The organism is Rhizobium sp. AN80A (genome assembly GCF_030053015.1).
GTDB classification, from domain to species: Bacteria; Pseudomonadota; Alphaproteobacteria; order Rhizobiales; family Rhizobiaceae; genus Rhizobium; species Rhizobium metallidurans.
Genome location: NZ_JASJPX010000003.1, coordinates 3,285,001 through 3,398,913 on the forward strand (window position 1 = coordinate 3,285,001; position 113,913 = coordinate 3,398,913).

The window sequence follows — 113,913 nt, forward strand, 5'->3', positions numbered from 1 at the left end:
GAGCAGGGTTAGCCGGCCCCTAAGGCGAGGCGGAAACGCGTAGTCGATGGGAACCACGTTAATATTCGTGGGCCTGGTGGTAGTGACGGATTGCGTAACTTGTATTCACTTATTGGATTGTGGGTGCAGGGAAGCGGTTCCAGGAAATAGCTCCATCATTATAGACCGTACCCGAAACCGACACAGGTGGTCAGGTAGAGTATACCAAGGCGCTTGAGAGAACTATGTTGAAGGAACTCGGCAAATTGCACGCGTAACTTCGGAAGAAGCGTGACCCCATTGTACGCAAGTGTGATGGGGTGGCACAGACCAGGGGGTAGCGACTGTTTATCAAAAACACAGGGCTCTGCGAAGTCGCAAGACGACGTATAGGGTCTGACGCCTGCCCGGTGCTGGAAGGTTAAAGGGAGAGGTGCAAGCTTTGAACTGAAGCCCCAGTAAACGGCGGCCGTAACTATAACGGTCCTAAGGTAGCGAAATTCCTTGTCGGGTAAGTTCCGACCTGCACGAATGGCGTAACGACTTCCCCGCTGTCTCCAACATAGACTCAGTGAAATTGAATTCCCCGTGAAGATGCGGGGTTCCTGCGGTCAGACGGAAAGACCCCGTGCACCTTTACTATAGCTTTACACTGGCATTCGTGTCGGCATGTGTAGGATAGGTGGTAGGCTTTGAAGCGGGGACGCCAGTTTCCGTGGAGCCATCCTTGAAATACCACCCTTATCGTCATGGATGTCTAACCGCGGTCCGTTATCCGGATCCGGGACAGTGTATGGTGGGTAGTTTGACTGGGGCGGTCGCCTCCGAAAGAGTAACGGAGGCGCGCGATGGTGGGCTCAGACCGGTCGGAAATCGGTCGTCGAGTGCAATGGCATAAGCCCGCCTGACTGCGAGACTGACAAGTCGAGCAGAGACGAAAGTCGGTCATAGTGATCCGGTGGTCCCGCGTGGAAGGGCCATCGCTCAACGGATAAAAGGTACGCCGGGGATAACAGGCTGATGACCCCCAAGAGTCCATATCGACGGGGTTGTTTGGCACCTCGATGTCGGCTCATCGCATCCTGGGGCTGGAGCAGGTCCCAAGGGTTTGGCTGTTCGCCAATTAAAGCGGTACGTGAGCTGGGTTCAGAACGTCGTGAGACAGTTCGGTCCCTATCTGCCGTGGGTGTAGGAATATTGACAGGATCTGTCCCTAGTACGAGAGGACCGGGATGGACATATCTCTGGTGGACCTGTTGTCGTGCCAACGGCATAGCAGGGTAGCTACATATGGAATGGATAACCGCTGAAGGCATCTAAGCGGGAAACCAACCTGAAAACGAGTATTCCCTATCAGAGCCGTGGAAGACGACCACGTTGATAGGACGGGTGTGGAAGCGCAGCAATGTGTGAAGCTTACCGTTACTAATAGCTCGATCGGCTTAATTGTTCTCATTGATAATGCTCATCTCAAGGCAAGCGCGAAGCGCTTGGCCTGACAGAGCGAAGGCGAAGCCTTTGCGATACGGGCCCGGCGAACACGCAGTGTTCGGCCGGTTGTCGCCTGAGACGTGTTCAAGACAAAACGAGGCCTGACAGGCCTCACCAGCTTCTCAATTGTTGCGCTTCGCTGACCTGGTGGTTATGGCGGGGCGGCTGCACCCGTTCCCATTCCGAACACGGCCGTGAAACGCCCCTGCGCCTATGGTACTTCGTCTTAAGACGCGGGAGAGTCGGTCGCTGCCAGGTCTGCTAAACGCAACAAAAAATCTTCTCATCACATGACGGCCAAGGCCGAAACAAAAGGGCCGCCTAAAGCGGTCCTTTCTGCTTTAAGGCCCATATACAGAATGAAACTTCGACGCACCTGATCTATAATGGTGCGTCCCTCACAGGAACAAAACCCAATAGGGTTTTGCTCCGGTAGGAGGCATAACCGCTTCGCGGTTAGGCCGCCGCGCCATTCGGCAAAGCCGAATGCGCTGGACGCGGGGTGGAGCAGCCCGGTAGCTCGTCAGGCTCATAACCTGAAGGCCGCAGGTTCAAATCCTGCCCCCGCAACCAATCATTCCAAAGACTGAAATCACATAAGACAAGACAAACAAAGCCCGCAAAACGCGGGATTTTGGCGTTCGCGAAAGGCCGCGGGGTTCAAATTCCGCACTCGCAACCAAATCCCCATGCAGACACAGCGACAACGCACAATGGTCCGCGACGGCTGCGATTTTGTGTGTAAGGTCGGCACATGACCCAATCCTTTCTGATCACAGGTCCCGACGATGCGCGCGTTACCCTGCTTATGGCGCATGGCGCCGGGGGCGCGATGGATTCGGCGGCGATGACGCGGGCGGCCGATGCGATCGGCGGGGCGGGGCTGCGCGTGGTTCGCTTCGAGTTCGGCTATATGGCCGAGCGGCGATCGTCGGGGCGCAGGCCGCCGGCGCCGAAGGCCGAGCGATTGATATCCGAGTATCTCGCCGCCGTCGACGCGCTTGGCGCGCCGCCCCGGCTGATCATCGGGGGCAAGTCGATGGGCGGCCGGGTTGCCAGCATGGTGGCGGACGATCTCTTCCGGGCCGGGCGGATAGTCGGGCTGTTCTGCCTCGGCTATCCCTTCCATCCGATCGGCAAGCCGGAGCAACTGCGCACGGCGCATCTACGACACTTGTCGACGCCGACGCTGATCTGCCAGGGGACGCGCGATCCGTTCGGGACACGCGACGAGGTCGCGGGCTATGGTCTCGCCGAGACGATCGAGATTGCCTGGTTCGAGGACGGCGATCATGACCTCACGCCGCGCAAGACGATCTCGGGCTTTTCGGCCGGCGATCACCTCGCGACAATGGCGGCGCGGCTCGCCGGTTGGAGCAACGCCTTGTAAACGCAATCATGCGGTTGAAATGGCATTTCCACCGGCATCCGGCCAGGCAGGGAGCGCCGGCCGGTGCCTGACGAGGTCCTGCCTCGGTGCCGGTCGTAACCGACGTGACACGGGCTCTGTGCGACTCTCTGCCGTGACCGCCGGCGTCACAGCCTCGGCCGTCTCTGCCGAGGCATCGTCGGTCAGACCGCCGCCAGGGTCAGCCGCACCGGGCCGAAGCGGGGGCAGGTGGCCTCGAGCACGATCTCGCCGGTGAGGCCCGTGGTCTCGATCCAGAGACCGGCCGTGCCGCCCTGGAGCGGGATGGTGCTGGGGCCGACGATCTTCGCCGGGCCGGTGATGGCCATCGTCACCACTTCGTTCAGGAACGGCAGGCGCTGGCCCTGCTGGTCGAGCGCGCGCAGCACGATGCGGGTGGTGTCGCGTTCGCGCGCCTTCAGCCGGGTGCTGTCGGCGATCACCTGCAGCGTTGTCGGCAGCGGATCGGCGACCAGCGTCAGCCGCGCCGCGGGCGCGCCGTCGACATAGCCGGCGAAGCTGCCGTCGATCCATTTCTGGCCCCAGATGCCGAGTTCGTCGGCGGTGAAGTGGCGGTGGTCGAAGACGACGGGCGGATGCGGCAGGTGCGGGAAGTTCTCGTAGTCGGGGCCGACGCGCTTGGTCACCGAGCCGTAGGTCAGCTCGACCTCGTCACAATTGGTCAGCACGATCAAGGGGAGCACGCCGCCGATGTTGCGTTCGCCGCGCGCCCAGAAGGTGACCGGCTTCATGATTACGTCTTCGGAGGGTTCGCACTGGCTGGCATAGGCGTAAGCGGCGAATTTCGGTTCGCGGAACATGTCCATGACGCCGTGATAGCAGATGCGGTCGCCGGAGCCGAAATCCTTGTGGGTGTTGTAGTCGAACATGCACCAGCCGATGGCGCCCGCTATGTCGGGATCGCCATAGGCGGCGTTCAGCACTTCGAGGTGGCGGCGGACATGCTCGGCCTGGCGCGCTTCCTGGTCGTAGATCTTGGTCGGGTACATGTGACCGCCGAATTCGGTGATCATGTACGGCACCTTGTAGGAGAGGCCGGTACTTTCCTGCTGCGGCCGCAGCGGCGTGCGCGGGCGGTTGGCGCCGGGCAGCTCCTCGTTGCCGAGGATGAAGTCGTTCATCGTGTAGACGTCCTCGAGCAGCTCGCTATCGGTGATATAGCGAACGCCGCCGGTCGGGCGGGTGGGGTCGAGCTCACGGGCGAGCCGGTTGGTCTCGGCATAGAAGTGGTGGCTATCCTGGCTCTCGTTGATGCGCACGCCCCAGATGACGATCGAGGGGTGGTTCCAGTCGCGCTCGATCATCCGGCGGACGTTGCGGATCGATTCATGCTGCCATTCCTGGTCGCCGATATGCTGCCATCCGGGGATCTCCTCGAACACGAGGAGGCCGATCTTGTCGCAGCGGTCGAGAAACCACTTCGATTGCGGATAGTGCGAGGTGCGGACCATGTTGCACTTCAGCACGGATTTCATGATGTCGGCGTCGCGTTCCTGGGCGGAGCGGCCGGCGGCATAGCCGACATAGGGGAAGGACTGGTGGCGGTTGAGGCCGCGCAGCTTCAGCGGGCGGCCGTTCAGCCTGAAGCCTTCAGCGGTGAACTCGGCGGTGCGGAAGCCGAAGCTGGTCGTCAGCCTGTCGGAACCATGGCTGGTCTTGAGCTCAACCGTCATCCGGTAGAGTTCCGGATTGTCGATATCCCAGAGCGCGATACCGGTGAGGCCGTCGAAATCGAGCGTTGCGTCGTCGCCGGTCGTGTCCGTCGCGGCGGTGGCCAGCACATTGCCATCGATATCGGCAAGCGAGGCGGTCAGCGTGCCGAGGAAGGGCACGTTGCGAGGATTGGCGAGATGGACGCGCACGGAGGCGGATTTTTCTTCGGCCAGCACGCTCGTGGTCTCGATCTTGACATTGCGGATCGAGACGGGATCGGTGACCTTCAGCCACACCTCGCGATAGATGCCCGCATAGGTCAGATAGTCGATGGCGCCGCCGAAGGGCGGGATGGCGGGGTTCTCGCTGCCGTCGATGGTGACTGATATCAGATTGTCGCCGCGCTGAAGGCCGTTGGTCAGGCGCGCCTCGAAGGGCGTGTAGCCATCCTTGTGGGCGATGATCTCCTCGCCGTTGAGATAGACCACGGCGTCGGCCATGGCGGCGTCGAACACAAGCGAGACCTCGCGGCCCTCGAATTCCGGCATCCAGCGCAGCAGCTTCTGATAGGTGAAGGCGCGCTGGTAGCTTGCTTCATCGACATAGTTGAACGGCAGCTCGACCGCCGTATGCGGCAGGTTGACGATGACACGGCCGTCGAAATCGCGCAGCAGATGCTGGCCGGCACCCTCATGGAAAGCCCAGGATTCGTTATAGGGAACGATGGAACGCATGTCAGTTTCTCACGGCGGTAACGATATCGGGGACGGAGGCGCAGCGGCGGCGTAACAAGCGGCCCCGGCTGCACGTTCAATGTCGGTTTTGGCTTACGGGTACTGGGCGCCGTTGGTCGTTAAGTAAATGGCGTAGAGCGATTGCGTCGCGGTTATGAACAGACGGTTTTTCTTCTGGCCACCGAAGGTGACGTTGGAGACCGTCTGCGGCACCTTGATCTTGCCGATGAGGGTTCCATCGGGCGCGAAGCAGTGGACGCCGTCGGCCGCACTGCTCCAGAGGTTGCCGGCGACATCGAAGCGGAAGCCATCGGGCACGCCCTTGTCGATCGAGCAGAAGTAGCGGCTGTTGGTCAGCTTGCGGTCGTCGATCACGTCGAAGACGCGGATATGGCGCGGCACCTCGTGGTTCGAGGAGCCTGAATCCGCGATATAGAGCTGCTTTTCATCCGGAGAGAAGGCAAGCCCGTTGGGCTGGATGAAGTCGGTAGCGACCGCTTCGATTTCGCCGGTTCCGGCATCGATGCGGTAGACGTTTCTGGTTTCCTGCTCGGGCTCGGCCTTGTGGCCTTCATAATCGGACATGATGCCGTAGCTCGGATCGGTGAACCAGATGGAGCCGTCGGAGCGGACGACGACGTCGTTCGGCGAATTCAGGCGCTTGCCCTTGTAGCGATCGGCGAGCACGGTGATGCGGCCATCCGGCTCGGTGCGGGTGACGCGGCGGCCGCCATGTTCGCAGGAGACCAGCCGCCCCTGGCGATCGCGGGTGTTGCCGTTGACATAGTTGGACGGGGAGCGGAAGACCGAGGCGCCGCCGTCCGGTACCCAGCGCATGATGCGCTCATTGGGGATGTCGCTCCAGAGAAGGCAGTTGAGATCGGAGAACCAGACGGGACCCTCGGCCCAGCGGCATCCGGAATAGAGTTCCTCCAGCCTGGCGCTGCCCGCGATCAGGCGGTTGAAACGATCGTCACGGATGTCGTAAAGCGCATCTTGCGACACAGGCTGCTCCTCCCAAAGCGATTTGACCTTCTTCGTAAACGTAAACGAAGCGGCGTGCCAGAGCCCCGCCGCGCAAAAGGCCCGCGCCTGGCCATTTTTGAAGTACGGCTGTGGCGTCCCTGTCGGCATCCTTGTCGGTGGTCGGAATCATCACACCTTATGACATGAGGGCGGGACATGACGTTTGTCAGCTTTGCCGTTTCGTCGGCCGTCAAATCACGTTAAGGCTATTCTATCAGACAAGGTGAATGTGGCATGGAATACAGCGATATCGGTACGGTTGCGGCGTGGCTGACGGAGCAGGGGCTGAATGGCGCGACCGAATCCGAGCTGCTGACCGGCTTCTGCGAGACCTGCCGAAGGCTTGGCCTTCCGCTCGACCGTAGCCTGGCGCTGATGGATACGCTGCACCCGGTTCACGAGGGGCGTGCTTTTCGCTGGGATAGCGAGGAAGATGTCGAGGCGGAGTTCGCCTATGGCCCGATGGGTGGCGATGGGAACTCGCTGGAAAACTGGCAGCGCTCGGCCTTCTATCATCTTTGGGCGGGCACCGATAACGAGGTTCGCCGCCGGCTGGGGTTCGGCGATCCGGCCGATTTCTACATGCTGGATACGATGCAGGCGGAAGGGCATACCGATTTCGTCGCGATGGTACGCAAGTTCGAAAAGGCCGGTACGATCGGCGAGATGGATTGCTTCTTCGCGCATTTTGTCACGCGCCATCCGGAAGGATTTTCCGATCATCACATGATGATCCTGCGCAAGCTGGTGCCGGTGCTGGCGCTCGCCATCAAGTGCATCGCGCTCGGGCGCATCGCCCGCACGATCGCCGAGGTCTATCTCGGCGAGGACGCGGCGCGGCAGGTACTGGATGGCAAGATCAGCCGCGGCAAGTCGGAACGGATTTCGGCGGTGCTGTGGTTCTCCGACCTGGTGAACTACACGAAGATCTCGGACAGCGCCTCGCCCGAGGAAATCCTGCCGATGCTGAACGCCTACAGCGATCTTGTTATCACGGCGGTGCATGAGGCCGGCGGCAATGTGCTGAAGCTGATCGGCGACGGGGTGCTGGCGATCTTCAAGGCCGATGCACCCGCCGATGCCTGTTCGGCGGCGCTGAAGGCCGAGCGGATGCTGCACGAAAGATTGGTGAGGCTGAACAACGAGCGCGCCTTCGAGGAGCGGCCGACCACCGACGTCTATATCGGCCTGCATATCGGCGACGTCTTCTATGGCAATATCGGCAGCCAGGAACGGCTCGATTTCACGGTCATCGGTCCCGCCGTCAACGAGGTCAGCCGCATCGCCTCGCTCTGCCGGTCGGTCGATTTCAACGTGCTGATGTCGTCCGATTTCGCCGCCGCCGTTCCCGAGACGGAGCGTGGCGCGCTTGCCTGCGTCGGGCGCTACGCGCTACGCGGCGTGCAGCGGCCGCAGGAACTCTTCACGCTGGAGACCGCCGGCACCATCCGCTGATCAGCGCAGCACTGCCGGTGATGGCGATGTCGGCGGTCGGCGCAATCAAATTTTACAAGACTGTCGCCTTCCTGGATTAGAGACTTATATCCTCGGGCGAAGGGGTTTTCGCGCCTCTTGACCGGATGACGCGGCGGGTCGCCGCGTTGGAGAACACTCAGTCCAACAGGAGAACGGCATGCAGATCAATCGCACAGGTTCCGCACAGTGGTCGGGCGGCATCAAGGACGGCAAGGGTCAGATCTCGACGCAGAGCGGCGCGCTCAAATCCTACCCTTATGGCTTTGCCAGCCGCTTCGAAGGTCTCCCGGGCACCAATCCCGAAGAACTGATCGGTGCCGCCCATGCCGGCTGCTTCACCATGGCGCTGTCGCTGATCCTCGGCGAGGCGGGCTTTACCGCGACCAGCATGGAAACGACGGCGAAGGTGACGCTCGAAAGCGTCGAGGGCGGCTTTGCGATCAGCGCCATCCTGCTGACGCTGCGCGGCACGGTTCCCAACTGCGACGAAAAGACCTTCATTGAGCTCGCCGGCAAGGCCAAGGCGGGTTGCCCGGTTTCCAAGGCGCTGGCCGCGGTGCCGATCACGCTGGATGCGCAGCTCGCGTAAGCGGGGATTGATCGATGGTTCGAGATGCCGCGGTGCTTTGTGCCGCGGCATTTTCCGTTCATGGGTGCGGTGAAGACCCCTCCCCAACCTTCCCCACAAGGGGGGAGGGGCTAAGCCGTGGCATCGTCTGTGCCCAATTCTCTCGTACCGGTGGTTGAGAGCTTGCGGCTTTAGGCAGGGCATCGCGCCCAGCAAGCCCCTCCCCCTTGTGGGGAGGGGTTGGGGAGGGGCCTTTTGATTGCACAGCAACATTCCTCACCCACCCCATACCGCAATGCAAAAGATTGACAACTGTCGCCTGATGCCTTACGACTGACGAAATTCAAAAATCGTCAGTCGTAAATCAACACGGCAGAAATCATGAACGACACCGCTGAAAGCATTCTCGAAGCCACCCGACAGGAGAATGCCACCCGCATTCTCGATGCGGCCGAGCGGCTGTTTCGTCACTATGGCTACTCCAAGACCACGGTCGCCGATATTGCCCGCGATCTCGGCATGTCGCCGGCCAACGTCTATCGCTTCTTCTCCTCGAAAATCGAAATCCACCAGGCGATCTGCGGACGGATGCTCGCGGCGAGCTACGAGCAGGCCTATGAGATCTGCCATCTGCCGCTCAGAGCGTCGGAGCGGCTGAGCCGTTTCGTGCGCGGACAATACGAGATGACGGTCGAGACCATGCTCGACCAGGAAAAGGTGCACGAGATGGTGGTCGTCGCCATCGAGCGCGACTGGCATGTCATCGAAAAGCATGTCGACAGCATTCAAGATCTGCTGGCCGAAGTCATCCAACAGGGTATCAACGCCGGCGAGTTCGCCGATCAGGATCCCGCCGTCGCCTCGCGCTGCTTTGGTGCCGCCACGGTGACCCTCTGCCACCCGATCATGGTGGCGCAATGTCTTGCCAAGACCAACCGCGCGACGGTGGACGAGCTGATCGATTTCTCGATCCGCGCGCTGAAGAAATAGGCCTGGCGCCAGACCGCCAGGCACATCAACAAACATAATCATTTCAGGAGTGCGAAAGATGATTTCGCTGAAGACAGTCAGGTTGCCGTCCGTTGCCAGTTTCGCGCTTCTTGGCGCCGTATCGCTCGCCGTTTCCGGCTGCAGCGAAGATAAGAAGGCGGAGACCAAGGAAATCTTGCGGCCGGTGAAGGTCGTGGAGATCACCAAGGCCGGCGAGACCCGCGCGCTCGATTATTCGGGTGCGGTCAAGGCGCGCGTCGAGATGAACCTCGGCTTCCGCGTTGCCGGCAAGATCACCGAGCGGCGCGTCAACATCGGCGACCGCGTCCAGCCCGGCGACGTGATCGCGCGCATCGACGCCACCGACTACGAACTCGCGACGAAGACCGCGGAGGCAAATCTGGCGGCCGCCGAAAAGGGTGTCGGCACGGCTGATCTCGCCAACAAGCGCGCGCAACAGCTGTTCGACAAGAGCGTGACGGCCAAGTCGCAGCTCGAGCAGGCATCGCTCAGCTACGATCAGGCCGTATCCACCCGCGACGCGGCTCGCTCCTCGCTCGACCAGGCGCGAAACCAGGTGAGCTATGCCGAGCTCAAGGCCGACCAGAGCGGTATCGTCACAGCGATCAGCGCCGATACCGGCACGGTTGTCGCCGCCGGCACGCCGGTCGCGACAGTCGCGCTCGACGGCGAAAAGGAAGTGCAGATCGCGGTGCCGGAAAACGACATCGCCGAGTTCAAGCCGGGCAAGACTGTCAAGGCGAGCTTTTGGTCCTCGGCCAAGCTCGTTCTCGACGGCAAGGTGCGCGAAGTCTCGGGCAGTGCCGATGCGCAGTCGCGCACGTTCGCGGTTCGCGTGAGCCTGCCCAACGACGATCGCGTCCTCCTCGGCATGACGGCGACGATCGAGGCCAGCGTCAGCAACGCCAACACCGATGTCGCCATTCCGCTCGCGGCTCTCGCCGAGAAGGACGGCAGGAAGATCGTCTGGGTGGTCGATCGCGACCAGCAGACCGTGAGTGCCCGAGATGTCACGGTCGCCGACTTCACCGGCGACGGCGTCAGCATTTCGGACGGCTTGAAGACCGGCGATCTCGTCGTTGCCGCGGAACGCAGTTCATGACCGACAATCTCAAGGTGAAGCTGCCCGGCCAGCAATCGGCATCGGCCGAGGCTACAGCCGAGACCGGCGACGTCGTTCGCTAAGCGGTCAGGAGAGGGAACGGGACAATGGACAATTCCACCACCGAGAAGAAGCCCTTCAACCTGTCGCGCTGGGCGATCGGCCATCCGAGCATCGCGCGCTTCCTGTTCGGGCTCATCCTGATCACCGGCGTGCTCGGGCTGATGCGCATGGGGCAGAAGGAAGATCCCGATTTCACCTTCCGCGTCATGGTCGTGCAGGCCGTGTGGCCGGGCGCCTCCATCCAGGAGATGGAAGACCAGGTGGTCAACAAGATCGAGCGCAAGCTGCAGGAAACACCGAGTATCGACTGGGTGAAATCCTATACGCGCGCCGGATCGGCCGTCATCACGCTGCAGGTCAAGGGCGATACCAACGCCGCTCAGGTCGCCGACGCCTTCTACCAGGTGCGCAAGAAAGTCGGCGATATCTCCAACCAGCTGCCATCCGGCCTGCTCGGCCCCTATTTCAACGACGAGTTCGGCGACACCTTCATCACGCTGCAATCGATCAGCGGCGATGGCTACAGCTTTCCGGAGCTGAAGAAATTCGCAATCCAGGCGCGCGACATGCTGTTGACGACGCCGGGTGTCGAGAAGGCCGTGATCATCGGCGATCAGCCGGAGAAGCTCTATATCGACGTCTCCTCGCAAGCACTCGCCGAACGTGGCCTGACGATCCTCGACCTGCAGAACGCCATCAAGGGGCAGAACAGCGTCGATCCCGCGGGCTCCGTCGATACCGGCACGCGCTCGGTGCGCATCGCCGTCGAAGGCGACGTGACCAAGGCCGCCGATATCCGCGAACTCAGACTCAAGGCCGGCAACCAGGTGACGCGCCTTGGCGATATCGCCACCGTCTATTCCGGGCTTGAAGACCCATACCAGAAGAAGTACCGGTTCAACGGCCGCGAGAGCGTTCAGGTCGGTGTCGTCATGGCCAAGGGCTACAAGGTCACCGATGTCGGCAAGGATGTCGCGGCGACCTATGAGCGCTTCGAACAGGCGCTGCCCTACGGCGTTTCCGTCGACCAGATCTCCAACCAGCCCGATGTCGTCACCGAGGCGGTGGGCGAATTCATGCGGGCGCTGGCCGAAGCGCTGGTCATCGTCCTGATCGTCTCCTTCCTTTCAATCGGCTGGCGTTCGGGTCTGGTCATCGCCATCGCCATTCCGCTGGTGCTGGCCGCCACCTTCGCCATCATGTACGAACTCGGCATCGACCTGCAGCGCATCTCGCTCGGCGCCCTCATCATCGCGCTCGGGCTGCTCGTCGACGACGCGATGATCGTGGTCGAACTCATGGAGCGCAAGCTCGAAGAGGGGCTGGTGAAGATAGAGGCGGCGAGCTTCGCCTATTCCTCCACGGCTTTTCCGATGCTCACGGGCACGCTGATCACCACGGCCGGGTTCATTCCCGTCGGCTTCGCGGCATCCACCGCCGGCGAATATGTCCGCACGCTGTTCTACGTCGTCGGTATCGCGCTCGTCGTCTCGTGGTTCGTGGCCGTCTACTTCACGCCGTGGCTCGGCTACATGATCCTGAAGCAGCGCCAGCATGCCGGCGGCGATCATCACGATGCCTTCGACACGCGCTTCTACCATCGTCTCAGGGCAACCGTGAGCTGGGCCGTACGCCATCGGATCATCGTGGTCGCGATGACGCTGGTGACGTTCATGACCAGCCTCTGGGCCTTCCAGTTCATCCCGCAGAACTTCTTCCCGCAATCCTCGCGTCCCGAGATCCTCGTCGATCTGTGGCTGCCGGAGGGGACCAGCATCAAGGAGGTCGAGAAGCAGGCGAAGGCGCTCGAAGCCAGGATCATGGACGACACGGACAAGAAGTTCGTCGCCACCTATATCGGCGAAGGCGCGCCGCGCTTCTTCCTGCCGCTCGACCAGCAGCTTCCGAACCCGAATTTCGCGCAGCTGCTGATCATGGCCAATGACGAGCCGGCCCGCGAACGTTTGATCGTCAAGCTCAGGACCATTCTCGCCGAGGATTTCCCCGATATCCGCGGCAAGGTCGACCGCCTGTTCCTGGGTCCGCCGACCGGCTGGCCGGTGCAGATGCGCGTCATGGGCCCGGATCGCCAGGAAGTCCGCAGGATCGCCGACGAGGTGAAGGCCAAGTTCCAGGAAAATCCGCTGCTCGGCGCCATCCACGACGATTGGCTGGAGCAGGTGCCGGCGATGAAGCTGGTGATCGACCAGGATCGGGCGCGTGCGCTCGGCGTCACCTCGCAACGCGTCCGCCAGATGCTGCAGACCGCGATGTCCGGCGCGCCGCTCGACGATTTCCGCGATGGCGAGGAGACGGTTTCGATCGTCGCCCGCGAGCCGGAGGCCAACCGCTCGCTGCTGTCGGCGGTCAACTCGGTCTACGTGCCGACCGACTTCGGCGGCTTCGTGCCGGTCTCGCAGATCGCCAGGGTGGTGCCGGTCCTCGAGCAGGGCATCGAATGGCGGCGTGATCGCCTGCCGACCATCAGCGTCCGCGCGACGCTGCCCGATGGCGTGCAGTCGAACGACGTGGCCATGAAGATGTATGCCGATCTGCAGCCGCTGCGCGACAGCCTGCCGGCCGGCTACAATATCGAGATCCAGGGCGGTGCCGAGGATTCGGCCGAAAGCCAGGCCTCGATCGCCGCCAAGGCGCCGATCATGCTTGTCGTCATCGTGCTCCTTCTGATGGCGCAGCTGCAGCATTTCGGCAAGGCGATGCTGGTGCTTTCGACCGGCCCGCTCGGCATCATCGGCGCTGCCGCGGCACTCTTGATCTCGGGCGCGCCCTTCGGCTTCGTCGCCATCCTCGGCGTCATCGCGCTGCTGGGCATCATCATCCGCAATTCGATCATCCTGATCGACCAGATCGACCAGGACATCAAGGCGGGCATGCACCGGCAGGAGGCGATCGTCGGGGCGGCCGTGCGCCGTTTCCGTCCGATCATGCTGACGGCACTCACGGCTGTTCTGGCGTTGATCCCGATTTCGCGCGGCGTGTTCTGGGGACCACTCGCCTACGCCATGATGGGCGGCATCCTGGTCGCCACGGTGCTGACGATCCTGGTACTGCCGGCGGCTTACGCGATGTTCTTCGGCAAGGAGCCTAAGGGCAGGGAGGATGAGGCTTCATCCGGCGAGGACGATGCGGTGGATCACCGGCATCCGCCGGCGATAGCGGCGGAGTGAAAAATGCGGACGGCGCGGTGAGAACCGCGCCGTTTTTGTATGGGATTATCAATTGAGAACTGAGGGTGTGGCCCCCTCATCCGACCCTTCGGGCCACCTTCTTGGATGATCAAAATATGAGATAGTTGTTTCTGCCGGGCGGGTGGCCGCCCGCCCGGCAGTTGGTTGTCGGATCGTCACCTTCTCAGCCGTCAGGGGCTGTGGGGAGCAGGATCGCAACCGGCTCTTCATCAGGCCCGTGTGGTTGCAGGAACCTTGGGGTTCGTATCCAAGACAGGGACGACGAAGATGACCGATGATAGCATGATCTGTGCCGGAATCGATGTCGGCAAAAGCCATCTCGACATCGCCATCCATCCCGGTGACGCGCGGCTGCGGGTCACCTACGACGCGGCGGGCCTGAAGCGGCTCGACGCCTTTCTTCAAGAGCATGATGTCAAAAGGGTCGGCTTCGAAGCCTCCGGTGGCTACGAATGGCGGCTGATGGTGCATCTGCGGGGCAAGAAGCGCCCGGCGGCGCGCCTGCAGCCGGCGCAATTGCGGTACTTCGCCAGAAGCCGATTGCAGCGGGCCAAGAACGACCGGCTGGACGCCACGCTGATTGCTGTCTTCACCGCCAGTCTGAAGACGCTGCCGGTGCTGCCCGATGCCCGCTTCGACCGGCTTTCGGCCGAACTGACCTATCTGGAGCAGATCGAACAGCAGATCGCGCTGGTGAAGACATTCGCCGAGACCGCCGTGCCTGAGATCGTCAAGCGCCGCCACGCCCGCGAGATCGCCAGGCTCGAGACCTGCCGCAATGCGCATATGCTGCGGCTCGAAAAGCTGGTGCGCGACGACTCCGATCTGGCGCGGCGGCTCGATCTTTTGGTCTCCATCAAGGGGATCGGAATGCGCAGCGCGCTGTGCCTCGTCATTCGCATGCCCGAACTCGGCCATGCCGGCCGCAACGAGGTCGCCGCCCTTGCCGGTGTCGCACCCTATGATGACGACAGCGGCAAGCATCGCGGCAGGCGCCGGATCCAGGGCGGTCGCGAACGGCTGCGCAAGAGCCTTTTCATGTGCGCCTTCACCGCCAGCCGGCACAATCCGGATCTCGCGGCCTTCTACAAGCGGTTGCGCGGCAACGGCAAGGAGCACCTGTGCGCGGTCATCGCGGTGGCCCGCAAACTCGTCATTCTCGCCAACACAATCCTCACCCGACAGACCGAATGGACGCCGAAATATGTGAGAAGATGAGACATGGTTGCTCCCCGCTGGGGAGAAGGGGAGAAGCGGCACCCTCTGGGCTATTTTCCCCTCTCCCCTCGGGGAGAGGGTAGGGTGAGGGGGCTGCAAGCTCGTCGCCTTCGATTTGGGGTCGCCTCTACCCCAGCATCTCCGCTTCCGCCTTCAAGCCCAGGAGGGCCGCCCCGATCAGCCCCGGCTCGACGCGGCACTCGCTGCGCACGACGAGCGGGCGGTCGAACTTGCGCAGGATGCGCTGGCGCACGGCCTTGTCGAGCTCATGCAATAGCGGCTCGACATTGGAGAGGCCGCCGGCGACGGGGACGATGGTGGCGCCGGTGATGTTGACGGTCAGCGCCAGGGGCGAGGCGACGAGATCGATGTAGACGTCGATCGTGCGGGCCGCCTTTTCCTCGCCGCGCAGCCAGGCTCCGATGATCTCCTCGCTGGTCAAATCGAGGCCGTGAAGGGTCTTGTGCAGGCGTTCCATGCCGCGCGCGCCGCCCACCGAATCGACGCAGCCGCTCTGGCCGCAGCCACAGGCATAATGCGGGATTTCCACCGGCGGGTGGCCGGCGCGCAGCGCGACGATCGGGCCGTGGCCCCATTCGCCGGCGAAGCCGCCCGCCTCGTTGATCAGCCGGCCGTTGGCGATCACGCCGCCGCCGACGCCGGTGCCCAAGATGACGCCGAGCACGATGCGGTGGCCGCGACCGGCGCCGAGGCCGGCCTCGGCCATGGCGAAGCAGTCCGCGTCGTTGGCGACCAGCACCGGCACGCCCAGTTCGGCCTCGATATCGGCCGCGATGGTGCGCTGGTGGATGCAGGGAATGTTGGCGCAGGTGAGGAGCTGCGTATCGGGATCGACGACGCCGGCGATCGAGATCGACAGCAGCGTCGGCGTGCCGCCCGCTTCCGCGATGAAGGTTCTCAGCGTATCGACGAAGGCGCCGAAATCATCGAGTGGCGTCGGGCGGCGGCCGAGCGGCGTGATCTCGGTTTCGGAGAGGGCTACGCCGCCCTTGATCGCCGAGCCGCCGATGTCGAAGGAGATGATCATCCGTATTCTGCTTGTTCGAAACTGTCTCAATCTGCTCGCATCGTTCCCGGCGATTTGCAAGCCCAAACGATACGCTAAGCCGGCAGCGTGATGCGCGCCTCGAAACCCGAGGTCCGGCCGCTGGCCGGCGACATCAGGTCGAGCGTTCCTCCCATTTGCGCGACGATCCGCTCGGTGATGGCCAGGCCAAGCCCCGATCCCGACGCGCCGGTATTGCCGCGCCGAAAGCGCTTCTTGAGCATGGCGATATCCCGTTCCGGCACCAGCGGGCCGCCATTGACGACACGGACGACACCGTTCTGATCGAGGCTGACTTCGACGGGCAGTTGCCGGTCGCCGTGAACGAGCGCGTTTTCGATGAGATTGCGCAGGATGATGCCGAACGCGTCCATGTCGGCGTTTCGCACCAGCGTTGCGCCGGGCGCGGGCGCGTAGCGCAGCCGGCCTTGCGATCGATGGTCGCGTTCGTAATCGGTGACGATCATGTCGAGCACCGGGCGAAGATCCGTGGCGGTGGCGCTGCCGCCGATGCCTGCCTCGGCGCGGGCAAGCTGCAGCAACTTCTCGGCAAGACGCCCGAGATTGACCAGCGAGCTTTCGATCTGATTTGCCCGCGTCCGGGCCGGTCCCGGGGCAGTTCTTCGGAGAGGCGCTGCGTTTGCGCGAGCGCGCCGGCGATCGGCGTTCGCAATTCGTGAGCGCTGTTGGCGGTGAATTCGCGCTCGGATTCAAGCGCCGATCGCAGGCGCCCGAGCAGGAGGTTGACGGAGCGGGCGATCGGCTTCAGCTCCTTCGGCAGGCCGGCGCTCTCCAGCGCCGCCATGTTGCCGCCGTCCTTGGTGCCGATATCCCGGCGCAGCGCGTCGAGCGGCTTCAGGGCGCGGCCGACGATGAACCAGATGGCGAAGATGCTCGCCGGAATGAGCGCCACCAGCGGGATGAGCAGGGTGACCGCGCTTTCGCGCACGGCTTCGCGGCGGTTCTTGAAGCGGTCCGCGACCTGCAGGAAGAGCGTGCCGTCGGATGTCTTCTCCGTGTAGATGCGCTCGGTGGCGCTGTCGTAGAAGCCCGGCTCGAGCGGCGCCGGAAAAGGCTCCGACAGGGCGTCGTTGGAGCGCAGCAGGATCTTTCCGGATGCATCGCGAACCTGATAGGTCAGGTACTCGCTATTGGCGGCGCTGTTCAGCATCGCGATGCCATGCGGGTCGCCTAGGCCGCGCTGCTCCATGTCGTCAAGGATGAGCGCCAGCAGCCGCTCCGTGGTTTCCTGCTGGGCGCTGTCGAAGATCTCGTCGAACTCGTGCTGCATCACGCGGATGCTCAGCCCGATGGCGAGGAGCCAGAAGATGACCATCACCGTCGTCAGCGCGGTGATGAGCGGGCGGGTGATACTGCGTTCGCGCTTCATTTCGATCCGAGCGTATAGCCGATGCCGCGGGCCGTGCGGATGCGATCCTTGCCGATCTTCTTGCGCAGGCGGCTGACATAGACCTCGACCGTGTTGCTCTCTATTTCCGAGCCGAAGGCGTAAAGCGCCTCCTCGATGCGGTCCTTGGAGACGATGGCGCCGGGGCGGGCGGTCAACAGGTCGAGGACCGCCCATTCGCGGCTGGTGAGGATGACGGCGGCGCCGTCGACGGAGAGCTTGTGCTGTGGCCTGTTGATTTCGATATCGCCGATCTGCACCACCGGATGCGGGTTGGCGTCGTAGCGACGGGCCACGGCCATGATGCGGGCCTCGAGCTCGCCCAGATTGAAGGGTTTGACGAGATAGTCGTCGGCGCCGGCGTTCAGCCCTTCGATGCGGTCGGAAATCTGGTCGCGCGCGGTGAGGATGATGACGGGGGTGCGGATGTCGCGGCTGCGGAGCTTGCGCAGGAAATCGACGCCGCTGCCGTCGGGAAGGTTGAGGTCGAGCAGTACCAGTCCATACTCGACGGGACCCGTCGCGGCTTCCGCGTCGGCAAGGTTCTTGACCCAGTCGACGGCATGGAACGAGGCGGCGACGTGATCGCGCACGGCCTCGCCAATCATCTTGTCGTCCTCAACCAGCAGAATTCGCACGATTTCTTCCTCTGCGACACAGTTAGCGTGGCGGTCGATCTCAGGTCAAGCATGCCTTCGCGGGCAAAGATGGCGCGGCGATGGCGATTTGGAGAGCAGCCGCCGCGTGCACCGGACCTAAAATAGATTGTGCAATTTCTCAATGCACTCGACATTTGCCCGAATTTTGTTTTGATCTGGCGCGAACATAGCTTCAACCAAATGCTTTGCCGGCGAAAGCCGGTGCAGTCCGCGCGCAATGGATAGTCGATGGTGAAAAGGTCCGAAACTTCTGGTCGTCTCGATGACGCGGCGCGCGCCGGCTGGCTCTACTATGTCGCCGGGCGCACGCAGGACGAGATCGCCTCGTCCATGGGGATTTCGCGACAGTCGGCGCAGCGGCTCGTGTCGCTTGCCGTCGCCGAGCGACTGATCAAGGTGCGGCTCGATCACCCGATCGCCGCCTGTCTCGAGCTCGCCAACGCCGTGCGCGAGAAATACGGCCTGCGGCAGGTGGACATCGTGCCGAGCGATCCGGGCGCCGGTGCCGCGACAGTCGGCATCGCCGAGGCGGCGGCGGCCGAGATCGAACGCTGGCTGAAGAAGACCGACCCGATCGTTCTCGCCGTCGGGACCGGGCGAACGCTGAAGGCGGCGGTCGATCAGCTGCCGGCCATCGAATGCATCAACCACCGCATCGTCTCGCTCACCGGCAACATCGCGCCCGACGGATCGGCCGCCTATTACAACGTCATCTTCAGTATGGCCGATGCCGTCAAGGCGCGGCACTTCCCGATGCCGCTGCCGGTTCTGGTCACGTCCGCCGAGGAGCGCGAGACGCTGCATGCCCAGCAGCTGGTGCGCTCGACGCTGGACATGAGCGCGCAGGCCGACGTGACCTTCGTCGGTATCGGCGAACTCGGCATCGACGGGCCGCTCTGCGTCGACGGCTTCTTGGAGAAAGGCGAGATGATGGAGCTGATGGACAATGGCGCCGTGGGCGAGATCTGCGGCTGGATTTTCGACAGCGAAGGCAGGCTGCTCGACAACCCGATCAACGAGCGCGTCGCCTCCGCTCCGCTCCCCTCGCGTGACACCTCCGTCGTCATCGGCATCGGCAAGGGCAAACGCAAGATGAAGGCGATCAAGGCTGCCGTCACCGGCCATCAGATCAACGGTTTGATCACCGATGAAGAGGTCGCCGAGTATTTGCTCACCTAGTGGGCAAAAATTTATTTCATTTTGAATCAGCAGGATAGCTCGTCGTTTCGCGGCTGCAGCAACGATTGGAGCTTGACATTTATCGCTTGTCGTTGAGTAATTGCCCATGAGCAAAGCGAATGCTCGCTAACATCTTCTGGGAGGAAGATCATGACATTGAAAACTTTTCTGCTCGGTGCCTGCTCCGTTCTGGCGTTCGCGGGCATGGCTTCGGCTGAAACGCTGACGATCGCGACCGTCAACAACGGCGACATGGTCCGCATGCAGGGCCTGACCGCCGAATTCACCAAGGCCAACCCCGATATTCAGGTCGAGTGGGTAACCCTTGAAGAAAACGTCCTGCGCGAGCGCGTGACGACCGACATCGCCGCCGGCGGTGGTCAATATGACATCGTCACCATCGGCAATTACGAAGTTCCGATCTGGGCCAAGCAGAAGTGGCTGCTGCCGCTCGACGGCCTCGGCGACAAGTATGACGTGGACGACCTGCTTCCGGCGATCCGCGGTGGCCTTTCGATGGACGGCAAGCTTTATGCGGCACCGTTCTACGGTGAATCCGCGATGATCATGTACCGCAAGGACCTGTTCGAAAAAGCCGGTCTGACCATGCCGGAAACCCCGACCTGGGAATTCATCGCCGACGCTGCCCGCAAGATCACCGACCGCAAGGCCGACGTGTCCGGCATGTGCCTTCGCGGCAAGGCCGGCTGGGGCGAAAACATGGCCTTCGTTTCGGCCCTGAACAACTCGTTCGGCGGTCGCTGGTTCGATGAGCAGTGGAAGCCGCAGTTCGATCAGCCGGAGTGGAAGGCTTCCCTGCAGTTTTATGCCGACCTGATGAAGGATGCCGGCCCGTCCGGTGCTTCCTCCAACGGCTTCAACGAAAACCTGACGCTGTTCCAGCAGGGCAAGTGCGGCATGTGGATCGACGCGACCGTCGCCGCATCCTTCGTATCGAACCCGAAGGACTCGAAGGTTGCCGACAAGGTCGGTTACGCCATCTTCCCGAACAAGGAAGGCGTAGACAACCACGGCAAGTGGCTGTGGTCGTGGAACCTCGCCGTACCGGCTTCCTCGAAGAAGGCTGAATCGGCGCAGAAGTTCATTGCCTGGGCAACCAGCAAGGAATACACAGCGCTCGTCGCTTCCAAGGAAGGCTGGGCAAACGTTCCTCCGGGCACGCGTACCTCGCTCTACAAGAACGAAGAGTACACCAAGGCTGCTCCGTTCGCCGCGCCGACGCTTGCCGCGATGGACGCTGCCGACATCACCAAGCCGACCGTCAAGCCGGTGCCTTACACCGGTGGCCAGTTCGTCGCGATCCCTGAATTCCAGGCTCTCGGCACCACGGTCGGTCAGCTGTTCTCGGCTGTCATCGCCGGCCAGTCCACGGTCGACGACGCGCTTGCCGCCGCTCAGGCAACGGCAACCCGCGACATGACCCGCGCCGGTTACATCAAGTAACAGGTCCTCCCCGGGACATGTGGCTGCCCGACTGATCGGGCAGCCACACCCGCCGCCCGCGGCAAAAGCGCTTAAAGCCATAACAAGAAGATGAAACCGTGCGTGCGCCTCCCGCAGAGGCGATGCGCGTGGCCACTCAAGGGAGGGTCGCTGAAATGGCAACGCAGAATACGAAGACGTTGGCGCGGCTGATGATGGCGCCCTCCGTCATTGCCCTGTTGGTCTGGATGGTCATACCGCTGTCGATGACGCTGTATTATTCCTTCCAGAACTACAATCTCCTGACGCCGCAAAACGTCAGCTTCGGTGGTTTCTTCAACTACCAGTATTTTTATACCGATCCGGCCTTCTTTACCGCGATCTGGAACACGCTGATCCTGGTTGTCGGCGTGCTGGCCATCACGGTCATCGGCGGCATCGCCATCGGTCTTTTGCTCGACCAGCCGATTTTCGGCCAGGGCATCGTGCGCATTCTGGTGATCTCGCCCTTCTTCGTAATGCCGCCGGTGGCGGCGCTGATCTGGAAGAACATGATCATGCACCCGTCCTATGGGGTGCTGGCCGATATCGCGAAATTCTTCGGGCTGCAGCCGGTCGACTGGTTTGCGCAGTATCCGCTGTTGTCGGTTATCATCATCGTTGCGTGGCAGTGGCTGCCCTTTGCGACGCTGATCCTTCTGACGGCCCTGCAGTCGCTTGACGGCGAGCAGAAGGAAGCCGCCGAGATGGACGGCGCCAATTTCGTCAACCGTTTCATCTACCTGACGCTGCCGCATCTTTCCCGCGCCATCACGGTCGTCATCCTGATCCAGACGATCTTCCTGCTCGGCATCTATGCGGAAATCCTGGTCACCACCAATGGCGGCCCCGGTTACGCCTCCACCAACCTGACCTTCCTGATCTACCGCACCGCGCGTCTCGGTTATGACGTGGGCGGCGGTGCAGCGGGCGGTATCATCGCAGTCGTTCTCGCCAATATCGTCGCCTTCTTCCTGATGCGCGCCGTCGGCAAGAACCTGGACAAGTAGGAGAGACGGTCATGGCTCGCAAATCCACCACGCAAAGCAAGATCGCCTGGACCATCCTTGCCTGGGTCGTTGCCCTGGTGATCTTCTTCCCGATCCTCTACGCGGTCATCACCAGCTTCAAGACGGAGCCGGAAGCGATCGACGGGTTCAGCCTGATCCCGTCGGGCACGTTCGAGAACTACATCACGGTGCAGACGCAGCGCGATTACTTCAAGCCGTTCATGAACTCGGTTGTCCTGTCGGTCGGTTCGACCATTCTCGCCCTCATCTTCGCCATTCCGGCGGCATGGGCGATGGCATTCGCACCCGGCAAGCGCACCAAGGACATCCTGATGTGGATGCTGTCGACCAAGATGATGCCGGCGGTCGCGGTGCTTCTGCCGATCTACATCCTGTTCCGCAATTTTGGCCTGCTCGATACCCGTACCGGCCTGACGATCATGCTGACGCTGATCAACCTGCCGATCGTGGTGTGGATGCTCTACACATACTTCCGCGAAATTCCGGGCGAGATCCTGGAAGCGGCCCGTATGGATGGCGCCAATCTGTGGAAGGAAATCGTCTACGTGCTGACGCCGATGGCGGTGCCGGGCATTGCCTCGACGCTGCTCCTCAACATCATCCTTGCCTGGAACGAAGCCTTCTGGACCATCCAGCTGTCGACCACCAACGCGGCACCGCTGACGGCCTTCATCGCCTCGTTTTCTTCGCCGCAAGGTCTGTTCTGGGCCAAGCTTTCGGCGGCCTCCACCATGGCGATTGCGCCGATCCTCATCCTCGGCTGGTTCAGCCAGAAGCAACTCGTTCGCGGCCTCACGTTTGGCGCGGTTAAGTAAGGAATTGGTCTCATGGGCAGCATTACTCTCAAGAACGTCCAGAAGCACTTTGGCGAGGCCAAGGTCATCCCGTCTGTCGATCTGGAAATCACCGATGGCGAGTTCGTCGTCTTCGTCGGTCCGTCGGGCAGCGGCAAGTCCACGCTTCTGCGCCTGATCGCCGGTCTGGAAGACGTCACCGGCGGCACGATCACCATCGACGGCAAGGATGTGACGGAAGCGGCCCCGGCCGCGCGTGGCCTTGCCATGGTGTTCCAGTCCTACGCGCTCTATCCGCATATGAGCGTGCGCAAGAATATCGCCTTCCCGCTGAAGATGGCGAAGATGGAACAGTCGAAGATCGACAAGAAGGTCGAGGATGCCGCCCGTGTCCTTAACCTCTCCGATTATCTCGAACGCCGTCCCGGCCAGCTTTCCGGTGGTCAGCGCCAGCGTGTCGCCATCGGCCGCGCCATCGTGCGCGAACCGTCGGCCTTCCTGTTCGACGAACCGCTGTCCAACCTCGATGCGGCTTTGCGCGGCACGATGCGTCTGGAAATCAGCGACCTGCACAACCAGCTGAAAACGACGATGATCTACGTCACCCACGACCAGATCGAAGCCATGACCATGGCCGACAAGATCGTCGTTCTCAATCGCGGCAATATCGAGCAGGTCGGTTCGCCGATGGAACTCTACAACACGCCGCGCAACCTGTTTGTCGCCGGCTTTATCGGTTCGCCGCGCATGAACCTGATCGAAGGTGCATACGCACAGTCGAATGGCGCCAAGACCGCCGGTATCCGCCCCGAACACCTGACGCTGTCCAAGGAAAGCGGGCTTTGGAAGGGCACGGTTTCGGTTGCCGAACATCTTGGCGCCGACACGTTCCTGCATCTCGATGTCGATGGCATCGGCAAGATGACGGCGCGCGCCAGCGGCGAATTCGGCGCCCATCACGGCGACACCGTCTACCTGACACCAGACAAGTCCCGTGTTCACAGGTTCAACGAGCAGGGCCTTGCCATCTGAGCGTGGTTTTAGGGGTGGGGAAGAGAGCGCGTGCCGGACGAGGTGCCCGGCGCGCCGATACCGGGGTCGATAGACCCTGAAGACCTTCAAGAGGACTGAGACATGACGTGCAAACTATCGCTGGCAACGCTTTCCGACGCGGCCAAGACGGCCGCTGTACCGGCCTATGAGCGGGCGTCGCTGAAGGCGGGCATCGTGCACTTCGGCGTCGGCAACTTCCACCGCGCCCACCAGGCAATCTATCTCGACGACCTGTTCAACAAGGGCGAGGCACATGACTGGGCAATCATCGGCGCCGGCATTCTGCCGTCGGATGCCGCCATGCGCGACAAGCTCGCCGCCCAGGATTTCCTGACAACCGTCGTCGAGCAGGACAACAACAAGACCTCGGCGCGCGTCACCGCGCCGATGATCGACATCCTGCCTGTTGGCGACGCGAAGACCATCATCGCCAAGCTCGCCGACCCCGAGATCCGCATCGTCTCGATGACGATCACCGAGGGCGGCTACTTCATCGACGCATCCGGCAAGTTCAATCCTGATCATCCGGCAATCGCGGCCGACGGCAAGAACCCCGCCGACCCGAAGACTGTCTTCGGCCTGATCGTGGCCGGTCTCAAGGCGCGCAAGGACAAGGGCCTCGTGCCGTTCACCGTCATGTCGTGCGATAACATTCCGCACAACGGCGTCGTCACCCGCAACGCCGTGGTCGGCACGGCGGCGCTGTCGGATTCCGCCTTCGCAGAGTGGATCAAGACGAACGTCGCCTTCCCGAACGCCATGGTCGACCGCATCACGCCGGCCACCGGCCAGCGCGAGATCGATCTCCTGAAGGACGTCTTCGACATCGAGGACAACTGGCCCGTCTATTGCGAAGAGTTCAAGCAGTGGGTGCTGGAAGACAAGTTCACCGCCGGCCGTCCGGCGCTGGAGAATGTCGGCGTCACCTTCGTGCCCGATGTCACGCCCTACGAGCACATGAAGATCCGCATCCTCAACGGCGGCCATGCGGCGATCGCCTATCCGGCGGCGCTGATGGATATTCATTTCGTGCACGACTCGATGGAAGATCCGCTGATCCGCGCCTTCCTCGCCAAGCTCGAGAAGGACGAGATCATCCCGATCGTGCCGCCGGTGCCGAATACTTCGCTGACTGATTATTTCGCGCTGATCGAGCATCGCCTGCTCAACCCGAAGATCGCCGACACCATCCCGCGCCTAGCGCAGGACGGCTCGAACCGCCAGCCGAAATTCATTCTGCCGTCGACGCTCGACAACCTGAACCAGGGCCGCGACGTCGTCGGCCTGTCGCTGGTTTCGGCTTTGTGGTGCCGCTACTTCGCCGGCAAGACCGATACCGGCCAGGACATCGTCTTCAACGATGCCAGCGCCGACCGGCTGCATGCGGCGGCGCTGAAGGCCAAGGACGATCCGATGGCGTTCCTCGCCTTCGACGACATCTTCGGCGACGTGGCGAAGTCCGAGCTCTTCCGCAAGCGCTTCGCGCATGCGCTGAAGACGCTGTGGGAAAAGGGTACGCGCGAGACGCTGCAGCTTTACCTCGACAACAAGCTCGCGGCATAAGCATCAGGCGGCGGACGCTCCCCGCCGCTATCCACCCATCTTTGCCTGCAATGTCTTGAACCCTGATTGGATGTGTCATGGCTGATGCTGAAACACGGCTTGTGATCTTCGACTGCGACGGCGTCCTCGTCGACAGCGAGCCGATCTCCGTCACGGTTCTCGTCAAGGCCATGAATGATCTCAACGTGCCGATCACCGAGGACGAGGTGTATGGCCGGTTCCTCGGGCGCAGCCTCGCGACCGTGATCGAGACGATGAAGACGGAGTACAACGTCCATCCGGGCGAAGCCTTCCTCGAGCAGATCCGCACCGATCTCTATGCGCGCTTCCGCACCGAGTTGAAGCCGATCCACGGCATCGCCGATACGATCGATGCGCTCGACATTCCCTGCTGCGTCGCTTCGTCCAGCCAGGTCGAACGCATCCGCCTGTCGCTGACCGTTACCGGGCTGATCGACCGGCTGCCGAATATCTTCAGCGCCTCGATGGTGAAGAACGGCAAGCCGGCGCCGGATCTGTTTCTGCATGCGGCGAGAGAGATGAACATCGCTCCCGTCAACTGCGTGGTGATCGAGGACAGTCCGGCCGGCATCGAGGCCGCCAAGGCCGCGGGCATGACGGTGTTTGCCTTCACCGGCGGCTCGCATGCCAATTTCGCCGGCTATCGCGACGAGCTTGACCGCCTTGCCCCCGACGCTACGTTTGACGTCATGCCGGATTTGATACACCTTATCAAAAAACATCAGCGGGACGGGAACGACCTTTAATGCCTCAGCATGTGGTTGCTGTTGATATCGGCACGGGCAGTGCACGCGCCGGCGTCTTCGATGCGCGCGGCCAGCTGCTGGGCAAGGCCGATCATCCGATCATCATGAACCGGCCCCGCGAGAACCACGCCGAGCACGATTCCGAGGACATATGGTCGGCGGTGTGCATCGCCGTGCGCCGCGCGATGGAGCAATCGGGCGCCGCACCCGAGAGCGTCGGCGCGATCGGTTTCGACGGCACCTGTTCGCTTGTGGTCCGGGATATCGATGGCGGGCAGATCAGCGTGTCGACGGGCGGCGAGCGGCGGTTCGACACCATCGTCTGGCTCGATCACCGGGCGCTGAAGGAAGCGGATTTCTGCACGGCAACCGGCCACGAGGTCCTGGAGCATTCGGGGCATTTCATGTCGCCCGAGATGGAAATGCCGAAGCTGATGTGGCTGAAGAAGAAGCTTCCCGGCACATGGGCGAATACCGGCTATCTCTTCGACCTCGCCGATTTCATGACCTGGAAGTCCACCGGCTCGCTGGCGCGCTCGCGCTGCACGCTGACGTCCAAGTGGAACTATCTGGCTCATCTCAAGGATGGCTGGCGCAAGGATTTCCTCGAACAGATCGGTCTCGAGGACCTGCAGGCGCGCGGGCGTCTGCCCGACGACACCATTGCTGTCGGCGGTAGCGTCGGAACGCTGACGAAGGAGGCTGCCTCGGCGCTTGGGCTGACCACGGACTGTCACGTCTCCTCCGGCATGATCGACGCCTATGCGGGCGCGCTGGGCGCGCTCGGCGGAAGCGCGCATGATCCGGAGCAGCTGGAGCGGCAGCTGGCGCTGATCGCCGGCACGTCGAGCTGCATCGTCTCGTTTTCGCGCAAGCGGCGTCCGAGCCACGGCATGTGGGGGCCTTATTACGAGGCCGTGTTTCCCGGCACCTGGCTGGTAGAGGCCGGACAGTCGGCGACGGGGGCATTGCTCGACCATGTCGTCAGGATGCATGCGGCCGGGGGCGAGCCGACGGCGGCGTTGCACCAGAAGATCGTGTCGCGGATATCGCAGCTGCGCGCGGAGGAGGGGATGCCTTCGGCGCCAGGATTTTCGTGCTGCCGGATTTTCACGGCAACCGCTCGCCGCTTGCCGATCCGCACGCGGTCGGCGCGGTTAGCGGGCTGACGCTCGACACCTCGTTCGACGGACTCTGCGCGCTTTACTGGCGCACCGGCGTGGCCATCGCGCTCGGCATCCGTCATATTCTTGAGCGGATGAAGGAATACGGCTACGCGCCCGACACGCTGCATGTGGCGGGCGGGCATGTGAAGAACCCCGTGCTGATGGAGCTCTATTCGGATGCGACGGGCTGCAAGGTCGTGGTGCCGAAGATGAATGAGGCGGTGCTTCTGGGAACCGCGATGGCGGCCTCCGTCGCCTGTGGTCTGCATGAAGATCTCGCCGCGGCGGGTTCGGCCATGTATGCCGGCGGCGACGTGCACATGCCCGACGAGAGCAAGCGCGCGCTTTACGATCGCGACTATCGCCGGCTGCTCGCGATGTACCGCCATCGCGCCGAGCTCGAGGCGATGGAATAACTCTGTTCTTGAAAAGCTGATCCGGCGAAGCCTCCGTTGAGGCTGCTTGTCGCCTACCGGTTCGGATCCTCGCCGAGCATGACGCTGAATTCTGTCATGCGTCCGGCACGGGCGACGGCCTCTTCGCCGACGGCGCTGACAACCGCCGAGGACAGGCAATCGAGAAGCGCGATCACCGGCGGCAGGTTGTCCTGTTCTCCCGGCCGGGTCGGGGGGAGCGGCAGGATGAGATTGGCCTGATCGAGCACCCAGTTGGCGCTCTGGGCGCTGATCAGAACGACCTTGTATCCGTAGCGCCGGGCGATGCGCGCCAGGAGGCGGGCCTTCTTGAAGCGCTGGCTGTCGATGATCACAAGCAGCGCCCCTTCGCCGCTGACGCGCGCGAAGAGTTCGGCAAAACGGTTGCCGCTGCCGTCGAGCGCGTGCACGCCGTCGCGCGCCTGCGTCAGGCGCTGGCTGAAATGCGTGGCGAAGCTCGCCTGCGAGACATGGGTGGCGATGAACACCTCGCTTGCCGCGCGGATCATCGCCACCGCGTCGCTCCAGTGCTGTTGTCCGGTGAGATGATAGATGTGGTGGAGCGCCTGGATCTGCTCGGCGACGAGCACGGCGAGCGGCTTTCCGTCGGCTGCATCGACCTGCAGTTCCGACATCGACGCCTGCATCTGCGTGGCCGAAACGCCGCCGACGTCGCGGATCTGGACCTTGACGCTGTCGAGCCCCTGATAGCCAAGCGCCCGCAGGAAACGGCCGACGGTCATCGGGCTCAGATCCAGCCGGTCGGCCACGGAGGCGGCGGTTTCGAACGGAAGATCGCTCAAGTGTTCGGTGAAATATTTCGCGATGCGACGTTCGGCGGGCGTGCCGGATTTCGCGTATTGGCGGAGCTTCTGGACAAAGTCTTCCACGGTAGCCGTCCCGATTTTTGGGTGGTGTTTCCTGTCAGCTTGAAACAAATCCCTGCGCACGTAAATATTCGCAGCGCCCTGCAAGTAATCTTAGATGCTGATTTAAATATATATTATGAAAGGCTTTTGAACAACAATTCCGTCGATTTAGCGAAATAATTTCAGCCTTGCCGTTCAAAGATCAGATTCCTACATCATCGCCACAACCGGAGACGTCACAATGATTCTCGAAGCGGCTCGCCTTTCCATCACCAATCTTTTCGCCGCGCAAACGCGGTCGGTGTTCTGGAAAGTGCTCGGGCTCACCGTGCTCGCGCTGATCGGCCTGTGGCTGGCGCTGCGCAGCGCCTTCATGGCTTTCGTGTTTCCCTGGCTCGCCAGCTTCTTTCCTGCCATGCCCGATTGGGCCGGCTGGCTGGGCTTCGTCCTCGCCATCATGGCGGGGATCGGGCTGGCGCTGGGGCTTGCGCTCCTGCTCTCGCCGGTGACGGCGCTGATCGCCGGCCTGTTTCTCGACGATGTCGCCGAGGTTGTGGAGAAGCGCGATTATCCTGACGACGTGCCAGGCACCGCCATGCCGCTCGGCCCGGCCATGCTGAGCTCGATCAAGTTCCTCGGCGTCGTCGTCGCCGGCAATGTCGTGGCGCTGTTCCTGCTGTTCATCCCCGGCGTCAATCTCGTCGCCTTCTTCATGGTCAACGGCTACCTGCTCGGCCGGGAATTCTTCGAGTTCGCCGCCATGCGCTTCAGGTCACCGGCCGAGGCGCGGCTGTTTCGCCAGGAACATGCGCCGACGGTGTTTCTCGCCGGCCTCGTCATCGCCGCTTTCCTGGCCATCCCGATCGTCAACCTGCTGACGCCGCTGTTTGCCGCGGGCATGATGGTGCACCTGCACAAGCTGCTGTCGCGCAAGCAGCTCGGCGTTCGGGTCTAAAGCATGTCGCGCAAAAGCGTGCAGCGGTTTTGCGGCACCGACATGCGATAGAGCAAAGCCCTATTCGACGGCCTCGCCGATCACCTGCGGCGGTAGCTCGACCAGTGGCGCCGGGATGTCGCAGCTCTTTTCGGGCGAGCGACAGAGATCGGCGATGACGCAGTGCTCGCATTCGGCGCGGCGAGCCTTGCAGGTGTAGCGGCCGTGCAGGATCAGCCAATGGTGGGCGTGGTAGAGGTAGCGCTTGGGCACCACCTTCATCAGCCGTTCTTCCACCTCGTCGGGCGTCTTGCCCGGCGCCAGCTTGATGCGGTTGGCGATGCGGAAGATATGCGTGTCGACGGCCATGGTGGCCTGGCCGAAGGCCATGGAGAGCACGACGTTGGCGGTCTTGCGGCCGACGCCCGGGAGCATCACCAGCTCGTCGCGCGTCTGAGGCACCACGCCGCCGAAGACATCGACCAGCATCCGCGACAGGGCGATCACGTTCTTCGCCTTGTTGCGATAGAGGCCGATCGTCTTGATGTAATCGCGCACCTTCTCCTCGCCGAGATCGAGCATCTTCTGGGGCGTGTCGGCGACCTTGAAGAGCGCGCGCGTTGCCTTGTTGACGCCGGCATCGGTCGCCTGCGCCGAGAGCGCGACCGCGACGACGAGCGTGAAGGGATTGCTGTGTTCCAGCTCGCCCCTGGGCTCCGGCCGCTGCACGGAGAAGCGGCGGAACATCTCCTCGCGCTCGGCCTCGCTATAAACGGAGCGGACGGTCGCCTTCTTCTTGCGGCGAACGACGATTTTTTCGGGCTGCGACGACGTGGCGGAGGATTTGAGTTTCGGACTGGACATGGACAATCTATACTCGCCAGCCATGATGGAAAGCAACGCCGACAGCGCTGATCAGCAGGCGGTTCTGGACCAGCCGGTATTTTCAGCCGAGCTCTTTCCCCACCGGTCGCTCGGCCGAACGGGGTTCAGAGTGGTTCTGCTGCTGACGGGCGGCTTTTTCCTGTTTTACGGCCTGCTCTTCATCGTTACCGGCGCCTGGCCGATCGGCTTCTTCTTCGGTCTCGATTTCCTGCTGCTCTACGGCGCCTTCCGGCTGAACTACCGCGCGGCGAGGGCGCGCGAAATGGTGACCGTGTCGCGCACCGATATCGCGGTGCGCAAGGTCGCGCCGTCGGGGCGTATGGTCGAGCATCATTTCAATCCGTTCTGGACGCGCTTTTCCGTGCGCCGCGACGAGGAGATCGGCATCCTGTCGATGCATATTTCCGGCGAGGGACGGGCGACCGATATCGGCGGCTTTCTCAATCCCGACGATCGCGAAAGCTTCGCCAAGGCCTTCAGGCGGGCGCTGGCGACGGTCAAGCAGCGTATCTGACGATCATCTGATTCAGGCGCAAGAATCGGGTGGCCTCAGCCATTCCGCTTGACTATCTCCTTGTGACAAGGAGAAAGATCATGAACATGGTAGCCAAGCTGAACCAAGACATCACGCCCGATGGTCCCGACTACGAGACCGTCCGCCAGGTGATCGAGCTGATCACCGAGGATTACCGTGAGCAGCCGTCGCTGGAAGCGATCGCCATGCGTCTCAATCAATCGCCGACGCAACTGCAAAAGACCTTCACCCGCTGGGCCGGCCTTTCGCCCAAGGCCTTCCTGCAGGCGGTGACGCTCGATCATGCCAAGCGGCTGCTGCGCAAGGAGGAGCTGCCCTTGCTGGAGACCTCCTTCGAGGTCGGTCTGTCAGGCCCCGGGCGGCTGCACGATCTCTTCGTCACGCACGAGGCAATGTCTCCGGGCGAATGGAAGGCGCGGGGCGGCGGACTGACGATCCGCTACGGCTTCCATCCCTCGCCCTTCGGCATCGCGCTTGTGATGATCACCGACCGCGGCCTCGCCGGCCTTGCCTTCGCCGATATCGGCGACGAAACCGCGTGTCTCGAGGACATGACCTGCCGCTGGCCGAACGCCGATTACGTCGAGGACCGCGACGCGACGGCTCCTTACGCCTCGCGCATCTTCCAGCCCGGCCGCTGGACCTCGGACCAGCCGCTGCGGGTCGTGCTGATCGGCACCGATTTCCAGGTGCAGGTCTGGGAGAGCCTGTTGAAGATCCCTTTCGGCAAGGCGGTGACCTATAGCGACATCGCCAGCGACATCGGCCGTCCGACGGCGATGCGGGCGGTGGGGGCGGCCGTGGGCGCCAACCCGATCTCCTTCGTGGTGCCGTGTCACCGGGCGCTCGGCAAGAGCGGCGCGCTGACGGGTTATCACTGGGGGCTGACGCGCAAGCGGGCGATGCTGGGGTGGGAGTCGGCGCACGCTTGAGTGTGGTTGGGATGGATGGGGTTGTGGGTGCAGCCCCTCATCCCCGGTGCAACTTTGTTGCACCTGAAACCTTCGGGCCACCTTCTCCCCGCTGGGGAGAAGGGGAGGTTGGCGCGAGCGGCGGGCCCCGAGTCTCTTCTCCCCGACGGGGAGAAGGTGCCGGCAGGCGGATGAGGGGGCCTCACCCGCCGACGCTTCCAATCAATACTTCGACGGAACGTACAACTCCGGCGGCAGGACCTTGCGCTCGTAGTCCGGGTTGAAGACGCGCTCGGGCAGGGCGATCTCCTCGTGCGGTACGTCCTCGTAGGGGAACTGTGACAGCAGATGGTCGATGCAGTTCAGGCGCGCGCGCTTCTTGTCGTTGCCCTCGACGATGTGCCACGGGGCTTCCGGGATGTTGGTGCGGGCGAAGGTTTCTTCCTTGGCCTTGGTGTAGGCTTCCCAGCGGACGCGGGATTCCAGGTCCATCGGTGAGAGCTTCCACTGCTTCAGCGGATCGTGGATGCGCACGAGGAAGCGCAGTTGCTGCTCTTCGTCGGTGATCGAGAACCAGTATTTGACGAGGCGGATGCCGGAACGGACCAGCATGCGCTCGAATTCGGGCACGTCGTTGAAGAACTGCTCGACCTGTTCCTCGTCGGCGAAACCCATGACGCGCTCGACGCCGGAGCGGTTGTACCAGGAGCGGTCGAAGAGCACGATTTCGCCGCCGGCGGGCAGATGCGGCACGTAGCGCTGGAAATACCATTGCGACTTTTCGCGGTCGGACGGCGCGGGAAGCGCCACGACGCGGGCGACGCGCGGGTTGAGGCGCTGGGTGATGCGCTTGATGACGCCGCCCTTGCCGGCGGAATCGCGACCTTCGAAGATCACGACCACCTTTTCCTTGTGGTAGGTGACCCAGTCCTGCAGGCGGATCAGCTCGGACTGAAGGGCGATCAGCGACCGGAAATACTCGATGCGCGGCATCGATGGCGGGTGCGCCTTGCGGTAGATCTTGCGGATTTCCTCGGACAGCGCCGGCTCGGAGAGCTCGAGCTCGTAATCTTCATCCAGCGTATCGGCCAGTTCGGCCTCGAGCCAGTCGGTTGAAGGCGTGCCTCTCATGGTGGTCATCTCGATCCCTGTTCAGATTTGTCGCTTCGGACGCTTGCGGAGCTGCCTAGCTCTGCGCCGCATGACGATATCATGAAAGCACGCACGGCAAGGCCACTCATGGCGCCAAGTAAGCAGCGTCTCATGAAGGATATATGACGCTTCGGCCGGACGCGGAGATGCGTGCGGAAAGAGGTCGGCAGGTGAGCGTGCTGTCGGCCCTTCGGATCAGCTTAGTGCCTCGGGGCGGTTGGCCTCCTCCTTGACGTGGTCGTCGCTATGCTTGCTGCGAATGCGGCGCACGTGAGCCAGACGCCGAGGATGCTCTGGCAGAGGCTGGACGGATCGAAATTGACGATGACGTCGGCGACATCCTCGCTATCGTGGCGGATCTCGAGGCGAACGTCCGAGATGAAGGGGCCGGGTGCCGCGAACCGGTGCCCAGCTCACGGAGCGTCTCCGGCCTTGGGTTCGGCGCGTTCATAGCGGAGCAGGTCGCCAGGCTGGCAGTCGAAGAAGTCGCAGATTCTCTCCAGCGTTTCGAAACGGACACCTTTCACGTGGCCTTTCTTGAGAAGCGAAAGGTTCGCCTCGGTGATCCCAACATACTCGGCGAGATCCTTTGACTTGACGTTGCGCTCGGCGAGCATGACGCCGAGCCGGACTTGAATGGGCATGACCGGTTCTCCTCAGACGAACTGGTCGTTCTCGGCGGCGATCTCGGCCGCTTCGACCAACACTCCCGCGATCACCGCGACCATCGCTGCAAACAGCAGTGACAGCAGCGTGTCCGAACCGATGTTCAGAACCAGACTGCGCGCGTGACTCGGGGAGAGCGTGCCAAGCAGCAGGCCCAGGCCTGCCCCGGCCACGGGCTTGAGCAGAGCCGACGCGCCGACGCCGAGCGCGAAGCCGCGGAGGTGTCGTGCGGCATCGCTGGAGACGATGCGCCCAGCCGCGAAGCAACCGAAGCAGCGTCGGGCGCTCAGCAGGCCAACAATCAGCGCGCCGAGCGGGATCATCGCAATCGCGAATGCGGCGAGCCGCGCGGAAAGCCCGATGTATGCCGGCGGAGGAGCGAGGAGGCCGGCATGGCGAAACAACATATCGGCAGGGGTCAGGCACCAATAGAGTAGCATCGCGGTCCCGAGCAGGACGGCCACCACAGCACTGGCCGTTGCCATCACCCCGCTTAAACGGCGAACACGATAAAGCTGGTTTGTGCGTGAGTTATCGCGTCGCGTCGCGCTTATGCCGGATGTGATCATTCGAGAGCTCCTTTGAATGATTGCATCATAAAAAATAATTTCTGTTTTACAATAATAAATTTTTGTATAGAAGTTATTTATGCACCTAGGAGGTCACATATCGATGTTTCGACCCATTCCAATGACGATCACCACACTTGCGTCGTGCCTCGTGCTCGTTCCCGCCCATGCCGAGCAATCGACGAACGCTGGCGCCATATCGGTCGCGCAAGTCACCCGGATGTTGGATCAGGCGCCAACCAACCGGACGGCGCAACAGGTGCTCACCGCTTATCTGAGCGGTGTCGGCGAGGCTGCGGGAGTTGTTGTCGACCTCGGAGGCGCGCCGTGTCAGCGGCCTCTCACGTTGACGACTGAGGAAGTTCGTCGAGCCATTGCTACTGCGCCCGCAGGTGTGCAGGGAAACCAGATTGCCGCAACGCCGCTCGTCGTTCGTGACATGTTAGTGCGGGCCGGATGCCGTCGGAAATCGGCGGCGCAATTGTTCGGCGGCTTCAGCCTAACCGGGAGCGGCGCCAGCCGTTTGATCCCATAGCTCGATCAGGGCGCGGGCGGCGCTCTCGTCGGTGATCAGGGTGTTGCAGCCGATGCGCTTGATGGTGGCGCTGATCGCGACCGCCCGGTGGGCGCCGCCGGAGGAGAGCACGATGTGCTTGGCCTTCTTTAGCGTATCGAGATCGACCGACATCACCCGGCTGTTGATCGAATGATCGACCGTGTTGCCGTCCTTGTCGAGGAAATTGAACATGGTATCGCAGACGCAGCCGGCATCGATCAGCTCCTGCAACTCGCCCTTGGAGATCCATCCCTCCGACAGAGAGGTCGAATGCGGGCCGATATCGCCGCAGCTGACGATGGCGAGATCGAGCGTTTCGGCGAGCCGGTAGATGGTGTCGAGGCCGCACTTCTCGATGAGGTTGCGCTTGGTCTCGGTGGAATCGACCAGAAGCGGCGCGAGGAACATGTAGCACTCAGCGCCGAGCTGGCTTGCGAGCCGCCAGGTGTAATCGATCGGGTTGGTCTGATGGACGGCGACGATGCCGCCGAGCAGGGAGACGACCTTGCAATTGTCGCGGCGCGGCGGGCGGAAGCTCGACAGCGAGGCTGTCATGGTGCGGCCCCAGCCGACGCCGATCGTGTAGTTGTCGGGAATGGCTTCGGAGAGAAACTGGCCGAGCGCCAGTCCGACGCTTTTGGCCAGCGCATTCGGATCGGAGGTGACGGGAGCGGGCACGACGATCGCCTCGTCCAGGCCGTAGGCGCGCTCCAGCTTCACCGACAGCTCGACGCAATCGCCGATCGAATCGTTGATCCAGATCTGCACCTCGCTGCGCTTCATCGCCTCGTCGAGCAGCCGGATGACAGTCGTGCGGCTGATGCCGAGCTGTTCGGCGACATCTTTTTGCGTCAATCCCTGGTTATAATAGAGCCAGGCAGCGCGCAGTCTGAGCGAGGAGGCTTCCGAATAGGCGGTGTGCGTGCCGCGTTTTAGCTTGACCACATCTCCTCCAAAAGCAAAGGCGCCCTAGATCCTGCTCAGACAGGGCATGGTTTGTCGCCGCGATAATGACCGGTGTGACACTTATGTCAATTGAAATGCACAAATGTCCTTGACATTATGGCCCCGGAATAGCGATAGTCTTGATAACTGGTCGTTCCGTCCATTGTAGGAGGCACTGTGCGGGCATATGGCAAATCGCAGCGGTCTTGCGCCGGGGCTGGATTGCCCTTGGACGTCTTCGTTGCGGCAGCCCGAGACGGGAACGATGGGGTGCTCGCCGACGTTTATGATGTAAGCCAAACGCGCGGGCACGATTTCACAGACAGCGACTTCAAAGACAGTACGGGCAATCCGTAGATCACCTCATTCGCCGGGCCTCAAGTGCTCCGGCTCGCAGCTCAAGTCAAAAGGACACGCGACCATGACATCCAAGCTTGACCAACTCCGCGAGATCACGACCGTCGTCGCCGACACCGGTGACATCGAAGCCGTTGCCCGCCTGAAGCCGGTCGATTGCACGACCAACCCGAGCATCGTCTTGAAGGCACTCGGCACGCCGATGTTCGCCGACGCGATCAAGGAAGCCGTTTCCTGGGGCAAGAAGCAGGGCGGCAATTCCGAAGCCGTTGCTTCCGCCGTTGCCGACCGTCTCGCCGTTTCCGTGGGTGCCGCGCTCTCCAAGCTCGTTCCTGGCCGCGTCTCGACCGAGGTCGACGCCGACCTTTCCTTCGACACCAAGGCGTCGGTTGAAAAGGCTCACGGCATCATCGCCGGCTACAAGGAGCGCGGCATCGAGAAGGATCGCATCCTGATCAAGCTCGCTTCCACCTGGGAAGGCATTCGCGCCGCCGAAATCCTGCAGAAGGAAGGCATCGACTGCAACCTGACGCTCCTTTTCTCGCAGGCACAGGCGATCGCTTGCGCCGACGCCAAGGCATTCCTCATCTCGCCCTTCGTCGGCCGTATCCTCGACTGGTACAAGAAGTCGACCGGCAAGGAATTCACGCCTGAGGAAGATCCGGGCGTACTCTCCGTTCGCGAGATCTACAACTACTACAAGGCCAACGACATCAAGACGATCGTCATGGGCGCCTCGTTCCGCAGCGCCGGCGAGATCGAAGCACTGGCCGGTTGCGACCGCCTGACGATCGCGCCGAACCTGCTCGACGAACTCTCCAACGACCAGGGCAAGCTGGAGCGCAAGCTGTCGCCGGAAGGTGCCAAGCCGATCTCCAAGATCGCCGTCGACGAAAAGACCTTCCGCTGGATGATGAACGAAGACGCCATGGCGACCGAAAAGCTCGCCGAAGGCATCCGCGCCTTCGCCAAGGACCTCGGCACGCTGCGCGCCATGGTCACCAAGGAACTGCAGCTCGCAGCCGCCTAAGGGTTTTGCGGGTAGTTGAATGACGGAAGGGCGGTGCCGGTGGAGCCGCCCTTTTTTTGCGTTGTGGGTCTGTTCTCGGCGGGCGGTCAATTGGATACTCCAAGCTGAAACGTCCTCACCCTCATTCCCGCCCTTGTGGCGGGAATCCAGTCGACGCGCGTCTGCGCGGCGGAAAGACTCTTTTCTGCCAGGCGCACCGTAAGAGGTTATTCACGGCGCGGACGCGCCGTGGCTGGATTCCCGCCACAAGGGCGAGAATGAGGGAGGGTGGGGTGGCGCTTGACGTATCAAAGCGGGCGTCGAGGGCGGCGGCGATGGGCGACGACGTTTCCCGACCTCGCTACTCCACAGCCCAAATCCGCTTCGCATTCCCCTGATACAGCTTGTCGCGCTCCTCGGCGCTGCAGCCTGATGTCAACGCGTGCGTGGCCGCCACCCAGGGCGTCAGCCCGCCGCCGAGCGTGCAGACGGGCCAGTCGCTGCCCCAGACGACGCGGTCCCAGCCGAAGCTTTCGATCGTGTGCTCGACATAGGGGCGCAGGCTGTCGACCGACCAGCGCTCCAGATCGCCATAGGCGATGACGCCGGAGATCTTGGCGGTGACGTTTGGGCGGCGGGAGAATTCGGTAATGCCGCGATGCCAGACGGCGCTCATGCCCGACTTGATCGGCGGATTGGCGCAGTGGTCGAGGATGAAGCGGACACCGGGGTTGAGGTCGACAAGATCGAGAATGCGTTCGAATTGGTGCGGGAAGACGCATAGATCGAAGGTTAGCCGGATATTGGAGAGCCGGGCAACGTTCTCGCGAAACAGCGGGCGCTCGGAGGTGTCGTCGGGCGCCACATGCAGGACGCGGCGGAAGCCCTTGATGAAGGGGTCGACGAGGCAGCGTTCGAGATAGGCCGGAAAGCCCTCTTCCTCCGGACGACAGGCGGCGATGGCGCCGCGCACGAGGCTTTTGGGTCTCTCTGCGATCTCCTTGATGAAGGCCGTTTCCTGCTCGATCGCATCACCTGATACATCGACTTCCATGTGCAGCACATTGGTGATGCCGCAGCGAAGTGCGTCGCGGGCGTAGTGCTCATAGAGGCTGTCGCGGTTCAGATCCGGCACGTCGGGGAGCCAGGGATAGTGCAGGCGATTGCGGTCGATGACGTGCAGATGTGTGTCGAAGAGCATGCGGTTCCTCCCCCTTCATGCAGGCTTTTCTTGCCGTCCTCTTAGTCTTTTGCCGGATTTTTCGATTGATGACGCGGGCCTCCCACCCGTGTCAGCGTCCGGCGTCGGACAATGTGATTGACGACATAATGAATATAATGTTTGCATATGAATGAATGCGCCGCAAGCGCCACGCATAACGGGAGGAATTATGAGCCACGGTCTGGAAGGCAAGAAGGTCGTCGTCACGGCGGCCGGTCAGGGGATCGGACGCGCCAGCGCGGAGCGGTTCATTTCGCTCGGCGCCCATGTCTACGCCACCGACATCAACCAGGCGTCGCTTGCGACGCTGGCGGGCGCGACGACCACTGTTCTCGACGTGCTCGACGCAAACGCCGTGCGGGCCTTCGCGTCCGAGATCGGGCCGATCGACGTGCTCTTCAATTGCGCCGGCTTCGTGCATGCCGGCTCGATCCTCGATTGCGAGGAGAAGGACTGGGACTTCTCGTTCAACCTCAACGCCAAGGCGATGTATACGACCTGCCGCACCTTCCTTCCCGGCATGCTCGACAAGGGCAAGGGTTCGATCGTCAACATGGCCTCGGTGGCATCAAGCGTGAAGGGCGTGCCGAACCGCTTTGCCTATAGCGCATCGAAGGCCGCCGTGATCGGGCTCACCAAGTCGATCGCGTCCGACTTCGTCGCCAAGGGCATCCGCGCCAACGCCATCTGCCCGGGTACCGTCGACAGCCCCTCGCTGCACGAGCGGCTGCGCGCCACCGGCGATTACGACAAGGCGCTCAGCGACTTCATCGCCCGCCAGCCGATGGGCCGCATCGCCACCGCCGAGGAGATCGCGGCACTCGTCACCTATCTCGCCGGCGACGAGGCCGGGTTCACGACGGGCCAGATCCATGTGGTCGATGGTGGCTGGACCGGCTGAGGCCATATTGCTCTTGCCGGTATCAAGCTGATATCGTTGGCGATCTCGCAGCGGCGGAGCATTTGATGGCAGAGGTTACGTCTGGCGGCAGTGGCCGTCCCCTTCGGTTGCTGCGCAAGCATGCGATCTTCGTGATCGCAGTGCTCGTCGGCCTCGCGGTCTTCCTGCTTCTGACGACGCGCGAGGTGACGGCGCGTAACTTGTTGGCCGGCTGGAACGTCGCCGCGGTGATGTTCATCGTCGCCACATGGCGGCGGATGTTGAAGGCGAGCGTGGCGACCATCCGCAAGCGTTCGGCCGATCTCGATTTCTCGGATTCGCTTCTGATGTTCCTGTCGATCTCGGCCGCCCTTGCCAGCATCGCCGGCATCGGGCTGGAGCTGCATCAGGTCAAGGAGGCGGCGCCCAGCGTCGCGCTCGGCCGGGCGCTGGCGGCCGTAGTCACCATTCTGATCTCCTGGGTGTTCCTGCACACGCTGTTTACCGTGCATTACGCGCACCGCTTCTATGGCGGCGACGATGATGGCGATGGCGTCAAGGGAGATGGGCTGAAGTTTCCCGAGGGGCTGGACGAGCCCGTCTACTGGGACTTTCTCTATTACTCCTTCACGATCGGCGTCGCCTCGCAGACGGCGGATGTCGCGACGAGCTCGACGGTGATGCGCAAGCTGACGCTGCTCCATTCGGTACTGTCGTTTCTCTTCAACACGACAATCCTGGCGCTTGCCATCAATGTCGGCGCAAGCCTCCTTTAGAGGTAGGCGCGCGCGATAGAGCCGCTTGGCAATCTGGTGTAAGAGGGGTTTTCTTCACCTGGGGTTGTTTTGGGGGCTTCATGGGGTCGTTGTCGCGCGAGAGATTGGCGGCGCTTGCCGGTTGCGCTGCGGAGCAGCTGGACGCCGTGGCACGCCTTCAGATCATCGAGGCCGGGCCGGAGGGCTATGCGGCGAGCGATGTCAGCCGGCTGCGGTTGGTGCTGGCACTGAACGCCGCCGGCATCGCGCTGGAAACGCTCGCCACCGGTCTCCGGCAACAGGTCGTCTCGCTCGATTTCGCCAGCCAGCTGATGTTCGAGCCGGTCACCATGTCGGATGTATCTCTCGCGGAAGCGCTTGCCGACACGTCGCTCGATCTCGGGCGCGTCAACGCGCTGCATTCGAGCGCCGGGCTTTCGCCCATGTCGCACAGGCGGGCGCTGCGGGAGGACGACGAGGAGTTCATCCGGCTGATCGCCGAATGTACCGGGCTCGGCGCTTCCGACGAGGGCATGCAGAGGGTACTGAGGGTCTTCGGCCAGTCGATGCGGCGCTGCGTGGATACGATGCGCGATCTGTTCCGCGCCGAGGTCGAGGAGCCGATGCTTGCGGCCGGGTTCAGCCATCGCGAGGTGCTCGCGGCGGGCGCGGCCACGCGGCTTTCGCTGCAGCGCATCGGCATCCGCATGCTCTTCCTGCTGCAGCGGCGGATGCTCGAGGAGGCAGTGTTCGACAATGTGGTCGGGCGATTGCAGGACGCCCTGCGCGGGTTGGGCGTGGAGCCGGCAGGCGATCAGGCGCTGCCGGCCGTGGCCTTCGCCGATCTCACCGGCTTCACGGCGTTGACGCGCGATATCGGCGATGTCAGGGCGGCCGAGAAGGCGGCGAGCTTCGAAGCGCTGGCGCAGCGTCTCGCCAATCTTGCCGGCGGGCGGATCGTCAAGCCGCTGGGCGATGGGGTGATGATGCTGTTTCCCGACGCCGAGGCGGCGCTGAAGGCGTCATTGGCGCTCGTCGCGGCGAGCGCGGCGCATCAATTGCCGGAGGTGAGGGTGGGGGTTGCGACCGGTCAGGTAGTGCCGCGCGACGGCGACATTTTCGGCCATACGGTCAATCTGGCGGCGCGGATCGCATCGGTCGCCGCGCCGTCGCAGGTGCTCGTCTGCGGCGGCACGCATGATGCCGCCACGGACGAGATGTCGGAAATGGATTTCGAGGCGCTGGAGCCGGTGTCGCTGAAGGGCGTCGCCGACCCCGTGTCGCTGTTCTCGGTCAAGGCCGGGTTATAGAACCGGTTTCCTACAAGATTGCCTGGCCGGCGAGCAGCGCGAGCACCAGGAAGATCAGGAAGATGACGAGCGCGATACCGAAGAGAACGCGCGCGATGGTCGCCGTCGCCGCGGAAATTCCGGAAAAGCCGAAGAAGCCCGCGATCAGCGAAATCACGAAAAAGATAAGAGCCCATTTCAGCATGGAGGCGTTCCTTCTGGTTGGTCCGTTAGAAGACGCGCCAGCGCGAAAAATGTTCCATATCCAACGAGATAGCGGTTCGATTTATCTGCTGGGGAAACACGAACGTCGGCGCGGTAGCCCACGCCGACGTTGTGATCTTCAATCCTGTCGCGCTTATCCGTGGTTGATCATCACGTGGCGCACGGCGGTGTAGTCTTCCAGTGCGTAGACCGACATGTCCTTCCCATAGCCCGATTGCTTCAGGCCGCCGTGCGGCATCTCGTTGGTCAGCATGAAGTGGGTGTTGATCCAGGTGCAGCCATATTGAAGGCGGGCGGCGGTCTTCATGCCGCGGCTGATGTCCCTGGTCCAGACGGAGGAGGCCAGGCCATAGTCGCTGTCGTTGGCCCAGGTGACGGCATCCTCGACATCGGTGAAGCGGGTGACGGAAACGACGGGGCCGAAGACCTCGCGGCGGACGATCTCGTCTTCCTGCGTGGCGCCGGCAATGACCGTCGGCGTGTAGAAGAAGCCCTTGTCGCCCGATGTCTTGCCGCCGGTGGTGATCTCCATGTGCTTGTGCTCGCCGGCGCGGGCGACGAAGCTTTCGACCCGGTCGCGCTGGCGCCTGGAGATCAGCGGGCCGATCTCGTTTTCTGCGTCGTCGGCAAGGTTGAACTTGATCGAGGACACCGCCGAGGAGAGGTCGGCGACGAACCTGTCGTAGACCCTAGCGTCGGCGTAGATGCGGCAGGCGGCGGTGCAGTCCTGGCCGGCATTGTAGTAGCCGAAGGTGCGGATGCCCGAGACGACGGCATCGATATCGGCGTCGTCGAAGACGATGACGGGGGCCTTTCCGCCAAGCTCCAGATGCGTGCGCTTGACGGTCTTGGCGGCCGCCTGCAGCACCTTCTTGCCGGTGGCGACATCGCCCGTGATCGACAGCATCGCGATCTTCGGGTGGTTGATCAGCGCGTTGCCGACGCTCTCGCCACGGCCGAGGATGACGTTGACGACGCCTTCAGGCAGGATGTCGGAGAGGAGCTTCGCCATCTTCAGCGCCGTCAGCGGCGTCTGCTCGGAGGGCTTGAAGACGACCGTGTTGCCGCCCGCGATCGCGGGTGCCAGCTTCCAGGCCATCATCATCAGCGGGTAGTTCCAAGGCGCGATCGAGCCGACGATGCCGATGGGGTCGCGGCGGATCATCGAGGTGTGGCCGGGCAGATATTCACCGGCGACCGGGCCGTGCAGGTTGCGCACCGCGCCTGCGAAGAAGCGGTAGCAATCGACGATGGCGGGGATCTCGTCGTTGAGCACCGCGTTGATCGGCTTGCCGCAGTTCAGCGCCTCCAGCGTCGCGAAGCCCTGGGCGTCCTTCTCGATCGCGTCGGCGATTTTCAGGAGATAGCCGGCGCGCTCGCCGGGTGTCGTCTGCGACCAACTCGTGAAGGCTTTTTCGGCGGCGTCGACGGCGGCGTCGATCTGGCTGACCGAGGCTTCGGCAAGGCTCAGCACGGTTTCGCCGGTCTTCGGGTTCAGGATGTTTTCTTCGATCTCGGTGCCCGCTTCGAAGCGGGATCCAATCAGCATCGCGGTGTCCATGATGTTCTCCCTTGTCGTTGGTGGGACGGGATGGGGGTATCCCGCGCTCCGGTTATTTTCCGGCTCCGGCGACCTGATCGCCGTCGCGCGTGAGGTAGTAGGCCGCCAGGATCGGCAGGAAGGTGACGAGCACGACGACCATGGCGACCACGTTGGTGACCGGGCGCTGGCGCGGGCGGATCAGCTCTTGCAGCATCCAGATCGGCAGCGTCGATTGCTGGCCGCCGGTGAAGGTGGTGACGATCACCTCGTCGAAGGAGAGCGCGAAGGCGAGCATGCCGCCGGCCAGGAGCGCCGTGCCGATGTTCGGCAGGATGACGTGACGGAAGGTCTGGAAGCCATCGGCGCCGAGATCCATCGACGCCTCGATCAGCGAGCCCTGGGTGCGGCGGAAGCGAGCGACGGCGTTGTTGTAGACCACCACGACGCAGAAGGTGGCGTGGCCGAGCACGATCGTCCAGACCGAGAAGGGGATGTCGAACAGGCTGAAGGCCGAGCGCAGCGCTATTCCGGTGATGATCCCTGGGAGCGCGATCGGCAGGATGACGAGGAGCGAGATCGCCTCGCGGCCGAAGAACTTCGTCTGGCTGACGGCGGCGGCGCAGAGCGTGCCGAGCACCAGCGCGATTGCGGTGGCGATAAAGGCGACTTGCAAGGAAAGTCCAAGGGCAGCCCAGACATCCGGCCGGTTCCAGGCGATGCCGAACCACTGCAGCGTCAGCCCTGGCGGCGGCCACTGGTAGCTCTTCTCCTCCGTCGTGAAGGCGTAGACGAAGATCAACAGGATCGGCAGGTGCAGGAAGAGCAGGCCGCCGGCGGCGGCGATCTTGAGCGCCATCGGCGCGCGTTGGCCACGGTCAGAGCGCATCGAAGGCTCCCTGTTTCTTGGCCAGCCACAGATAGACGGCCATGATGACGATGGGGACGACGGAGAAGGCGGCGGCGAGCGGCACGTTGCCGGCCGTTCCCTGCTGCGCATAGACCGCCTGGCCGATGAAGAGGCGCGAGGAACCGATGATCTGCGGGATGATGTAATCGCCGAGCGTCAGCGAGAAGGTGAAGATCGAGCCGGCGACGATGCCGGGCAGCGCCAGCGGCAAGAGCACGGTGCGGAAGGTCTGGCCCGGCGTGGCGCCGAGATCCGACGAGGCCTCGATCAGGTTGCCCTGGACGCGCTCGAGTGCTGCCTGTGTCGGCAGGATCATGTAGGGCAGCCAGACATAGACGAAGACGAGGAAGGTGCCGATATAACTTACCGACAACGAGTTGCCGCCGACAACGGGCAGAGCCAGCACGCCGTCGAGCAGCCAGGCCAGATGCAGCTTGGCGAAGATCCAGGTGAGAATACCCTCCTTGGCGAGGATCAGCTTCCAGGCATAGATCTTGACGAGATAGCTCGACCAGAGCGGCAGCATGACGCCGAGATAGAACAGCGCCTTCCATTTACCCCTGGCGTAACGGGCGGCGTAATAGGCGATCGGGAAGGCGACGACGGCGGAAGCCAGCGTCACCAGCGCCGCCATCACCACGGTCCTGGCGATGATGTCGAAATTGGTGGGGGACAGCAGCTGCGCATAGGTCGCCAGCGTGAATTCGTAGTTCACCAGGCCTGAGAAATCATCGATCGAAAAGAAGCTCTGCAGCAGAAGCGCGATCAGCGAGCCGATATAGATGATGCCGAGCCAGAGCAGCGGCGGCGTCAGCATCAGGAAGAGCAGCAGCTTCGGCCGGCGCCAGAACGTATCCGACATCCGGCCGAAGAAGCCGCCGCGACCGGGCAGGATCGAGGTGGCTGTCTCCTCGTGGGTGAGCGCGATGGCGGTCATGCGGCATCGTCCATGTAGTGCACGTCGACGGGCTGCCACGACAGGCGCACATCGGCGCCGACCTCGGGCACGGCTGCGCCGGATGGCAGCATGACATGCAGGCGAGCGCCTCTGGCGGCGACCGTGAGGCGGGTGGCGGCGCCGAGGAAGCTGGCGTTCTCGACCCGGGATTCGACGCCGTCGCCGGTGAGGCGGATCGCTTCCGGGCGCAGGCTCGCCCAGCGCTTCTCGCCGCCGAGCGCGGTCATCAGGTCGGGGGCGATCACATTGGAGGAGCCGACGAAATCGGCGACGAAGCGGGTTTTCGGGCGGTTATAGATATCCTGCGGCGTGCCCTCCTGGACGATGCCGCCATCGTTGAAGACGGCGACGCGGTCGGCCATGGAGAGCGCCTCGCCCTGGTCGTGGGTGACGAAGACGAAGGTTATGCCCAGCGCGCGCTGCAGGCCCTTCAGCTCCTCCTGCATCTGCTCGCGCAACTTCAGGTCCAGTGCGCCCAGCGGTTCGTCGAGCAGCAGCACGCGGGGCTTGTTGACCAGCGCGCGGGCAAGCGCCACGCGTTGCCTCTGGCCGCCAGAGAGTTGCCCGGGCTTGCGGGCGCCGTAGCCGGGGAGTTTCACCAGTTCCAGCGCCTGTTCCGCGGCTCTGGCGCGCTCCGTCTTGCCGACGCCCTTGACCATCAGCCCGTAGGCGACGTTGTCGAGAATGTTCAGGTGCGGGAAGAGCGCGTAGTCCTGGAACACGGTGTTGACGTTGCGCCGATAGGGCGGCACGCCCTCGGCGGTCTCGCCGAAGATCTCGATATGCCCCGCCGTGGGTTGTTCGAAACCGGCGATCAGGCGCAGGCAGGTGGTCTTGCCCGATCCCGACGGCCCCAGCATGGCGAAAAACTCGCCGGGCGCGATCTCGAGATCGACGCCATCGACGGCGCGAACGGCTCCGAAATGGCGGGAGACCTTCTGGAAACGGACGGCGGGTGTCATTTTGGGGGCTCCGATCTAATATGCTTTGGGTGGTGCGGGAATGAAGACCCCGCCCCAAACCCCTCCCCACAAGGGGGAGGGGCTTAACGTGTTGCACCCTCTCAGACGTCTTCGAGGTCGAGAAACAGTGGGACGCTGCCTAGCCCCTCCCCCCTTGTGGGGAGGGGTTGGGGAGGGGACTTGCCGCTTACGCCGAGGCTAACGCCTACCGCCCGCCAATCACGCCGATATAATCCGACACCCAGCGGTGATAGGGCACGCATTCGCCCTGTTCGCACTTGGCCGTCGGGGTGCGCCAGAACTTTATCTTGTCGAAATTATCGTAGCCGTTGGTGGCGCAACCGGTGTCGGTCATCAGGGCGTTGCCCTTGCAGGCGGCCGGAACCGAGGGGACGGCGCCGAACCAGGCGGCGGCGTCGCCCTGGGTCTTGGCCTTCAGCGAATGCTCCATCCACATGTAGGCGCAATTCGGGTTCTTGCTTTCGGTGTGCAGCATGGTCGTATCGGCCCAGCCGGTCACGCCCTCCTTGGGGAAGGTGGAGGCGATCTTCTGCTTGTCCGCCTGCATCAGGTTGACCTGGAAGGGCCAGGAGCCGGAGGCGACGACGCCTTCGTTCTTGAAATCGTCGATCTGGATCATCGCGTCGTGCCAGTAGCGCGAGACCAGCTTGCGCTGGCCGCGCAGCAGGTCGAGGGCCGCCTTGTACTGTTCCTCGTTGAGCTCGTAGGGGCTCTTGATGTTGAGCTCCGGCTTCTGGCTCATGAGATAGAGCGCGGCGTCGGCGATGTAGATCGGGCCGTCATAGGCCTGGACGCGGCCCTTGTTGGACTTGCCGTCGGGAAGCGTCTCTTCCTCGAACACCACCTTCCAGCTCTTCGGCGCCTCGCCCTTGAAGGCATCGGTATTGTACATCAGGACGTTCGGTCCCCAGAGATAGGGAACGCCGTAACGGACGCCATCGACCGTGTACCAGGGCGCGTTCTGCAGGCGCGGGTCGACGTTCTTGAAGCTCGGGATGAGATCGGTGTTGATCGGCTGGACGCGCTTGCCGGCGATCAGGCGCAGCGAGGCGTCGCCGGAGGCGGTGACGAGGTCGAAGCCGCCCTCGTTCATCAGCGACACCATTTCGTCGGAGGTGGCGGCGGTCTTGACGGAGACCTTGCAGCCGGTTTCCTTTTCGAAGCCGGTGACCCAGTCGTAATTCTTGTCGCTCTCGCCGCGCTCGATATAGCCGGCCCAGGCGACGATGCTGACGGCGCCTTCGCCCTTGCCCAATTCCTTCAGCGGCTCGGCCGCCACGACCTGGGTCACGAAGCTCAGGGTCGCAAGCGCAGCCGTGCACGATTTCAGAAGATATTTCATCTGATGTCTCCCGGTTTTGGTGCCACTTCGTGGCGTTTTGTTCCCACCGGAAAAGGTGACGCGAAAAAGCCGCTTTCGCAAATTCATTTATCAGAAAGGCGATATCGGAATTTCCGATAGCTGGTCTTCGGGCAGGCTAGCGCACCCGTCCGGAGCGCATGGCCTCGGCGATGCCGACGAAGTCGCGCGCGGCCTGCGGCAGGCTGGAGCCCTTGCGCCAGACCATGCCGACCTGCACGACCGGGAGCGAGCCGGAGACGTCGCGGCTTTCGATGCGGTCGCCTTCCAGCGACCAGGGGCGGTAGACGAGATCGGGCAGCAGCGCCACGCCGGCACCGGTCGCGACCAGGCTGCGCACGGCCTCGACGGAGCGGGTACGGAAGGCGACGTGCGGGCGGGCACCGAGCGCCGACAGCAGTTTGCCGGTGTTCTCCTCGATTTCGTCGACGGTCAGCATGATCAGCGGTTCGCGGGCGATATCGGCGACCGAGATGATATCGGCCGAGACCAGCGGGTGGCCCATGGGCAGCCACAGGCGGTAGGGCGAGGTTTCCAGGATCTCGGCCTGCAGCGCCATGCGGTCGCGCAGGTTGGAGATGACCATCACGGCAACATCGAGCTCGCCGCCGACAAGCAGATGCTCGAGATAGCCGCCATTGTCCTCGATGGCGGAGACCTCGACGCCGGGGCAGGCGCGGCGGTAGCGGGCGAGCAGGTCGGAGAGCACGTAGCCGGCGACCAGCGAGGTGACGCCGATGTTGAGCGTGCCCGAGGGCGTGCTGCTGTTTTCGGAAAAGCTGGCGCGGGCGTCGGAGACGCTCGCCAGGATCTTGGTGGCATGGCGCAGGAACTGGTGGCCGTTATGGGTGATCGTCAGCCCGCGCGGGTGGCGATCGAAGAGCTCGACGCCGAGGTCGGTCTCCAGTTCCTTCAGTGCTTCGGTAACCGAGGATTGCGAGATCGACAGGTTCTGCGCGGCCCGCGTGATCGAGCCCTGCTCGGCCACTGCGATGAAATACTGGATCTGGCGAAGCGTGAAGGCCATGGCACTTTAGAGCATGCCGTCCGGCGCCATTGCAAGCGTGCACCATGCAGGACCTTTTTTGGGTTAAGTCCCTGACTGGCACAAACTTCTTGCCCGCATTTAAGTATTCCGAAACGTCATTTCTCTAGCGTCGAGACCAGTTTATTGCGTTGGAGTGACTTGATGGCGGAGCAGTTGGCGTGAAGGCCTTACTGCGCATCTTCCGGCCTTCCCGGAAATTGGTGCTGATCATCGGCGGAATTGCCTTTCTCGGGGGCACTTCCGGCGGCGCAGCGCTGTATATCGGCAAGGACACCCTGCTCGGTCCTCCCGCGGAGACCGTGAACGGCGCCGCGTGCACCGACGTCAATCTTGTCACCATCAAGAAGCAGAAGCGGGTCTGGGTCCGCAAGTACATCAAGACCGAGCCGACCGACGGCATGACCCGCGTCAAGACGGCGCTCCGGGTAGCCAAAGCCATCTACGAGGCACAGAAGCCGGACCTGGTGCAGGTCGTGGTTCTCGACAATAACGGCCCGACGCTGCGCTCCGATATTCGCGGCCGTGCCATCGGCGCCGACGTCGTCTATATCCCGCGTCCCGATCCGGTCGTCGAAAGCATCGTCGGCGCCAAGACCTATACGGCGCGCTATTACGATGGAACGGCGGCGGCCAACGGCCTGTTCTTCGGCGAACGCGTCGACCTGCCCGAGGACGAGATCAGCACGCTCAACGCCGCCTTCAAGGATTTTTCGGACTGCGTCGATCCCATCGCGGTCGCGGCGACCACGGGTGGAGAGGGCAAGCCCGCTGCCAAGGGCGAGGCTGGGGCGAAGGGCGAGGCCGCCAAGCCAGCCGGCGAAGCCGGTGAAGCGCCGGTCGAGAGTGCCGCGGCCCCGGCTGCTTCGAAAGGCGAGTGATCGTTGTTCGAGCGCGGACAGTAAATCATCGCTTCAGCAGGAACAAAAAAGGCGGCGTGCCCTTTCGGGCCGCCGCCTTTCGCATGTCGGTGAGCCGGCTCAGTCGGCCTTGGCCTTGCGGGCCGGGAAGAGGATGACATCGCGGATCGACGGGGCGTTGGTCAGCAGCATGGTGAGGCGGTCGACGCCGATGCCGAGACCGCCGGCGGGCGGCATGCCCTGGTCGATGGCGTCGAGGAATTCGTCGTCCAGCTGCTTGTCCTTCTCGCCACGGGCATGCGCCTGCTCTAGCTGCTCGACCATGCGGCGGCGCTGCTCTTCCGGATCGTTGAGTTCGGAGAAGGCGTTGCCCAGTTCCCAGGCGTTGCAATAGGTCTCGAAACGCTCGACGAGGCGCGGCTCGCCCGGCACTTCCTTGGCGAACGGCGAGATGTCCTTCGGGAAGTGGGTGACGTGGCTCGGCTGGATCAGCGTGCCCTCGACCTTCTCCTCGAAGATGAAGGCCAGGCATTCGCCCCAGGTCCAGTCCTTCTCGACCTCGAAGCCGGCGGCCTTGGCGGCGGCGCGGGCCTCCTCGTCGGTCTTCATGCTAAGGAAATCGATGCCGGTCGCTTCCTTGACGGCGTCGGGCATGGGCACGCGCTTGAACGGGCCCTTGAAGGAAATCTCCTTGTCGCCGAAGGGGAATTCCGTCGTGCCGTGAACCTGCAGCGCCAGCTTCTCGAACAGGCGCTCGACGAGGTCCATGATGTCCTCGTAATCGGCATAGGCCCAGTAGCACTCCATCATGGTGAACTCGGGATTGTGCCTGGTCGAAACGCCTTCGTTGCGGAAGTTGCGGTTGATCTCGAAGACCTTGTCGGTCAGGCCCGAGACCAGCGTGCGCTTCAAAAACAGTTCGGGCGCGATGCGCAGGTACATGTCCTGCTTCAGCGTGTTGTGGTGCGTCTTGAACGGATCGGCCGTCGCACCGCCGTAGACGGAGTGCAGCATCGGCGTCTCGACTTCCATGAAGCCGTCGTCTTCCATGAAGCGGCGGATGCCGGAGAGGATCTTCGAGCGCTGCTGGAAGCGGAGCTTGGATTCGTCGTTGCTCATGATGTCGAGGTGGCGCTTGCGATAGCGGATCTCGATATCGGCGATGCCGTTCCACTTCTCCGGCATGGGGAGAAGCGACTTGGTGAGCATGGTGATCTCTTGCGCGTTGATCGACAGCTCGCCGCGCTTGGTGCGGCGCACGGTGCCGGTCACGCCGATGATGTCGCCGATGTCGATCATGGCGAGCATCTCGCGGGCGGCCTCGGGCGTCACGTCCTTGTGGCTGAAGATCTGGATCTTGCCGCCGGCGTCATGGATATCCATGAACATGCCGGAATTGCGCGAGGAATAGACACGGCCGGCGACGGTGACGACATCCGTCGTCTCGATGTCGGATTCCAGATCCTTGTACTTCTCGGCCAGCTCGGCATTGGTGATGGTGCGGTGGAAATGCGCCGGATAGACGTCGCCGATCTTTTCGCGCAGCAGCTTCAGCTTCTGGGCGCGGACCTCAGTCGCGTCGGAGGAGAGGGTGGCGGTTTCGGTCTTGTTCTCGGACATATGTTCGACCTCTTTGGCGGCACTGCCGCAGATATAATTCTTAACTCGGAGCCTGTGGCCCCCTCATCCGGCTGCCGCCACCTTCTCCCCGCTGGGGAGAAGAGACTCGGAGCTGGCGGCTCGCTCCCCCTCTCCCCTCGGGGAGAGGGTAGGGTGAGGGGGCTCCGCGCGCTTGGCTTACTACTTCGGTCCCACCAGCGAGGCGACGGCCTGCGCCGCCAGTTTCAGGCGCTGGCGCACGACCGAGCGGCCGAGGATGGCCATTGAGTCAAACAGCGGCAGCGAGCGCGACGAGCCGGAGACGGCGACGAAGAGCGGGGCGACGATGACCTTGAGCTTCTTGCCCATGCGGTCGCCGATGGCGCGCAGCTCGGCTTCGATGGATTCGACGTTCCATTCGAGGATCTTTTCCAGATCCGGCTGCACGGTGTTCAGGATCTCGAGGATCTCTTCCGGCGGCGACTTGATCTTGGCGAAGGCGGACGGATCGAGGTTGAGATCCGACTTCAGGAGGAAGCCCATCAGCTCCGGCAGTTCGCCGAGCTTGGAGATGCGCGACTGCGACAGCGCCATGCCGGCCTTCAAGCGATCGTTTTCCATCGCCCAGGTCAACACGCGGCTCTGGAACTCTTCTTCCGACATCTTCTCGCGGATCCACCGGCCGTTCAGCCAGTCGAGCTTCTGGATGTCGAAGATGGCGCCGGCCTTGGAGAGGTTTTCCGGGTCGAACTTGCCGGCCAGTTCCTCGATGTCGAGCAGTTCCTCGCCTTCGGCGATCTGCACGAAGAACAGACCGAGGAAGTTCATCAGCGCTTCCGGGATATAGCCGAGCGCGGAGTAATAGGAGATCGAGGTCGGGTTCTTGCGCTTCGACAGCTTCGACTTGTCGGCATTTCTCATCAGCGAGAGATGCATGAAGACAGGCTGTTCCCACTCGAAATAGCGATAGAGCAGGATGTGCTTCGGCACCGATGCCAGCCACTCCTCGCCGCGCGCGACGTGGGTGATCTTCATCAGATGGTCGTCGATGACGTTGGCCATGTGATAGGTCGGCATGCCGTCGCCCTTGATGAGCACCTGCATGTCGACCGAATCCCACGGGATCGAGACGTCGCCATAGACGCCGTCGGTGAAGTCGCAGGAGCCCTCGGTGGGGATCTTCATGCGGACGACGGAGCTTTCGCCCGATGCGAGCTTGGCTGAGACTTCCTCGGCGGAATATTTGAGGCAAAGACCGTCGTACTTCGGCGGCTTGCCGGAGGCGCGCTGCGCCTCGCGCATCTCGGTCAGGCGCTCTGGCGTGCAGAAGCAGCGGAAGGCATGGCCCTTGTCCAGCAGTTCCTGGGCGTAGGGCTGGTACATGTCCTTGCGGTCGGACTGGCGGTAGGGGCCGTAGGGACCGCCGACATCGGGGCCTTCGGACCATTCCAGGCCGCACCATTTCAGCGCGTCGAGCACCTTGGTCTCGAATTCGGGCGTCGAGCGGGTGGCATCGGTGTCTTCGATACGCAGGATGAACTCGCCGCCGTGCTTCTTGGCGAAGAGATAGTTGAAGAGTGCGATGTATGCGGTGCCGACATGCGGCTCGCCCGTCGGCGAGGGAGCAATGCGGACGCGGACGCCGGAAGCTGTCATTTTATGTGCCCGTCAAATAAATGCCGGACGGCTTTCTGAGGGAAAGCGACGCTCGGCCTTGAGAATGCAGATAACTGGATCAGGAAACCAACCGGAAAAGGGCGTTTCGCCCGCTTGCCCGGCCAATTGTCCGTTTGGCTGGCTTTAAGGCCATATTCGGCTGCACACGTCAAGGAAAATGCCGCCCGCGCCGTCGGTTGCGCCGGTTCGACACGCCCATCGGGTCACGTCTCAGGTGACTGGCCACACCCAGAGCAGCAGCGGCACGCTGACGAGGATGATCAGGAAGGAAAGCGGCAGGCCGAGGCGGGGGTAGTCGCTGAAGCGATAACCGCCGGGGCCGAAGACCAGCGTGTTGCACTGGTGGCCGATCGGGGTCAGGAAGTCGCAGCCGGCGCCGATCGCCACCGCCATCAGGAAGGCGTCGGGTCTGTAGCCGAGCGTTTCGGCGAAGCTCGCGGCGATCGGGGCCATGACGAGCACGGTGGCGGCGTTGTTGAGGAAGGGCGTCACGGCCATGGCTGTGATCAGGATCAGCGCCAGCGCGCCGTAATGCGGCATCTGGGCGGCGAGCGTGCCGAGCCAGCCGGCGATCAGCTCACTGCCTCCCGTCGTCCTCAGCGTGTCGGAAACCGGGATCAGCGTCGCGAGCATGATCAGGATCGGAGCATCGAGCGCCTTGTAGACATCGACCAGCGGGATGACGCGGAAGACGACCATGGCGAGCGCCGCACAGAAGAAGGAGACGGCGACTGGCACCGCGCCGGTCGCGGTGGCGGCCATGGCGGCGAGCAGGATCAGCAGCGGCAGATAGGCGCGGCGCGAGGTGCCGAGCATGATGTCGCGCTGGGCAAGCGGCAGGCAGGCGAATTCCTGCAGGAAGGCGGGGAGGTTGCGGCGGTTGCCCTGCAGCACCAGCACGTCGCCGGCGCGAAGCCTGACTTCGCTCAGGCGCTCGTTCAGCCGATGGCCCTTGCGGGAGACGGCGAGAAGATTGACGCTGCGGCGGTTGGACAGCGACAGCTGCCGCGCCGACCAGCCGACCAGCTGCGATTCCGACGCGACGATCGCCTCGATCGAGATCAGGTCGTTGCGCTCGGCGGGGTCGGCGATCGGCTTGCCCGAGAGTTTCAACTTGGCGTTGGAGACGACGCGGTCGAGCGCGTCGGGGCTGCCCTCGAGCAGCAGCGTGTCGCCGCTTCTGAGCTGCACGTCGGGAAAGGGCGAGAGGCGGGTGTGGCCGCGCAGGATCGCGGTCGCCACGGCGTCGCCGTCGCCGAGTTTCAGGAGGTCGCTGAGCGGCTTGCCCTCGACGGTCGATTCCTCGGCCACCGTGGCTTCGGAGAAATAGGCCTTGGCGTCGAGCGCCTCTTCCAGCGACGGGTTTTCGTTCTTTCTTTCAGGCACCAGCCAGTGGAAGAAGATCAGGAAGACGACGCCCACCAGCGCCAGCGTGGCGCCGACGGGGGTGAAGTCGAACATGGTGAAGGGCGTGCCTGTTATCTCGCCGCGCAGGCGCGAGACGACGATGTTGGGCGAGGTGCCGATCTGCGTCATCAGGCCGCCGAGAAGGGCTGCGAAGCTCATCGGCATCAGATAGAGCGAGGGCGACTTGCCGCTCTTGCGGGCGAACTGGAAGGCGACCGGGATCATGATCGCCAGCGCGCCGATATTCTTGATGAAGGCGGAGAGGACGGCGACGACGACGAGCAGCAGCGCGAGCTGCGTGTGCAGCGTGTCGAGATTGGGAAAGAAACGCTTGATCGCGGTATCGACGATGCCGGAGCGGGCGACGCCGGCGCTGACGACGAGCGCGCTGCCGACGATGATGACGATGTCGTCGCTGAAGCCGGAGAAGGCCTTGTCGAAGGGCACGAGACCGACGGCGATCGCCAGCACCAGCGCGCAGCAGGCGACGAGATCGTAGCGAAAACGGTCCCAGATGAAGACCGCCATCATCAGGCCAATGACGCCGAAGGCGAGAATCTGCTGTGTTGTCATGCGTTTCCGGGAACAGAGAGCGGATGCCGGGAGATTTCCCGCGTCTGCGGATAACTGTGCCGCGCGCGATGCACTTCAATGGCTCGCCCCGGGCAAAATTCGCGCGGCATCGGCGCACGGCGCTCGCCCGCATTGAGATTTCGTTCCCGGCCGGTATATGGACGCTGACGGACGAATGGCGTGAGCATGGGCGGAGCGGGAATGGGCAATGAGACGCGCAAGAGCGCAGCTGGCAGCAAACGTCCGGATGAACGGGCACCCGACACGCTGACGCTCCTGAAACAGATCGCCGACAGCCCGCGACGCGACAACTCCGCGTATCACGACGCCATGGCGCAGGCCCGCCAGGCATTCGAGGCGGCGGAGGCGGCCATCGGCGGTCCCGTGAGGGTCAAGACCAGGATCAAGACCAAGCGCAACGGCGACTACGTCGTGAAATGGACCTTCAAGCCGGCTAAGTGATTGGCGTCGTCAGGCGGAGCCGGGTGTGAAAACGAAATAGTACGCCGTGGCGATGACGACGGCCGTGATGAATATGATGGCGACGAACCGCGTCATGCCGCGGCGGGCTTTGTTTCCTGTGCTCTTCATACCGACCAAACCGATCGAGCGCCGATATGGTTCCGCATTCGGTTTTCGTCAGCGCTGGATTTCCGCCAGGCCCGGCGCAGCGGCAGGTCGGAAATCTGGATGAGGCCGTTGAAGGGAATGTCCATGTCGAGCACCAGATATATCGAGGCCGAGATCAGGAAGGCGGCGATGATGAACATCGAGACGACGATGATGTTTTTCGGCGCGCGGTAGCCGAAGCTCGCGAAAATCAGGATCAGCCATGTCACCAGCATGGAGATCAGCGGCCGGGGGATGACGCCTTCCGACTGCTCGACGAGGACCCAGCGTTGCTCGACGAGCCGCTGATATTGCTGGCGCGCATTGTCGAGCAACGCGATGTGGCCGGGATCGTCGGGGGCGAGAAGCGCCAGGCTGTTTCCCACCTCGTTCAGGGCGAATTCGGCGGCCGGGTCGCCCTTGACCAGCGGGTCGCTGGATGGCGGAACGTTGCCCAGTGCTATTTCGACATAGGTGGAAAGGCGCTGCTTGGTCTCGTTGGCCTCCAGCCCGTAGGTTCGAAGCGTCTGGTCGAAGAGGATGATCTGGGTGGAGAAGGCGTGGACGTTGCTGTCGATGCCCTCGAAGGTGTTCTTCGCCGAGTTGATCATCAGGCTGAAGACCAGCGAGGTCATGACGACGAAGATGTTGGCCACCAGCCGCACGACGGCATTGGTCTCTTCCTGCCGGTGATGGCTCGGCAGCCTGTGATAGCTGAGCATGGTGCCGATCGAGGCGGCGATCAGGCAGGCGCAGATGACGGCCGCCACAAACACTTCCCGAGACATGCCCGATCCTCCCGCCCGATCCCCCAGATGGCGTCCGCGCTGTAGACTTAGACTAGATGGTTTGGGCGATTTTGCCAGCGGGCGATTTTCCGCGCTGGACAAACGGTCGCGCGGGTATAGCTTCCGCGTCGGTATTTCATGTTGGAGATCGATGATGACCGATATCTTGAGCGTGCCGGTAAAGCTCGCCGATGGACGCGAGACCACGCTGAACGAATACAAGGGCAAGGTCGTGCTTGTCGTCAACGTCGCCTCGAAATGCGGGCTGACGGCGCAGTACGAGGGGCTGGAGAAGCTCTACGAGGACAAGCGCGAGCGCGGCTTGGTGATCGCCGCCTTTCCGGCCAACAACTTCAAGGGCCAGGAGCCGGGCACCGACGCCGAGATCGTCGAGTTCTGCACGCTGACCTATGACGTGAAGTTCCCGATCTTCTCGAAGATCTCGGTCAAGGGCGAGGACCAGCATCCGCTCTACAAGATGCTGACGGGCACCGGCCTGCCGACGACGGGCGAGGGCCCGATGCGCGAGAAGCTGGTCGATCGCGGTCTTGCCGCAGCGGACGACAAGGGCGTGCTGTGGAACTTCGAGAAGTTCCTGATCGGCCGCGACGGCAAGGTCGTCGCGCGTTTCGCACCCGACGTGACCGCCGACGACCAGCGGCTGGTGCTGGCGATCGACAAGGAACTGGCGGCCGGCTGATTGGCAGGCAGCGGATATGAAAAGGGCGCGGCCAGCAGGTCGCGCCCTTTTGCTTGTCAGTGCAAGGTCTCTTTCGTGGCTTCGCGCTTTCGCTTCTTGGCGTTGCGCGCCAGCATGTTGAGCACCTCGACCAGCGCCGAGAAGGCCATGGCGGCGTAGACGTAGCCCTTGGGAACCTCGAAACCCATGCCCTGGGCGATCAGCGTCGTGCCGATCATCATCAGGAAGCCGAGCGCCAGCATGACGATGGTCGGGTTCTTCTCGATGAAGTTGGCAAGCGGGGTCGCGGCCACCAGCATGACGGTCACGGCGGCGACGACGGCGATCACCATGATCGACAGATAAGGGGTCATGCCGACGGCGGTGATGATGCTGTCGACGGAGAAGACGAGGTCGAGCACCAGGATCTGGCCGATCGCGGCGGCAAAGGTCGTCGTCCCCGCGTTGGCGGCGGCATCGTTTGCCTGTTCGGCGGGATCGACCGTGTGGTGGATTTCCTTGGTCGCCTTCCACAGGAGGAAGAGACCGCCGGCAATCAGGATCATGTCCTTCCACGAGAAGCTCTGGCCGAAGACTTCGAAGACGGGCGCCGTCAGCTTGACGATCCAGGCAACGGTGCCAAGCAGCGCCAGGCGCATGATCAGCGCGAGGCCGATGCCGATCTTGCGAGCCTTCTCGCGCGATTCGGGTGGCAGCTTGTTGGTGAGAATGGAAATGAAGATGAGATTGTCGATCCCGAGAACCACTTCCATCACCACCAGGGTGACAAGGGCCACCCAGGCGGCCGGGTCCTGCACGAGCATCATGATTTCTTGCATCTATATATCCCTTTGCGCCCCATTAGCGGTCGCTCGAATTTAATCGCGCTTCGTGGCTTGGCAAGCGCGCAAGGGAGTATACGAAAGTCGGCGGACATTTATTCCGCAGTCAAGATCCCGCCATATGCATGTCAGCGATCGTTGGCGACCCCGTAGGTCGCCATGAACATGCGCACGGCGCCATTGATGACGCGTTCGGCCTCCTGTTTCGATGGCGGCTTTTCCATGCTGCCGAACAGGCGGAACTTGAAGAAACTGCCGCTCGAGAGATCGAGAAACTGGGCGGCTGCCAGATCGATGTCCGAAATATCGAGCTTGCCGGCCTCGACATAGCGCACGAGATAGTCGCGCAGGATGGTGCGCAGGTTCTCCGGGCCATTGAAGAAGCGCTGACAGAGCGCCGGCATGCGATCACGCACGCCAAGCACCGTGCGCATGGCGTTGATGACCTTCTCGTCGGTCAGGTGGGCGATGAAATCCATGCCGAAATCATGCAGGCCGGCTTCCACGTCCTCGCGTTCGGCAAGGGTGGTGCGCATCGCGGCAACGAAGGCGGCGCGTTCGCTTTCGATCATCGCGGCGAACAGCTCTTCCTTGTTGGCGAAGTATACGTAGAGCGTTCCCTTCGAAACGCCGGCCTCGCGCGTGATGTCGTTCATGCTGGCGGCATCGAAGCCGTATTTCATGAACGCGCGCCGGGCGCCGTCGAGAATTTGCTTGCGCTTGGCGGGATCTTCACCCGCCGCCCATCTGCCTCCCGCGGATGTCGATTCCTCCATGGATACGTCGGAAAAGTCTGTCATAGCTCCTTAACCATATTCGCATGTGCGAATGTTTCGTTAACAAAATCGAACCGGGTGGTTCGATACATCTTGATATGAACGTTAAAAGGTTCTATGTCAACTAAACCGAACCGTTCAGTTCGATCTGTTTTACTCGATTTACCGGTATTCTCTCATGTCGTCTAGCCAGAACGCCAATGTCGCCCGCATTGTCAGCAAGCCCGCTGATGGCGAGGCTCAGGAAGCAGCCGTGACCACGGCCGAAGCGCCGCGTACGCCGCAGACGGCGGCCCCTGTGGAGACGGCGCCCGAGCAGAAGAAAAAGAAGCGCAGCCCCGTGCTTCCGATCCTCGGGCTCGTGCTTCTCGCTGGCGCCGCCTATTACGGCTATCAGTGGTTCACGGTCGGCCGCTTCATGGTTTCGACCGACGACGCCTATATCGAGGGCGACATCGCAACGATTTCGCCGAAGGTCACGGGCTACGTCGCCAAGGTGAATGTCGTCGCCAACCAGCAGGTCAAGGCGGGTGATATCCTGGCGACACTCGACGATGGCGACTACAAGCTGGCGCTCGAGCAGGCGCAGGCCTCGCTCGACACCGAGAAGCTGTCGCTGCAGCGCATCGACGCGCAGATCGCCGGCGGCGAGGCGAGCCTCGACCAGGCCAAGGCGCAGAAGGTCGCTCTGGATGCCACGCTGCGCGGTGCGCAGATCACCCAGACTCGCGCCAGCGAACTGCAGGCGAAGTCGGTCGGCACCACCGCCTCGCTCGATACCGCCAATATCGCGCTCGATCAGGCGCGCGCCAATCTGGTCGGCGGCAATGCCGCCATCGCGTCGGCCGAAGCCAACGTAACGCTGCTCCATGCGCAGCGCCGCGAAGCCGAAGGCACGATCCGCCAGCTCGAGCTTGCCCGGGACAAGGCCGCCCGCGACCTGTCGTTCACGGTGCTGAAGGCGCCTTATGACGGTGTCGTCGGCAACCGCTCGGTTCAGGAAGGCGACCTGGTCTCGCCCGGCCAGCGCCTGATGGCGCTCGTGCCGATCCGCGAACTCTATATCGACGCGAACTTCAAGGAAACGCAGATCCAGCAGCTGGTTCCGGGTTCGAAGGTCGATGTCCGCGTCGATGCCTATGGCGATGATCCGATCGTCGGCACCGTCGAGTCGATCTCGCCGGCATCGGGCTCGGTGTTCTCGCTGCTGCCGCCGGAGAACGCGACGGGCAACTTCACCAAGATCATCCAGCGCGTGCCGGTGCGTATCGCCCTGCCGCAGGAAGCGCTCGACACGGGCCGTCTGCGCGCGGGCCTGAGCGTGGTTGTCGACGTCGATACGCGCACGGCGCCGGATGCCGCCAAGTAACGCGCTTCGCGCTGGACCTGGCCCATAATATCGTCTGACGAGGTAGGCCGATGGCCGCGAGCACAACAGCAGGATCGATGCCGGCCACGCCGGCTGCCGATACCATGGACCCCCGCAAGCTCATCGCGTTTTTCGCGATGGTCGTGGGGATGTTCATGTCCATCCTGGATATTCAGATCGTGTCGGCGTCGCTGGCCGAAATCCAGGCCGGCCTCAGCGCCGGCACGGATGAAATCGGCTGGGTGCAGACGTCCTATCTGATCGCGGAAGTCATCATGATTCCGCTCTCCGGTACCTTGGCGCGCATCATCTCGACGCGCTACCTCTTCGCCTTCTCGGCGGCGGGCTTCACCGCGGCCAGCGCATTGTGCGCCACCGCGACGAATATCGACCAGATGATCGTCTATCGCGCGATCCAGGGCTTTATCGGCGGCGGCATGATCCCGTCGGTGTTCGCCGCCGCCTTCACGATCTTCCCGCCATCCAAGCGCAGCATCGTATCGCCGATCATCGGCCTGATCGCAACGCTGGCGCCGACCATCGGCCCGACGGTCGGCGGCTATCTCAGCGATGCCTTCTCCTGGCACTGGCTGTTCCTCGTCAACATCATTCCCGGCATCATCGTGACGATCGTGGCCTGGAACTTCATCGACTTCGACAAGCCGGAATTCTCGCTGTTCAAGAAGTTCGACTGGTGGGGTCTGGTGTCGATGGGCGTCTTCCTCGGCGCGCTGGAATACGTGCTCGAAGAGGGCAATTCGAACGACTGGTTCAACGACCGCAACATCGTTCTCGGCGCGATAGCATCGGCCATCGGCTGCGTGGTCTTCTTCTACCGCGCCTTCAAGGTGGACTTCCCCGTCGTCGATCTCAGGGCCTTCAGCAACCGAAACTTCGCGGTCGGCTCGCTGTTTTCCTTCGTCATGGGTATCGGGCTTTACGGCCTGACCTACATCTACCCTCTCTATCTCGGACGCATCCGCGGCTACGATTCGCTGATGATCGGCGAAACGATGTTCGTTTCGGGTCTCGCGATGTTTTTGACAGCGCCGATCGCCGGCAAGCTGTCGGCGAAGATGGACCTGCGGCTGATGATGGTGCTCGGCTTCGCGAGCTTCGCGGCCGGCACCTGGATCATGACCGGCGTAACCACCGACTGGGATTTCTACGAGCTCCTGATCCCCCAGATCCTGCGCGGCTTCGGCCTGATGATGTGCATGGTGCCGATCAACAACATCGCGCTCGGCACCATGTCGCCGGCGCGTATCCGCGGCGCGTCCGGCCTGTTCAACCTGACGCGTAACCTCGGCGGCGCCGTCGGTCTCGCCGTCATCAATACCGTGCTGACCAATCGTCAGGACGTGCACTACCAGCGCATCCGCGAGGGCCTGGACTGGGGCAACCCGATGGCGCTCGACCAGATGAAGTCGATGACCTCGAACTACGATGCCTACGGCATGGACGGCGCCACCATCGCGATCAAGCAGATGGTCGGGCTGGTGACGAAGCAGGCGATGGTGATGTCGTTCAGCGATATTTTCGTCATCCTCACCGGCCTTTTCGTGGCGATGCTGCTCGGCATCGTGCTGATCGACAAGCCGGTGCCGCCGCAAGGCGGTGGCGGAGGTGGCGGCGGCCACTGACGACTCACGACAGCCCTGACGAATTCTGGCTTGACAAATTCTGGCGCCGGCTTGGGAAACCAAGGCCGGCGTTTTCGCGTATAGGCGATGATATCACCGGGATCGACCGCGCTTCATGTTCAAAGCCTCCAGCAGAGCCCTTGCACTCCTCGCCCTCATCCTGTCCGTCGGCGTGAACCATGTGTTCGCCGCCGGTCCGTCCGCTGACGAGACGCGCATCGATGTCGGCGGCTACAGGATGAACAGCCTCTATCTCAAGGCGCGGCGGCCTGATCTGCCGCCGATCGTGTTCATCCACGGCGCCAGCGCCAATCTGCACGATTCTGTATTTTCGTTTCGCGACCTGTTGGAGGGGCGTGCCGATCTTCTGTTCGTCGATCGTCCGGGCCACGGGCGTTCGGATCGCGGCGATCAGGAGAACGCATTTCCCGACGGGCAGGCCGATGCCATCGCCGCGGTCATGACGAAACGCGGTATCAGGAAGGCGATCATCGTCAGTCATTCCTTCGGGGGCGCGGTGGCGGCGAGCTTCGCGCTCAGGCATCCTGATCGGGTGCTCGGCCTCGTTTTCCTGTCGCCCGCCGTCTACCCGTGGCCGGGTGGTATCGCCTGGTATTACGATGCCGCGAAGGTGCCGGTGACAGGCGCGCTGTTCAGCGCCATCGTCGTGCCGCCGGTGGGGCTCGCGATGATCGACAGCGCGACGCGCTCGGTTTTCGCGCCCAATCCTCGGCCGCCCGGCTATATCAGGGAGGCGCGGGCGCTGCAGGCTCTCGGGCCGAAGGCTTTCCGCGATAACGCCATCGATGTCGCCAATCTGCTGGAATGGACGAAACGCAATTCGCCGCGCTATGGCCGCATCCGCGCGCCGACGGTGATCATTTCGGGCGATACCGACAGCGTCGTCTCGCCTGACATCCACGCACGCCATCTTGCTCGCGCCATCAGGGGCGCCCGGCTGCTGATGATCCGTAATATGGGTCACAAGTCGGATTACGTGGCGCGGGATGTGGCCGTGGCGGCGATCGAAAGCGTCGCCGGCAGGCCGCGCGACCTGAAGCGCGCGGCAGCCAGGCTCGAAGCCGAGATCGCCAACGATCACGAAAAGTATCCGTGATTTCAATATACGGAATGCGTCGCTGAAAAATCTGATTTACGTACATCAGAAATGACGCTAAAGGTCTCGTCAGGAGGAGCGATGAGACCTACGGTTCACGATATTGCCGCGGCCGCGGGCGTCAGCCTTGCGACTGTCGATCGGGTGCTGAACCAGCGCCCGGGCGTCCGGCACGTAACGCGGGAGAAGGTCGAAGCCGCCATTCGCGAGATCGGTTATGTGCGCGATGTCGCCGCCGCCAATCTCGCGAAGGGGCGGACCTATTCGTTCGTGTTCATCGTTCCCGCCAGCGACAATTCCTTCATGCACGGGCTGAACGCCGAGGTGATGGCCGCCGTCGCGCGCTCGCCGGTGGAGCGCACCGATATCCGCACCGTCGAAGTTCCCGCCTTCGATCCGGCGGCCCTTGCCGCGGCACTCGATACGCTACGCGCCGAGCGGCCAGCCGGCGTGGCGCTGGTCGCGACCGATGCGCCCGAGGTGCGCGATGCGGTCGACAGGCTGGTGCAGGACGGCATTCCCGTCGTCACCGTCGTGTCCGATCTCACCGGCTCGCTGCGTCATCACTATGCCGGCGTCGACAATATCGCGGCCGGCCGCACGGCGGCGCGACTTCTCGGCCGATTTCTCGGCGGAGCCAAAGGGGATGTCGCGGTTCTCGCCGGCTCCATGCTGGTGCGCGACCATCGCGAGCGGCTGGAAGGCTTTTCCGCGGTGATGGCCGACGAGTTTCCCGATCTTTCCATCCTGCCGGTCATCGAAGGTCGCGACGACCCCGATATGGCGCATATGCTGGTTTCGGACGCGTTGTCGAAGCGCGACGGCATCACCGGCGTCTACAGCCTCGGCGCCGGCAATCGCGGCCTTATCCGGGCGCTGAAGGAGAAATCCGTCGACCGCGCTCTGACCGTCGTCGCCCATGAGCTGACTGATCATACGCGCGCGGCCCTTCTCGACGGTACGATCGACGCAATCTTGAACCAGGATGCGGGCCACGAGGTGCGCAGCGCCATCCGCGTGTTGAAGGCGAAGGCCGACGGGCTCTCGGTCATCGACGCGCAGGAGCGCATCCGTCTCGATATCTTTCTGAAAGACAATCTGCCGTAAGGGCAAAGGGAGAAACACATGTATCTGGGTCTCGATCTCGGAACCTCCGGCGTCAAAGCCATGCTGATCGATGGTGATCAGAAGATTGTCGGCTCGGCCAATGGTTCGCTCGACGTGTCACGTCCGCACCATGGATGGTCGGAGCAGGAGCCGTCGCACTGGGTGCGCGCCACCGAGGAAGCCGTCGCCGGGCTGAAGGCGAAGCATCCGAAGGAACTTGCCGCCGTCAAGGGCATCGGCCTTTCCGGCCAGATGCACGGCGCGACGCTGCTCGATGCCGACGACAAGGTGCTGCGCCCCTGCATTCTCTGGAACGACACGCGCAGCTACATCGAGGCGGCGGCGCTCGATGCCGATCCGAAGTTCCGCAAGATCACAGGCAACATCGTGTTTCCCGGCTTCACCGCGCCGAAGCTCGCCTGGGTCGCCAAGCACGAGCCGGAGATTTTCGCCAAGGTCGCCAAGGTGCTGCTCCCCAAGGACTATCTGCGCCTGTGGCTGACCGGCGAGCACATTTCCGAAATGTCGGATTCGGCCGGTACGTCCTGGCTCGATACCGGCAAGCGCAAGTGGTCGCCTGAGTTGCTCGCCGCCACCGGTCTCGATGAAAAGCACATGCCAACCCTGGTCGAAGGCACGGAAGAGGGCGGCAAGCTGCGCGGCGAACTCGCCTCGCAGTGGGGCATCACCGGTTCCGTCGTCGTTGCCGGCGGGGCGGGCGACAATGCGGCGTCGGCCTGCGGCATGGGCACGGTCAGCCATGGCGCAGCCTTCGTCTCGCTCGGCACCTCGGGCGTGCTCTTCGCCGCCAACGGTTCCTATCTGCCCAAGCCGGAAAGCGCCGTTCATGCCTTCTGCCACGCGCTGCCCAACACCTGGCACCAGATGGGCGTCATCCTGTCCGCCACCGACGCGCTGAACTGGCATTCGCATGTAACGGGCAAGTCGGCGGCGGAACTGACCGCCGAACTCGGCGAAACGCTGAAGGCGCCGTCGGGCGTGACCTTCCTTCCCTACCTCTCCGGCGAGCGCACGCCGCACAACGACGCCGTCATCCGTGGCGCCTTCATCGGGCTCGAGCATGAGAGCAGCCGCGTGGTGCTGACCCAGGCGGTGCTCGAAGGCGTGTCCTTCGCGATCCGCGACAATCTCGAGGCGCTGCGCTCGGCCGGCACCGATATTTCCCGCGTCACCGCCATCGGCGGCGGCTCGCGCTCGCGCTACTGGCTAGCCTCGATCGCCACCGCGCTCGGCGTTCCCGTCGACCTGCCCGCCGACGGCGACTTCGGCGCCGCCTTCGGTGCGGCCCGCCTCGGCCTGATCGCGGCCACGGGCGCCGACCCGGTCGCGGTGTGCACGCCGCCCGAGACGGATGGGACGATCGAGCCTGATGCGGCGCTGAGCGGGGCGTATGAGGAGGCTTATGGTCGGTATCGTGCGCTTTATCCGGCGATCAAGGCGTTGGCGCATTGAGGCTAGTCTAAGTTTGCACTGAGGTCGGAGCCCCCTCATCCGACCCTTCGGGCCACCTTCTCCCCGCTGGGGAGAAGGGAGGTTAGCGCAAGGGGCCGCCTCGAGTCTCTTCTCCCCAACGGGGAGAAGGTGCCGGCAGGCGGATGAGGGGGCCAAGCGGAATAACGGACACTTTTTAAACCACACCCAAGGAGGAGTACCCCATGAGCACCGGATTTTTCGGCGATATCCAGAAGATCAAGTATGAAGGCCCGGACAGCACCAATCCGCTGGCCTTCCGCCATTACCAGCCGGACGAGATCGTTCTCGGCAAGCGGATGGAAGACCATCTGCGTTTCGCGGTCGCCTACTGGCACACCTTCACATGGCCGGGCGGCGATCCCTTCGGTGGGCAGACGTTCCTGCGCCCTTGGTTCGAGGACACGATGAAGGCCGCGAAACTCAAGGCCGACGTGGCCTTCGAGTTCTTCTCGCTGCTCGGCGCGCCCTACTATTGCTTCCACGACGCCGACGTGCGCCCCGAGGGCAAGAACTTCGCCGAGAACACCAGGAACCTCAACGAGATCGTAGACTACTTCGCCGAGAAGCAGGCCGCCACCGGCACCAAGCTGCTCTGGGGCACGGCGAACCTCTTCTCCAACCGCCGCTTCATGTCGGGTGCCGCGACCAATCCCGATCCCGATGTCTTCGCCTTCTCGGCCGCGACCGTGAAGACCTGCATGGACGCGACGATGAAGCTCGGCGGCGAGAACTACGTTCTGTGGGGCGGCCGCGAAGGCTATGAGACGCTGCTCAACACCGACCTCAAGCGCGAGCTCGACCAGATGGGCCGCTTCCTCAACCTCGTGGTCGAGTACAAGCACAAGATCGGCTTCAAGGGCCAGATCCTGATCGAGCCGAAGCCGCAGGAACCGACCAAGCACCAGTACGACTACGACGTCGCGACGGTCTACGGCTTCCTGAAGAAGAACGGCCTCGAAAACGAAGTGAAGCTCAACATCGAGCAGGGCCACGCGATCCTCGCCGGCCACTCCTTCGAGCACGAGCTGGCGCTCGCCAACGCGCTCGGCATCTTCGGCTCGATCGACATGAACCGCAACGACTACCAGTCCGGCTGGGATACCGACCAGTTCCCGAACAACGTTCCCGAGATGGCGCTCGCCTATTACCAGGTTCTGGCTGGCGGCGGCTTCACCTCTGGCGGCACCAACTTCGACGCCAAGCTGCGCCGCCAGTCGCTCGATCCGGCAGACCTGCTGATCGGCCACATCGGCGGCATGGATTGCTGCGCCCGTGGCCTGAAGGCTGCCGCCAAAATGATCGAGGACAAGGCGCTGTCGCAGCCGCTCGCCAACCGCTATGCCGGTTGGGATTCGGCCGAAAGCCAGAAGATGCTGCGCGGCGAATACTCGCTGGAGCAGATCACGGCCCGCGTCGAGAGCCAGGACATCAACCCGCAGCCGAAGTCCGGCCAGCAGGAACTTCTCGAAAACGTCGTCAACCGCTACGTCTGATCGGTAGCGGATTGCCGAGACAAAAAGGCCGGGGAGCGCTCGCTTCCCGGCTTTTTCAATTGCGCCGATATGGCGTCGGGTCGCATTGCCGTCATCGGCGATCTCGGCTCTATTGTCGGCATCGAATCCGCACTGATGATCGGGAGGATCACCATGAGCTCACCTTTCCAACTCGCCGCCTGCGCCGAAATGATCTGGCGCGACAGACCGATCGAATGGCGCGCCTCCAGGCTGAACGAGTTGGGCTTCGGTGTCGGGCTGTGGAACTGGCCGGAGCATGATCTCGGCAAGCTCGAGGCGACGGGTGCCACTTTCACCATCATGAACGGCTATCTCACTGGCCGGCTGACGGATGACGAGGGGGCGGCGGAGCTCTTGAAGACGGCGCGCGAGACAGCGAAAGTCGGCAAGCGGCTCGGCGTGCAGCGCCTCAATCTGCACGGAACCGGGCTTGGCGAAGGCGGCCTGCCAGTGCAGCCGATCGAGGTCGTGACCGGTAATATGTGGCTGAAGGCGCGCGACACACTGGCCCGCATCGTCGACATGGCGGAGGAAGAAGACGTGGTCTTCACGCTGGAGAACCTCAACCTTCAGGTCGATCACCCGGGCGTCCCCTTCGGTCGCGCGGAGGACACGCTGGCGCTGGTCTCGAGCATCGATCACCCGCGCCTGCGGCTCAATCTCGACCTCTACCACGCGCAGATCGGCGAGGGGAACCTGATCGAACTCTGCCGCAGGAGCCTGCCATGGATCGGCGAGATCCAGGTCGCCGACGTTCCCGGCCGCATGGAGCCCGGGACCGGCGAGGTCAACTGGAAGGGCATCGCGCGGGCCTTGAAAGCGATGGGCTATGCCGGGCCTGTCGGCATGGAGGCTTTTGCCTCTGGCGATCCCGAGGCGGCGCTTGTGGCGTTTCGCGAGGCGTTTACGGTTTAGCGGCGGCCTTTGCCTGTTGATCGGTGTGCGCCAGCTTCTTGGCGCGCGTGACGACGCCGGGTGCCTTCCGCTAGCGCTTCGACCACTGCTTCGACGGCGCCGACACCGAGTTGCGCACCACCAGGTCCGGCTGCAGCAGGATCTCGGTTTCCGCCGGATGGCCGTCGCCGAGAAACTCCAGCAGTAGGGCCATGGCCTGCTTGCCGATGGCGGTGCGCGGCTGGCGCACGGTCGTCAGCGGCGGCGACATGAAGACGGCCTGGGGGACGTCGTCGAAGCCGGTGACGGAGAAGTCGCGGGGGATGTCGTAGCCGCGGGCGTTGAGCCCGATCATCACGCCGATCGCCGTCTGGTCGTTGACGCACATGAAGGCTGTCGGCAGCGTGTCGCGCATGAAGAGCTGCTCGACGGCGTGGCGGCCGCTTTCGAGCGTGCCGTCGCCTTCCAGAATGATGCGCTGACCCGTCGCCACGCCGGCCGCGTCCAGCCCCTCGTCATAGCCCCGGCGGCGCCTGGAATAGGCAAGGCGTGTCTTGCTGTCGCCGATGAAGGCGATCTTTCGGTGGCCTTCCGCCAAGAGCAGGTCGACCGCCTTGCGCGCGCCCTCGATATCGTCGACGCCGACATAGGGAATGCCGCCGTTGAAGACCGGCTCGAAGACGCCGACGCTGGGCGGGAGCCTGGCCGTCATCGTCTGGTGGCCGAAGGGCAGGATACCGGTGAAGAGAATCAATCCTGCCGCTTGGTTTGAATTCAGGAATTTGAGATATTCGAGGCCGCGCTGGGCGTCGTTCTGCGTATGGCCGATGAGAATGCCGTAGCCATGGGCGCGGGCCTCGTTCTCCAGGCCGATCAGAATGTTGGAAAAATTGGGGTCGCCTATGTCGGGAGCCACGACCAGGATCATGTTGGAACGGCCGAGACGCAGGCTGCGGGCCATGGCGTTCGTCGTGTATCCTGTTATCGCGATCGCCTGGTTCACCTTCAGCCGCGTCGAGTTCGCGACCTTCTCCGGCGTATGGATCGCCCGCGACACTGTCGCGATCGAAACCTCGGCGATCCGGGCGACATCCTCGATGGTTGCGGGCGTGGAATTCGACACTGCGTCCTGCCTTGGGGCTCAATTGGCGGCGACACTACACAGACTGCGGCATACGTCAAAGGGCGAAGCCAGGAGAACTTCGTGATACAATGATGTAAACCTTTACATCGCACATGTAAAGGTTTACACAAGGGTCAAGCGGGTGGGAGTCCGCAGGGGAGGACATCATGAGTTTGGAGACTGTCGAGGCGGCGCCGGTGGTGTTGTCCGCCCGGCGCATATGCAAATCCTTCAGCGGGGTGCAGGTCCTCTTCAGCGTCAATTTCGAGCTGCGCGCCGGCGAAATCCATGCGCTGATGGGCGAAAACGGCGCGGGAAAGTCGACGCTCGTCAAGGTGATGTCCGGCTTCGAGCAGCCGACGTCGGGCGAAATCATTCTCGACGGCCAGCCGATCGTGCTGCCTCCGAACGGGGCGGCCGAAGCGCTGGGCATCGTCATCATTCACCAGGAATTCAATCTCGCCGACCATCTGACCGTCGCCGAGAGCCTGTTTCTCGGCCGCGAGGTTACGCGCTTCGGCGTGCTCGATCGCAAGTTCATGCGTTCGGAAACCCGCAAGGCGCTCGATCTGCTCGGCTCGCATGTCGATGAGAACGCGCTGATCAGCACGCTTTCGATCGCCGACAAGCAGATGGTGGAGATCGCCAAGGCGATCAGCCGCGACGCGCGCGTGGTGTTCATGGACGAGCCGACGGCGGTGCTGTCGCGCGAGGAGACCAATTTCCTGTTCAAGCAGGTGCGCAAGCTGCGCGACAAGGGCACCAGCTTCGTCTTCGTCTCGCACAAGCTCGACGAGGTCATGGAGCTGACCGACCGGGTCACGGTGCTGCGCGACGGGCAGTGGGTGAAGACGGCGCCGACGGCGATGCTCGACGGCGAATCGATCGCGCAGCTGATGGTCGGACGCGAGCTTTCCAGCCTCTATCCGACCAAGAACGAGCCTGACGTCGACGAGGAGATCGTGCTGAAGGTCGAGGGTATCTCGACCGGCTATGTGCACGATGCCAGCTTCGAGGTGCGCAAGGGCGAGATTATCGGCTTTTCCGGCATGATTGGCTCCGGCCGCACGGAACTTATGGAGGCGATCGCCGGCCTGCGCGGCCGCGCTTCCGGCGAAGTCGTCATCCGCGGCGAGAGCATCCCGTCGGGCGACGTGCATGCGGCCAATCGTGCCGGCCTTGCCTACATGACCAAGGATCGCAAGCACAAGGGCCTGCTGCTCGGCTCCAACATGCTGGCGAACCTGACGCTGCAATCGCTGGGCCAGCATTCGCGGCACGGCTATCTCAGCCCTAGCAGCGAGGCCAGGGCCCTGGCGAAAGCGCGGCGGCGCTTCGACATACGCGTGCGCGACACCAATATCGTGGCCGGGCGCATGTCCGGCGGCAACCAGCAGAAGCTGCTGCTCGCCAAGGTGATGGAGACCGACCCGGAGATCATCATCATCGACGAGCCGACGCGCGGCATCGATGTCGGCACCAAGCAGCAGATCTATCATTTCATCTCGGCGCTGGCGCGCGACGGGCGCTCGATCATCGTCGTCTCCTCGGAGATGCCCGAGGTGATCGGGCTCTGCACGCGGGTGGCGGTGATGCGCGAGGGGCGGATCGTCGGCGTGCTCGAGGGCGACGAGATCTCCGAGCAGGAGATCATGCGCTATGCCGCGGGCCTGAAGAAGAAGGCCGCGTAAGGCGGCCGCGAGAGACAACCGCCGTCAGGCGGAACAACGGACAGAATGCCGGCAGGCATGACGGGAGGATGGCTTTGGACATGAGTGTGAACGACGAGACCAGTCAGATCAGGCGGCGTTCCTGGCGGGATATCGATCTCAGGGCGGTCGCGCCGTTCGCGGCGCTTGCGCTGCTGCTTGTCGTCGGCGCGCTGGTCAATCCGAACTTCATCGGCATCACCAACCTCGCCAATGTCGCGACCCGCAGCGCCTTCATCGCCATCATCGCCGTCGGCGCCACCTTCGTCATCTCGTCGGGGGATCTCGACCTCTCCGTGGGGTCGATGGTCGCCTTCGTCGCCAGCCTGATGATCCTTTTGATGAACTCGGCCATCATCGCCGATCCCGCGCTGATGCTCGCCGTCGCCGTCGTCTTCACCATCGTCGCCGGTGCGCTCTGCGGGCTCGCGAACGGGCTGATCACCACGGTCGGAAAAATCGAGCCGTTCATCGCCACGCTCGGCACGATGGGCATCTATCGCGGCCTGACGACATGGCTCTCACAGGGCGGCGCGATCACGCTGCGCTCGGCCGAGCAGCAGTCGCTTTACCGCCCTGTCTATTTCGGTTCGATCGCGGGCGTGCCGGTGCCGATCATCGTCATCCTCGCGGTCACCGCGTCGCCGCCTTCATTCTCTATCGCACGCGCTATGGCCGCCATGTCGTGGCCGTCGGCTCGAACCGCGACGTGGCGCGCTATTCCGGTATCGCCGTCAACAAGGTGCGCACCATCGCCTTCGTCATCCAGGGGCTTTGCGTGGCGATCGCCGTGCTGCTCTACGTTCCGCGTCTCGGCTCGACGTCGGCGACGACGGGCATCCTGTGGGAACTGCAGGCGATCACCGCGGTCGTCGTCGGCGGCACGGCGCTGAAGGGTGGGGCGGGGCGCGTCTGGGGCACGATCTGCGGCGCCTTCATTCTCGAACTCGTCGGCAACATCATGCTGCTCTCGAATTTCATCTCGGAATATCTGATCGGCGCCATCCAGGGCTCGATCATCATCATCGCCATGCTCGTGCAGCGGTCGCTGGCGCGCAGGTAGCAAGGGATCGGCCGGGTCGGCGGGGCGCCCGGTCTCAAGGTTCGCAAGCCCTGGGGTTCAATGGGAGGAAGATAGACATGCGTAAGACAATGTTCAGTTTGGCGGTCGTCGCGGCGGCGCTGCTCGCCAGCGTCGCGCAGGCGGCGGACAAGAAAACCATCGGCGTTTCCATTCCGGCCGCCGACCACGGCTGGACCGCCGGCGTGGTGTTCCATGCCGAGCGCGTCGCCAAGCTCTTGAAGGCCGAATATCCGGATATCAACGTGATCGTAAAGACCTCGCCGGATGCCGCGAGCCAGGCGAACGCGGTGCAGGATCTGGCAACGCAGGGCATCGACGCGCTGGTCATCCTGCCGTCGGACCCCGATCCGCTGGTCAACGCGATCAAGGAAGTCAAGGCCAAGGGCACCTTCGTGACGCTGGTCGACCGCGCGCCAAGCACCAACGACGATTCCGTGCGCGATCTCTACGTCGCCGGCAACAATCCGGCGCTTGGCGAAGTCGCCGGCAAGTACATCAAGGAAACCACGCCCGACGCACAGGTCGTCGTCATCCGCGGCCTGCCGATCCCGATCGACCAGCAGCGTCAGGACGGCTTCGACAAGGGTATCGCCGGCTCCAACGTCAAGGTTCTCGACCGCCAGTTCGGCAACTGGAACCGCGACGACGCCTTCAAGGTGATGCAGGATTATCTGACCAAGTACCCGAAGATCGATGTGGTCTGGTGCCAGGACGACGACATGGCCGTCGGCGTGCTGCAGGCGATCGAGCAGGCCAAGCGCACCGACATCAAGTATGTCGTGGCCGGCGCCGGCTCCAAGGACATGGTCAAGAAGGTCATGGACGGCGACAAGATGATCCCGGTCGACGTTCTCTATCCGCCGGCGATGGTCGGTACCGCGATGGAACTGACGGCCGCGGCGCTCTACGACCAGGTCCCGGTTCGCGGCAACTACATCCTCGACGCCACGCTGGTGACGAAGGATAACGCCAAGGACTTCTACTTCCCGGATTCGCCGTTCTGATCCGATATCGCCAAGGGGCGCCCGTTCGCGAGAGCGGGCGTCCTCATCTTGATCGTGCCGGCAGACCCGCCTTGCCGAGGTCCGCGACGAAACGCTCGATGAAGGTTTCGCTCATCGCGGGCTTGAGGCCGAAGTAGAATTCACGCCTGGCATCATCAAGCGTCATGCCCGGCCGAAAATTGTAGAGCTCATCGATCGTCCGGCGCGCCTCCTCGATCTTGCCCTGCCGTCCCTGAATGGCCACCAGCGCCATCGCCGGCCAGAAGGTGACGTTCGGCGAGCGCATCGATGCGCGCGCGGCCTCGGCCGCCTCGTCGAGCCTGTCCATCTGGTAGTTGGCGAAGGCCATCATGCTGTGAAAGGTCCAGAGATGCGGATCGCGCGGACTGAGACGAAAGGCTTCCCGGATCTCGACCATCCCTTCTTCGGGGCGGTCGGCGTAACAAAGCGCCTGGCCAAGCGCGAAATGCGCCTGGGCAAAGCTGTGATCGAGTTTCGCGGCGTGGCGCAGATGCGCGATGCCGGCCTGTGTCGCGCCATCGAGGGCCAGGGCGCGACCGAGCGCCAGATGCGCGGCCGGCTCCTTCTCGTCGAGCGTGATCGCCCGTTCGGCAAGCTCGATCGCCTCGCATATGCGCCCCGAGCGCTCCTCAAGGGAGCCGTACCAGCCGAGCTGGATGTGGACGTAAGCGAGCCGCGCCTGCGCCTGCGCGAAGCTCGGATCGATGGAGATCGCCTGCTCGAACAGATGCTTGGCCATATTCAAGTCGTCGACCGTGAAGCGATAGAGATGCCAGAGGCCTTTCAGATAGATTTCCCAGGCCGTCATGTCGACGATCGAGCGGCCGCGAAGCGCCGCGAATTCGATGACGCTCAATTCGGGCTCGATCGTCCCCGTGATCTCGGAGGCGATCTCGTCCTGGAGGTCGAAGATATCGGCGAGCATCCGGTCGTAGCGTTCGGCCCAGAGCAGCGTGCCTTCGTTTCCATCCAGCAGTTGCGCGGTGATGCGGATGCGGGTGTCGGAGCGCCGGACGCTGCCTTCGAGCACATATTTGACGCCGAGATCCTCGGCGACGCGGCGGGCATCGACGGCGCGGCCCTTGAAGCTGAAAGAGGAATTGCGGGCGGCGACCAGCAGCCAGCGACAGCGCGCCAGGGTCGCGATCAGCTCGTCGGTGAAGCCGTCGGAAAAATGCTCCTGCCCCTCGATATTCGACATGTTGGCAAAAGGAAGCACCGCGATGGAAGGGCGCCTGCGCTGCGGCGGCCGGATTGGCGTCGCCGGGTCCTGGCCCTCGTCGTCGGGGCCGTCCGTTTCCCTTCCGGGCGGAAACCAGCGCCACACCCGCACCGGATGCTCGATGTTCTTCAGTTTGCGGTTGCCGAAGTCGGTGGCCTCGAAGTCGAGCGCCGCGCCGATCTGGTCGCGCACCTGTTGCGACAGGCAGATGCCGCCGGCCGGCGCCAATGCCTGCAGCCGCGCGGCGATGTTGACGCTCTCGCCGAAGATGTCGCCATCCTCGGTCAGGACGTCGCCGACATGGATGCCAATGCGCCAGATCATCCGGCGGTCGGGCTTCACCTCCCGGTTGAGCGCCAGAATGGCCTCCTGGATCTCCATCGCGCAACGCAACGCATCCACCACGCTGGAAAATTCCGCCAGCGTGCCGTCTCCGACGAATTTCACGACATGTCCGCGATACCTGTTTATGGCGGGAACAATGATCTCGGTGTTGTGGTGTTTCAGCGCGGCAAAGGTTCCCGCTTCATCGTGGCCCATCAGCCGGGAGAAGCCGACAACATCCGCATCCAAGATTGCCGCCAGCCGCCGCGTCATCGACCACCCTCCTGGTCGACCCAGAGTAGCACGCGGTGGCGGGAAGTCCACAAAGATGCGCCGGGAAGGGGCCGCGCGGGGCGCGGGCGCCAAGAAATGCGGTACGTACGTCTTGCGGGTGGGTGCCCGACATGGTTTAGTCGGCACCTCGAATTGATGTCCGTCGGGGCAGATTTGCATTCTCGCCAAAATCGGCTTGCAGAGTGCGAGATCAAGTGCTAGAACTGAACCAGAAACGTTTACGGTCATTATTCAGGGAGGAATTGACATGAAAACGATCAAGGGCCCAGGCTTGTTCCTCGGGCAGTTCGCGGGCGACGCCGCGCCTTTCAACTCGTGGGATGCAATCACCAAGTGGGCCGCCGACACCGGCTACAAGGGCGTGCAGGTTCCGACCTGGGCGGGCCAGCTGATCGACCTGAAGAAGGCCGCGTCTTCCAAGGACTATTGCGACGAGCTTGCCGGCGTGGCGCGCCAGAACGGCGTCGAGATCACCGAGCTTTCCACTCACCTGCAGGGCCAGCTGGTCGCCGTGCATCCCGCCTATGACGAGGCCTTCGACGGCTTTGCGGCACCCGAGGTGCGCGGCAATCCGAAGGCGCGCCAGGAATGGGCGGTCGAGCAGGTGAAGATGGCGCTGACGGCGTCGAAGCACCTCGGCATCAAGGCGCATGCGACCTTCTCCGGCGCGCTCGCCTGGCCGTTCATCTACCCCTGGCCGCAGCGCCCGGCCGGCCTCGTCGAGACCGCCTTCGACGAACTCGCCAAGCGCTGGACGCCGATCCTCGATCATGCCGACGAAAACGGCGTCGACATCGCCTATGAGATCCATCCCGGCGAGGACCTGCATGACGGCGTCACCTTCGAGATGTTCCTTGAGCGCGTGAAGAACCATCCGCGCGCCAACATGCTCTACGATCCCTCGCACTACGTGCTGCAGTGCCTGGATTACCTCGACAACATCGACATCTACAAAGACCGGATCAAGATGTTCCACGTCAAGGATGCCGAGTTCAACCCGACGGGCCGCCAGGGTGTCTATGGCGGTTACCAGGGCTGGGTCGAACGCGCCGGCCGCTTCCGCTCGCTCGGCGACGGCCAGGTCGATTTCGGGGCGGTGTTCTCGAAGATGACGGCCAACAATTTCGATGGCTGGGCCGTGGTCGAATGGGAATGCGCGCTGAAGCATCCGGAAGACGGCGCGCGCGAGGGTGCCGAGTTCGTCAAGGCGCATATCATCCGCGTGACGGAGAAGGCCTTCGACGACTTCGCCGGCAGCGGCACGGACCAGGCGGCCAACCGGCGGATGCTGGGGCTTTAATCAGCGAAGACCCCTCCCCAACCCCTCCCCCACAAGGGGGAGGGGCTCAGGTGAGGCGCCGCCGCGAGTCCTCTCCCCCCTTGTGGGGGAGATGCCGGCAGGCAGAGGGGGACTTTTCCGCAAAGCACAAATTTGGAGGAACACATGGCAATCGAAGCATCAACGGAACACACGCGCGAGCCGCGCATCCGTCTCGGCATGGTCGGCGGTGGCGCCGGGGCTTTCATTGGGGCGGTGCACCGCATCGCTGCCCGCATCGACGATCAGTATGAGCTGATCGCGGGCGCGCTGTCGTCGACGCCGGAAAAGGCGATGGCATCGGGCGCCGATCTCGGGCTCGACCCGACCCGCACCTATTCCAGCTATCGCGAGATGGCGATCCGCGAGGCGAAGCTGAAGAACGGCATCGAGGCGGTGTCAATCGTGACGCCGAACCACGTGCACTACGACGCCGCCAAGGAGTTCCTGCGCCGCGGCATCCACGTCATCTGCGACAAGCCGCTGACCTCGAACCTGGCCGATGCCAAGAAGCTGAAGAAAATCGCCGACGAGAGCGGCGCGTTGTTCATCCTCACGCACAATTACACCGGCTATCCGATGGTGCGCCAGGCGCGCGAGATGATCGCCAATGGCGAACTCGGCGATATCCGCCTGGTGCAGGCCGAATATCCGCAGGACTGGCTGACCGAGGCCGTCGAGCAGCAGGGCGCCAAGCAGGCCGTGTGGCGCACCGACCCGGCGCAGTCGGGTGCTGGCGGTTCCACCGGCGATATCGGCACGCATGCCTATAACCTCGCCACCTTCGTCTCCGGCCTCGAGCTCGATAGCCTTGCGGCCGATCTCGACAGCTTCGTCGAAGGCCGCCGTCTCGACGACAACGCGCATGTGATGCTGCGCTTCAAGGCCAAGGGCTCGGAAAAGCCGGCCAAGGGCATGCTCTGGTGCAGCCAGGTGGCGCCGGGTCACGAGAACGGGCTGAAGGTCCGCGTCTACGGCACCAAGGGTGGCCTGGAATGGGTGCAGGCCGATCCGAACTATCTCTGGTTCACGCCGTTCGGCGAACCGAAGCGCCTGATCACCCGCAACGGCGCCGGCTCCGGCCCGGCCGCCGCCCGCGTCTCGCGCATCCCGTCTGGTCACCCGGAAGGCTATCTCGAAGCGTTTGCGACCATCTACACGGAAGCCGCGCACGCCATCAACGCGCACAAGAAGGGCAAGGCGGTCGACAAGGCCGTGGTCTACCCGACGGTCGACGACGGCGTGAAGGGCGTCGCCTTCGTGGATGCCTGCGTGGCGTCGTCGAAGCGCAATGGGGCTTGGGTCAAGGTGTAAGTTCTCTCAGAGCGAGTGGCCCCCTCATCCCCGGTGCAGCAAGCTGCACCTGACCTGCCGGCACCTTCTTGGATGATCAAAATATGAGATAGTTGTTTCTGCCGGGCGGGTGGCCACCCGCCCGGCAGCTGGTTGTCGGATCGTCACCTTCTCAGCCGTCAGGGGCTGTGGGGAGCAGGATCGCAACCGGCTCTTCATCAGGCCCGTGTGGTTGCAGGAACCTTGGGGTTCGTATCCAAGACAGGGACGACGAAGATGACCGATGATAGCATGATCTGTGCCGGAATCGATGTCGGCAAAAGCCATCTCGGCATCGCCATCCATCCCGGTGACGCGCGGCTGCGGGTCACCTACGACGCGGCGGGCCTGAAGCGGCTCGACGCCTTTCTTCAAGAGCATGATGCCAAAAGGGTCGGCTTCGAAGCCTCCGGTGGCTACGAATGGCGGCTGATGTTGCATCTGCGGGGTAAGAAGCGCCCGGCGGCGCGCCTGCAGCCGGCGCAATTGCGGTACTTCGCCAGAAGCCGGCTGCAGCGGGCCAAGAACGACCGGCTGGACGCCACGCTGATTGCCGTCTTCACCGCCAGCCTGAAGACGCTGCCGGCGCTGCCCGATGCCCGCTTCGACCGGCTTTCGGCCGAACTGACCTATCTGGAGCAGATCGAACAGCAGATCGCGCTGGTGAAGACATTCGCCGAGACCGCCGTGCCTGAGATCGTCAAGCGCCGCCACTCCCACGAAATCGCCAGGCTCGAGACCTGTCGCAATGCGCATATGCTTCGGCTCGAAAAGCTGGTTCGCGGCGACCCCGATCTGGCGCGGCGGCTCGACCTTCTGGTCTCCATCAAGGGGATCGGAATGCGCAGCGCGCTGTGCCTCGTCATCCGCATGCCCGAACTCGGCCATGCCGGCCGCAACGAGGTCGCCGCCCTTGCCGGTGTCGCACCCTATGATGACGACAGCGGAAAGCATCGCGGCAGGCGCCGGATCCAGGGCGGTCGCGAACGGCTGCGCAAGAGCCTTTTCATGTGCGCCTTCACCGCCAGCCGGCACAATCCGGATCTCGCGGCCTTCTACAAGCGGTTGCGCGGCAACGGCAAGGAGCACCTGTGCGCGGTCATCGCGGTGGCCCGCAAACTCGTCATTCTCGCCAACACAATCCTCACCCGACAGACCGAATGGACGCCGAAATATGTGAGAAGATGAGACATGGTTGCTCCCCGCGGGGGAGAAGAGACTCGGGGCAAGCGGCTCGCTCCCCCTCTCCCCTCGGGGAGAGGGTAGGGTGAGGGGGGCTACTTGCTCCGTCACCTACTTTTAATCAGGCCGCAGCCACGCCCTGCTTGCGCTTCAGCATCGCATCGAGGCTGTAAGGACCGGCGCCAGCGGCGAAGATGTAGAGGAAGATGAAGCAGAAGAGGATGGCGGCGACGCCGCCGTTCTGGGCGGGGTAGAAGCTCTTCGAGGCATGGCCGATGAAATAGGCGAAGGCCATGACGCCGGAGAGAACGAAGGCGGCGATGCGGGTCTGAAAGCCGATCAGCACGAGAAAGCCGAGGACCAGCTCGAACACGCCGGCGATCCACGGCAGCGAGCCGACGTCGGGTACGCGCTCGGCGGCCGGGAAATACAGGATCTTCTGTGTGCCGTAGCTGAAGAGCACGAGCGAGGAAACGATGCGCAGCAGGCTCAGCAAGGCCGGCTGCAGGGCGTGGATCGAAGCGAACATGGCTGACCTTTCATCAGGGGGACACTGTTCGAAGCCTTTAGCCACGACCCGAACAATAACAATTCACGAGTTTTGACATCGGCGTTATCGACGGGCGGGACGTCTCGTTACAACGCCTGCAGGAAACGCCGCAGCTTTTCGCGCAATGCGTAGTTCTGCTCCAGCATGCCGGGATAGTCGAAATGGCCGGCGTCGAGCACGAAGTTTTCGTTGTCCCTGGATGTCGGCACGGCATTGGCGACGGCGAACTGGCAGGGCGGGGCGACGGCGGGGTCGAAGCGGGCGGGGGCGACCAGCATCGGCACGGTGATGCGGGCGGCGGCGGTCGCGGCGTCGAAGAGGCGCAGGTGATCGAGCACGCCTTCATGTGTTTTCGCGTAAGCCTGGGCGGAATCGGCGCTGCCGACGGTCGGAAGCGTCAGCCAGCTGGCGCGGTCGCCGAACGTCGGCACGACGAGATGGCCCCTCGCTATTCGCGGATCGAAGGGAATGCCGAGCGCGCCGATGCCGCCGCCGAAGCTGGCGCCGACATAGCCGATATGGCCATCCAGCCAGGGATAGAGCGCAAGCAGCGTCGAGACGCCAAGCCAGAGATCCTCGACGCAGCCGCCGATGACATAGTCGTCGGGCCTGTCGATGCCGTGGAGCACATGGCCCGGCGCATCCGGCGGAATAGAGGGGTGCCGGCTTTGCGACATGCCGCGAAAGCAGGGAAAGAGCAGCGCCGTCTCTTCCACCGGCTGGTCGAAATCCGGCGACTCGCGGCCGCCATAGCCGTGGCCGACGATGACGCCGCGCCTGACCGTCCCCTCGCGCGGCAACAGCAGCCAGCCACCGATCGCGATATCACCGGTCGAGACATAGGTGATGTCGAGAATGTGCCAGGCGGGATGGGTCAGCGCGCTCCTTTGCACGCGCGGCCGCGGATCGGTGGCGATCGCCCGTTCGTAGCGCTTCCGCCAGAAGGCGTCGAAGCCCGGTGGGGCTTCGGGCGGAGCGATGGCGCGCAGCGTGTCGAGCGTCATGCCGTAGGTGGGGTCGAAGGGGAAGGGGTGGGTCTTGGGGATGCTCATGGGCAAGTTGTTTCGTGGAAATGGGGGCATTGCAAGGCGGGGTGCGTTATTGTCTTGGTGGAAAAGTCCCCTCCGCATCCTGCCCAAAGACCCCTCCCCAACCCCTCCCACAAGGGGGAGGGGCTTGCTGGGGCACGCTCTTCGCCGAACCGGAGCCTCTCAACAGCCGCTGCTGATATGAGGGGGGGCGCGGAGGGTGCCACAGCCCGCAGAAAGACCCCTCCCTAACCCCCTCCCCACAGGGGGGAGGGGCTTGCTGGGGGCACGCTCGCCGCCAAACCGAGGCCTCTCAACAGCCGCTGATGGCATGACGTGGCGCAGAGGGTGCCGCGACTTAGCCCCTCCCTCTTGTGGGGAGGGGGTTGGGGAGGGGACTTGTTATGGACTTGGGAGGGGCCTTGTTATGAGGGTAGCGGGGCCTTTGCACCCGCCCGCCTTGATTTCACCCCACCGCCTGTCTAGATTACAACCATCCGCAATACCAACAGGACGGTGCACCATGGATTTCAACCCGATCGCAATGCCGCTTTGCCTTGCCATCCGGGAAACCCATGTCCATGCCATCCATTACCCTTTCCAATCTCTCGTGGTCCACGCCTGACGGGCGGCCGCTTTTTTCCAATCTCGATCTGAGCTTCGGGGCCGAACGCGCCGGGCTGGTCGGCCGCAATGGTGTCGGCAAGACGACGCTTTTGAGGCTGATCACGGGTGAACTCGCTCCGCAATCCGGCAGCGTTGCCGTCAGCGGGCGGCTCGGTGTGCTGCGCCAGGCGGTGCAGGTCGATTCAGAACAGACGGTGGCCGATCTCTTCGGTGTCCGCGCGGCCCTCGATGTCGTCGCGCGCGCGGTTCTCGGCGAGGCGTCGGCCGATGAGGTTGCCGCCGCCGACTGGACGCTCGAAGCCCGGCTTGCCGATGCGCTTGATCGTATGGGGTTTGCGGCGGACCCCGATACGCCGCTCACCTCGCTCTCGGGCGGTCAGCGCACCCGCGTCGGGCTGGCGGCGCTGATCTTCGGCGAACCGGATTTCCTCATCCTCGATGAGCCGACGAACAATCTCGATCGCGATGGCCGCGATGCGGTGATCGCACTGCTTCAGAGCTGGCGGGGCGGGGCGCTTGTCGTCAGCCACGATCGCGCGCTTCTCGAACGGATGGATGCGATCGTCGAGATGACGACGCTCGGCGCCAAGCGCTATGGCGGCAATTGGAGCGCGTTTCAGGCACGCAAGGCGGTCGAGCTTGCGGCGGCCGAACACGACCTCGCGGATGCCGAAAAGCGGGTGGCGGATGTCGCCCGCGGCGCGCAGCTTTCGGCCGAGCGGCAGGCGCGCAGCGACAAAATCGGCGCCAGGAAGGCGGCGCGGGGCGATATGCCCCGTATCGTCGCCGGCGGCCTGAAGCGGGCGGCGGAGAACACGAAAGGAGACAAGGTCCGGCTCGGCGAGAAGCGGCGCGAGGAGGCGATGGAGGATGCCAGCGCGGCGCGCGAGCGCATCGAGATCCTGCAGCCGTTTTCCGCGAAGCTGGCGTCGACACATCTGCCCGCGTCGCGGGTGGTGCTGCGGCTCGATGGTGTGACGGCCGGATATGAGGCGGATCGGCCCGTGATCACCGATCTCTCCTTTGCGATCACAGGGCCGGAGCGGGTGGCGGTCGAGGGGCCGAACGGTTCGGGCAAGACGACGCTGTTGTCGCTCGTCACCGGGCGGATCGCGCCATGGGCGGGAACGGTCGCGGTTCCCGTGGACCTTGCGGTCTTCGACCAGAGCGTCAGCCTGCTCGACCGGTCGCTGTCGATCGCCGAGAATTTCCGCAGGCTCAATCCCGGTGCGAACGAGAATGCCTGCCGCGCGGCGCTGGCGCGGTTCATGTTCCGGGCCGATGCCGCCCTTCAGCAGGTTTCGACGCTGAGCGGCGGGCAGTTGCTGCGCGCCGGCTTGGCTTGCGTGCTCGGAGGCGCCGAGCCGCCGCCGCTGCTTGTGCTCGACGAGCCGACCAACCATCTCGATATCGATTCCATCGCCGCCGTGGAGGCGGGCCTTGCCGCCTATGACGGGGCGCTTCTCGTCGTCAGCCACGATGCGGTGTTTCTCGAGCGGATCGGGGTCACGCGGCAATTGTTGCTGCCATCGGGCGAGGATGTCCTTTGAGGGTGCGCGGTCGTATTCAGCTGTAACGTTACAGATTTGACATTTCAAACCTATACGTAGAGTAGAAAGCAGCCGGAAGCGCGACGCAGCCGCCGGCCGAGTTTGGAGGATTTCAGTTTGACGATTGATGCGAAGACCGCCGCGAAGATTGATGCCAAGGCCCTGGCCGCCCGCTTTCCCGGCGATTTCACCTTTGGCGTGGCGACGGCCGCCTTCCAGATCGAGGGCGCTTCGAAGGCCGATGGGCGCAAGCCGTCGATCTGGGATGCCTTTTGCAACATGCCGGGTCGGGTCTTCAATCGCGACAATGGCGACGTCGCCTGCGATCATTACAACCGCCTCGACGAGGATCTCGATCTGATCCAGTCGCTCGGTGTCGAGGCCTACCGCTTCTCGATCGCCTGGCCGCGCATCATTCCAGATGGTACCGGGCCGGTGAACGAGAAGGGGCTCGATTTCTACGATCGCCTCGTCGACGGCTGCAAGGCACGGGGCATCAAGACCTTCGCGACGCTCTACCACTGGGACCTGCCGCTATTGCTTGCCGGCGACGGCGGCTGGACGGCGCGGTCTACGGCCTATGCCTATCAGCGCTACGCCAAGACGGTGATGGCGCGCCTCGGCGATCGTCTGGATAGCGTCGCGACCTTCAACGAGCCGTGGTGCATCGTCTGGCTGAGCCATCTCTACGGCATCCATGCGCCGGGCGAGCGCAACATGCAGGCGGCACTACACGCCATGCACCATATGAACCTCGCCCATGGCCTCGGCGTCGAGGCGATCCGCTCGCAAGCGCCCAACGTGCCTGTCGGCCTGGTGCTCAACGCCATGTCGGTTATCCCGGGGTCCGAGAGCGCCGCCGACCGGGCCGCCGACGAGCGGGCGCACCAGTTCCACAACGGCGCCTTCTTCGATCCCGTCTTCAAGGGCGAATATCCCAGGGAGTTCCTGGAGGCGCTCGGCGATCGCATGCCCGTGGTCGAGGAGGGCGATCTTTCGATCATCAGCCAGAAGCTCGACTGGTGGGGGCTCAATTATTACACGCCGCTGCGCGTCGCCGACGATCCGAATAAGACCGGCGATTTCCCCTGGACGGTCGAGGCGCCCCGCGTCAGCGACATCAAGACCGATATCGGCTGGGAGGTCTATGCGCCGGCGCTGAAGCATGTGGTGGAGGATCTCTACCGCCGCTACGACCTGCCGGAGTGCTACATCACCGAGAACGGCGCCTGCGACAATACCGGCATAGACGCGGGCGCGGTCGAGGACACGATGCGGCTCGATTACTATATGCAGCATCTCGATGTCGTCGCCGACCTCATCAAGGACGGCTATCCGATGCGCGGCTATTTCGCCTGGAGCCTGATGGACAATTTCGAGTGGGCGGAGGGCTACCGCATGCGCTTCGGCCTCGTCCATGTCGATTACGACACCCAGGTCCGCACGGTGAAGAAGAGCGGCAAGTGGTATTCGGAGCTCGCCGCGCAGTTTCCCAAGGGTAATCACAAGAGCGCGTGATCGTATTCGCCCGAATTGTCTATACGGCAGGTAGATTATTTCCTGCTGCACCGCACAAATAAAAAAACATCCCTGTCCGGTTTCAACCGATGACGGCATAAGTGGCAGCAACAGGAAAGGCAAAGCGCCTTTCCCAAACGCCCGCCACGAAAGCCGCATCCATGTCCCGCATCCGTGATTGTCTTCGAATGTGCCGCCCGATTGGCTAATCGGTGCGATAGCGGTTATAGAACCGCCAGTTTTTGAAGACCAACACATGCGAGCATGACATGACACTCCAACATCAGGCCAAACAAGACGCTGCCCCAGGCGCGTCGGGCGGCCATTCCGGGCAGGGCCCGGAGGGCACCGCGGGAGCTATCCCGATGGTGGCCTTCGAGCGCGCCGGCAAGCGCTATGGACCTCATGGCGAGGGCGGGTTCACCGCGGTCGAGAATGTCGACCTCACCGTGGCGCGCGGCGCCATCACCGGCATCATCGGCCGCTCCGGCGCGGGAAAGTCGACGCTGATCCGCATGGTCAACGGTCTGGAGACGGCAACTTCGGGCAAGGTGCTCGTCGATGGCGTCGATGTCGGCGCGCTCAGCGAAGAGGGGCTTCGCGGCCTGCGCCGGCAGGTCGGCATGATCTTCCAGCACTTCAACCTCTTGTCCTCGCGCACCGCCTTCGACAATGTGGCGCTGCCGCTGGAGATCGCCGGTGTCGACAAGAAGACGATCCGCGCCAAGGTCGGGCCGCTGCTCGATCTCGTCGGTCTCGGCGACAAGGCGGGCAACTATCCCTCGGAGCTGTCAGGCGGCCAGAAACAGCGCGTCGGCATCGCCCGCGCTCTGGCGACCGATCCGAAGCTGCTGCTCTCCGACGAGGCGACCTCGGCGCTCGATCCGGAGACGACGCAGTCGATCCTCGAGCTCCTGAAGCGCATCAATGCCGAACTCGGCCTCACCGTCCTTCTCATCACCCACGAGATGGAAGTGGTGAAGACCATCGCCAGTCATGTGGCGGTGATCGATGCCGGCCGCATCGTCGAGGCCGGCCGGACCTTCGACGTCTATACGAATCCCAAGCACCAGACGACGCGCACGCTGCTCGCCTCGGCGCTGAAGCTGCCGGAATGGCTGCGTTCGGGCATCAAGGCGCAGCCATCAGCGGGCGACCGGGCGCTGGTGCGGCTGGTGTTCTTCGGCGAGACCGCCTTCAAGCCCTTGACCGGGCGGCTGGTCGCCGAGCTCGGCTCCGACGTCAATATCCTTGCCGGCGCGATCGAGGAGATCGGGGGCGAGCCCTTCGGGTCGCTCGTCGTGTCCTATTCCGCCGATCCTGATGTGATCGCCCGCGCCGATCGCTTCTATTCGGAAACCGGTCTCAAGACGGAGGTGCTCGGTTATGTCGCCTGATATGATCTTCAATCTCCTCTCCAAGGCGCTGATGCAGACACTGCAGATGGTGTTCGTCGCCGGCATCGTCGGCTCGATCATCGGATTGCCGATCGGCGTGTTCCTCGCCACCTCGGGCAAGGGCGAGCTGTTTCCGGCGCCGAAGACCAACCGCGTGCTCGGGCTGATCGTCAACGCCGCGCGCTCGACGCCGTTCATCATCCTCGTCGTCGCAATCGTGCCCCTGACGCGCCTGTTGACGGGAACGTCGATCGGCACCTGGGCGGCGATCGTGCCGCTCACCATCGCCACCATCCCGTTCTTCGCGCGCCTGGTCGAATCCGCCATCCGCGAGATCGACAAGGGGCTGATCGAGGCCGCCCGCGCCATGGGCGCCACGCCGTTCCAGATCGTGCTCAAGGTGCTGCTGCCCGAGGCGCGGCCGAGCATCCTGATGGCATTGACCATGACCATCGTCAGCCTGATCGGCTACTCCGCCATGGTCGGCGCCGTCGGCGGCGGCGGGCTTGGAGACCTCGGCATCCGCTTCGGCTACCAGCGCTTCAACCCGGAGATGATGGTGATCGTCGTCGTGGTGCTGATCGTGCTGGTGCAGGTGGTGCAAAGCGCCGGCGACGGGCTTGCCCGGCGCTTCGACAAGCGCAACCGGAAAAACTGATCCATTAATAACAAACCATAATTCAACACAGGAGACACCCATGAAGAAGTTCATCATCGCAGCCGCGATCGCCGCCTTCGCGGCCGGCTCGGCATTCGCCGAAAACATCAAGGTCGGCGTCACGCCCGGCGAGCACGCGCAGATCATGGAAAAGGTCGCCGAGATCGCCAAGACCAAGGGTCTCAACATCGAGATCGTCGAGTTCTCCGACTATGTCGTGCCGAACCAGGCGCTCAACGATGGCGACATCCAGGCCAACTCGTTCCAGCACCAGCCCTATCTCGACAACCAGATCGCCGACCGCAAGTTCGATCTCGTCAGCATCGGCACGACGATCACCACGCCGATGGGCGTCTATTCCAAGAAGGTGAAGAGCCTCGACGAGCTGAAGGAAGGCGCTACCGTCGCCATCCCGAACGACCCGACCAATGGCGGCCGCGCGCTGCTGGTTCTCGCCTCGAAGGGCCTGATCAAGTTCAAGGAAGACGCCGGCATCAAGGTCACCGTCGCCGACATCATCGACAACCCGAAGAAGATCGAGTTCGCCGAAATCGATGCCGCGCAGCTGCCGCGTTCGCTCGATGACGTCGATGCCGCCGTCATCAACACCAACTACGCCATGGAAGCCGGCCTGCACCCGAAGACCGACGCCATCGCCATCGAAGGTGAAAAGTCGCCCTACGCCAACGTGATCGTCGTTCGCACCGCCGACAAGGACGCACCGTGGGCGAAGACGCTGGTCGAATCCTACCACGACGAAAGCATCCGCAAGTTCATCAACGAACAGTTCAAGGGCGCGCTGATCCCGTCCTGGTAAGACCTGAATTATCATGATCCGAGATGAAGCGGTCCGGTCCTGCCGGGCCGCTTTTTCGTTGTGGCGACCCGTGGGATGACGCAAGCGGCGCCATGGAAGTAAGCCGGCTCTTCGCGATTCAGCCGTTCATGGCGGCGATATTTTGAACGCGCTTGCAAAATTAGGCGCGCATAGTCGCGGCGGACGTTTTCACAAGCATGGCTTAATATGTCTATGTATTTGAAATTTAAATGTTTTCTCGGTGTTTTGCGCGATCTTGTCCATAAGGATTTGCTTAATCGTTCAAGCGTTGTTTTAACCGTTTTTTGAAGGCTTGTGGGCAGTATTCCCGCCAGGGAGAATGCATGCCATCGATCTTCAGCACACGCAGCGCGATTCTGGGTGCCGGTCGCCACACCACCGTGGCGGGCGTGCTGTTTTCGTTTGCCGTCGTCGTCGCGGTCGTGACGATGATGGTGCTCAACGCGCTCAGTCACGTGGCGCAGAAGTCCAACGTGCTGGATGACGAGCGCTCGCGCGAGACCATTTCCGGCGCGCTGCACAATTTCGTTTCGCAACTCGGCGCCACGCTCAACGATTACGCGGCATGGGACGATGCCGCCACCAATGTCTACGCCACCGATGGCATGGACTGGACGGTGTCGAACTATGGCGAGATGTCCGTCAACAGCGCGCTGTTCGACATGGCTGTCGTCATCGACGAGGACAAGACGCCGATCATGGTCTACCGCGACGGCAAGCCGATGGACGGCGCGTTGGAGGAGTTTTTCTCGCCGGCTCTGTGGGCGCTGTTCGACAAGGTGAAGGCCGCCGGGCCTCAGGATGTCCCCGAGGCATCCGGTTTCATCCGCACGCAATCCGGCATCGCCGTCGGCGGCGTGGCGCTGGTGCGGCAGAAGTCCGGCGCGCCGGCCGCCGGCGCCGGCAAGAAGCGCTATCTCATCTTCATCCGCCATCTCGATGCCGCCAAGATCGGCGAGATCGGCAAGACCTATGTCATCGGCGGACTGCAGCTGGTCGCCGCCGATCGCGACGCCGCCTATTCCGTGCCGATCGAGGATACGCTCGGCGTGTCGCTCGGCAAGCTGATCTGGACCTCGCGCGCCCCCGGCGATGTCGGTTACGCCGACGTGCGCCGGCAGGTGGTGCAGGCGCTCTGCCTCGTCGGCCTGTTCTTCGTCGTGCTGCTGATCATCGGCTGGCTTGCCGGGCGGCGGCTGAAGAGCGAGGAGATCGTCGCCCGCGAGGAAGCGCTTCGCGACCGGCTGAGCGGGCTCTTGAACCGCGACGGCCTGCGCGTCTCCGTCGATGCGATGGTGGCATCGGCCCGGCAGACCGAGGACAATGTCCAGCTTCTTTACCTCGACCTCGACGGCTTCAAGGAGGTCAACGATTCCTACGGCCACGGCACCGGCGATCAGCTGATCCGGGCGGTGGCGGCGGGCCTGAAAGTGCTGATCCCCGAGGGCGCCGTGCTCGCCCGCATCGGCGGCGACGAATTCGCCATCGTCTTCGCCTCGCCGCGCGCCGATGCGGCGGCGTTGCAGCTTTCCGAGCATATTCTCGACTTCCTTGCCGAGCCGCTGGAAATCGGTCGGCGGGTGGTCGTCATCGGTGCCAGCATCGGGATCGCGGTTTCGCCCGGCGGCAAGGTCGATCGCGAGGAGCTGGTGCGGCGCGCCGATCTCGCCATGTACAAGGCCAAGGAAGCCGGCCGCGCCCGCATGACGCTCTACGATCCCGCCATGGATGCCGATCGCGAGGAACGCAACGCGCTGGAACTCGACCTGCGCCAGGCGATCGAGGGCGGGGACCTGACGCTTGCCTACCAGCCGCTGATCGGCGCCGACAGCAACGAGATGGTCGGCGTCGAGGCCCTGGTGCGCTGGAACCGCCCCGGTCACGGGCCGGTGTCGCCCGATGTGTTCATTCCGGTCGCCGAGACCAGCGGGTTGATCGAGGCGCTCGGACTGTTCGTGCTGCGCAAGGCCTGCGAGACGGCCAAGCAATGGCCGGAACTGAAGATCGCCGTCAACGTCTCGCCCGGCCAGTTCCGCAATCCGGCCTTCACCGATTACGTGCGTTACGTGCTGCGGCAGACGGAGATCGAGGCCAAACGGGTGACGCTCGAGGTGACCGAGGGTTACATGATCCAGAACCCGAAGCGGACGCGCCAATCCATCGAGCAGCTGAAGACGCTTGGCGTCAAGATCGCGCTCGACGACTTCGGCTCGGGCTTTTCGTCGATCGGCTATCTCCGGCAGTTCGGTTTCGACCGTATCAAGATCGACCGTTCGCTGATCATGGATATCGAGCACAGCGAGAGCCAGCGCGAAATGCTGAAGGCGACCGTGGCGCTCGCCAGCTCGCTCGATATTCCCGTCACCGCCGAAGGCATCGAGACGCCGGAGCAGGCCGATATCGCCTCGCAGTTCGGTTGCGATACGCTGCAGGGCTTCTTCTTCAGCAAGCCGGTCTCCGCCGACGACATCACCGCGCGGCTGATGGAAGCGCGTGCGCGAAAGGCCGGCGGGCGACGCGTCAACGCCGCCTGATCGGGCCGTTACCCAGAAACTAAGCCGACCCTGTCAGGTGCCGATGTGCTTCTGGCCGCGCTTCCTCGCGAGCGCGACCTGCAGCTGGCGCTGGCGAAAGCGCAGCCGGTCTTCCTCGGTGCGGCTGTCGTAGCACTGGCTGCAGGACACGCCTTCCTCGTACTTGTCCGAGGTGATCTCTTCGCGGTGATCGGATTGCGGCAGGCATGGCAGAGCTTGTGGCCGCCCTCCTTCAAGCCATGCTCGACCGAAACGCGCTCGTCGAAGACGAAGCAGGCGCCTTCCCAGAGGCTTTCTTCCTGCGGCACTTCCTCCAGATATTTCAGGATGCCACCCTTGAGGTGGTAGACCTCGTCGAAGCCCTGCTCCTTCATGAAGGCGGTGGCCTTCTCGCAGCGTATGCCGCCGGTGCAGTACATGGCGATCTTCGGCTTGTTGTGCAGGCCGGTATTGTTCTTCACCCAATCAGGAAATTCGCGGAAGGTCTTGGTGTTCGGGTCGACGGCGCCCTTGAAGATGCCGATCGCCGTCTCGTAATCGTTGCGGGTGTCGATGACGATCGTATCGGGATCGGAGATCAGCGCGTTCCAATCCTTCGGCGCGACATAGGTGCCGACGATCTTGTTGGGGTCGATGTTGTCGACGCCCATCGTCACGATCTCTTTCTTCAGCTTCACCTTCATGCGCACGAAGGGCATTTTCGACGCGCGGCTTTCCTTGTGCTCGAGGCGGGCGAATTCCGGCATGGCGTGCAGATGGGCCAGCACCGCGGCAATGCCCGCATCCGGCCCGGCGATGGTGCCGTTGATGCCTTCATGGGCGAGCAGCAGCGTGCCCTTGACGCCATTATCCTCGCACAGCTGCTGCAGCGGCGCGCGCAGGCTTTCGAAGTGCGGCACGGAAACGAAATGATAAAGGGCCGCGACGAGGAAAGGGCTCGTCGCCTGATGGGTCGATGTGTCGGTCATGCGGCTGGAAATACAGCTTTCGGTGCTCAAGCGCAATCGCCCGCGGGTGCGGCGAGAGCCTTTCCTGGTTAGCTTGAAGCATTCTGCCGGAGCAGGTTTTCGTCAGGGCAAAGGCGATTGGCGAAGGGCATACCCCGGGTACGGTCGAGCCGATCGCCTTTGATCCTGGCGGAAAGATGCCCGGCCCCAGCCGGTTTGCGAAGCAAGCCAGCGGGGGTTGGCTGAAACGGGCCGCCTGATCGTTCGGCCGGCTTGGCCGTATGCGTTGGCTACGACGCGCGCCGGCCGGACGACCATCCGACTCCGTTTGAGCCAACAGAATGCTTCAATCTAACCAGGAAAGGCTCTGATATTCAGCCGCCGAAGGCGATCCAGAGCATCTCGATACGCATCGCCTCGTCATCCGCATCGTCGCCAAAGATGCGCTCGGCGCGATCCAGCGCATCGTGGCGGCCCTGCTGCTGGTGGAAGATGATGGCGTAGAGCAGATGCGCGAGGTCGTCGGCATTCTCGAAATGGTGATGCTCGGTCTCGACCAGCTCGCACAAGAGTTCGAGATCGTTGATGCGGCCGAGCATGTCCACCAGCGCGCTTGCCGCCTCGTATTTGGCGTTCATGGCGGTCGGCCAGAGCGGATTGAGCAGCTTGTGATAGGCGCGGTAATCCTGCGTGCGCTTGCGCAGCGTATGAAAGGCCTCGGCCGAGACATGTCCTTCGCAGGCGGCCAGCGCCTTGCGCGCCTTGCGTACCGTGGTATCCCACCCATGCGCCAGAAGCCGGCCATGCCTGCGGTGCCCGCCCTTGAGGCTGACGTCGTCGAGTGCCGCGATCGCGCGTTTCAGCGCCGCGATGGTGTCCGAGACGACCGTTTCGGGATCCCGCCTTGCGGCGATCAGCCGGTCGCGCCGGGCGGTGAGCGCCACGACGATGCGGCCGAGCGCCTCGGCCTCGTCGCTGTCGCGGGCGCGCTCGTGGAGATAGGTGGCGGTCTCGACCAGGGCCGCCGCATCCCGCAGGGATGACAAGGATCGCGCGATGCCGCGCAGCCTTATGTTCTCGCGGGCGGAAAACTTCGGCACGGCACTCGCGACCAGGCGGTAGAGCGAGCGCACCCGCTTCAGCCGCTTGCGTGTTTCATGGATCGCGTGGTCGGTGCCCTCGGGGCGTGTTTCGAGCACGTCGATCGCATGGCGCAACTGGCGCCGGGCGAGCTTGCGGAACTGTGATTTGAAGGACCGGTCAGGCCGTATGCTGAAGGGCATGCCGGTCGTGCTCAAATTCGGTTGCCAATGCCTGATTTGAGTATCTGAAGTCGCCGGTGACCTCGCGGCCGAGCCAGGCGGGAAGCGCCGGCCGTTCGGCTTCCGACCCCATCTCGACCTCGGCGATGACGAGGCCGCGATGCTGGCCGGTGAAAACGTCGACCTCCCAGACGTAGCCCTCATAGGGCACGCGGTAGCGGGTCTTTTCGATGACGATGCCGATCGCCGCATCGAGCAGTTCTTCGGCGTCGCTGACCGGGATCTCGTATTCGAATTCGTCGCGGGTCATCTTGCTGCGGCCGATCTTGGTGGTCAGCCGGGCGCTCTTCCTGTCGATGATGCGCACCCGCACCGAGCGATCATCCATGGACGCGATGTAGCCCTGTCTGAGGACAGACTTGGCCTTGGCGCCCGAGCGCCAGCCATCGCTGCGTACCAGGAATTTCCGCTCGATCTCTTTTGCCATGACCGATGAACCTCTTTGACGACGGCAGGTACGCTAGCGCAAATTGGCTGAGGTTGATACCCATTCCGTTCCAAAGATGGTTGCGGTCTCGACAAACTTTAGCGGTAGGTCTATTCCGGTGGCCGGAATTAAATCGTTTCAAAGGAACCACGGCCATGGGCGAAAAGACAGAGAAACTCCTTTCCATCCTGAAACTGCAGCCCGTCGTGCCTGTTCTGATCGTCGACGACGTCAAGTCGGGCGTGTCGCTGGCGCGGGCGCTCGTCGCGGGTGGTCTGAAGGCCATCGAAATCACCATGCGCACGCCTGCTGCCCTCGATACGGTTCGCGCCGTGGCCGACGAGGTCGAGGGTGCCGAGGTCGGCGCCGGCACCATTCTCAACGCCAAGCATTGGGAAGCGGCGGTTGCCGCCGGCTCCAAGTTCATCGTCAGCCCCGGCACGACGCAGGAGCTGCTCGACGCGGCGCGCGATTCCGCCGTGCCGCTACTGCCGGGTGCGGCGACCGCCAGCGAAGTCATGGCGCTGCGCGAAGAAGGCTATCAGGTGCTGAAATTCTTCCCGGCCGAGCAGGCCGGTGGTGCGGCCATGCTCAAGGCGTTCTCCTCCCCGCTCGCCGGCACGCTGTTTTGCCCGACCGGCGGCATCTCGCTGAAGAACGCTCGCGATTACCTGTCGCTACCCAACGTCATCTGCGTCGGCGGCTCCTGGGTTGCGCCGAAGGAACTGATCGCTTCGGGCGATTGGGTCGGCATCACCAAGCTGGCCGCCGAGGCGGCTGCGCTGAAGGGCTGAGGCGGCTTTCTGCGTCCGGGAGGAAAACCCCTCCCCAACCCCTCCCCACAAGGGGGAGGGGCTTAATCGCGGCGCCGCCACGAGTCTCCTTCCCCCTTGTGGGGAAGGTGGCCGGCAGGCCGGAAGGGGCTTTGCCGCACGCACCGTAGTAGGCCGGAAGAGGTCTGCCCTAACGCAACCGTTATTTGAATTCAGGCTTGGTCGCCCCTATCTCCCCAGGAACGGAAAAAGGAGATGATCAGGCATGTTCGACGCGAAGAAACTTCTCGAGCAGTTTCTGGGATCGCAGATCCCGGGCATGGGCGGCAGCGTTCGCGGCCGGGCGGGTGGCGCGATCGAGATGGCCAGGAACAATCCATGGAAGGCCGGAGCGCTGGCGACGGCGGTCCTTGGCACCAAGACCGGACGCAAGCTTGCGGGCAACGTCGCGACGATCGGCGGGCTCGCCGCCATCGCGGGGCTCGGCTATCTTGCCTACAAGAATTATCAGTCGGGCAAATCGCCCGATGTCGCGCCGCAGCCCGGCGCCGCCATGGGCCAGCCCATAGCGCTTCCGCCGCCGGATTCGGCCTTCAGCCTGGAAGGGCCGCAGCTCTCCAACGATTTCGCCCTGACGCTGATCCGCGCGATGATCGCCGCCGCCAAGGCCGATGGCCATATCGACGATGCCGAGCGCGCCAACATCATGGAAAAGGTGAAGGAGGTCGATCTCGGCTCTGAAGCCGAGGCATTCCTGCGCAACGAACTCGCCAACCCCGTCGATATCGACGATCTCGTGGCCGCCGCGCGCACCGAGGAGCAGAAGGTCGAGCTCTATACCGCGACGCGCCTGACGATCAATCCCGATACCCGCGCCGAACGCGGCTATCTCGACCTGCTGGCCGGTCGTCTCGGCCTTCCGGACGCGCTGCTCGATCATATCGACGCCACCGTGTCGTCGGCCAAAGTCACGGCCTGACGCCGGCGGTGATCGCTATCTGACGGCCGTGCCGGTGCGCCGTATCGCGGCCAGTTGCCTTTCGCGGGCGGCTGGCCTAAGCCGTTTGTCCTGACCCGCAGGAGACAGACGCATGGCCGATCCGCAACCCTCACACCGCTCGCCGGCGATCGCCGCTGCGATCATCCTCGTCTGCGCCGGTCTCGTCATCTATTTCCTGCCATCGATCGTGCTGTGGATCGGCAATTATTCGCCGGTCCTGGCGACCGCTGTCGGCGGTTGCCTGGTGATGGCGTTCTTCGCGGTGTTCTGGCTACGGGCGCGGTATCAGCGGCGACGGGGTGGGTGAGGGTTAGGGTAGCCTTCATTTGGGTTGTGCCGCGTGGCCCCCTCACCAATCAAACCTACCCACCAAACCCCACGCCCTGCAGCGACGCGCCGAGCAACAGCGCGCCCATCACGATGACAAGCAGCGCGCCCAGGAGTTCGATACCGTGGCCCACCCGGTTCGCGAGGCGCGAGCCAGGGCCGGCAAGGCGCATGGCGGTACCCTTGGCGGTGACGGCAAGGGTTGCGAGGATGGCGACGGTGATGGCGGTGCCGAGCGACATGGCGAAGACCGAGAGCACGCCGCCGAGATAGAGGCCGTTCAGCAGAGAGAAGGTCAAGACCAGCAGCGCGCCGGAGCAGGGGCGCAGGCCGACGGCCACGATCGCCGACCATGCCTCGCGGATGCTGAAGGTTTCCGCGCTGAGCATCGCCGGATCGGGCATGTGCGACTGGCCGCAGGTCTCGCAGGCCATGCCCGAGATGAACGTGTGCCCGGCCTTCGCAGCCTGGGCCTCGCCAAAGGCGTAGGAGGTGTTCTCGCCTCTTGCTCCCGCGTCCTGCCAGTCGAGCATCATGCCGACGGGGCCGGAGGCCAGCGCTTTCCGCCCCGGCCGGAAGGCCGGCGCGATGGCGCGCAGCTTGCGCAGCAGCAGCCACAGGCCGAAGAGAATGACCATGACGAAGCTTGCGATCTCCATCGCCTGGGTGGCCATGGTGAGCGTGATGCCCGAGCCGCGCAGCAGCAGGAAGGCGCAGCCGACCAGCAGGATCGCCACCAGCCCCTGAACGAAAGCCGAGATGAAGGAAATGGCGACGCCGCGCTTCAGCTCGATCTCGTTGGCGATCATGTAGGAGGAGATGACAGCCTTGCCGTGGCCAGGGCCGGCGGCGTGGAAAACACCGTAAGCAAAGGACAAGCCGATCAGCGTCGTCAGCTGCCAGGGGTCCTCGCGCATCGCCTTCAGCGCGCCGGTGAGTGCGCGGTAGAAGCCCTGCTGCTCCTGGTTGACGTAGAGAAACAGCGGCGCCAGCGGGCCGCCGGAGGGCTGGAAGCTCGGCTCGGCGGTGCCGATGCCGAGCGGAGACTGCGCATGGGCGGCGGCGAGGCCGGTCAGGACAAGCAGGCCGGCCGCCCAAAGGACGCGCGCCGGCTTGCGCCTCAGCATGTGACCTCCAGCTTGGTGGCGAAGAGCTTCGCCATGTTGGTGCCGGTCGGATCGTTGAAGAAGGCGGCGGTCAGCGACTGCTTGTTCTGCGAGATCACCTGGTCGGCATCGGGCCTGACCACATGGTGCTTGCAGGTCTTGAACGCGTCGCCGACGAGGACCAGCTCGTCGTCGGTCGGAAAATCGATAGAGGTGTAGAGCGTCGGATCGTAGACGCCGAAGGCAAGATCGCCCTTGAGCGGCATCGTCTCGGCGGGCTTGACGGCGAAGAACATCAGCAACTGGCCGTTGCGGTAGTCGACATGGATGATGTCGGGCTTCTGAACCGTCATGTTCTTCCCGTTCATCGTCAGGTTCATGTAGTAGTCATAGTCGACGAGTGAATCGCGGACCGTCTTGCCGACTTCGGCGAGCTCGTTCGGATCGAGCTTCAGGTCGGTGTTCTTGTCGAAATCCATGACGACCGAGGAGGTGAAGACCTCGTCGAAGCGCCAGACGTTGCGGAATTCGGCGACGTTGCCGTCATCGCCGGCGACCACCTCGAGGCGAGCCTCGACGAAGATGTGCGGATGCGCGAAGGCCGTGGCGGGGACGAGCGTCAGAAAGCCTGATGCCAGGAACATCGATATCTTCATGGGTCGCTAACTTCGTGTCCAGGGTTCGGGCCAGAATTCCAGTCTCGGGAGGCGATAAATCCTGATAGGGCGGCCCAAATCAGATGATGCGATCTTGCCGGCAAATGGGACCGAATTGGGACCTCAACTCCCCCGGCGCCGGCTCACGGGTGCTTCTTGAACCAATTATAGAGATAGTCGACGAAAATGCGCACCTTGGCCGGCAGATAGCGGCGATGCGGATAGACCGCGTAGATGCCGCGATCGGTGGCGATATAGTCGTTGAAGAGCGTCACCAGTTCGCCGCTCTCGATCGGCTTGCGGGCGATGAAATCGGGAATGAAGGCGATGCCGATGCCCGACAGCGCCGCGCGCAGCGTCGCATGGGGGCTGTTGACCTCGATCGGGCCGGAGACCGCGACGGCGAACGAGGTGCCGTCCGGGTTCTGGAAGCGGATGCTGCCCTGGGTTCGCGAATTGGTATCGATGATGAAGGGCACGTTGGAGAGATCGGCCGGGTTCTGCAACTGCGGGTGACGCTCCAGGAACTCCGGCGTGGCACAGAGATGGATGCGGAAATCCGAGATCTTGCGGGCGATCATGCCCGGATCCTCGAGCTTGGTGACGCGGATCGCGACGTCGAAGCCCTCCTCGATCAGGTCGACGAAGCGGTCGTCGGCGGCGATCTCCAGCTGCAGATCCGGGTTCTCGCGGGCGAAATCGATCAGTGACTGGCCGACATCGGCATCGACATAGGTGCGCGGCACCGAGATCTTCAATTTGCCCTTCAGCTGCGCGTTGTTCTCGCGCACGAGATCGGCGAGGTTGTCGATCTCCTTCAGGATGTCGGACGCGGTGCGATAATAGGTGTGGCCGGCCTCGGTCATCGAGAACTGGCGGGTGGTGCGGTTCAACAGCAGCGCGCCGAGCTCATCCTCGAGCTCGCGGACATATTTGGACAACAGCGCCTTGGACCGGCCGGTCTTGCGGGCGGCGGCGGAAAAACCCTCGGCTTCGACGACGTCGATGAAGGCGCGGATGCGGGTGAGGGTGTCCATGAGATAAAAGAATCCAATTGTAAGGGGTCAATCCACTAGGCCGAGAACGAATGAAAGCGCGGCGTCCAGTTCCCGCATTTCGCTCTCGGCGAGTCGTCCGATAATCTTGCCGACCTTCTCGCGAGGCACTCCAATGATTTTGTCTGTCATGATTTGGGAGCGAATGCGCAGGCCGGTTCCCTGGCTTGCTTCGAGAACTGGTCGGAATTTCAAATCTATGATTGTTGAAGTGATCGGACAGACGACGGCGGAGGGGTAGTCTTGGGCTAGGGCATCGGTCTGCACAACGATCGCCGGTCTTGGTTTTCCATAGTCGCCTGGCATGGCAACGACAACCACGTCACCACGCCTCATTCCGGCCAGGTCCAGCCGCTCAGATCGGCAACCTCTTCCATCCATTCGAGGATTTCGCGTTCCTCGTCCTTGTTGAGAGCCGCCACCTGTTCGGCGATTTGCTTGCGAACTTCCGGCGAGCGCGCGTCGAGGGCCACGATGCGCACCTCGCGCAAGTGGTTCGCCTTCCTGCGTTCCCTCAATGCCCTCATTCGTTCTGCGGCGGCCGTCACGGCATCCTCCTTGATGACCACGAAAGTGTAACGCGTTACGGTTCTACCCGCAAGATTCGCTGATTTTCCCGGTGGACCAAGTTTTTTGGCCGGGGTCAAAAAAACTCTTGATTATGACGGCGAATATTCTTATCTCGACCTCAGCCCAAAGTCGCACGTGCCCATGGGTGTCCGCCGAACCCTCGAATTGGTGAGGAAATCGGTAAGGTACCTGGAATTAACCCCTCCAGTCGCTATTCCGGCCAACCGGAAAATGCGAGGACGCCTGAAGCAACGACGGTGCGGGCCTTTTTGTTCTCTCCCTGCTTTCCATCAGCGGGGGTTACTGAAGAGGCACACCTTCATTGCCGGAAGTGCGGTAGGGAACTCCCTCCAATCCATGGCAGACAAAGCCGGATCCATGTCGCTTTCGCGGCGTTGATTCATCATTCGCGCATTCGAGCGCTTGCTAAGGTTCCGGGGTCTCCACCGGCTGGTTCCTATGCGAGTGATCGGCTGCCCTTTGTCCTCCGGTTTTTCCGGAGCTCTGGAATTGAAAAGGGAATCGATATGACCACTCAGCGCATCCGCGACTTTCTCGCAACCCGACGTCCCGACGGTCCCTGCCTCGTGGTCGACCTCGACGTCGTGCGCGACAATTTCTCCGCTTTCCGTCACGCCATGCCTGACAGCGCCATCTATTACGCCGTCAAGGCAAACCCGGCTCCTGAGGTCCTGAAGCTGCTCGCCGACATGGGCTCCAACTTCGATTGCGCGTCCGTCGCCGAAATCGAAATGGCGCTCAACGCCGGTGCGACCGCTGCCCGTATCTCCTACGGCAACACGATCAAGAAGGAACGCGACGTTGCCCGTGCGCATGCGCTCGGCGTCAGCCTGTTCGCGGTCGACAGCCACGAGGAAGTCGAGAAGATCGCGCGTGCCGCTCCCGGTGCCCGCGTGTTCTGCCGCGTTCTGACCGATGGCGAAGGTGCCGAATGGCCGCTGTCGCGCAAGTTCGGCTGCGTGCCGCAGATGGCCGTCGACGTTCTCGTCTACGCGCATCAGCTCGGCCTCGAATCCTATGGCGTGTCGTTCCACGTCGGTTCGCAGATGACCAAGGTCGATGCCTGGGATTCGGCTCTTGCCGATGCCAAGCGCGTCTTCGTCCAGCTGGCCAAGCAGGGCATCCACCTGCAGATGGTCAACATGGGCGGCGGCTTCCCGACCAAGTACCTGCGCGACGTTCCGTCGGCTGAAGCTTACGGTCGTGCGATCTACCAGAGCCTTCGTGACCACTTCGGCAACAACCTGCCGAAGACGATCATCGAGCCGGGCCGCGGCATGGTCGGCAACGCCGGCGTCATCAAGACGGAAGTCGTGCTGATCTCGAAGAAGTCGGACAACGACGCCGCTCGCTGGGTGTTCCTTGACATCGGCAAGTTCGGCGGTCTGGCCGAAACGATGGACGAAGCCATTCGTTACCCGATCCGCACCGAGCGCGACGGCGACGAAATGGAGCCCTGCGTCATCGCCGGCCCGACCTGCGACTCTGCCGACGTGCTCTATGAGAAGAATCTCTACCCGCTGCCGCTCACTCTCTCGATCGGCGACGAGATCCTGATCGAAGGCACCGGCGCCTACACGACCACCTACTCGGCGGTCGCGTTCAACGGCTTCGAGCCGCTGAAGGCCTACATTATCTAGCACATGACCCTCGGATCGCAGATCCGAGAAAGGCTTATGTGCCAGTAAAGACCACGCTTGCCCCGTAGCCAGCCGGGGCGGCACCTTCACAATTCATATTCACCGCCGCTGATAACGGTTTTGGGTACGGGAGGCCAAGATGGCCGCTGTTCTTGATTCTGTCCGCGCATTCTTTGCGCACTCCATTTTCACCATCGACGCCGAAAATGCCGGCGATGTCGTTGCGCGCGAGACCCTGCTCGATCGCGCCATGGGCCCGAACCGCCGCCGCAAGTCGTCGGAAAAGATCCGTCGCGGCCGCGTGCCGGCCGAAGGCCTGGCGCTGGTTGCGCGTGATCGCGACGGTCACGTGATCGGCACCGTGCGCCTGTGGAACATCGAAGCCGGCGTCAATGCCGATGGCACGGCCATCGACGCGCTGCTGCTCGGACCGCTGGCGGTCGATGCCAGCTTCGAGGGCAAGGGTGTCGGCTCGGCGCTGATGCGCGCCGCCATGCTGGAAGCCAAGACCCGCGGTCACGGCGCGATCCTGCTTGTGGGCGATGCCCCCTATTACGAGCGTTTCGGCTTCTTCGCCGCGAAGGCTCAGCATCTCGTCATGCCCGGCCCGTTCGAACGCTCGCGCTTTCTGGCGCTCGAGCTTGTCGAAGGCTGGCTTGACGGCGCGGCCGGCATGATCGTGCCCACGGGGCGGATGCTGACCAGCGCGCCGGTTCGCAGGGCGGCTTGACACAAGCCTTGTCCGGGGCCTTGTCCAGCAGAGCCTCTCCCCATGGGTCAGGGGAGGGGCTTTTTCATTTCCAGTTTCAGGAAATCAGTTTGAAGGGGCGCCGGAAGAGCCGGCGGACTATTGTCCCTCTGTATTCGCTTCGCCCGTTTCTAACGGCGATTGCTTGACGACGCTTACTTCACGACGCTGGCGTCGACCAACTGTGTCCCGGCAGTCTGAACGATATTATCCGGTATGGCGGCGATGAAAAACATCGTGAAAGCATAGACCGCGAATATGGTCGCTGCGGCTGTGGCCTTAAGAATCATTCATGCACTCCTAGTTCCTAGAGGTGTAATGTGAGCGCAAAAGTCGCCTTTCCCAAGAGTTTTCTGAACGCCAGATGAACAAAAATCTGTGACGGTAAATTTTAACGATATTTTAGCAACACCGCAGCTTCGCCTTTGTGGGGAAGAAATTCACTTTTCGTTCTAATAAAACGCAGAAAAAACAATCATATGGATGAAAATATAGGCGAGAATCATCCCCATGGCGTAGGGTCGGCGCATCATGAACGCGTCATCGGGCAGGGAGCCGGGTTCATGAACCGGTTCGGTCTCCGTTCATAATTCGGCGCTCGGTGACGGTTGCGAAGGGTTGGATCAGATGCCGTCAGGGCAGATGATTCGTCCGGGGACGCCAGATCGAGAGACGCTCCTGTCGGTCTGATGAAGCCGGAAAGCCTCAAGCGATCGGGCAGGCGGACCAGCCTGACACTCACTATCCATACCTCGACCGCCTGCCTTCTCCCCTTTTCACCGTCGCGGACAAACCGCGCGCGGCCCTTCGTGCTGCCCGCCGATCGGATGACTTGCCGGGGAAACGATTCCGTGGAATTGTATTTTAGGTGTACCTAAAATGTGAGGGCGAACATATGATGCGGTCTCTATTCCTATGCCTCTCCGGCGCCTGCCTGCTGGTGCTTTCAAGCGCGTCCGGCTCCATGGCTGCAACGCAGACCGTGACGACGAAGCCGACGCTGGAGAACCTGCCACCCGGCACATCCGTCTATTTCGACGACAAGAAATGCGGGGCCGGCATGATCGCCAAATACTCGAAGCCGCAGCGGCGAAACCAGCTGAAGCGCGAGTGCGTGAAGCCGTGATCGTGGCTCAAGGCGATCATATGGCTTCACATCCACGTGATACCGATCGGATGGTCGCTGATTTGGTCGGCCGCCCGTCATAGATAATGGCGCATGATCAAGCGCCGCGCACTCCTCGCCATCCTGTCGCTCTTGCCCGTTGTCGCCGTCGCGCAGCAGGCGAACCCGGTTGCCACGCTTCTCGATGCCGGTTCGTCGCGCGAGGATTTGCGGCCGCTGAAGGCCGTGATCGTTGCCAGGGACGGCGAGATCATCGCGGAGCGCGGCTATCGCGACCATTCGCCGGGGGAATCGGTCAATATCAAGTCGGCCTCCAAGTCGATTGTCTCGGCTCTCGTCGGCATCGCCATCGGCAAGGGGCTGCTCGAAGGACCGGACCAGAAGATCGCGCCGATCCTGAAGGCCGATCTGCCTGACAATGCCGATCCGAGGCTCGCGCAGATCACGATCGGCAACCTGCTGTCGATGCAGGCCGGGCTAGGAAGGCTGTCCGGCCCTGATTACGGGCGCTTCGTGTCGTCACGCAACTGGGTGCGGTTCGCGCTTTCGCAGCCATTCGCCGCCGAGCCGGGCGGACAGATGCTCTATTCCACCGCCTCGACACATCTTCTGTCGGCGATCCTGACCAAGGTCGGGGGCAAATCGACGCTCGCCCTGGCGCGTGAGTGGCTGGCGCCCGTCGATGGCTTTCGCATCGGCGCATGGGAGCGCGATCCGCAGGGGATCTATCTCGGCGGCAATCAGATGGCGATGACTGCCCGCTCGCTGCTTGCCTTCGGCGAACTCTACCGCAACGAAGGCAGGACCAAGGATGGCACGCAGGTCGTTCCCGCCGACTGGGTCGTCCAGTCATGGCAGCGCCGAACCAATTCGCATTTCTCGGGCGATGATTACGGTTATGGCTGGTTCTCGCGGCAGATCGGCGGCGAGCAGGTGCATTTCGGCTGGGGGTACGGCGGCCAGATGCTCTACATCGTGCCGTCGCTGAAGCTGACCGTCGTGATGATATCCGACGAAAACGGCCCCTCGGCGAGAACAGGCTACCGCGATGCCCTGCACGGTTTTCTGTCCGAGATCATCGCGGCCTCGCGCCCTGTCTGAGCAAGCTCTTCAGATAGCCGGCGGCGGCGCGGTCCGTCCGGCTTCAAGCCCTTTGTCTTCAAGTCTGTTCTCCCGAAACTCGTGACCGGTTCCGGGAGCTATGCCTTACGCGGCGATATCGACCACGCCGCAATCGCCGGCTTCGGAGGCGAAGGCCAGCAGCTTGCCGTTCCTGCTCCAGCTCATCGCCGTGATGGCGCCCTTGCCGGGGCGGCGCAGCAGCGCTTCCTTGCTGTCGTTGAGGCGAACGGCCAGGATCATGCCGTCAATGAAGCCGATGGCGAGGATATCCTCGGCCGGGTGGAATTTGACCGAGGTGGCCATGATGTTGGCGCGGGTGCCGAGTTCGAGCGGCGCCTTGCCCATCGGGCCGTCCTTGCCCTGGAAGGGCCAGACGATGGCGGCGGGGGCGCCGGAAGATGCCAGCCACTTGCCCTTGGCCGACCAGGAGAGCGACTTGACCTTGGCGGGGTAGCCGGTCATGCGCATGTGGCGGGCGTCCGAGCCGGGCTTGCTGTCGAGCTTCCAGCCGTGCAGGGCGTTTTCCTGCATTGTCGTGACGAGGAAGTTGCCATCCGGCGAGAAGGTGACGCCGGTATGGGCGCCCTTCCATTCGAGATCGACGGGTTTTGCATCGCCCGCCACCCAATGCAGCGACACGCCATTATAGCGGGCGGCGGCGACGCGCATGCCCTTGGGCGCGAAGGCGAGGCCTTCGACGGTGCGTTCCTCGGTGAATTCGCGGGTGGTGCCATCGGCGAGCCGCACGATCGCGCTCTTGCCGTGGGAATAGGCGATGGCGCCCTGCGGGCCGGCGGCAAGCTGCGCGATCCACTTGCGCGGCGCATGCGCGAGCTCGGTAACGCCGCCATCGGCCGCGATCCGCAGCACCTTGCCGTCCTCGCCGCCTGAAATCAGGCTTTCGCTATAGGGATCGCGAATGCAGGTCAGCATGCCCTGATGGGCTTCGGTGACCTTTTCCGAGCCGTCCAGCCGGTGAAACGTGCCGGTGGCGCTGGCGAAGAAGGGGGTATCACCCAAAAATTCGACGGCCAGGATATGGCCGTCGAGATCGAACGGAGCAACAGTCGGCATCAGGCAGTGGCCTCGCACGCCTTGAAGGAGGCTTCGAGCTTTTCGCGGTCGAGTTCGCGGCCGATGAAGACGAGACGGGTCTCATGCTTCTCGCCGTCCTTCCAGGGGCGCTGGTGGTCGCCCTCGATGATCATGTGCACGCCCTGAACGACATAGCGCTCCGGATCGCCCTTGAAGGCGATGATGCCCTTGAGACGCAGGATGTTCGGGCCTTGCGTCTGGGTAATCTTCTGGATCCAGGGGAAAAAGCGGTCCGCGTTCATCTCGCCGCCGCGCAGCGAAACCGACTGCACCGTCACGTCATGTATCGGGGAGACGGCGCCATGGTGGTGATGGTGGTCATGCCCGTGATCGTGGTGGTGATGGTCGTGCCCGTGGTCATGATCATGATGATCATGATGATCGTGATCATGATCATGCGCATGGTGATGGTGGCCATGGTCGTGGCCGCAATCCGGGCCGCAGACATGGTCATCATGATCGTGGTCGAGGAAGTGCGGGTCGTTTTCCAGCGCGCGTTCCAGGTTGAAGGCGCCCTGGTCGAGCACGCGGGCGAGATCGACGCCGGAGCGGCTGGTCTTGTAGACGCGGGCCGAGGGGTTGATGGCGCGCACGACATCCTCGATCTGCGCCAGTTCTTGCGGGGTGACGAGGTCGGTCTTGTTGATCAGCACGACGTCGGCAAACGCGATCTGGTCCTCGGCCTCACGGCTGTCCTTCAGGCGCAGCGGCAGGTGCTTGGCATCGACCAGCGCCACGACGGCATCGAGCTCGGTCTTGGCGCGGACGTCGTCATCCATGAAGAAGGTCTGGGCGACCGGGACCGGATCGGCAAGGCCCGTAGTCTCGACGATGATGCCGTCGAAGCGGCCGGGGCGGCGCATCAGGCCTTCGACGACGCGGATCAGGTCGCCGCGTACCGTGCAGCATACGCAGCCATTGTTCATTTCGTAGATCTCTTCGTCGGATTCGACGATCAGATCATTGTCGATGCCGATCTCGCCGAACTCGTTGACGATGACGGCATACTTCTTGCCATGCGCTTCCGTCAGGATACGGTTCAACAGCGTCGTCTTGCCGGCGCCGAGGTAGCCGGTGAGAACGGTGACGGGGATGGGCTTGGGTTGCGTCGGAACGGCGTCGGTCATGAGAACCTCGATAGGTAGGGGCTTGCTCGGGGTTTTCTCCCGGGCCTTTCAAATTCGTCGTCTCATATAAGGGGTGCGGCGCGGCAGTTCAAAGGGATTCGTATGTTATAAGATCACATTACGGCGTGGAGGTCGCGATCGCCGATGGGATATCGGTCTGGGCGAAGTCGTTGCCGATGAAAAGCAGGGGGCAATTGAATTCCTTGGCGGTGGCGTAGGCGAAGCAATCGCCGAAGTTCAGCGAGGCAGTGTGGAAGTTTCTGCCCCAGTGCGTGTAGGCGGTTGCGGCGAGTTCAGCGCGGGCGGGGGTCAAGACTACTACGTCGGAAATGCTCTGCTGGAGTAGCGTCTCCATGGCGTCGCTCAAGCCCCTTCTTGCCGCAACAATTTTTGCCTCTGTGATCGTCGCCGCAGATATCAATATCCGATCGGCACCTTGAAGCACGCGTTCACACTGCGCGGCCATCGCTTCACGATTTAGTATCGACATCAAGGCCGAGGTGTCGACGACGATCACTTGGGAAGCCCGTCCTCGTCGTAGAGAAAATCCTGGCTGTGGGCGGCGTCGGGACCAGGCGGCAAGTTCTTTCTCCTGACTTCCTCCTGCAGGCGCCGAATAAGCTCGCCCCTTTTGACTGGATCCTTGATGAAGCCGGTAACCGGCTCGAGCCGGACGGCGGGTTGGCCATCCTGCGTCAACACGATCTCTTCGCCCTGATTGGCAAGGCGGACCAGTTCGGTCAGCTGCCCTTCAGCCTCTTTCACGGAAATGCGCATGCGGGCCTCCTGTGTCAGCCACTGCGATCACAATCAATATGATCAAAAGCCCGGGCCGATACAAGCGGCCCGCTATCTCAGCGTGCCCACGTCGAAGGCATCCACATCCTCCAGCAATTCCACCAGGCCCCTCACCGCATGAGCGATCAGCGCCTCGCCCTTTGCGGCGGTCGCCTTGGTGGCGTTGCCGGCGACGCCCCTATCGTTGAGGTCGGACATCTTCCAGCCGAAGGCGTGGGGGCCATAGGCGCGCAGGTGGTTGTAGCGGGTGATGAAATCGGCCTGGCGGGAGGGGAAGTTCCCGGCCTTGGCCATGTCCACCCTGTCGGGATGCAGCGCCAGCATCACCGAGGTCTCGATGTCGCCGCCATGGATGTCGATCGCCTTCTCCTCCGGCGAGATCACACCATCAGGCAGGCCGAAGCGGGTCCAGCTGGTGACGACGGCCAGCATGTTGAAGCGCACGCGGGATTCGGTGGCAACGACCGTCATCAGTGGCGAGTTGCCGCCATGGGCGTTGAGCATGACGAACTTGCGAATGCCCTGCCCGGACAGTTTTGCCGCGATGGCGAGCCAGCGTTCGATCGCTTCGCCGTAGGTGAGCGTTTGCGTTCCTGTCACATCCATATGCTCGATTGAGTAGCCGACTGATTCCGTCGGCAGGAAGGTGACATCGAGACTTTCGGGAAGCGCGTCCTTGAGCCTGCTAACGATGCCATCGGCGATCAGCGTGTCGGTCTCGAAGGGAAGGTGGGGGCCGTGCTGCTCGTGGGCGCCAAGCGGCAGAACGACGATCTGCCGATCGCGTCCTGCGCGAGAAAATTGCGGATCGCTGTCGTCGAACTCGGTCGCTTGCGCGTTCATCCGGCTAAGGCCTCTTGTTTATGACGAGATCATGCGCAATGTCATAGCGCAACGATCTCAATGCTTAATGCATAAGCCTTTAAATCAAAATGGATTTGGGGGAAGGCTTAGGCGCCAAACGAAACTGTTGCCGTCCCCTCCGACCTCAAACGGGCGCGGGGAGCGGCAAGATCAAAGGGACGGCGATGGGTAAGAAGCACAAGGACGGCAAGAAGCAGAAGTCGAAGAAGAAGGACCAGACCGAGTATACGGTGGTCGATCTTTCGCCGGCTTTGACGCAGGCCGCCCGGTCGATGCGTACCGTTCTGTCCCGCAACCTTCTGGAGAGCGGGCTTTATGCCGGGCAGGATGGCGTCATCACGTCGCTCGCCGAAACCGATGGCATGACGGCGGGCGCGCTGGCGCAAAAGCTCGGCGTCAAGGCGCCGACCATGACGCGCACCATCGGCCGCATGGAGGCGCAGGGCTTTCTCGAGCGCAAGGCCGATGCCGACGACGCGCGCCTCACCAAGGTCTATCTCACCGATCTCGGCCGTGGCAGCGTCGATGCCATCGAGCAGGCCGCGTCGGCCTGCGACCGGCTGGCGACGCTCGATTTCTCCGAGAAGGAAATCCGCAATCTGGTGCGGCTCCTGAAGGCGATCGACGGCAATCTGCAGGCGGACGCCATCGTCCTCGACGAGCCCGATGAAATCTGACGGTTTCGTGAAATTAGAAATTGCCCGATCCGGTTTAATCTTTTAATTAAATATTTTAAGGACGCTCGACCCATCGTCGGTCGGGCGCATGTAATCGTCGCGCGTCTTCGTCTTTCCGCGCGAACCGGGAGGCATAGTGGCGCAGAAGATCAAGCTTTCGACGATCGCCGAAACGCTCGGCATTTCCACAGCAACCGTATCGCTGGCACTTCGTGACAGCCCGCTGGTCGCCGGCGCCACCCGCGACAAGATCAAGGAACAGGCGCGCGCGCTCGGCTATATCTACAATCGCCGCGCGGCCAGCCTGCGTACCTCGCGCTCGGGCATCATCGGCGTCGTCGTGCACGACATCATGAACCCGTTCTACGGGGAAATCCTGAAGGCGATCGAAAGCGAGCTCGACCGCAGCCGACAGACCTTCATTCTGTCCAACCACTACGATTCGGTCGAAAAGCAGCGCACCTTCATCGAGACGCTGCTGCAGCTCGGCGGCGATGGCGTCATCATGTCGCCGGCGATCGGCACGCCGCCGGAGGACATGCAGCTTGCCGAGGATAACGGCATGCCGGCCATTCTCGTCGCCCGCTCGATGGAGGGGTCGGATCTGCCGACCTATCGCGGCGACGACAGCTACGGCATCTCGCTGGCCACCAACCATCTGATCGGCCTCGGCCACCGTTCGATCGCGATGATCGGCGGCACCGACCAGACGTCCACCGGCCGCGACCGCTACCAGGGCTATGTCAACGCGCTGCGCAAGGCGGAGATCGAGGTCGATCCCGGCCTGCGCATTCCGGGCCCCCGCTCGATGCAGGGCGGCTTCGAGGCGGCGGTGCACTTCCTGTCCCTGCCGCAGAAGCCGACGGCGGCCGTCTGCTGGAACGACCTCGTCGCCATTGGCCTGATGAACGGCATCGCCCGCGCCGGCCTGGTGCCAGGCGCCGATATTTCCGTGACCGGCTACGACGATCTCGAGGAGGCGTCGATTTCGATGCCGGCGTTGACCACCGTGTGGAACGGCCAGGCCGAAGTCGGCCGGCTCGCCGCGCGCGCGCTGCTCGATCGCCTCTCCGGCAGCCACGAACCCGACGGCATCCATCTCATCAAGCCGGAGATGCGCATCCGCCAATCGACCAGCCCCTTCCGGCCCCGGTCATAATCCCCGCCCTTTATCCCACTTCATCAAGGGCGCGCGACAATCGAAGAGGAAAAGCAATGTCCCGTACCGCTGTTCTCGTTCCGGGGAAAATGCATGAGCGCGTTCTGGCGCGCCTGAAGGAAGGTTTCGAGGTCATCGAGGCGGACGCCGGTTCGCTTGATGCAGAGACCGCCAGCCGCATTCGCGGCGTCGCCGTCTCCGGCACCTTCGCGGCGGCCGATATCGACGCGCTGCCCAATCTGGAACTGATCTCGAGCTTCGGCGTCGGCTACGACAATGTCGATGCCAAGCATGCCGCGACCAGGGGTGTTGTCGTCACGAACACGCCCGATGTCCTCAACGACGAAGTGGCCGATACGGCGATCGGGCTGCTCATCAACACCATCCGCGAGTTTCCACGCGCCGAAAACTGGCTGCGGGCCGGCAACTGGAAGCCGGGGCAGAACTATCCGCTGTCGCGGTTTTCGCTGAAGGGCCGCCATGTCGGCTTCTACGGCCTCGGCCGCATCGGACAGGAAATCGCCAAGCGGCTGGAGCCGTTCAAGGTGAAGATCAGCTACCACACCCGCACGCGCAACGACGCGCTGCCCTATGACTACTATCCGACGCTGGAGGGCCTGGCGGACGCCGTCGATACGATGATCGCGATCGTCCCCAAGACGCCGCAGACGCACAAGACCGTCAATGCCGGTATCTTGAAGGCGCTCGGGCCGGATGGCGTGTTCGTCAATGTCGGGCGCGGCTGGACTGTCGACGAGGATGCGCTCATCGAGGCGCTGTCCTCGGGCGCGCTCGGTGCCGCCGGTCTCGACGTCTTCTACGACGAACCGAACGTGCCGGCCGCCCTGATGGCGCTGCCCAACGCCGTCCTCCTGCCACATCTCGCCTCCGGCTCGGTACCGACCCGCAATGCGATGGCCGATCTGGTGGTCGACAATCTGGTTGGGTGGTTCGACGCGCGCAAGCCGCTGACGCCGGTGGCGGAGACGCCCGTCAAGGGGTGATGGGTTTCTTTGGGGTGGCGCTTTGCCCCGTGGCTGCGCTCTTGCTTCGATCCACTCCCGTTGCATTCCTGGATGCGTGCTCAGATCCTTGGGACGAGCCCGAGGATGACGGCTGAGCAAATTGCGTCTCTCCGTAACCTATTGAAACACCGAGGCAAACATCCTTTCCGCGTCATCCTCGGGCTCGTCCCGAGGATCTAAGCACGGTCCGACTTGCTCGACTTTTATGGCCACTTGGCGCTAGGATGCGGTGCGGTCATGCGAGGGGGAGGCGAGGTGGCGGATCGTTCGCGTGAGACGCAGCGCAGCGGTTTTGCGGCGCCGACATGCGATAAAACAAGGAAACGGCTCTCCCCTTATGCAACCACCTTCGCGGCCGTCACAGGCAGCTTGCCGGCCGCGTAGTCGCGGACGGCGTCGCCGAAGGCGGTGAAGAGCTGGTTGGAGGGCTTGTCGGTTTCGGCCCAGTATTCGGGATGCCATTGCACGCCGACGGCAAAGGCCCTGGCGTCGATGACGGAGACGGCCTCGACCGTGCCGTCCTCGGCCACGGCTTCCACGGCAAGGCGGGGGGCGATCTCGGCGATTGCCTGGCGGTGCAGCGAGTTCACCTTGATCTCGCCGGAGCCGACGATGCCTGCAATGCAGGTGCCCTCGCGGACGATGACGTTCTGGCGGATGGCGTACATGCCGTCGCGGTCGACGTCAGCGGGCTTGCGGTGGTCCCAGATGCCGGGCTGGTCCTGGATTTCGCTCGCCAGCGTGCCGCCGAGCGCGACGTTCAATTCCTGGATGCCGCGGCAGATGGCGAGCAGCGGAATGGCGCGGTCGATGGCGCGGCGGATGAGCGGCAGCGAGGTGGCGTCGCGGGCTGGGTCGAAGGGGCCGTCGGCGTCGGTCGCCTGCCTGCCGTAGCGCGCCGGGTGGACATTGCTCGCCGAGCCCGAGACCAGGACGCCGTCGACGCGATCGAGAATGGCGTCGATGTCGTATCCTTCCTCGAAGGCCGGGATGATGAAGGCCATCACCCCTGATGCGTTCAGCGCGGCGCGGACATATTGGTGCTGCACGGCATGCCAGGTGGCGCCGTCAAAGCTGCGGATATCGGCGGGAACGGCGACGATGGGCTTGGTCATTGTCTATCCTGAGGACGATCCTGTGTGGCTCATTTGAGAAACCAGAACGGGGCGGAAGTCAACGTTTCCTAAAAAGGCGGGGCTTCCAGAAAGGCAGGGTTTCCAGAAAGCAGGATTGCGCGATACGCCCGGCGAAATTGCGGCAGGGTGGCGGGGTGGCGGGGTGGCGCTTATCATCCGACTAAGTCGCTGATTCCGATCGAAATGCGCCACTCGCCATATTGGTGTCGTGATCCCAAAGACTAATGAGCCGGCGCTTGAATCGCCTGCGTCCGCATGCTTAGCTTCCCGTCGTGCTGCGGGTGGGGAGAGTTTGGCCTCGCAGAACCAACCATGGGAGGTTTTTGATGGATCGTCGTTCATTCTTCAAGAAGGCAGGAACAGCGGGCGTCGGCGCCGTTGCCGCCTCGGCTCTGGCGGCGCCCGCGATCGCCCAGGAAAATCCCAAGATCGCCTGGCGCATGACCTCGTCGTTTCCAAAGAGCCTGGACACGATCTATGGCGCTGCCGACGATATTTCCAAGCATCTGGCCGCATCCACCAACGGCAACTTCACCATCCAGCCATTCGCCGCCGGCGAGATCATTCCCGGCCTGCAGGCGGCCGATGCGGTCAGCGCCGGAACGGTGGAAGCGGCGCACACCTGCTCCTATTATTTCGTCGGCAAGGACCCGACCTACGCGATCGGCACCGCCATTCCCTTCGGCCTCAACGGGCGCCTGACCAACGCCTGGTTCTACGAGGGCAACGGCAACAAGCTGATGAACGAATTCTATGCCACGCAGGGCATTTACGGCCTGCCGGCGGGCAATACCGGCGCCCAGATGGGCGGCTGGTTCCGCAAGGAAATCAATACGCTGGACGATCTCAAGGGCGTGAAGATGCGCATAGCCGGGCTCGCCGGCCAGGTGATCAGCAAGCTCGGCGTCATCCCGCAGCAGATTGCCGGCGGCGACATCTATCCGGCTCTCGAAAAGGGCACGATCGACGCTTCGGAATTCGTCGGCCCCTATGACGACCTGAAGCTCGGCCTGCACAAGGTCGCGAAATATTACTACTATCCCGGCTGGTGGGAGGGCGGCCCGACGGTGCATGCCTTCTTCAACCTGGAAAAGTGGAACAGCCTGCCCAAGCACTACCAGGCGGCGCTGACCGACGCCTGCGCCTTCGCCAATACCAACATGATGGCGAAGTACGACATGAAGAACCCGCCGGCGCTGAAGCAGCTGGTCTCCGAGGGCGCGACGCTTCGGCCCTTCAGCCAGGAGATCATGGAAGCCTGCTTCCAGGCCTCGATCGGCATCTACGGCGAGATTTCGGCGTCCAATCCCTACTTCAAGAAGATCTACGAGGATCAGACGGCGTTCAAGCGCGATGCGTATCTGTGGATGCAGCTGTCGGAATATACGTTCGATACGTTCATGATGATCCAGCAGCGGGCCGGGAAGATCTGAGGTTTCGCTGTGAATTTGAGGGGGCTGGCGGTGTGCCGTGTGGCCCCCTCATCCGCCTGCCGGCACCTTCTCCCCGCTGGGGAGAAGAGACTCGTGGCGAGCCGCTTGCTCCATCTTCCCTTCGCCCCAGCGGGGAGAAGGTGGCCCGAAGGGTCGGATGAGGGGGCTCCGGGCTCCAAGTTCTCCATCCCCTACCAACTGAAATCCCTACTTAATCACCGGCGGCTGGCTCAGATCCGGCTGCGCCGGCTTCACCTGCGCCGGCGGTTGTCCGGGCAAACCGTTCATCGGCGGCAGCGACAGGCCCGGCATGCCAGGTGGGGAGCCAAGCCCGTTGCCGTTGAAGCCGGGGACCTCGATCTTGATCGTGTTCAGATCCACCTCCGGGCCCTTCTTCAGCCAGTAGGTCACCGATTGCGGCCAGAAGATCACGATGGCGACGAGGATGAGCTGCATGCCGACCCAGGGCAGGGCGCCCATGTAGATGTCCGAGGTCTTGACGCCGCGGTCGGCGATCGAGCGCAGATAGAAGAGCGCGAAGCCGAAGGGCGGGTGCATGAAGCTGGTCTGCATGTTGACGCAGATCAGCACGCCGAACCAGATCAGGTCGATGCCGAGCGCGGAGGCGACAGGGGCCAGCATCGGGATGACGATGAAGGCGATCTCGAAGAAATCGAGGAAGAAGGCCAGCACGAAGATGAAGATGTTGACGAAGATCAGGAAGCCCACCGGGCCGCCGGGGATGCCCGACAGCATGTGCTCGATCCAGCGCGAGCCATCCATGCCCTGGAAGACGAGACTGAAGCAGGTGGAGCCGATCAGGATCATCACCACCATCGACGTGATGTGCATGGTGGAGCGCATCGCCTCCTGCATCAGCGGCCAGGTCAGGCGGCGGTGCATGGCGGCAAGCACCATGGCGCCGACGACGCCGAGCGCGCCGGCCTCGGTCGGGGTCGCGAGCCCCATGAAGATGGTGCCGAGGACGAGGAAGATCAGCACGATCGAGGGTACCATGCCCGACAGCACCTTGAAGACCAGCGCCCAGGTGAAATCGCCGCGCACCTCCTTGGGAAGCGGTGGCACGGAGGCGGGCTTCACGATCGACAGGATCAGGATGTAGATCATGAAGATCGAAACCTGCAGGATCGAGGGGCCGATGGCGCCGAGATACATGTCGCCCACCGACTTGCCGAGTTGGTCGGCGAGCACGACGAGGACGAGGGAGGGCGGGATGACCTGCGTGATGGTGCCCGATGCGGCGATGACGCCGGTGGCGAGCCTGGGGCTATAGCCGTAGCGCAGCATGATCGGCAGCGAGATGACGCCCATGGTGATGACCGAGGCGGCGACCGTGCCCGTGATGGCGCCAAGCACCGCGCCGACGAGGATGACCGCGTAGGCAAGGCCGCCGGGCACGCGGCCGAAAAGCTTGCCCATGCCCTCGAGCAGATCCTCCGCCAGGCCGCAGCGCTCCAATATGGCGCCCATGAAGGTGAAGAAGGGGATGGCGAGCAGGAGGTCGTTGGAGACGATGCCGAAGAAGCGCAGGGGGAGCGCCTGCAGGAAGGCCTCGCTGAAATGCCCGGTGGCGATGCCGATGATGCCGAAGAACAGGCCGACGGCGGCCAGCGAGAAGGCGACCGGGAAACCGTAGAGCATGAACAGGACCATGCCCACGAACATGGCCGGCGGAATGATGCCGAAATCGAACAAAGGCTTTCCTCCCGGTCGCGGTTACTGCAGCGGCTTTTCGTACTTGGTCTCGACGACGAGGTGACCCGTCAGCGCGGCGATGCGCTTGATCAGCTCGGAGAAGCCCTGCAGCGTCAGAAGGCCGAAGCCCGCCACCAGGATGAGCTTGACCGGCCAGCGGATCAGCCCGCCGGCGTTGGAGGAGACCTCGTTCTGCATGTAGGAGAGCCAGAAGAAGGGCCAGCACAGCCAGGTGAGGAAGATGCAGGCCGGGAGCAGGAAGACGATCAGCCCGATCGTATCGATCCACAGACGCGCCCGGTCCGACACCGAGCCGTAGATCAGGTCGACGCGGACATGCTCGTTCATGCGCAGCGTGTGGGCGGCGCCGAGAACGACGACGAAGGCGAAGAGATACCACTGGATCTCGAGCCAGCCGTTGGAGCTGTAGTTGAAGGTGTAGCGGATCAGCGCGTTGGCGGCGCTGATGAGACAGCAGAGCAGCACCATGTATTCGGACAGCTTGCCCATGAACTGGCTGACAGCATCGATCAGCCGGCTGACGGCTAGAAAAACCGGCATGCCTTCCCCCCTCTTATTTCACGGGTTTTATCCCATGTTCTCCCGCCCCGATTCGTAGATCAGGGGCATGGGAATTGAAAGCGGAAAGCCCCGATGTTGGATTATAGTCTTATATGGCCGGCGAACCGCCAGTTGCGCTTGCCGGTGCGGGTAGCGACAACCTCTAGGTGGACCGCCTTATTGTGAAACATCCCCGTCAGGCTGCAAAAACAGCAATTTTTCAGTTCTACTCTCCCCAGGATTGTAGAAAAATCAACCAAATGTGCGGGTGACCAGAAATCAATTTTTAAAGGGTTGGCGGTAGGGTGCTGCGGTACAGGGAAAATATTGGATGAAGCCAGATAGCCCGAGCAGGGTCCCTACGGATGTATATCTCTCGTTTGTGAGTTCCCTCTCGGGAAACCGCATGACGTTGCTCGCCGGCGTCATCGTTCACATGGCGACCTGCCTGGCCATTGCATTCAAGACCGGCTCCAGCGTCTACCTCTGGCTGGCCGGCGGCTTCTTCCTCGTCTTCTGCGCCCGCATGATCACCTTCCGCCAGTTCGACCGTGTCGACAAGGACACGATGTCGCGTGCCGACATCGAGCGCTGGGAGCGGATACTGGTGGCGGGCGCCGCCTGCACGACGACATTGCTCGGCATCTGCAGCGGCTATGCGATCTTCATGCTGCACGACAGCTTCTCCGAGCTCGCCAGCATCTCGGTGACGATGGCGACCATGGTTTCGGTGGTCGGGCGCAATTACGGTTCGCGCATGGCCGTCGACCTGCAGACCTTCTCCTGCTGCCTGCCGATGATCATCTGCAGCCTGATGGCGATGGATTTCTATCGCGGCATCCTGTCCGTCTTCCTCATTCCCTTCTGGCTGACCACCCGGGCGATGGCCAACGGCGTGCGCGAGTTCCTCTACGAGAACGTCATCGCGCGGCGCGAGATCACCTCTATCGCCGACCGGTTCGACACGGCGCTGAACAACATGCCGCACGGGCTTGTCATGGTGGACGCGGAAAACCGCATCCAGGTGGTGAACCGCAAGGCCTGCGAACTGCTGAAGATCGGGGCGCCTGAGCGGCTGAAGGACCGCGATCTCGGCGCCGTCCTG

98 protein-coding genes, 1 tRNA gene, 2 rRNA genes and 5 pseudogenes (2 of these 106 cut by a window edge) are annotated in these 113,913 nt (G+C 63.1%); 60 read left to right on the forward strand and 46 right to left on the reverse strand.

Annotation, left to right across the window (positions count from 1 at the left end; all coding sequences use genetic code 11):
* The 4 genes from P3R82_RS27810 to P3R82_RS27825 all read left to right on the forward strand — a co-directional run.
* Positions 1-1,429 (forward strand): 23S ribosomal RNA (locus P3R82_RS27810) (it extends 1,372 nt beyond the left edge of the window).
* Positions 1,430-1,613: 184 nt separating this feature from the next.
* A 5S ribosomal RNA gene (gene rrf / locus P3R82_RS27815) occupies positions 1,614-1,728 on the forward strand.
* Positions 1,729-1,966: 238 nt separating this feature from the next.
* Positions 1,967-2,043: transfer RNA gene (locus P3R82_RS27820), tRNA-Met, on the forward strand.
* Positions 2,044-2,224: 181 nt separating this feature from the next.
* Complete coding sequence (locus tag P3R82_RS27825; RefSeq protein WP_283196092.1) at positions 2,225-2,860, forward strand: alpha/beta family hydrolase; 636 nt, start codon at positions 2,225-2,227, stop codon at positions 2,858-2,860.
* 182 nt (positions 2,861-3,042) lie between these two features.
* Here P3R82_RS27825 and P3R82_RS27830 read toward each other — a convergent pair whose 3' ends face one another.
* Entirely contained in the window at positions 3,043-5,286 is a 2,244-nt protein-coding gene (locus P3R82_RS27830; RefSeq protein WP_283196093.1) for a glycoside hydrolase family 2 TIM barrel-domain containing protein, read from the reverse strand.
* A 93-nt stretch (positions 5,287-5,379) separates the two neighbouring features.
* On the reverse strand, positions 5,380-6,291 hold the full coding sequence (locus P3R82_RS27835) for an SMP-30/gluconolactonase/LRE family protein (RefSeq protein ID WP_283196094.1): 912 nt from the start codon (positions 6,289-6,291) through the stop codon (positions 5,380-5,382).
* A gap of 255 nt (positions 6,292-6,546) precedes the next feature.
* Between P3R82_RS27835 and P3R82_RS27840 the strand changes: the two genes are divergently transcribed.
* The 6 genes and pseudogenes from P3R82_RS27840 to P3R82_RS27865 all read left to right on the forward strand — a co-directional run bounded on the left by P3R82_RS27840 (position 6,547) and on the right by P3R82_RS27865 (position 14,959).
* Complete coding sequence (locus P3R82_RS27840; RefSeq protein ID WP_283196095.1) at positions 6,547-7,767, forward strand: adenylate/guanylate cyclase domain-containing protein; 1,221 nt, start codon at positions 6,547-6,549, stop codon at positions 7,765-7,767.
* A gap of 178 nt (positions 7,768-7,945) precedes the next feature.
* Entirely contained in the window at positions 7,946-8,377 is a 432-nt protein-coding gene (locus P3R82_RS27845; protein ID WP_018902456.1) for an OsmC family protein, read from the forward strand.
* A gap of 360 nt (positions 8,378-8,737) precedes the next feature.
* Positions 8,738-9,346, forward strand: a complete 609-nt coding sequence (locus tag P3R82_RS27850) for a TetR family transcriptional regulator (protein ID WP_283196096.1) — start codon at positions 8,738-8,740, stop codon at positions 9,344-9,346.
* Between the two features lie 58 nt (positions 9,347-9,404).
* A pseudogene (locus P3R82_RS27855) lies at positions 9,405-10,552 on the forward strand (efflux RND transporter periplasmic adaptor subunit).
* A gap of 24 nt (positions 10,553-10,576) precedes the next feature.
* A complete protein-coding gene (locus tag P3R82_RS27860; RefSeq protein ID WP_283196097.1) occupies positions 10,577-13,720 on the forward strand; it encodes an efflux RND transporter permease subunit in 3,144 nt (1,047 codons plus the stop codon).
* A 288-nt stretch (positions 13,721-14,008) separates the two neighbouring features.
* The gene (locus P3R82_RS27865) at positions 14,009-14,959 is read left to right on the forward strand and encodes an IS110 family transposase (RefSeq protein WP_283196098.1); all 951 of its coding nucleotides are present in this window, start codon (positions 14,009-14,011) and stop codon (positions 14,957-14,959) included.
* Positions 14,960-15,086: 127 nt separating this feature from the next.
* Here the strand turns inward: P3R82_RS27865 and P3R82_RS27870 are convergent, their stop codons facing one another.
* The 3 genes and pseudogenes from P3R82_RS27870 to P3R82_RS27880 form a co-directional block, all read right to left on the reverse strand.
* Entirely contained in the window at positions 15,087-16,007 is a 921-nt protein-coding gene (locus tag P3R82_RS27870; RefSeq protein WP_283196099.1) for an ROK family protein, read from the reverse strand.
* A 74-nt stretch (positions 16,008-16,081) separates the two neighbouring features.
* Positions 16,082-17,415: pseudogene (locus P3R82_RS27875) on the reverse strand (ATP-binding protein).
* Positions 17,412-18,071, reverse strand: a complete 660-nt coding sequence (locus tag P3R82_RS27880) for a response regulator (protein ID WP_283196100.1) — start codon at positions 18,069-18,071, stop codon at positions 17,412-17,414. Before P3R82_RS27880 ends, P3R82_RS27875 begins: the two are co-directional and overlap by 4 nt.
* Positions 18,072-18,320: 249 nt before the next feature.
* On the opposite strand from P3R82_RS27880, the gene P3R82_RS27885 reads away from it, so the two are divergent.
* The 8 genes and pseudogenes from P3R82_RS27885 (at position 18,321) to P3R82_RS27920 (ending at position 27,543) form a co-directional block, all read left to right on the forward strand.
* A complete protein-coding gene (locus P3R82_RS27885; protein ID WP_283196101.1) occupies positions 18,321-19,271 on the forward strand; it encodes a sugar-binding transcriptional regulator in 951 nt (316 codons plus the stop codon).
* A gap of 150 nt (positions 19,272-19,421) precedes the next feature.
* Positions 19,422-20,735, forward strand: a complete 1,314-nt coding sequence (locus P3R82_RS27890; RefSeq protein ID WP_183902529.1) for a sugar ABC transporter substrate-binding protein — start codon at positions 19,422-19,424, stop codon at positions 20,733-20,735.
* 155 nt (positions 20,736-20,890) lie between these two features.
* Complete coding sequence (locus P3R82_RS27895) at positions 20,891-21,763, forward strand: sugar ABC transporter permease (RefSeq protein WP_183902530.1); 873 nt, start codon at positions 20,891-20,893, stop codon at positions 21,761-21,763.
* 11 nt (positions 21,764-21,774) lie between these two features.
* A complete protein-coding gene (locus P3R82_RS27900) occupies positions 21,775-22,599 on the forward strand; it encodes a carbohydrate ABC transporter permease (RefSeq protein WP_183902531.1) in 825 nt (274 codons plus the stop codon).
* 12 nt (positions 22,600-22,611) lie between these two features.
* Complete coding sequence (locus tag P3R82_RS27905; RefSeq protein WP_283196102.1) at positions 22,612-23,610, forward strand: ABC transporter ATP-binding protein; 999 nt, start codon at positions 22,612-22,614, stop codon at positions 23,608-23,610.
* Between the two features lie 102 nt (positions 23,611-23,712).
* Complete coding sequence (locus P3R82_RS27910) at positions 23,713-25,194, forward strand: mannitol dehydrogenase family protein (protein ID WP_283196103.1); 1,482 nt, start codon at positions 23,713-23,715, stop codon at positions 25,192-25,194.
* A gap of 77 nt (positions 25,195-25,271) precedes the next feature.
* A complete protein-coding gene (locus tag P3R82_RS27915; RefSeq protein WP_183902534.1) occupies positions 25,272-25,961 on the forward strand; it encodes an HAD family hydrolase in 690 nt (229 codons plus the stop codon).
* Positions 25,961-27,543, forward strand: a pseudogene (locus P3R82_RS27920) (FGGY-family carbohydrate kinase). The gene P3R82_RS27915 and the pseudogene P3R82_RS27920 overlap by 1 nt, the downstream one beginning before the upstream one ends.
* Before the next feature lie 53 nt (positions 27,544-27,596).
* Here the strand turns inward: P3R82_RS27920 and P3R82_RS27925 are convergent.
* A complete protein-coding gene (locus P3R82_RS27925; RefSeq protein ID WP_283196104.1) occupies positions 27,597-28,451 on the reverse strand; it encodes a MurR/RpiR family transcriptional regulator in 855 nt (284 codons plus the stop codon).
* A gap of 220 nt (positions 28,452-28,671) precedes the next feature.
* On the opposite strand from P3R82_RS27925, the gene P3R82_RS27930 reads away from it, so the two are divergent.
* Positions 28,672-29,385 (forward strand): sulfate transporter family protein, encoded by a 714-nt coding sequence (locus P3R82_RS27930; protein WP_283196105.1) that lies wholly within the window; start codon positions 28,672-28,674, stop codon positions 29,383-29,385.
* Positions 29,386-29,445: 60 nt separating this feature from the next.
* Here the strand turns inward: P3R82_RS27930 and nth are convergent, their stop codons facing one another.
* Complete coding sequence (gene nth, locus P3R82_RS27935; protein WP_283196106.1) at positions 29,446-30,228, reverse strand: endonuclease III; 783 nt, start codon at positions 30,226-30,228, stop codon at positions 29,446-29,448.
* A gap of 22 nt (positions 30,229-30,250) precedes the next feature.
* On the opposite strand from nth, the gene P3R82_RS27940 reads away from it, so the two are divergent.
* Positions 30,251-30,763, forward strand: coding sequence for a DUF2244 domain-containing protein (locus tag P3R82_RS27940; protein WP_283196439.1), 513 nt, complete (start codon positions 30,251-30,253; stop codon positions 30,761-30,763).
* 80 nt (positions 30,764-30,843) lie between these two features.
* On the forward strand, positions 30,844-31,716 hold the full coding sequence (locus P3R82_RS27945) for a bifunctional helix-turn-helix domain-containing protein/methylated-DNA--[protein]-cysteine S-methyltransferase (RefSeq protein WP_283196107.1): 873 nt from the start codon (positions 30,844-30,846) through the stop codon (positions 31,714-31,716).
* A 201-nt stretch (positions 31,717-31,917) separates the two neighbouring features.
* On the opposite strand, the gene ppk2 is transcribed toward P3R82_RS27945, so the two are convergent.
* The 3 genes from ppk2 to P3R82_RS27960 all read right to left on the reverse strand — a co-directional run bounded on the left by ppk2 (position 31,918) and on the right by P3R82_RS27960 (position 34,082).
* Positions 31,918-32,835 (reverse strand): polyphosphate kinase 2, encoded by a 918-nt coding sequence (gene ppk2 / locus P3R82_RS27950; protein ID WP_283196108.1) that lies wholly within the window; start codon positions 32,833-32,835, stop codon positions 31,918-31,920.
* 425 nt (positions 32,836-33,260) lie between these two features.
* A complete protein-coding gene (locus P3R82_RS27955; protein ID WP_283196109.1) occupies positions 33,261-33,491 on the reverse strand; it encodes a helix-turn-helix transcriptional regulator in 231 nt (76 codons plus the stop codon).
* Between the two features lie 12 nt (positions 33,492-33,503).
* Positions 33,504-34,082, reverse strand: a complete 579-nt coding sequence (locus P3R82_RS27960) for a DUF2975 domain-containing protein (protein WP_283196110.1) — start codon at positions 34,080-34,082, stop codon at positions 33,504-33,506.
* A 121-nt stretch (positions 34,083-34,203) separates the two neighbouring features.
* Between P3R82_RS27960 and P3R82_RS27965 the strand changes: the two genes are divergently transcribed.
* The gene (locus tag P3R82_RS27965; RefSeq protein WP_283196111.1) at positions 34,204-34,617 is read left to right on the forward strand and encodes a chlorophyllide reductase; all 414 of its coding nucleotides are present in this window, start codon (positions 34,204-34,206) and stop codon (positions 34,615-34,617) included.
* Here P3R82_RS27965 and P3R82_RS27970 read toward each other — a convergent pair.
* The gene (locus P3R82_RS27970) at positions 34,582-35,583 is read right to left on the reverse strand and encodes a sugar-binding transcriptional regulator (protein WP_283196112.1); all 1,002 of its coding nucleotides are present in this window, start codon (positions 35,581-35,583) and stop codon (positions 34,582-34,584) included. The genes P3R82_RS27965 and P3R82_RS27970 overlap by 36 nt on opposite strands.
* A 421-nt stretch (positions 35,584-36,004) precedes the next feature.
* On the opposite strand from P3R82_RS27970, the gene tal reads away from it, so the two are divergent.
* Positions 36,005-36,970, forward strand: coding sequence for a transaldolase (gene tal / locus P3R82_RS27975; RefSeq protein WP_047509769.1), 966 nt, complete (start codon positions 36,005-36,007; stop codon positions 36,968-36,970).
* 340 nt (positions 36,971-37,310) lie between these two features.
* Here the strand turns inward: tal and P3R82_RS27980 are convergent, their stop codons facing one another.
* Entirely contained in the window at positions 37,311-38,150 is an 840-nt protein-coding gene (locus P3R82_RS27980) for an amidohydrolase (protein ID WP_283196113.1), read from the reverse strand.
* Positions 38,151-38,340: 190 nt separating this feature from the next.
* Here P3R82_RS27980 and P3R82_RS27985 point away from each other — a divergent pair, with 190 nt between their 5' ends.
* The 3 genes from P3R82_RS27985 (at position 38,341) to P3R82_RS27995 (ending at position 41,116) form a co-directional block, all read left to right on the forward strand.
* Positions 38,341-39,072, forward strand: coding sequence for an SDR family oxidoreductase (locus P3R82_RS27985; RefSeq protein ID WP_283196114.1), 732 nt, complete (start codon positions 38,341-38,343; stop codon positions 39,070-39,072).
* A 65-nt stretch (positions 39,073-39,137) separates the two neighbouring features.
* Complete coding sequence (locus tag P3R82_RS27990; protein WP_112944193.1) at positions 39,138-39,827, forward strand: DUF1345 domain-containing protein; 690 nt, start codon at positions 39,138-39,140, stop codon at positions 39,825-39,827.
* Between the two features lie 80 nt (positions 39,828-39,907).
* Positions 39,908-41,116 (forward strand): adenylate/guanylate cyclase domain-containing protein, encoded by a 1,209-nt coding sequence (locus tag P3R82_RS27995; protein WP_283196115.1) that lies wholly within the window; start codon positions 39,908-39,910, stop codon positions 41,114-41,116.
* Between the two features lie 10 nt (positions 41,117-41,126).
* Here P3R82_RS27995 and P3R82_RS28000 read toward each other — a convergent pair whose 3' ends face one another.
* From P3R82_RS28000 to P3R82_RS28030, 7 genes are all read right to left on the reverse strand, one after another.
* Entirely contained in the window at positions 41,127-41,300 is a 174-nt protein-coding gene (locus P3R82_RS28000) for a DUF1328 domain-containing protein (RefSeq protein WP_183902026.1), read from the reverse strand.
* Positions 41,301-41,453: 153 nt separating this feature from the next.
* Complete coding sequence (locus P3R82_RS28005; RefSeq protein ID WP_283196116.1) at positions 41,454-42,881, reverse strand: gamma-aminobutyraldehyde dehydrogenase; 1,428 nt, start codon at positions 42,879-42,881, stop codon at positions 41,454-41,456.
* Between the two features lie 52 nt (positions 42,882-42,933).
* Positions 42,934-43,749: an ABC transporter permease gene (locus P3R82_RS28010; protein WP_283196117.1), complete on the reverse strand. Its 816-nt coding sequence runs from the start codon at positions 43,747-43,749 to the stop codon at positions 42,934-42,936.
* Positions 43,739-44,707 (reverse strand): ABC transporter permease, encoded by a 969-nt coding sequence (locus tag P3R82_RS28015; protein WP_283196118.1) that lies wholly within the window; start codon positions 44,705-44,707, stop codon positions 43,739-43,741. Before P3R82_RS28015 ends, P3R82_RS28010 begins: the two co-directional genes overlap by 11 nt.
* Positions 44,704-45,690 (reverse strand): ABC transporter ATP-binding protein, encoded by a 987-nt coding sequence (locus P3R82_RS28020; protein ID WP_283196119.1) that lies wholly within the window; start codon positions 45,688-45,690, stop codon positions 44,704-44,706. Before P3R82_RS28020 ends, P3R82_RS28015 begins: the two co-directional genes overlap by 4 nt.
* Positions 45,691-45,895: 205 nt before the next feature.
* Positions 45,896-47,053, reverse strand: coding sequence for an ABC transporter substrate-binding protein (locus P3R82_RS28025; protein WP_283196120.1), 1,158 nt, complete (start codon positions 47,051-47,053; stop codon positions 45,896-45,898).
* A gap of 136 nt (positions 47,054-47,189) precedes the next feature.
* Positions 47,190-48,098, reverse strand: a complete 909-nt coding sequence (locus tag P3R82_RS28030) for a LysR family transcriptional regulator (protein WP_283196121.1) — start codon at positions 48,096-48,098, stop codon at positions 47,190-47,192.
* A 179-nt stretch (positions 48,099-48,277) separates the two neighbouring features.
* Here P3R82_RS28030 and P3R82_RS28035 point away from each other — a divergent pair, with 179 nt between their 5' ends.
* Positions 48,278-48,997, forward strand: coding sequence for a hypothetical protein (locus P3R82_RS28035; protein WP_283196122.1), 720 nt, complete (start codon positions 48,278-48,280; stop codon positions 48,995-48,997).
* A 99-nt stretch (positions 48,998-49,096) separates the two neighbouring features.
* Here the strand turns inward: P3R82_RS28035 and lysS are convergent, their stop codons facing one another.
* The 3 genes from lysS to P3R82_RS28050 all read right to left on the reverse strand — a co-directional run bounded on the left by lysS (position 49,097) and on the right by P3R82_RS28050 (position 54,232).
* Positions 49,097-50,596 (reverse strand): lysine--tRNA ligase, encoded by a 1,500-nt coding sequence (lysS, locus tag P3R82_RS28040; RefSeq protein WP_283196123.1) that lies wholly within the window; start codon positions 50,594-50,596, stop codon positions 49,097-49,099.
* A 180-nt stretch (positions 50,597-50,776) separates the two neighbouring features.
* The gene (gene gltX / locus P3R82_RS28045; protein ID WP_283196124.1) at positions 50,777-52,231 is read right to left on the reverse strand and encodes a glutamate--tRNA ligase; all 1,455 of its coding nucleotides are present in this window, start codon (positions 52,229-52,231) and stop codon (positions 50,777-50,779) included.
* A 231-nt stretch (positions 52,232-52,462) separates the two neighbouring features.
* The gene (locus tag P3R82_RS28050; RefSeq protein WP_183902016.1) at positions 52,463-54,232 is read right to left on the reverse strand and encodes an SLC13 family permease; all 1,770 of its coding nucleotides are present in this window, start codon (positions 54,230-54,232) and stop codon (positions 52,463-52,465) included.
* 201 nt (positions 54,233-54,433) lie between these two features.
* On the opposite strand from P3R82_RS28050, the gene P3R82_RS28055 reads away from it, so the two are divergent.
* A complete protein-coding gene (locus P3R82_RS28055) occupies positions 54,434-54,694 on the forward strand; it encodes a hypothetical protein (RefSeq protein ID WP_283196125.1) in 261 nt (86 codons plus the stop codon).
* 125 nt (positions 54,695-54,819) lie between these two features.
* Here the strand turns inward: P3R82_RS28055 and P3R82_RS28060 are convergent, their stop codons facing one another.
* Positions 54,820-55,629 (reverse strand): hypothetical protein, encoded by an 810-nt coding sequence (locus tag P3R82_RS28060; RefSeq protein ID WP_283196126.1) that lies wholly within the window; start codon positions 55,627-55,629, stop codon positions 54,820-54,822.
* A 151-nt stretch (positions 55,630-55,780) separates the two neighbouring features.
* Here P3R82_RS28060 and P3R82_RS28065 point away from each other — a divergent pair, with 151 nt between their 5' ends.
* Positions 55,781-56,329 carry a glutathione peroxidase gene (locus P3R82_RS28065; protein WP_283196127.1) on the forward strand — a complete coding sequence of 183 codons (549 nt, stop codon included), beginning with the start codon at positions 55,781-55,783 and terminating at the stop codon, positions 56,327-56,329.
* Between the two features lie 56 nt (positions 56,330-56,385).
* Here the strand turns inward: P3R82_RS28065 and P3R82_RS28070 are convergent, their stop codons facing one another.
* Entirely contained in the window at positions 56,386-57,147 is a 762-nt protein-coding gene (locus tag P3R82_RS28070; RefSeq protein WP_283196128.1) for a TerC family protein, read from the reverse strand.
* A 131-nt stretch (positions 57,148-57,278) separates the two neighbouring features.
* Positions 57,279-57,950 carry a TetR/AcrR family transcriptional regulator gene (locus P3R82_RS28075; RefSeq protein WP_183902012.1) on the reverse strand — a complete coding sequence of 224 codons (672 nt, stop codon included), beginning with the start codon at positions 57,948-57,950 and terminating at the stop codon, positions 57,279-57,281.
* Between the two features lie 154 nt (positions 57,951-58,104).
* Between P3R82_RS28075 and P3R82_RS28080 the strand changes: the two genes are divergently transcribed.
* From P3R82_RS28080 to P3R82_RS28110, 7 genes are all read left to right on the forward strand, one after another.
* Positions 58,105-59,295: an HlyD family secretion protein gene (locus P3R82_RS28080; RefSeq protein ID WP_283196129.1), complete on the forward strand. Its 1,191-nt coding sequence runs from the start codon at positions 58,105-58,107 to the stop codon at positions 59,293-59,295.
* 50 nt (positions 59,296-59,345) lie between these two features.
* Positions 59,346-60,938: a DHA2 family efflux MFS transporter permease subunit gene (locus P3R82_RS28085; protein WP_283196130.1), complete on the forward strand. Its 1,593-nt coding sequence runs from the start codon at positions 59,346-59,348 to the stop codon at positions 60,936-60,938.
* Positions 60,939-61,053: 115 nt separating this feature from the next.
* Positions 61,054-62,055, forward strand: a complete 1,002-nt coding sequence (locus tag P3R82_RS28090) for an alpha/beta hydrolase (protein ID WP_283196131.1) — start codon at positions 61,054-61,056, stop codon at positions 62,053-62,055.
* Positions 62,056-62,136: 81 nt separating this feature from the next.
* The gene (locus tag P3R82_RS28095; protein WP_283196132.1) at positions 62,137-63,162 is read left to right on the forward strand and encodes a LacI family DNA-binding transcriptional regulator; all 1,026 of its coding nucleotides are present in this window, start codon (positions 62,137-62,139) and stop codon (positions 63,160-63,162) included.
* Positions 63,163-63,180: 18 nt separating this feature from the next.
* Positions 63,181-64,635: a xylulokinase gene (gene xylB / locus P3R82_RS28100; protein WP_283196133.1), complete on the forward strand. Its 1,455-nt coding sequence runs from the start codon at positions 63,181-63,183 to the stop codon at positions 64,633-64,635.
* A 203-nt stretch (positions 64,636-64,838) separates the two neighbouring features.
* Positions 64,839-66,149 carry a xylose isomerase gene (xylA, locus tag P3R82_RS28105; protein WP_283196134.1) on the forward strand — a complete coding sequence of 437 codons (1,311 nt, stop codon included), beginning with the start codon at positions 64,839-64,841 and terminating at the stop codon, positions 66,147-66,149.
* Between the two features lie 153 nt (positions 66,150-66,302).
* Entirely contained in the window at positions 66,303-67,085 is a 783-nt protein-coding gene (locus P3R82_RS28110; protein ID WP_283196135.1) for a TIM barrel protein, read from the forward strand.
* Positions 67,086-67,155: 70 nt separating this feature from the next.
* Here P3R82_RS28110 and P3R82_RS28115 read toward each other — a convergent pair whose 3' ends face one another.
* Positions 67,156-68,187: a LacI family DNA-binding transcriptional regulator gene (locus P3R82_RS28115; protein WP_283196136.1), complete on the reverse strand. Its 1,032-nt coding sequence runs from the start codon at positions 68,185-68,187 to the stop codon at positions 67,156-67,158.
* 167 nt (positions 68,188-68,354) lie between these two features.
* On the opposite strand from P3R82_RS28115, the gene P3R82_RS28120 reads away from it, so the two are divergent.
* The 3 genes and pseudogenes from P3R82_RS28120 to P3R82_RS28130 all read left to right on the forward strand — a co-directional run bounded on the left by P3R82_RS28120 (position 68,355) and on the right by P3R82_RS28130 (position 71,984).
* Positions 68,355-69,878 carry a sugar ABC transporter ATP-binding protein gene (locus tag P3R82_RS28120; RefSeq protein ID WP_283196137.1) on the forward strand — a complete coding sequence of 508 codons (1,524 nt, stop codon included), beginning with the start codon at positions 68,355-68,357 and terminating at the stop codon, positions 69,876-69,878.
* Positions 69,879-69,958: 80 nt separating this feature from the next.
* Positions 69,959-70,959 (forward strand): annotated as a pseudogene (locus P3R82_RS28125) (ABC transporter permease).
* 77 nt (positions 70,960-71,036) lie between these two features.
* Positions 71,037-71,984: a substrate-binding domain-containing protein gene (locus tag P3R82_RS28130; protein WP_283196138.1), complete on the forward strand. Its 948-nt coding sequence runs from the start codon at positions 71,037-71,039 to the stop codon at positions 71,982-71,984.
* Between the two features lie 43 nt (positions 71,985-72,027).
* Here the strand turns inward: P3R82_RS28130 and P3R82_RS28135 are convergent, their stop codons facing one another.
* Complete coding sequence (locus P3R82_RS28135) at positions 72,028-73,824, reverse strand: adenylate/guanylate cyclase domain-containing protein (RefSeq protein ID WP_283196139.1); 1,797 nt, start codon at positions 73,822-73,824, stop codon at positions 72,028-72,030.
* 268 nt (positions 73,825-74,092) lie between these two features.
* Between P3R82_RS28135 and P3R82_RS28140 the strand changes: the two genes are divergently transcribed.
* From P3R82_RS28140 to P3R82_RS28150, 3 genes are all read left to right on the forward strand, one after another.
* Positions 74,093-75,145, forward strand: coding sequence for a sugar phosphate isomerase/epimerase (locus P3R82_RS28140; RefSeq protein ID WP_283196140.1), 1,053 nt, complete (start codon positions 74,093-74,095; stop codon positions 75,143-75,145).
* 144 nt (positions 75,146-75,289) lie between these two features.
* Positions 75,290-76,477, forward strand: coding sequence for a Gfo/Idh/MocA family oxidoreductase (locus P3R82_RS28145; RefSeq protein WP_283196141.1), 1,188 nt, complete (start codon positions 75,290-75,292; stop codon positions 76,475-76,477).
* A 255-nt stretch (positions 76,478-76,732) separates the two neighbouring features.
* Positions 76,733-77,683, forward strand: a complete 951-nt coding sequence (locus P3R82_RS28150; RefSeq protein ID WP_283196142.1) for an IS110 family transposase — start codon at positions 76,733-76,735, stop codon at positions 77,681-77,683.
* Between the two features lie 115 nt (positions 77,684-77,798).
* On the opposite strand, the gene P3R82_RS28155 is transcribed toward P3R82_RS28150, so the two are convergent.
* Together P3R82_RS28155 and P3R82_RS28160 are read right to left on the reverse strand one after the other, a co-directional pair.
* Complete coding sequence (locus P3R82_RS28155; protein ID WP_283196143.1) at positions 77,799-78,206, reverse strand: DoxX family protein; 408 nt, start codon at positions 78,204-78,206, stop codon at positions 77,799-77,801.
* 107 nt (positions 78,207-78,313) lie between these two features.
* Positions 78,314-79,279 carry an acetylxylan esterase gene (locus tag P3R82_RS28160; protein ID WP_283196144.1) on the reverse strand — a complete coding sequence of 322 codons (966 nt, stop codon included), beginning with the start codon at positions 79,277-79,279 and terminating at the stop codon, positions 78,314-78,316.
* A gap of 557 nt (positions 79,280-79,836) precedes the next feature.
* Here P3R82_RS28160 and P3R82_RS28165 point away from each other — a divergent pair.
* The 6 genes from P3R82_RS28165 to P3R82_RS28190 all read left to right on the forward strand — a co-directional run bounded on the left by P3R82_RS28165 (position 79,837) and on the right by P3R82_RS28190 (position 88,377).
* Positions 79,837-81,432 (forward strand): ABC-F family ATP-binding cassette domain-containing protein, encoded by a 1,596-nt coding sequence (locus tag P3R82_RS28165; RefSeq protein ID WP_283196145.1) that lies wholly within the window; start codon positions 79,837-79,839, stop codon positions 81,430-81,432.
* Between the two features lie 117 nt (positions 81,433-81,549).
* Positions 81,550-82,950, forward strand: coding sequence for a GH1 family beta-glucosidase (locus P3R82_RS28170; protein WP_283196146.1), 1,401 nt, complete (start codon positions 81,550-81,552; stop codon positions 82,948-82,950).
* Between the two features lie 365 nt (positions 82,951-83,315).
* On the forward strand, positions 83,316-84,347 hold the full coding sequence (locus P3R82_RS28175) for a methionine ABC transporter ATP-binding protein (RefSeq protein ID WP_283196440.1): 1,032 nt from the start codon (positions 83,316-83,318) through the stop codon (positions 84,345-84,347).
* Entirely contained in the window at positions 84,337-85,005 is a 669-nt protein-coding gene (locus tag P3R82_RS28180) for a methionine ABC transporter permease (RefSeq protein ID WP_283196147.1), read from the forward strand. The genes P3R82_RS28175 and P3R82_RS28180 overlap by 11 nt, the downstream gene beginning before the upstream one ends.
* A 40-nt stretch (positions 85,006-85,045) precedes the next feature.
* Positions 85,046-85,822: a MetQ/NlpA family ABC transporter substrate-binding protein gene (locus tag P3R82_RS28185; protein ID WP_283196148.1), complete on the forward strand. Its 777-nt coding sequence runs from the start codon at positions 85,046-85,048 to the stop codon at positions 85,820-85,822.
* A 344-nt stretch (positions 85,823-86,166) separates the two neighbouring features.
* On the forward strand, positions 86,167-88,377 hold the full coding sequence (locus P3R82_RS28190) for an EAL domain-containing protein (protein WP_283196149.1): 2,211 nt from the start codon (positions 86,167-86,169) through the stop codon (positions 88,375-88,377).
* Between the two features lie 33 nt (positions 88,378-88,410).
* Here the strand turns inward: P3R82_RS28190 and P3R82_RS28195 are convergent.
* The 3 genes and pseudogenes from P3R82_RS28195 to P3R82_RS28205 all read right to left on the reverse strand — a co-directional run bounded on the left by P3R82_RS28195 (position 88,411) and on the right by P3R82_RS28205 (position 91,073).
* Positions 88,411-89,345: pseudogene (locus P3R82_RS28195) on the reverse strand (rhodanese-related sulfurtransferase).
* A 353-nt stretch (positions 89,346-89,698) separates the two neighbouring features.
* On the reverse strand, positions 89,699-90,607 hold the full coding sequence (locus tag P3R82_RS28200; RefSeq protein WP_283196150.1) for a CHAD domain-containing protein: 909 nt from the start codon (positions 90,605-90,607) through the stop codon (positions 89,699-89,701).
* On the reverse strand, positions 90,585-91,073 hold the full coding sequence (locus P3R82_RS28205; RefSeq protein WP_283196151.1) for a CYTH domain-containing protein: 489 nt from the start codon (positions 91,071-91,073) through the stop codon (positions 90,585-90,587). The genes P3R82_RS28200 and P3R82_RS28205 overlap by 23 nt, the downstream gene beginning before the upstream one ends.
* A gap of 155 nt (positions 91,074-91,228) precedes the next feature.
* Here P3R82_RS28205 and P3R82_RS28210 point away from each other — a divergent pair, with 155 nt between their 5' ends.
* The 3 genes from P3R82_RS28210 to P3R82_RS28220 all read left to right on the forward strand — a co-directional run bounded on the left by P3R82_RS28210 (position 91,229) and on the right by P3R82_RS28220 (position 93,153).
* The gene (locus tag P3R82_RS28210; RefSeq protein ID WP_283196152.1) at positions 91,229-91,867 is read left to right on the forward strand and encodes a 2-dehydro-3-deoxy-phosphogluconate aldolase; all 639 of its coding nucleotides are present in this window, start codon (positions 91,229-91,231) and stop codon (positions 91,865-91,867) included.
* A 244-nt stretch (positions 91,868-92,111) separates the two neighbouring features.
* A complete protein-coding gene (locus P3R82_RS28215; RefSeq protein WP_283196153.1) occupies positions 92,112-92,825 on the forward strand; it encodes a tellurite resistance TerB family protein in 714 nt (237 codons plus the stop codon).
* A gap of 112 nt (positions 92,826-92,937) precedes the next feature.
* Positions 92,938-93,153, forward strand: a complete 216-nt coding sequence (locus P3R82_RS28220; RefSeq protein WP_183901984.1) for a hypothetical protein — start codon at positions 92,938-92,940, stop codon at positions 93,151-93,153.
* Between the two features lie 55 nt (positions 93,154-93,208).
* On the opposite strand, the gene P3R82_RS28225 is transcribed toward P3R82_RS28220, so the two are convergent.
* From P3R82_RS28225 to P3R82_RS28245, 5 genes are all read right to left on the reverse strand, one after another.
* Complete coding sequence (locus P3R82_RS28225) at positions 93,209-94,300, reverse strand: nickel/cobalt transporter (protein ID WP_283196154.1); 1,092 nt, start codon at positions 94,298-94,300, stop codon at positions 93,209-93,211.
* On the reverse strand, positions 94,294-94,935 hold the full coding sequence (locus tag P3R82_RS28230) for a DUF1007 family protein (protein WP_283196155.1): 642 nt from the start codon (positions 94,933-94,935) through the stop codon (positions 94,294-94,296). The genes P3R82_RS28225 and P3R82_RS28230 overlap by 7 nt, the downstream gene beginning before the upstream one ends.
* A 143-nt stretch (positions 94,936-95,078) precedes the next feature.
* A complete protein-coding gene (locus P3R82_RS28235; protein ID WP_283196156.1) occupies positions 95,079-95,972 on the reverse strand; it encodes a LysR family transcriptional regulator in 894 nt (297 codons plus the stop codon).
* Positions 95,973-95,999: 27 nt separating this feature from the next.
* Complete coding sequence (locus P3R82_RS28240) at positions 96,000-96,311, reverse strand: type II toxin-antitoxin system PemK/MazF family toxin (RefSeq protein WP_283196157.1); 312 nt, start codon at positions 96,309-96,311, stop codon at positions 96,000-96,002.
* Positions 96,312-96,322: 11 nt separating this feature from the next.
* Positions 96,323-96,538, reverse strand: coding sequence for an antitoxin MazE-like protein (locus P3R82_RS28245; protein ID WP_283196158.1), 216 nt, complete (start codon positions 96,536-96,538; stop codon positions 96,323-96,325).
* A gap of 549 nt (positions 96,539-97,087) precedes the next feature.
* On the opposite strand from P3R82_RS28245, the gene odc2 reads away from it, so the two are divergent.
* Both odc2 and P3R82_RS28255 read left to right on the forward strand, forming a co-directional pair.
* Entirely contained in the window at positions 97,088-98,221 is a 1,134-nt protein-coding gene (gene odc2, locus P3R82_RS28250) for an ornithine/lysine decarboxylase (protein ID WP_018901943.1), read from the forward strand.
* Between the two features lie 139 nt (positions 98,222-98,360).
* A complete protein-coding gene (locus tag P3R82_RS28255; protein WP_183901979.1) occupies positions 98,361-98,951 on the forward strand; it encodes an N-acetyltransferase in 591 nt (196 codons plus the stop codon).
* A 173-nt stretch (positions 98,952-99,124) separates the two neighbouring features.
* Here P3R82_RS28255 and P3R82_RS28260 read toward each other — a convergent pair whose 3' ends face one another.
* Positions 99,125-99,259, reverse strand: a complete 135-nt coding sequence (locus P3R82_RS28260) for a hypothetical protein (protein ID WP_018901941.1) — start codon at positions 99,257-99,259, stop codon at positions 99,125-99,127.
* A 608-nt stretch (positions 99,260-99,867) separates the two neighbouring features.
* Here P3R82_RS28260 and P3R82_RS28265 point away from each other — a divergent pair.
* Positions 99,868-100,095 (forward strand): DUF6719 family protein, encoded by a 228-nt coding sequence (locus tag P3R82_RS28265; protein WP_246400250.1) that lies wholly within the window; start codon positions 99,868-99,870, stop codon positions 100,093-100,095.
* A gap of 93 nt (positions 100,096-100,188) precedes the next feature.
* Positions 100,189-101,196 carry a serine hydrolase gene (locus P3R82_RS28270; RefSeq protein WP_283196159.1) on the forward strand — a complete coding sequence of 336 codons (1,008 nt, stop codon included), beginning with the start codon at positions 100,189-100,191 and terminating at the stop codon, positions 101,194-101,196.
* A gap of 105 nt (positions 101,197-101,301) precedes the next feature.
* On the opposite strand, the gene P3R82_RS28275 is transcribed toward P3R82_RS28270, so the two are convergent.
* From P3R82_RS28275 to P3R82_RS28295, 5 genes are all read right to left on the reverse strand, one after another.
* The gene (locus P3R82_RS28275; RefSeq protein ID WP_283196160.1) at positions 101,302-102,291 is read right to left on the reverse strand and encodes a WD40 repeat domain-containing protein; all 990 of its coding nucleotides are present in this window, start codon (positions 102,289-102,291) and stop codon (positions 101,302-101,304) included.
* Positions 102,291-103,439: a GTP-binding protein gene (locus P3R82_RS28280; RefSeq protein WP_283196161.1), complete on the reverse strand. Its 1,149-nt coding sequence runs from the start codon at positions 103,437-103,439 to the stop codon at positions 102,291-102,293. Before P3R82_RS28280 ends, P3R82_RS28275 begins: the two co-directional genes overlap by 1 nt.
* A gap of 118 nt (positions 103,440-103,557) precedes the next feature.
* Positions 103,558-103,956: a type II toxin-antitoxin system VapC family toxin gene (locus P3R82_RS28285; RefSeq protein ID WP_283196162.1), complete on the reverse strand. Its 399-nt coding sequence runs from the start codon at positions 103,954-103,956 to the stop codon at positions 103,558-103,560.
* Positions 103,953-104,216, reverse strand: a complete 264-nt coding sequence (locus P3R82_RS28290; RefSeq protein WP_283196163.1) for a type II toxin-antitoxin system prevent-host-death family antitoxin — start codon at positions 104,214-104,216, stop codon at positions 103,953-103,955. The genes P3R82_RS28285 and P3R82_RS28290 overlap by 4 nt, the downstream gene beginning before the upstream one ends.
* Positions 104,217-104,288: 72 nt before the next feature.
* Entirely contained in the window at positions 104,289-105,080 is a 792-nt protein-coding gene (locus tag P3R82_RS28295; protein WP_283196164.1) for a creatininase family protein, read from the reverse strand.
* 185 nt (positions 105,081-105,265) lie between these two features.
* Here P3R82_RS28295 and P3R82_RS28300 point away from each other — a divergent pair, with 185 nt between their 5' ends.
* From P3R82_RS28300 to P3R82_RS28310, 3 genes are all read left to right on the forward strand, one after another.
* Positions 105,266-105,778 (forward strand): MarR family winged helix-turn-helix transcriptional regulator, encoded by a 513-nt coding sequence (locus tag P3R82_RS28300; protein WP_283196165.1) that lies wholly within the window; start codon positions 105,266-105,268, stop codon positions 105,776-105,778.
* Between the two features lie 136 nt (positions 105,779-105,914).
* Positions 105,915-106,937: a LacI family DNA-binding transcriptional regulator gene (locus tag P3R82_RS28305; protein WP_183901971.1), complete on the forward strand. Its 1,023-nt coding sequence runs from the start codon at positions 105,915-105,917 to the stop codon at positions 106,935-106,937.
* Positions 106,938-106,993: 56 nt separating this feature from the next.
* Positions 106,994-107,941, forward strand: a complete 948-nt coding sequence (locus P3R82_RS28310; protein WP_283196166.1) for a 2-hydroxyacid dehydrogenase — start codon at positions 106,994-106,996, stop codon at positions 107,939-107,941.
* Positions 107,942-108,297: 356 nt separating this feature from the next.
* On the opposite strand, the gene P3R82_RS28315 is transcribed toward P3R82_RS28310, so the two are convergent.
* A complete protein-coding gene (locus tag P3R82_RS28315) occupies positions 108,298-109,077 on the reverse strand; it encodes a gamma-glutamyl-gamma-aminobutyrate hydrolase family protein (RefSeq protein ID WP_283196167.1) in 780 nt (259 codons plus the stop codon).
* A gap of 347 nt (positions 109,078-109,424) precedes the next feature.
* Between P3R82_RS28315 and P3R82_RS28320 the strand changes: the two genes are divergently transcribed.
* Positions 109,425-110,531 (forward strand): TRAP transporter substrate-binding protein, encoded by a 1,107-nt coding sequence (locus tag P3R82_RS28320; protein WP_283196168.1) that lies wholly within the window; start codon positions 109,425-109,427, stop codon positions 110,529-110,531.
* Between the two features lie 207 nt (positions 110,532-110,738).
* Here the strand turns inward: P3R82_RS28320 and P3R82_RS28325 are convergent, their stop codons facing one another.
* Positions 110,739-112,247 (reverse strand): TRAP transporter large permease subunit, encoded by a 1,509-nt coding sequence (locus P3R82_RS28325; protein WP_283196169.1) that lies wholly within the window; start codon positions 112,245-112,247, stop codon positions 110,739-110,741.
* 21 nt (positions 112,248-112,268) lie between these two features.
* Positions 112,269-112,808: a TRAP transporter small permease subunit gene (locus tag P3R82_RS28330; RefSeq protein ID WP_183901966.1), complete on the reverse strand. Its 540-nt coding sequence runs from the start codon at positions 112,806-112,808 to the stop codon at positions 112,269-112,271.
* Between the two features lie 331 nt (positions 112,809-113,139).
* On the opposite strand from P3R82_RS28330, the gene P3R82_RS28335 reads away from it, so the two are divergent.
* On the forward strand, positions 113,140-113,913 hold the start of the coding sequence (locus P3R82_RS28335) for an EAL domain-containing protein (protein ID WP_283196170.1). It continues 1,533 nt past the right edge of the window; 774 of the gene's 2,307 nt are visible here — the first part of the coding sequence; it begins with the start codon at positions 113,140-113,142; its stop codon lies off the right edge, out of view.

Excerpts from the sequence above, each read along its gene's own strand:
- P3R82_RS27825 (WP_283196092.1), top strand. The coding sequence starts at position 2,225 with ATGACCCAATCCTTTCTGATCACAGGTCCCGACGATGCGCGCGTTACC.
- P3R82_RS27830 (WP_283196093.1), bottom strand. The coding sequence starts at position 5,286 with ATGCGTTCCATCGTTCCCTATAACGAATCCTGGGCTTTCCATGAGGGT.
- P3R82_RS27840 (WP_283196095.1), top strand. The coding sequence starts at position 6,547 with ATGGAATACAGCGATATCGGTACGGTTGCGGCGTGGCTGACGGAGCAG.
- P3R82_RS27845 (WP_018902456.1), top strand. The coding sequence starts at position 7,946 with ATGCAGATCAATCGCACAGGTTCCGCACAGTGGTCGGGCGGCATCAAG.
- P3R82_RS27850 (WP_283196096.1), top strand. The coding sequence starts at position 8,738 with ATGAACGACACCGCTGAAAGCATTCTCGAAGCCACCCGACAGGAGAAT.
- P3R82_RS27860 (WP_283196097.1), top strand. The coding sequence starts at position 10,577 with ATGGACAATTCCACCACCGAGAAGAAGCCCTTCAACCTGTCGCGCTGG.
- P3R82_RS27865 (WP_283196098.1), top strand. The coding sequence starts at position 14,009 with ATGACCGATGATAGCATGATCTGTGCCGGAATCGATGTCGGCAAAAGC.
- P3R82_RS27870 (WP_283196099.1), bottom strand. The coding sequence starts at position 16,007 with ATGATCATCTCCTTCGACATCGGCGGCTCGGCGATCAAGGGCGGCGTA.
- P3R82_RS27885 (WP_283196101.1), top strand. The coding sequence starts at position 18,321 with ATGGTGAAAAGGTCCGAAACTTCTGGTCGTCTCGATGACGCGGCGCGC.
- P3R82_RS27890 (WP_183902529.1), top strand. The coding sequence starts at position 19,422 with ATGACATTGAAAACTTTTCTGCTCGGTGCCTGCTCCGTTCTGGCGTTC.
- P3R82_RS27895 (WP_183902530.1), top strand. The coding sequence starts at position 20,891 with ATGGCAACGCAGAATACGAAGACGTTGGCGCGGCTGATGATGGCGCCC.
- P3R82_RS27900 (WP_183902531.1), top strand. The coding sequence starts at position 21,775 with ATGGCTCGCAAATCCACCACGCAAAGCAAGATCGCCTGGACCATCCTT.
- P3R82_RS27905 (WP_283196102.1), top strand. The coding sequence starts at position 22,612 with ATGGGCAGCATTACTCTCAAGAACGTCCAGAAGCACTTTGGCGAGGCC.
- P3R82_RS27910 (WP_283196103.1), top strand. The coding sequence starts at position 23,713 with ATGACGTGCAAACTATCGCTGGCAACGCTTTCCGACGCGGCCAAGACG.
- P3R82_RS27915 (WP_183902534.1), top strand. The coding sequence starts at position 25,272 with ATGGCTGATGCTGAAACACGGCTTGTGATCTTCGACTGCGACGGCGTC.
- P3R82_RS27930 (WP_283196105.1), top strand. The coding sequence starts at position 28,672 with ATGATTCTCGAAGCGGCTCGCCTTTCCATCACCAATCTTTTCGCCGCG.
- nth (WP_283196106.1), bottom strand. The coding sequence starts at position 30,228 with ATGTCCAGTCCGAAACTCAAATCCTCCGCCACGTCGTCGCAGCCCGAA.
- P3R82_RS27940 (WP_283196439.1), top strand. The coding sequence starts at position 30,251 with ATGATGGAAAGCAACGCCGACAGCGCTGATCAGCAGGCGGTTCTGGAC.
- P3R82_RS27945 (WP_283196107.1), top strand. The coding sequence starts at position 30,844 with ATGAACATGGTAGCCAAGCTGAACCAAGACATCACGCCCGATGGTCCC.
- ppk2 (WP_283196108.1), bottom strand. The coding sequence starts at position 32,835 with ATGACCACCATGAGAGGCACGCCTTCAACCGACTGGCTCGAGGCCGAA.
- P3R82_RS27955 (WP_283196109.1), bottom strand. The coding sequence starts at position 33,491 with ATGCCCATTCAAGTCCGGCTCGGCGTCATGCTCGCCGAGCGCAACGTC.
- P3R82_RS27960 (WP_283196110.1), bottom strand. The coding sequence starts at position 34,082 with ATGATCACATCCGGCATAAGCGCGACGCGACGCGATAACTCACGCACA.
- P3R82_RS27965 (WP_283196111.1), top strand. The coding sequence starts at position 34,204 with ATGACGATCACCACACTTGCGTCGTGCCTCGTGCTCGTTCCCGCCCAT.
- tal (WP_047509769.1), top strand. The coding sequence starts at position 36,005 with ATGACATCCAAGCTTGACCAACTCCGCGAGATCACGACCGTCGTCGCC.
- P3R82_RS27980 (WP_283196113.1), bottom strand. The coding sequence starts at position 38,150 with ATGCTCTTCGACACACATCTGCACGTCATCGACCGCAATCGCCTGCAC.
- P3R82_RS27985 (WP_283196114.1), top strand. The coding sequence starts at position 38,341 with ATGAGCCACGGTCTGGAAGGCAAGAAGGTCGTCGTCACGGCGGCCGGT.
- P3R82_RS27990 (WP_112944193.1), top strand. The coding sequence starts at position 39,138 with ATGGCAGAGGTTACGTCTGGCGGCAGTGGCCGTCCCCTTCGGTTGCTG.
- P3R82_RS27995 (WP_283196115.1), top strand. The coding sequence starts at position 39,908 with ATGGGGTCGTTGTCGCGCGAGAGATTGGCGGCGCTTGCCGGTTGCGCT.
- P3R82_RS28000 (WP_183902026.1), bottom strand. The coding sequence starts at position 41,300 with ATGCTGAAATGGGCTCTTATCTTTTTCGTGATTTCGCTGATCGCGGGC.
- P3R82_RS28005 (WP_283196116.1), bottom strand. The coding sequence starts at position 42,881 with ATGGACACCGCGATGCTGATTGGATCCCGCTTCGAAGCGGGCACCGAG.
- P3R82_RS28010 (WP_283196117.1), bottom strand. The coding sequence starts at position 43,749 with ATGCGCTCTGACCGTGGCCAACGCGCGCCGATGGCGCTCAAGATCGCC.
- P3R82_RS28015 (WP_283196118.1), bottom strand. The coding sequence starts at position 44,707 with ATGACCGCCATCGCGCTCACCCACGAGGAGACAGCCACCTCGATCCTG.
- P3R82_RS28020 (WP_283196119.1), bottom strand. The coding sequence starts at position 45,690 with ATGACACCCGCCGTCCGTTTCCAGAAGGTCTCCCGCCATTTCGGAGCC.
- P3R82_RS28025 (WP_283196120.1), bottom strand. The coding sequence starts at position 47,053 with ATGAAATATCTTCTGAAATCGTGCACGGCTGCGCTTGCGACCCTGAGC.
- P3R82_RS28030 (WP_283196121.1), bottom strand. The coding sequence starts at position 48,098 with ATGGCCTTCACGCTTCGCCAGATCCAGTATTTCATCGCAGTGGCCGAG.
- lysS (WP_283196123.1), bottom strand. The coding sequence starts at position 50,596 with ATGTCCGAGAACAAGACCGAAACCGCCACCCTCTCCTCCGACGCGACT.
- gltX (WP_283196124.1), bottom strand. The coding sequence starts at position 52,231 with ATGACAGCTTCCGGCGTCCGCGTCCGCATTGCTCCCTCGCCGACGGGC.
- P3R82_RS28050 (WP_183902016.1), bottom strand. The coding sequence starts at position 54,232 with ATGACAACACAGCAGATTCTCGCCTTCGGCGTCATTGGCCTGATGATG.
- P3R82_RS28055 (WP_283196125.1), top strand. The coding sequence starts at position 54,434 with ATGGGCAATGAGACGCGCAAGAGCGCAGCTGGCAGCAAACGTCCGGAT.
- P3R82_RS28060 (WP_283196126.1), bottom strand. The coding sequence starts at position 55,629 with ATGTCTCGGGAAGTGTTTGTGGCGGCCGTCATCTGCGCCTGCCTGATC.
- P3R82_RS28065 (WP_283196127.1), top strand. The coding sequence starts at position 55,781 with ATGATGACCGATATCTTGAGCGTGCCGGTAAAGCTCGCCGATGGACGC.
- P3R82_RS28070 (WP_283196128.1), bottom strand. The coding sequence starts at position 57,147 with ATGCAAGAAATCATGATGCTCGTGCAGGACCCGGCCGCCTGGGTGGCC.
- P3R82_RS28075 (WP_183902012.1), bottom strand. The coding sequence starts at position 57,950 with ATGACAGACTTTTCCGACGTATCCATGGAGGAATCGACATCCGCGGGA.
- P3R82_RS28080 (WP_283196129.1), top strand. The coding sequence starts at position 58,105 with ATGTCGTCTAGCCAGAACGCCAATGTCGCCCGCATTGTCAGCAAGCCC.
- P3R82_RS28085 (WP_283196130.1), top strand. The coding sequence starts at position 59,346 with ATGGCCGCGAGCACAACAGCAGGATCGATGCCGGCCACGCCGGCTGCC.
- P3R82_RS28090 (WP_283196131.1), top strand. The coding sequence starts at position 61,054 with ATGTTCAAAGCCTCCAGCAGAGCCCTTGCACTCCTCGCCCTCATCCTG.
- P3R82_RS28095 (WP_283196132.1), top strand. The coding sequence starts at position 62,137 with ATGAGACCTACGGTTCACGATATTGCCGCGGCCGCGGGCGTCAGCCTT.
- xylB (WP_283196133.1), top strand. The coding sequence starts at position 63,181 with ATGTATCTGGGTCTCGATCTCGGAACCTCCGGCGTCAAAGCCATGCTG.
- xylA (WP_283196134.1), top strand. The coding sequence starts at position 64,839 with ATGAGCACCGGATTTTTCGGCGATATCCAGAAGATCAAGTATGAAGGC.
- P3R82_RS28110 (WP_283196135.1), top strand. The coding sequence starts at position 66,303 with ATGAGCTCACCTTTCCAACTCGCCGCCTGCGCCGAAATGATCTGGCGC.
- P3R82_RS28120 (WP_283196137.1), top strand. The coding sequence starts at position 68,355 with ATGAGTTTGGAGACTGTCGAGGCGGCGCCGGTGGTGTTGTCCGCCCGG.
- P3R82_RS28130 (WP_283196138.1), top strand. The coding sequence starts at position 71,037 with ATGCGTAAGACAATGTTCAGTTTGGCGGTCGTCGCGGCGGCGCTGCTC.
- P3R82_RS28135 (WP_283196139.1), bottom strand. The coding sequence starts at position 73,824 with ATGACGCGGCGGCTGGCGGCAATCTTGGATGCGGATGTTGTCGGCTTC.
- P3R82_RS28140 (WP_283196140.1), top strand. The coding sequence starts at position 74,093 with ATGAAAACGATCAAGGGCCCAGGCTTGTTCCTCGGGCAGTTCGCGGGC.
- P3R82_RS28145 (WP_283196141.1), top strand. The coding sequence starts at position 75,290 with ATGGCAATCGAAGCATCAACGGAACACACGCGCGAGCCGCGCATCCGT.
- P3R82_RS28150 (WP_283196142.1), top strand. The coding sequence starts at position 76,733 with ATGACCGATGATAGCATGATCTGTGCCGGAATCGATGTCGGCAAAAGC.
- P3R82_RS28155 (WP_283196143.1), bottom strand. The coding sequence starts at position 78,206 with ATGTTCGCTTCGATCCACGCCCTGCAGCCGGCCTTGCTGAGCCTGCTG.
- P3R82_RS28160 (WP_283196144.1), bottom strand. The coding sequence starts at position 79,279 with ATGAGCATCCCCAAGACCCACCCCTTCCCCTTCGACCCCACCTACGGC.
- P3R82_RS28165 (WP_283196145.1), top strand. The coding sequence starts at position 79,837 with ATGCCATCCATTACCCTTTCCAATCTCTCGTGGTCCACGCCTGACGGG.
- P3R82_RS28175 (WP_283196440.1), top strand. The coding sequence starts at position 83,316 with ATGGTGGCCTTCGAGCGCGCCGGCAAGCGCTATGGACCTCATGGCGAG.
- P3R82_RS28180 (WP_283196147.1), top strand. The coding sequence starts at position 84,337 with ATGTCGCCTGATATGATCTTCAATCTCCTCTCCAAGGCGCTGATGCAG.
- P3R82_RS28185 (WP_283196148.1), top strand. The coding sequence starts at position 85,046 with ATGAAGAAGTTCATCATCGCAGCCGCGATCGCCGCCTTCGCGGCCGGC.
- P3R82_RS28190 (WP_283196149.1), top strand. The coding sequence starts at position 86,167 with ATGCCATCGATCTTCAGCACACGCAGCGCGATTCTGGGTGCCGGTCGC.
- P3R82_RS28200 (WP_283196150.1), bottom strand. The coding sequence starts at position 90,607 with ATGCCCTTCAGCATACGGCCTGACCGGTCCTTCAAATCACAGTTCCGC.
- P3R82_RS28205 (WP_283196151.1), bottom strand. The coding sequence starts at position 91,073 with ATGGCAAAAGAGATCGAGCGGAAATTCCTGGTACGCAGCGATGGCTGG.
- P3R82_RS28210 (WP_283196152.1), top strand. The coding sequence starts at position 91,229 with ATGGGCGAAAAGACAGAGAAACTCCTTTCCATCCTGAAACTGCAGCCC.
- P3R82_RS28215 (WP_283196153.1), top strand. The coding sequence starts at position 92,112 with ATGTTCGACGCGAAGAAACTTCTCGAGCAGTTTCTGGGATCGCAGATC.
- P3R82_RS28220 (WP_183901984.1), top strand. The coding sequence starts at position 92,938 with ATGGCCGATCCGCAACCCTCACACCGCTCGCCGGCGATCGCCGCTGCG.
- P3R82_RS28225 (WP_283196154.1), bottom strand. The coding sequence starts at position 94,300 with ATGCTGAGGCGCAAGCCGGCGCGCGTCCTTTGGGCGGCCGGCCTGCTT.
- P3R82_RS28230 (WP_283196155.1), bottom strand. The coding sequence starts at position 94,935 with ATGAAGATATCGATGTTCCTGGCATCAGGCTTTCTGACGCTCGTCCCC.
- P3R82_RS28235 (WP_283196156.1), bottom strand. The coding sequence starts at position 95,972 with ATGGACACCCTCACCCGCATCCGCGCCTTCATCGACGTCGTCGAAGCC.
- odc2 (WP_018901943.1), top strand. The coding sequence starts at position 97,088 with ATGACCACTCAGCGCATCCGCGACTTTCTCGCAACCCGACGTCCCGAC.
- P3R82_RS28255 (WP_183901979.1), top strand. The coding sequence starts at position 98,361 with ATGGCCGCTGTTCTTGATTCTGTCCGCGCATTCTTTGCGCACTCCATT.
- P3R82_RS28260 (WP_018901941.1), bottom strand. The coding sequence starts at position 99,259 with ATGATTCTTAAGGCCACAGCCGCAGCGACCATATTCGCGGTCTATGCT.
- P3R82_RS28265 (WP_246400250.1), top strand. The coding sequence starts at position 99,868 with ATGCGGTCTCTATTCCTATGCCTCTCCGGCGCCTGCCTGCTGGTGCTT.
- P3R82_RS28270 (WP_283196159.1), top strand. The coding sequence starts at position 100,189 with ATGATCAAGCGCCGCGCACTCCTCGCCATCCTGTCGCTCTTGCCCGTT.
- P3R82_RS28275 (WP_283196160.1), bottom strand. The coding sequence starts at position 102,291 with ATGCCGACTGTTGCTCCGTTCGATCTCGACGGCCATATCCTGGCCGTC.
- P3R82_RS28280 (WP_283196161.1), bottom strand. The coding sequence starts at position 103,439 with ATGACCGACGCCGTTCCGACGCAACCCAAGCCCATCCCCGTCACCGTT.
- P3R82_RS28290 (WP_283196163.1), bottom strand. The coding sequence starts at position 104,216 with ATGCGCATTTCCGTGAAAGAGGCTGAAGGGCAGCTGACCGAACTGGTC.
- P3R82_RS28295 (WP_283196164.1), bottom strand. The coding sequence starts at position 105,080 with ATGAACGCGCAAGCGACCGAGTTCGACGACAGCGATCCGCAATTTTCT.
- P3R82_RS28300 (WP_283196165.1), top strand. The coding sequence starts at position 105,266 with ATGGGTAAGAAGCACAAGGACGGCAAGAAGCAGAAGTCGAAGAAGAAG.
- P3R82_RS28310 (WP_283196166.1), top strand. The coding sequence starts at position 106,994 with ATGTCCCGTACCGCTGTTCTCGTTCCGGGGAAAATGCATGAGCGCGTT.
- P3R82_RS28315 (WP_283196167.1), bottom strand. The coding sequence starts at position 109,077 with ATGACCAAGCCCATCGTCGCCGTTCCCGCCGATATCCGCAGCTTTGAC.
- P3R82_RS28320 (WP_283196168.1), top strand. The coding sequence starts at position 109,425 with ATGGATCGTCGTTCATTCTTCAAGAAGGCAGGAACAGCGGGCGTCGGC.
- P3R82_RS28330 (WP_183901966.1), bottom strand. The coding sequence starts at position 112,808 with ATGCCGGTTTTTCTAGCCGTCAGCCGGCTGATCGATGCTGTCAGCCAG.